This window comes from Streptomyces sp. NPDC002676 (assembly GCF_053592455.1).
In genome coordinates this window covers 1,116,051-1,230,525 of the sequence record NZ_JBSFVT010000001.1, presented here as the reverse complement: position 1 = coordinate 1,230,525, position 114,475 = coordinate 1,116,051, and the positions used below count along the sequence as shown (strand labels likewise).

At 71.4% G+C, this 114,475-nt stretch carries 106 protein-coding genes and 1 riboswitch (2 of these 107 only partly in view); of the genes, 36 read left to right on the top strand and 70 right to left on the bottom strand.

All coding sequences use genetic code 11. The features are described 5' to 3' along the window. On the bottom strand, positions 1–396 hold the start of the coding sequence (locus ACWD3E_RS05830; RefSeq protein ID WP_451386264.1) for a helix-turn-helix domain-containing protein. Its footprint begins 552 nt before the window's first position; 396 of the gene's 948 nt are visible here — the first part of the coding sequence; it begins with the start codon at positions 394–396; its stop codon lies off the left edge, out of view. A 136-nt stretch (positions 397–532) separates the two neighbouring features. Here ACWD3E_RS05830 and ACWD3E_RS05825 point away from each other — a divergent pair, with 136 nt between their 5' ends. After that, positions 533–2,290, top strand: coding sequence for a glycoside hydrolase family 35 protein (locus tag ACWD3E_RS05825; protein ID WP_451386263.1), 1,758 nt, complete (start codon positions 533–535; stop codon positions 2,288–2,290). Positions 2,291–2,349: 59 nt separating this feature from the next. After that, the gene (locus ACWD3E_RS05820; RefSeq protein WP_451386262.1) at positions 2,350–3,231 is read left to right on the top strand and encodes a hypothetical protein; all 882 of its coding nucleotides are present in this window, start codon (positions 2,350–2,352) and stop codon (positions 3,229–3,231) included. A gap of 34 nt (positions 3,232–3,265) precedes the next feature. Here ACWD3E_RS05820 and ACWD3E_RS05815 read toward each other — a convergent pair whose 3' ends face one another. After that, the gene (locus tag ACWD3E_RS05815; RefSeq protein WP_451386261.1) at positions 3,266–4,705 is read right to left on the bottom strand and encodes an MFS transporter; all 1,440 of its coding nucleotides are present in this window, start codon (positions 4,703–4,705) and stop codon (positions 3,266–3,268) included. A gap of 114 nt (positions 4,706–4,819) precedes the next feature. Between ACWD3E_RS05815 and ACWD3E_RS05810 the strand changes: the two genes are divergently transcribed. Beyond that, positions 4,820–5,305 (top strand): MarR family winged helix-turn-helix transcriptional regulator, encoded by a 486-nt coding sequence (locus ACWD3E_RS05810; RefSeq protein ID WP_451351549.1) that lies wholly within the window; start codon positions 4,820–4,822, stop codon positions 5,303–5,305. Positions 5,306–5,331: 26 nt separating this feature from the next. Here the strand turns inward: ACWD3E_RS05810 and ACWD3E_RS05805 are convergent, their stop codons facing one another. The 4 genes from ACWD3E_RS05805 to ACWD3E_RS05790 all read right to left on the bottom strand — a co-directional run bounded on the left by ACWD3E_RS05805 (position 5,332) and on the right by ACWD3E_RS05790 (position 13,427). Next, positions 5,332–6,057 carry a vWA domain-containing protein gene (locus tag ACWD3E_RS05805; protein WP_451386260.1) on the bottom strand — a complete coding sequence of 242 codons (726 nt, stop codon included), beginning with the start codon at positions 6,055–6,057 and terminating at the stop codon, positions 5,332–5,334. 185 nt (positions 6,058–6,242) lie between these two features. Continuing rightward, the gene (locus tag ACWD3E_RS05800) at positions 6,243–7,706 is read right to left on the bottom strand and encodes a glutamate synthase subunit beta (RefSeq protein ID WP_451386259.1); all 1,464 of its coding nucleotides are present in this window, start codon (positions 7,704–7,706) and stop codon (positions 6,243–6,245) included. Further along, the gene (gltB, locus tag ACWD3E_RS05795; RefSeq protein WP_451386502.1) at positions 7,699–12,294 is read right to left on the bottom strand and encodes a glutamate synthase large subunit; all 4,596 of its coding nucleotides are present in this window, start codon (positions 12,292–12,294) and stop codon (positions 7,699–7,701) included. Before gltB ends, ACWD3E_RS05800 begins: the two co-directional genes overlap by 8 nt. A 401-nt stretch (positions 12,295–12,695) precedes the next feature. After that, entirely contained in the window at positions 12,696–13,427 is a 732-nt protein-coding gene (locus ACWD3E_RS05790) for a VIT1/CCC1 transporter family protein (RefSeq protein WP_451386258.1), read from the bottom strand. Positions 13,428–13,720: 293 nt separating this feature from the next. Here ACWD3E_RS05790 and ACWD3E_RS05785 point away from each other — a divergent pair, with 293 nt between their 5' ends. Continuing rightward, complete coding sequence (locus tag ACWD3E_RS05785; RefSeq protein WP_451386257.1) at positions 13,721–15,115, top strand: ADP-ribosylglycohydrolase family protein; 1,395 nt, start codon at positions 13,721–13,723, stop codon at positions 15,113–15,115. Beyond that, the gene (rbsK, locus tag ACWD3E_RS05780) at positions 15,112–16,011 is read left to right on the top strand and encodes a ribokinase (protein WP_451386256.1); all 900 of its coding nucleotides are present in this window, start codon (positions 15,112–15,114) and stop codon (positions 16,009–16,011) included. Before ACWD3E_RS05785 ends, rbsK begins: the two co-directional genes overlap by 4 nt. Positions 16,012–16,089: 78 nt before the next feature. Here the strand turns inward: rbsK and lgt are convergent, their stop codons facing one another. The 9 genes from lgt to ACWD3E_RS05735 all read right to left on the bottom strand — a co-directional run bounded on the left by lgt (position 16,090) and on the right by ACWD3E_RS05735 (position 22,985). Continuing rightward, on the bottom strand, positions 16,090–17,079 hold the full coding sequence (gene lgt, locus ACWD3E_RS05775; RefSeq protein WP_451386255.1) for a prolipoprotein diacylglyceryl transferase: 990 nt from the start codon (positions 17,077–17,079) through the stop codon (positions 16,090–16,092). Between the two features lie 82 nt (positions 17,080–17,161). Next, complete coding sequence (locus ACWD3E_RS05770; RefSeq protein ID WP_451386254.1) at positions 17,162–17,935, bottom strand: DsbA family protein; 774 nt, start codon at positions 17,933–17,935, stop codon at positions 17,162–17,164. 117 nt (positions 17,936–18,052) lie between these two features. Next, the gene (gene trpA / locus ACWD3E_RS05765; protein WP_451351557.1) at positions 18,053–18,871 is read right to left on the bottom strand and encodes a tryptophan synthase subunit alpha; all 819 of its coding nucleotides are present in this window, start codon (positions 18,869–18,871) and stop codon (positions 18,053–18,055) included. Beyond that, positions 18,868–20,151 (bottom strand): tryptophan synthase subunit beta, encoded by a 1,284-nt coding sequence (trpB, locus tag ACWD3E_RS05760; RefSeq protein WP_451386253.1) that lies wholly within the window; start codon positions 20,149–20,151, stop codon positions 18,868–18,870. Before trpB ends, trpA begins: the two co-directional genes overlap by 4 nt. 68 nt (positions 20,152–20,219) lie before the next feature. Beyond that, entirely contained in the window at positions 20,220–20,426 is a 207-nt protein-coding gene (gene trpM / locus ACWD3E_RS05755) for a tryptophan biosynthesis modulator TrpM (protein ID WP_451386252.1), read from the bottom strand. Positions 20,427–20,448: 22 nt separating this feature from the next. Continuing rightward, positions 20,449–21,258 carry an indole-3-glycerol phosphate synthase TrpC gene (gene trpC / locus ACWD3E_RS05750; RefSeq protein WP_451386251.1) on the bottom strand — a complete coding sequence of 270 codons (810 nt, stop codon included), beginning with the start codon at positions 21,256–21,258 and terminating at the stop codon, positions 20,449–20,451. Positions 21,259–21,392: 134 nt separating this feature from the next. Continuing rightward, positions 21,393–21,845 carry a DUF2752 domain-containing protein gene (locus ACWD3E_RS05745; protein ID WP_451386250.1) on the bottom strand — a complete coding sequence of 151 codons (453 nt, stop codon included), beginning with the start codon at positions 21,843–21,845 and terminating at the stop codon, positions 21,393–21,395. 88 nt (positions 21,846–21,933) lie between these two features. Next, the gene (locus tag ACWD3E_RS05740; RefSeq protein ID WP_451386249.1) at positions 21,934–22,191 is read right to left on the bottom strand and encodes an HGxxPAAW family protein; all 258 of its coding nucleotides are present in this window, start codon (positions 22,189–22,191) and stop codon (positions 21,934–21,936) included. A gap of 155 nt (positions 22,192–22,346) precedes the next feature. Beyond that, entirely contained in the window at positions 22,347–22,985 is a 639-nt protein-coding gene (locus ACWD3E_RS05735) for a TIGR02234 family membrane protein (protein WP_451386248.1), read from the bottom strand. Positions 22,986–23,246: 261 nt separating this feature from the next. On the opposite strand from ACWD3E_RS05735, the gene ACWD3E_RS05730 reads away from it, so the two are divergent. Beyond that, positions 23,247–24,461, top strand: coding sequence for a S53 family peptidase (locus tag ACWD3E_RS05730; RefSeq protein ID WP_451386247.1), 1,215 nt, complete (start codon positions 23,247–23,249; stop codon positions 24,459–24,461). A 3-nt stretch (positions 24,462–24,464) separates the two neighbouring features. Here the strand turns inward: ACWD3E_RS05730 and ACWD3E_RS05725 are convergent, their stop codons facing one another. Both ACWD3E_RS05725 and hisI read right to left on the bottom strand, forming a co-directional pair. Next, positions 24,465–25,946: an anthranilate synthase component I gene (locus ACWD3E_RS05725; protein WP_451386246.1), complete on the bottom strand. Its 1,482-nt coding sequence runs from the start codon at positions 25,944–25,946 to the stop codon at positions 24,465–24,467. Between the two features lie 11 nt (positions 25,947–25,957). After that, complete coding sequence (hisI, locus tag ACWD3E_RS05720) at positions 25,958–26,359, bottom strand: phosphoribosyl-AMP cyclohydrolase (RefSeq protein ID WP_451386245.1); 402 nt, start codon at positions 26,357–26,359, stop codon at positions 25,958–25,960. An 83-nt stretch (positions 26,360–26,442) separates the two neighbouring features. Here hisI and ACWD3E_RS05715 point away from each other — a divergent pair, with 83 nt between their 5' ends. Both ACWD3E_RS05715 and ACWD3E_RS05710 read left to right on the top strand, forming a co-directional pair. Continuing rightward, positions 26,443–27,078 (top strand): TIGR03085 family metal-binding protein, encoded by a 636-nt coding sequence (locus ACWD3E_RS05715; RefSeq protein ID WP_451386244.1) that lies wholly within the window; start codon positions 26,443–26,445, stop codon positions 27,076–27,078. Between the two features lie 20 nt (positions 27,079–27,098). Further along, positions 27,099–27,497 (top strand): VOC family protein, encoded by a 399-nt coding sequence (locus ACWD3E_RS05710; protein ID WP_451386243.1) that lies wholly within the window; start codon positions 27,099–27,101, stop codon positions 27,495–27,497. A gap of 3 nt (positions 27,498–27,500) precedes the next feature. Here ACWD3E_RS05710 and ACWD3E_RS05705 read toward each other — a convergent pair whose 3' ends face one another. From ACWD3E_RS05705 to hisD, 10 genes are all read right to left on the bottom strand, one after another. Next, positions 27,501–28,751 (bottom strand): MFS transporter, encoded by a 1,251-nt coding sequence (locus tag ACWD3E_RS05705; RefSeq protein ID WP_451386242.1) that lies wholly within the window; start codon positions 28,749–28,751, stop codon positions 27,501–27,503. Positions 28,752–28,761: 10 nt separating this feature from the next. Then, complete coding sequence (locus ACWD3E_RS05700; protein ID WP_451386241.1) at positions 28,762–29,352, bottom strand: ArsR/SmtB family transcription factor; 591 nt, start codon at positions 29,350–29,352, stop codon at positions 28,762–28,764. Between the two features lie 121 nt (positions 29,353–29,473). Next, positions 29,474–30,244 (bottom strand): imidazole glycerol phosphate synthase subunit HisF, encoded by a 771-nt coding sequence (gene hisF, locus ACWD3E_RS05695; RefSeq protein ID WP_451386240.1) that lies wholly within the window; start codon positions 30,242–30,244, stop codon positions 29,474–29,476. Between the two features lie 11 nt (positions 30,245–30,255). Next, the gene (locus ACWD3E_RS05690; protein ID WP_451386239.1) at positions 30,256–30,651 is read right to left on the bottom strand and encodes a RidA family protein; all 396 of its coding nucleotides are present in this window, start codon (positions 30,649–30,651) and stop codon (positions 30,256–30,258) included. Between the two features lie 16 nt (positions 30,652–30,667). After that, positions 30,668–31,390 carry a bifunctional 1-(5-phosphoribosyl)-5-((5-phosphoribosylamino)methylideneamino)imidazole-4-carboxamide isomerase/phosphoribosylanthranilate isomerase PriA gene (priA, locus tag ACWD3E_RS05685; RefSeq protein WP_451386238.1) on the bottom strand — a complete coding sequence of 241 codons (723 nt, stop codon included), beginning with the start codon at positions 31,388–31,390 and terminating at the stop codon, positions 30,668–30,670. Positions 31,391–31,393: 3 nt separating this feature from the next. Next, positions 31,394–32,044 (bottom strand): imidazole glycerol phosphate synthase subunit HisH, encoded by a 651-nt coding sequence (hisH, locus tag ACWD3E_RS05680; RefSeq protein ID WP_451386237.1) that lies wholly within the window; start codon positions 32,042–32,044, stop codon positions 31,394–31,396. Continuing rightward, positions 32,035–32,199 (bottom strand): hypothetical protein, encoded by a 165-nt coding sequence (locus ACWD3E_RS05675; RefSeq protein ID WP_451351575.1) that lies wholly within the window; start codon positions 32,197–32,199, stop codon positions 32,035–32,037. Before ACWD3E_RS05675 ends, hisH begins: the two co-directional genes overlap by 10 nt. Before the next feature lie 3 nt (positions 32,200–32,202). Next, a complete protein-coding gene (hisB, locus tag ACWD3E_RS05670) occupies positions 32,203–32,796 on the bottom strand; it encodes an imidazoleglycerol-phosphate dehydratase HisB (RefSeq protein WP_451351576.1) in 594 nt (197 codons plus the stop codon). Then, on the bottom strand, positions 32,793–33,902 hold the full coding sequence (locus tag ACWD3E_RS05665) for a histidinol-phosphate transaminase (RefSeq protein WP_451386236.1): 1,110 nt from the start codon (positions 33,900–33,902) through the stop codon (positions 32,793–32,795). Before ACWD3E_RS05665 ends, hisB begins: the two co-directional genes overlap by 4 nt. Next, a complete protein-coding gene (gene hisD / locus ACWD3E_RS05660; protein WP_451386235.1) occupies positions 33,899–35,224 on the bottom strand; it encodes a histidinol dehydrogenase in 1,326 nt (441 codons plus the stop codon). The genes ACWD3E_RS05665 and hisD overlap by 4 nt, the downstream gene beginning before the upstream one ends. A 215-nt stretch (positions 35,225–35,439) precedes the next feature. Here hisD and ACWD3E_RS05655 point away from each other — a divergent pair, with 215 nt between their 5' ends. The 4 genes from ACWD3E_RS05655 to ybaK all read left to right on the top strand — a co-directional run bounded on the left by ACWD3E_RS05655 (position 35,440) and on the right by ybaK (position 39,536). Then, entirely contained in the window at positions 35,440–37,017 is a 1,578-nt protein-coding gene (locus tag ACWD3E_RS05655) for an oxidoreductase (protein WP_451386234.1), read from the top strand. Positions 37,018–37,208: 191 nt separating this feature from the next. Beyond that, on the top strand, positions 37,209–38,264 hold the full coding sequence (locus ACWD3E_RS05650; RefSeq protein WP_451386233.1) for a hypothetical protein: 1,056 nt from the start codon (positions 37,209–37,211) through the stop codon (positions 38,262–38,264). A gap of 11 nt (positions 38,265–38,275) precedes the next feature. Next, positions 38,276–39,016, top strand: coding sequence for an LON peptidase substrate-binding domain-containing protein (locus ACWD3E_RS05645; protein ID WP_451386232.1), 741 nt, complete (start codon positions 38,276–38,278; stop codon positions 39,014–39,016). Positions 39,017–39,038: 22 nt separating this feature from the next. Next, positions 39,039–39,536, top strand: a complete 498-nt coding sequence (gene ybaK / locus ACWD3E_RS05640; protein WP_451386231.1) for a Cys-tRNA(Pro) deacylase — start codon at positions 39,039–39,041, stop codon at positions 39,534–39,536. A gap of 68 nt (positions 39,537–39,604) precedes the next feature. On the opposite strand, the gene ACWD3E_RS05635 is transcribed toward ybaK, so the two are convergent. The 4 genes from ACWD3E_RS05635 to ACWD3E_RS05620 all read right to left on the bottom strand — a co-directional run bounded on the left by ACWD3E_RS05635 (position 39,605) and on the right by ACWD3E_RS05620 (position 43,506). Beyond that, positions 39,605–40,228 (bottom strand): AAA family ATPase, encoded by a 624-nt coding sequence (locus ACWD3E_RS05635; protein ID WP_451386230.1) that lies wholly within the window; start codon positions 40,226–40,228, stop codon positions 39,605–39,607. Between the two features lie 34 nt (positions 40,229–40,262). Next, a complete protein-coding gene (locus ACWD3E_RS05630) occupies positions 40,263–41,084 on the bottom strand; it encodes an ABC transporter permease (RefSeq protein ID WP_451386229.1) in 822 nt (273 codons plus the stop codon). A gap of 100 nt (positions 41,085–41,184) precedes the next feature. Continuing rightward, a complete protein-coding gene (locus ACWD3E_RS05625; RefSeq protein WP_451386228.1) occupies positions 41,185–42,198 on the bottom strand; it encodes an ABC transporter ATP-binding protein in 1,014 nt (337 codons plus the stop codon). An 84-nt stretch (positions 42,199–42,282) separates the two neighbouring features. Beyond that, the gene (locus ACWD3E_RS05620) at positions 42,283–43,506 is read right to left on the bottom strand and encodes an NYN domain-containing protein (protein ID WP_451386227.1); all 1,224 of its coding nucleotides are present in this window, start codon (positions 43,504–43,506) and stop codon (positions 42,283–42,285) included. 224 nt (positions 43,507–43,730) lie between these two features. Between ACWD3E_RS05620 and ACWD3E_RS05615 the strand changes: the two genes are divergently transcribed. Beyond that, positions 43,731–43,910: a hypothetical protein gene (locus ACWD3E_RS05615; protein ID WP_451386226.1), complete on the top strand. Its 180-nt coding sequence runs from the start codon at positions 43,731–43,733 to the stop codon at positions 43,908–43,910. 73 nt (positions 43,911–43,983) lie between these two features. Here the strand turns inward: ACWD3E_RS05615 and dnaE are convergent, their stop codons facing one another. Continuing rightward, positions 43,984–47,523 carry a DNA polymerase III subunit alpha gene (gene dnaE, locus ACWD3E_RS05610; protein ID WP_451386225.1) on the bottom strand — a complete coding sequence of 1,180 codons (3,540 nt, stop codon included), beginning with the start codon at positions 47,521–47,523 and terminating at the stop codon, positions 43,984–43,986. Positions 47,524–47,692: 169 nt separating this feature from the next. On the opposite strand from dnaE, the gene ACWD3E_RS05605 reads away from it, so the two are divergent. From ACWD3E_RS05605 to ACWD3E_RS05590, 4 genes are all read left to right on the top strand, one after another. Further along, positions 47,693–49,018 (top strand): DUF2252 domain-containing protein, encoded by a 1,326-nt coding sequence (locus ACWD3E_RS05605; protein WP_451386224.1) that lies wholly within the window; start codon positions 47,693–47,695, stop codon positions 49,016–49,018. A gap of 85 nt (positions 49,019–49,103) precedes the next feature. Further along, on the top strand, positions 49,104–49,793 hold the full coding sequence (locus ACWD3E_RS05600; protein WP_451386223.1) for a hypothetical protein: 690 nt from the start codon (positions 49,104–49,106) through the stop codon (positions 49,791–49,793). Between the two features lie 93 nt (positions 49,794–49,886). Next, the gene (locus ACWD3E_RS05595; protein WP_451386222.1) at positions 49,887–50,705 is read left to right on the top strand and encodes a thioredoxin domain-containing protein; all 819 of its coding nucleotides are present in this window, start codon (positions 49,887–49,889) and stop codon (positions 50,703–50,705) included. Between the two features lie 105 nt (positions 50,706–50,810). Beyond that, a complete protein-coding gene (locus ACWD3E_RS05590; protein WP_451386221.1) occupies positions 50,811–52,481 on the top strand; it encodes an alkaline phosphatase D family protein in 1,671 nt (556 codons plus the stop codon). A gap of 23 nt (positions 52,482–52,504) precedes the next feature. Here the strand turns inward: ACWD3E_RS05590 and ACWD3E_RS05585 are convergent, their stop codons facing one another. Continuing rightward, a complete protein-coding gene (locus tag ACWD3E_RS05585) occupies positions 52,505–53,077 on the bottom strand; it encodes a dienelactone hydrolase family protein (RefSeq protein ID WP_451386220.1) in 573 nt (190 codons plus the stop codon). Positions 53,078–53,107: 30 nt separating this feature from the next. Between ACWD3E_RS05585 and ACWD3E_RS05580 the strand changes: the two genes are divergently transcribed. Beyond that, positions 53,108–54,154 carry a mechanosensitive ion channel family protein gene (locus ACWD3E_RS05580; protein WP_451386219.1) on the top strand — a complete coding sequence of 349 codons (1,047 nt, stop codon included), beginning with the start codon at positions 53,108–53,110 and terminating at the stop codon, positions 54,152–54,154. Positions 54,155–54,188: 34 nt separating this feature from the next. On the opposite strand, the gene ACWD3E_RS05575 is transcribed toward ACWD3E_RS05580, so the two are convergent. From ACWD3E_RS05575 to ACWD3E_RS05555, 5 genes are all read right to left on the bottom strand, one after another. Then, positions 54,189–55,775, bottom strand: coding sequence for a Na+/H+ antiporter (locus ACWD3E_RS05575; RefSeq protein ID WP_451386218.1), 1,587 nt, complete (start codon positions 55,773–55,775; stop codon positions 54,189–54,191). Positions 55,776–55,823: 48 nt separating this feature from the next. Next, entirely contained in the window at positions 55,824–56,291 is a 468-nt protein-coding gene (locus ACWD3E_RS05570) for a GNAT family N-acetyltransferase (protein WP_451386217.1), read from the bottom strand. Next, the gene (locus tag ACWD3E_RS05565; RefSeq protein WP_451386216.1) at positions 56,288–57,232 is read right to left on the bottom strand and encodes an RluA family pseudouridine synthase; all 945 of its coding nucleotides are present in this window, start codon (positions 57,230–57,232) and stop codon (positions 56,288–56,290) included. The genes ACWD3E_RS05570 and ACWD3E_RS05565 overlap by 4 nt, the downstream gene beginning before the upstream one ends. Before the next feature lie 84 nt (positions 57,233–57,316). Then, on the bottom strand, positions 57,317–57,907 hold the full coding sequence (gene lspA / locus ACWD3E_RS05560) for a signal peptidase II (RefSeq protein WP_451386215.1): 591 nt from the start codon (positions 57,905–57,907) through the stop codon (positions 57,317–57,319). Positions 57,908–57,974: 67 nt separating this feature from the next. Next, on the bottom strand, positions 57,975–59,078 hold the full coding sequence (locus tag ACWD3E_RS05555) for a TraR/DksA family transcriptional regulator (protein WP_451386214.1): 1,104 nt from the start codon (positions 59,076–59,078) through the stop codon (positions 57,975–57,977). 605 nt (positions 59,079–59,683) lie between these two features. Between ACWD3E_RS05555 and ileS the strand changes: the two genes are divergently transcribed. After that, positions 59,684–62,827 (top strand): isoleucine--tRNA ligase, encoded by a 3,144-nt coding sequence (gene ileS / locus ACWD3E_RS05550; protein ID WP_451386213.1) that lies wholly within the window; start codon positions 59,684–59,686, stop codon positions 62,825–62,827. A 193-nt stretch (positions 62,828–63,020) separates the two neighbouring features. On the opposite strand, the gene ACWD3E_RS05545 is transcribed toward ileS, so the two are convergent. The 17 genes from ACWD3E_RS05545 to ACWD3E_RS05465 all read right to left on the bottom strand — a co-directional run bounded on the left by ACWD3E_RS05545 (position 63,021) and on the right by ACWD3E_RS05465 (position 81,068). Beyond that, positions 63,021–64,181 (bottom strand): DivIVA domain-containing protein, encoded by a 1,161-nt coding sequence (locus ACWD3E_RS05545; protein ID WP_451386212.1) that lies wholly within the window; start codon positions 64,179–64,181, stop codon positions 63,021–63,023. Positions 64,182–64,238: 57 nt separating this feature from the next. Beyond that, a complete protein-coding gene (locus tag ACWD3E_RS05540; RefSeq protein WP_451351601.1) occupies positions 64,239–64,532 on the bottom strand; it encodes a YggT family protein in 294 nt (97 codons plus the stop codon). Positions 64,533–64,592: 60 nt separating this feature from the next. Further along, positions 64,593–65,234: a cell division protein SepF gene (locus ACWD3E_RS05535; RefSeq protein WP_451351602.1), complete on the bottom strand. Its 642-nt coding sequence runs from the start codon at positions 65,232–65,234 to the stop codon at positions 64,593–64,595. A gap of 128 nt (positions 65,235–65,362) precedes the next feature. Further along, complete coding sequence (locus ACWD3E_RS05530) at positions 65,363–66,082, bottom strand: YggS family pyridoxal phosphate-dependent enzyme (protein ID WP_451386211.1); 720 nt, start codon at positions 66,080–66,082, stop codon at positions 65,363–65,365. A 6-nt stretch (positions 66,083–66,088) separates the two neighbouring features. After that, a complete protein-coding gene (gene pgeF / locus ACWD3E_RS05525; RefSeq protein WP_451386210.1) occupies positions 66,089–66,817 on the bottom strand; it encodes a peptidoglycan editing factor PgeF in 729 nt (242 codons plus the stop codon). Further along, a complete protein-coding gene (ftsZ, locus tag ACWD3E_RS05520; RefSeq protein WP_451386209.1) occupies positions 66,814–68,028 on the bottom strand; it encodes a cell division protein FtsZ in 1,215 nt (404 codons plus the stop codon). Before ftsZ ends, pgeF begins: the two co-directional genes overlap by 4 nt. A 273-nt stretch (positions 68,029–68,301) precedes the next feature. Further along, a complete protein-coding gene (locus ACWD3E_RS05515) occupies positions 68,302–69,096 on the bottom strand; it encodes a cell division protein FtsQ/DivIB (protein WP_451386208.1) in 795 nt (264 codons plus the stop codon). A gap of 26 nt (positions 69,097–69,122) precedes the next feature. Beyond that, entirely contained in the window at positions 69,123–70,211 is a 1,089-nt protein-coding gene (murG, locus tag ACWD3E_RS05510; RefSeq protein WP_451386207.1) for an undecaprenyldiphospho-muramoylpentapeptide beta-N-acetylglucosaminyltransferase, read from the bottom strand. 6 nt (positions 70,212–70,217) lie between these two features. Beyond that, complete coding sequence (ftsW, locus tag ACWD3E_RS05505; protein ID WP_451386206.1) at positions 70,218–71,582, bottom strand: putative lipid II flippase FtsW; 1,365 nt, start codon at positions 71,580–71,582, stop codon at positions 70,218–70,220. A 68-nt stretch (positions 71,583–71,650) separates the two neighbouring features. Continuing rightward, complete coding sequence (murD, locus tag ACWD3E_RS05500) at positions 71,651–73,102, bottom strand: UDP-N-acetylmuramoyl-L-alanine--D-glutamate ligase (protein ID WP_451386205.1); 1,452 nt, start codon at positions 73,100–73,102, stop codon at positions 71,651–71,653. Further along, positions 73,084–74,154, bottom strand: a complete 1,071-nt coding sequence (mraY, locus tag ACWD3E_RS05495) for a phospho-N-acetylmuramoyl-pentapeptide-transferase (protein WP_451386501.1) — start codon at positions 74,152–74,154, stop codon at positions 73,084–73,086. Before mraY ends, murD begins: the two co-directional genes overlap by 19 nt. Further along, positions 74,154–75,569, bottom strand: a complete 1,416-nt coding sequence (locus ACWD3E_RS05490; RefSeq protein WP_451386204.1) for a UDP-N-acetylmuramoyl-tripeptide--D-alanyl-D-alanine ligase — start codon at positions 75,567–75,569, stop codon at positions 74,154–74,156. Before ACWD3E_RS05490 ends, mraY begins: the two co-directional genes overlap by 1 nt. Positions 75,570–75,573: 4 nt before the next feature. Beyond that, the gene (locus tag ACWD3E_RS05485) at positions 75,574–77,241 is read right to left on the bottom strand and encodes a UDP-N-acetylmuramoyl-L-alanyl-D-glutamate--2,6-diaminopimelate ligase (protein WP_451386203.1); all 1,668 of its coding nucleotides are present in this window, start codon (positions 77,239–77,241) and stop codon (positions 75,574–75,576) included. A gap of 51 nt (positions 77,242–77,292) precedes the next feature. After that, the gene (locus tag ACWD3E_RS05480; RefSeq protein ID WP_451386202.1) at positions 77,293–79,257 is read right to left on the bottom strand and encodes a peptidoglycan D,D-transpeptidase FtsI family protein; all 1,965 of its coding nucleotides are present in this window, start codon (positions 79,255–79,257) and stop codon (positions 77,293–77,295) included. A 5-nt stretch (positions 79,258–79,262) separates the two neighbouring features. After that, complete coding sequence (locus ACWD3E_RS05475; RefSeq protein ID WP_451386201.1) at positions 79,263–79,925, bottom strand: FtsB family cell division protein; 663 nt, start codon at positions 79,923–79,925, stop codon at positions 79,263–79,265. 33 nt (positions 79,926–79,958) lie between these two features. Beyond that, complete coding sequence (gene rsmH / locus ACWD3E_RS05470; RefSeq protein ID WP_451386200.1) at positions 79,959–80,915, bottom strand: 16S rRNA (cytosine(1402)-N(4))-methyltransferase RsmH; 957 nt, start codon at positions 80,913–80,915, stop codon at positions 79,959–79,961. Between the two features lie 9 nt (positions 80,916–80,924). Then, a complete protein-coding gene (locus ACWD3E_RS05465) occupies positions 80,925–81,068 on the bottom strand; it encodes a hypothetical protein (RefSeq protein WP_451351615.1) in 144 nt (47 codons plus the stop codon). A gap of 138 nt (positions 81,069–81,206) precedes the next feature. Here ACWD3E_RS05465 and ACWD3E_RS05460 point away from each other — a divergent pair, with 138 nt between their 5' ends. From ACWD3E_RS05460 to ACWD3E_RS05445, 4 genes are all read left to right on the top strand, one after another. Further along, positions 81,207–81,818 carry a beta-class carbonic anhydrase gene (locus ACWD3E_RS05460; RefSeq protein ID WP_451386199.1) on the top strand — a complete coding sequence of 204 codons (612 nt, stop codon included), beginning with the start codon at positions 81,207–81,209 and terminating at the stop codon, positions 81,816–81,818. A gap of 268 nt (positions 81,819–82,086) precedes the next feature. Then, positions 82,087–83,118, top strand: coding sequence for an AAA family ATPase (locus tag ACWD3E_RS05455; RefSeq protein WP_451386198.1), 1,032 nt, complete (start codon positions 82,087–82,089; stop codon positions 83,116–83,118). Continuing rightward, complete coding sequence (locus tag ACWD3E_RS05450) at positions 83,118–84,494, top strand: DUF58 domain-containing protein (RefSeq protein ID WP_451386197.1); 1,377 nt, start codon at positions 83,118–83,120, stop codon at positions 84,492–84,494. Before ACWD3E_RS05455 ends, ACWD3E_RS05450 begins: the two co-directional genes overlap by 1 nt. After that, positions 84,491–86,875, top strand: coding sequence for a transglutaminase TgpA family protein (locus ACWD3E_RS05445; RefSeq protein WP_451386196.1), 2,385 nt, complete (start codon positions 84,491–84,493; stop codon positions 86,873–86,875). Before ACWD3E_RS05450 ends, ACWD3E_RS05445 begins: the two co-directional genes overlap by 4 nt. A 103-nt stretch (positions 86,876–86,978) precedes the next feature. Here ACWD3E_RS05445 and ACWD3E_RS05440 read toward each other — a convergent pair whose 3' ends face one another. From ACWD3E_RS05440 to ACWD3E_RS05430, 3 genes are all read right to left on the bottom strand, one after another. Next, positions 86,979–87,365, bottom strand: a complete 387-nt coding sequence (locus ACWD3E_RS05440; protein WP_451386195.1) for a DUF3040 domain-containing protein — start codon at positions 87,363–87,365, stop codon at positions 86,979–86,981. A gap of 294 nt (positions 87,366–87,659) precedes the next feature. Continuing rightward, entirely contained in the window at positions 87,660–88,487 is an 828-nt protein-coding gene (locus tag ACWD3E_RS05435; protein WP_451386194.1) for a methyltransferase, read from the bottom strand. 119 nt (positions 88,488–88,606) lie between these two features. Beyond that, entirely contained in the window at positions 88,607–89,179 is a 573-nt protein-coding gene (locus ACWD3E_RS05430) for an SAV_6107 family HEPN domain-containing protein (RefSeq protein WP_451386193.1), read from the bottom strand. Positions 89,180–89,358: 179 nt separating this feature from the next. On the opposite strand from ACWD3E_RS05430, the gene ACWD3E_RS05425 reads away from it, so the two are divergent. From ACWD3E_RS05425 to ACWD3E_RS05410, 4 genes are all read left to right on the top strand, one after another. Beyond that, positions 89,359–90,153: an ATP-binding cassette domain-containing protein gene (locus ACWD3E_RS05425; protein ID WP_451386192.1), complete on the top strand. Its 795-nt coding sequence runs from the start codon at positions 89,359–89,361 to the stop codon at positions 90,151–90,153. Then, complete coding sequence (locus tag ACWD3E_RS05420; protein ID WP_451386191.1) at positions 90,125–92,209, top strand: YhgE/Pip family protein; 2,085 nt, start codon at positions 90,125–90,127, stop codon at positions 92,207–92,209. Before ACWD3E_RS05425 ends, ACWD3E_RS05420 begins: the two co-directional genes overlap by 29 nt. A 47-nt stretch (positions 92,210–92,256) precedes the next feature. Next, complete coding sequence (locus ACWD3E_RS05415) at positions 92,257–92,886, top strand: TetR/AcrR family transcriptional regulator (RefSeq protein ID WP_451351625.1); 630 nt, start codon at positions 92,257–92,259, stop codon at positions 92,884–92,886. A 349-nt stretch (positions 92,887–93,235) separates the two neighbouring features. Beyond that, positions 93,236–94,753 (top strand): phytoene desaturase family protein, encoded by a 1,518-nt coding sequence (locus tag ACWD3E_RS05410; RefSeq protein WP_451386190.1) that lies wholly within the window; start codon positions 93,236–93,238, stop codon positions 94,751–94,753. Between the two features lie 13 nt (positions 94,754–94,766). Here the strand turns inward: ACWD3E_RS05410 and ACWD3E_RS05405 are convergent, their stop codons facing one another. The 5 genes from ACWD3E_RS05405 to ACWD3E_RS05385 form a co-directional block, all read right to left on the bottom strand. Then, positions 94,767–95,705, bottom strand: a complete 939-nt coding sequence (locus ACWD3E_RS05405; protein WP_451386189.1) for an SCO2102 family sporulation regulator — start codon at positions 95,703–95,705, stop codon at positions 94,767–94,769. A 56-nt stretch (positions 95,706–95,761) separates the two neighbouring features. Further along, positions 95,762–96,685 carry a methylenetetrahydrofolate reductase [NAD(P)H] gene (metF, locus tag ACWD3E_RS05400; RefSeq protein WP_451386188.1) on the bottom strand — a complete coding sequence of 308 codons (924 nt, stop codon included), beginning with the start codon at positions 96,683–96,685 and terminating at the stop codon, positions 95,762–95,764. Positions 96,686–96,805: 120 nt separating this feature from the next. Beyond that, positions 96,806–97,453: a thiamine phosphate synthase gene (thiE, locus tag ACWD3E_RS05395; RefSeq protein ID WP_451386187.1), complete on the bottom strand. Its 648-nt coding sequence runs from the start codon at positions 97,451–97,453 to the stop codon at positions 96,806–96,808. A gap of 89 nt (positions 97,454–97,542) precedes the next feature. Continuing rightward, positions 97,543–97,908 carry an Rv2175c family DNA-binding protein gene (locus tag ACWD3E_RS05390; protein ID WP_061919720.1) on the bottom strand — a complete coding sequence of 122 codons (366 nt, stop codon included), beginning with the start codon at positions 97,906–97,908 and terminating at the stop codon, positions 97,543–97,545. A 176-nt stretch (positions 97,909–98,084) separates the two neighbouring features. Next, complete coding sequence (locus ACWD3E_RS05385; RefSeq protein WP_451386500.1) at positions 98,085–99,290, bottom strand: NAD(P)/FAD-dependent oxidoreductase; 1,206 nt, start codon at positions 99,288–99,290, stop codon at positions 98,085–98,087. 175 nt (positions 99,291–99,465) lie between these two features. Further along, positions 99,466–99,576: riboswitch (TPP riboswitch) on the top strand. Here ACWD3E_RS05385 and thiO point away from each other — a divergent pair. From thiO to ACWD3E_RS05355, 6 genes are all read left to right on the top strand, one after another. Further along, on the top strand, positions 99,574–100,734 hold the full coding sequence (thiO, locus tag ACWD3E_RS05380) for a glycine oxidase ThiO (protein ID WP_451386186.1): 1,161 nt from the start codon (positions 99,574–99,576) through the stop codon (positions 100,732–100,734). Its footprint overlaps the riboswitch before it by 3 nt. Continuing rightward, positions 100,731–100,931 carry a sulfur carrier protein ThiS gene (gene thiS, locus ACWD3E_RS05375; RefSeq protein ID WP_451386185.1) on the top strand — a complete coding sequence of 67 codons (201 nt, stop codon included), beginning with the start codon at positions 100,731–100,733 and terminating at the stop codon, positions 100,929–100,931. Before thiO ends, thiS begins: the two co-directional genes overlap by 4 nt. 3 nt (positions 100,932–100,934) lie before the next feature. Further along, on the top strand, positions 100,935–101,729 hold the full coding sequence (locus tag ACWD3E_RS05370; protein ID WP_451386184.1) for a thiazole synthase: 795 nt from the start codon (positions 100,935–100,937) through the stop codon (positions 101,727–101,729). Positions 101,730–101,875: 146 nt separating this feature from the next. Beyond that, entirely contained in the window at positions 101,876–103,804 is a 1,929-nt protein-coding gene (gene pknB / locus ACWD3E_RS05365; protein WP_451386183.1) for a Stk1 family PASTA domain-containing Ser/Thr kinase, read from the top strand. Positions 103,805–103,838: 34 nt separating this feature from the next. Next, entirely contained in the window at positions 103,839–104,750 is a 912-nt protein-coding gene (locus ACWD3E_RS05360) for a deoxyribonuclease IV (RefSeq protein WP_451386182.1), read from the top strand. 74 nt (positions 104,751–104,824) lie between these two features. Continuing rightward, complete coding sequence (locus ACWD3E_RS05355) at positions 104,825–105,364, top strand: DUF4396 domain-containing protein (protein WP_451386181.1); 540 nt, start codon at positions 104,825–104,827, stop codon at positions 105,362–105,364. Positions 105,365–105,382: 18 nt separating this feature from the next. On the opposite strand, the gene ACWD3E_RS05350 is transcribed toward ACWD3E_RS05355, so the two are convergent. After that, entirely contained in the window at positions 105,383–106,015 is a 633-nt protein-coding gene (locus ACWD3E_RS05350; protein WP_451386180.1) for a sulfite oxidase-like oxidoreductase, read from the bottom strand. Between the two features lie 174 nt (positions 106,016–106,189). On the opposite strand from ACWD3E_RS05350, the gene bfr reads away from it, so the two are divergent. Next, a complete protein-coding gene (gene bfr, locus ACWD3E_RS05345) occupies positions 106,190–106,669 on the top strand; it encodes a bacterioferritin (RefSeq protein WP_451386179.1) in 480 nt (159 codons plus the stop codon). Positions 106,670–106,697: 28 nt separating this feature from the next. Here the strand turns inward: bfr and ACWD3E_RS05340 are convergent, their stop codons facing one another. Further along, a complete protein-coding gene (locus tag ACWD3E_RS05340; protein WP_451351639.1) occupies positions 106,698–106,949 on the bottom strand; it encodes a (2Fe-2S)-binding protein in 252 nt (83 codons plus the stop codon). A 146-nt stretch (positions 106,950–107,095) separates the two neighbouring features. Continuing rightward, positions 107,096–108,448: a class II 3-deoxy-7-phosphoheptulonate synthase gene (locus ACWD3E_RS05335; protein WP_451386178.1), complete on the bottom strand. Its 1,353-nt coding sequence runs from the start codon at positions 108,446–108,448 to the stop codon at positions 107,096–107,098. Between the two features lie 104 nt (positions 108,449–108,552). On the opposite strand from ACWD3E_RS05335, the gene ACWD3E_RS05330 reads away from it, so the two are divergent. Beyond that, a complete protein-coding gene (locus ACWD3E_RS05330) occupies positions 108,553–108,609 on the top strand; it encodes a trp operon leader peptide (RefSeq protein ID WP_451351741.1) in 57 nt (18 codons plus the stop codon). Positions 108,610–108,702: 93 nt separating this feature from the next. Then, positions 108,703–110,634 (top strand): anthranilate synthase family protein, encoded by a 1,932-nt coding sequence (locus tag ACWD3E_RS05325; protein ID WP_451386177.1) that lies wholly within the window; start codon positions 108,703–108,705, stop codon positions 110,632–110,634. A 17-nt stretch (positions 110,635–110,651) separates the two neighbouring features. Here the strand turns inward: ACWD3E_RS05325 and ACWD3E_RS05320 are convergent, their stop codons facing one another. The 4 genes from ACWD3E_RS05320 to ACWD3E_RS05305 all read right to left on the bottom strand — a co-directional run. Further along, entirely contained in the window at positions 110,652–111,680 is a 1,029-nt protein-coding gene (locus ACWD3E_RS05320) for a 6-phosphofructokinase (RefSeq protein ID WP_451386176.1), read from the bottom strand. A gap of 128 nt (positions 111,681–111,808) precedes the next feature. Beyond that, the gene (locus ACWD3E_RS05315; RefSeq protein ID WP_451386175.1) at positions 111,809–112,486 is read right to left on the bottom strand and encodes a response regulator; all 678 of its coding nucleotides are present in this window, start codon (positions 112,484–112,486) and stop codon (positions 111,809–111,811) included. Beyond that, complete coding sequence (macS, locus tag ACWD3E_RS05310; RefSeq protein ID WP_451386174.1) at positions 112,483–113,715, bottom strand: MacS family sensor histidine kinase; 1,233 nt, start codon at positions 113,713–113,715, stop codon at positions 112,483–112,485. Before macS ends, ACWD3E_RS05315 begins: the two co-directional genes overlap by 4 nt. Positions 113,716–113,772: 57 nt before the next feature. Further along, on the bottom strand, positions 113,773–114,475 hold the 3' portion of the coding sequence (locus ACWD3E_RS05305) for a lysophospholipid acyltransferase family protein (RefSeq protein WP_451386499.1). 29 nt of this gene lie beyond the right edge of the window; only the last 703 of its 732 coding nucleotides appear in the window; its start codon lies off the right edge, out of view; its stop codon occupies positions 113,773–113,775.

The window sequence follows — 114,475 nt, the reverse complement described above, 5'->3', positions numbered from 1 at the left end:
GATGCGGGCGACGACCGCGCGGGGTCCGGCGGCGTCCGAGAGCGGGACGACGGGCCGCTCGGGCTCGATGTAGCCGAGTTCGGTGTAGGTGGCGGTGGCGGGCCCGGCGAAGTCGACGAAGCCCTCGTCCCAGCCGGTGTCCGGGTCGGGGCCGTAGTGGTGGCGCACGCCGGGGGTGAGCCAGAGCAGCGCGGGCGCCGTGACGGTCGTACGGCGGCCGTCGGCGCCCCGGTACCAGCCGCCGCCCGCACTGATCACGACGGCGACGTGGTGGTCCAGGGTGCGCGGGCCGACCGTGGGCAGCGCGCCGTGCTGGAGGCCGACGCCGAGGCAGACCAGGCCGAGGCGGTGGTGGGCGGGGCCGGGACTGAAGAACCGCATCCAGGTCTGGTACATCGCTGCTCCTCCCGGCGTCGCCGACCGCCCACCCAAGCCCAGACGTCTGCCCAGGTCGTCTGCCCAGGACGTTTGTCCAAGCAGCGCCGATCTTCGTCCATGGCGCCGGTCGCGGCCAGGGGTGAGGCTGGCGGGCATGAGCGAGTTCACGGTCGGGGAGTCCGACTTCCTGCTGGACGGGCGGCCGGTGCGGCTGCTGTCCGGGGCACTGCACCACTTCCGGGTGCACGAGGCGCAGTGGCGGCACCGGCTGGCGATGCTGCGGGCGCTGGGCCTCAACTGCGTGGAGACGTACGTCCCCTGGAACCTGCACCAGCCGCGCCCGGGGACCACGCGGGACGTGCGGCAGGTCGGCCGTTTCCTGGACGCGGTCCGGGAGGCCGGGTTGTGGGCGATCGTGCGGCCGGGGCCGTACATCTGCGCCGAGTGGGAGAACGGCGGGCTGCCGGCCTGGGTGACGGGCGAGGTGGGCAGGCGCGCGCGTACCCGCGACGAGCGGTTCCTGTTCCACGTGCGCAACTGGTTCCGCGAACTGCTGCCCGAGCTCGTGCCCCGGCAGATCGACCACGGCGGCCCGGTGCTCATGGTGCAGGTCGAGAACGAGTACGGCAGCTACGGCTCCGACGCGGGCTATCTGGAGGAGCTGGCCCGGATCCTGCGCGCCGAGGGCGTCACGGTCCCGCTGTTCACCTCGGACGGGCCCGAGGACCACATGCTCACCGGCGGTTCGCTGCCCGGGGTGCTCGCCACGGTGAATTTCGGCTCCCACGCGCGCGTGGCCTTCGAGACGCTGCGCCGCCACCGCGCCGAGGGCCCGCTGATGTGCATGGAGTTCTGGTGCGGCTGGTTCGACCACTGGGGCGGCGAGCACGTCGTACGGGACCCCGCAAGGGCGGCTGAGGCCCTGCGGGAGATCCTGGAGTGCGGGGCGTCGGTGAACCTCTACATGGCGCACGGCGGCACGAGTTTCGCGGGCTGGGCGGGCGCCAACCGGGCCGGCGAACTGCACCAGGGACCGCTGCGGCCGGACGTGACGTCGTACGACTACGACGCCCCCGTAGACGAGTTCGGGCGGCCCACGCAGAAGTTCTGGCGCCTGCGCGAGGTGCTGGCCGCCCACAGCCCCGGCCCGCTGCCCGAACTGCCGCCCCCGCCTGCTCGGTTGGATTCTCCGACGGACGTGAGACTCACCGAGTGGGCCTGCCTGGAGGATGTCCTGGAGGCGCTCGGCGGCGAGGAGAAGGTCACGCCGCTGCCGCCGTCCTTCGAGGAGCTGGGCGTCACCCGGGGCCTGGTGCGCTACGAGGTGCACGTGCCGGGGCCGCGGCGGCCCTGCCCGCTGACGGCGAGCGGGCTGCGGGACCGCGCGGTGGTGTACGTCGACGGCGAGCGGGCCGGGGTGCTGACCGAGGAGGAGCCGCGGCTGAAGGAGCCCGTGGCGGGCCCCGCGCGCGTGGAGCTGTGGGTGGAGTCCCTGGGGAGGGTGAACTACGGGCCGCGGCTCGGCGAGGCGAAGGGGATCACCGGCGGGATCCTGCACGAGCGGCAGTACCTGCACGGGGTACGCGCGCGCGGGCTGGACCTGGACGCCTTCGAGGGCGGTGTGGAGCCGGTGCCCTTCGGGGCGCTTCCCGGAGCCTCTTCCGCGGGCCTGTACCGGGGCACGGTCACGGTGCGCGGGGCCGGGGACGCCCGGCTCGAACTGCCGGGCTGGACGCGCGGGTTCGTCTGGATCAACGGCTTCAACCTCGGCCGCTACTGGTCGGCGGGCCCGCAGCGCTCGCTGTACGTCCCCGGGCCGGTGCTGCGGGAGGGCGGCGGGAACGAGGTGTGGGTGCTGGAGCTGGAGGAGGCCGGGCCGGACCTCCAGGCGCCTCGCCTGCTGCCGGTGTGAGCGACGGCCCGCCGCGCATACTGTGGAGAGGAGTTCCCGGCGTCTTTGGGGGTACGGACGTGGCGAACGGCGGACCGGTCGAGCACGGCTACCCGCATCTGGAAACGGTGCGGGCCGCCGTCACCGCGCTGTACAAGCGCCTGTCGTACGACACCGTGCAGGCCTTCTCGACCAGCGTGGCCCCCGCCGACGTGGCCTTCTGCGACACCGACGACCTGCATCTGGGGGCGCAGCGCGTGGCCCGGGAGATCGTCCGGCACTTCCGGCTGCCGGACGCCCGGCTGATCGTCGGCTTCCGGGAGATGACCCATGCGGCCAATGTCGAACTGGCGGCGGGGCCCGAGTACTTCGTGGAGCTGAACGACCGCTTCCGCACCCACCGCGCGGACATCGGCGCGGCCCTCGCCCACGAGGTGGCGCACGTCTACCTGCACCGCCTGGACCTCGCCTTCCCCACCACGGCGGAGAACGAGATCCTCACGGACACGGCGGCGACCTATCTGGGCGCGGGCTGGCTGCTGCTGGACGCCTACCGCGAGCACGGTGAGGCCTCCCAGAAGCTCGGCTATCTCACGCCGGAGGAGTTCGGGTACGTACTGGCCAAGCGGTCGCTGCTGTTCCACGAGGACCCTTCCGTGTGGTTCACCAGCCCACAGGCCTACACGGCCTACGAGCAGGGGATGGCGCGGGCCCGCCGGGACGAGCAGCAGCCGCCGCTGACCGCGGCCGGCTGGGCGGGCCGCCGCCGCTACGCCCACGACCGCCGCCATGCCTCCGGCGGCCCGCCGACGGCCCCCTACGCCTTCACCCCAGACCCGGCGGGCCACCTCCGCGTCTCCTTTCCCTGCCCCACCTGCCACCAGCGGATCAGGGTCCCGGTACGGGGGCGCGTCCGCGCGCGGTGCGGGTTGTGCAGGACGGTGCTGGAGTGCGACACCTAGGCCCTGTCGTCACATCCCCGCCTGCCCCGCGGTGTCAGCCGAGGTGCTCGGTCACCGCCCGCCGGGGCAGCGCAGCGCACAGCACCCCGCAGGCCACGAACACCCCCACCACCCACGGCATCGCATGGCTCAGCGCCCCCGTGAACCCCGACTGCACCCGCCCGAAGAACACCGTGCCGATCGCCGCCGCCCCCAGCGCTCCCCCGAACTGCTGAGCCGTGGAGAAGATCCCGGACGCCCCGCCGGCCAGCTCCCCCGGCACCGCCGACAGCACCACGTTCACCAGCGGCACCACCAGGAACCCGAGTCCGGCCCCGGCGAGCACCAGCCCCGGCACCAGCGGCCACGCCCCGGTGTGCACGGCCGGTGCGCCGTCGACGGCCGCCCACACCCAGCCGTAGCCGCCCGCCATCAGCAGCGCTCCGGCGCCGAGCACGAGCCGCCCGTACTTCACGGCGAGCCCGTCCGCAGCGGGCGCGGTCAGGAAGCCGCCGGCCGAGAAGGCGACCGTGAGCACCCCGGCCTGCATCGGCGTGTATCCCTCGCCGCCCTGCAGCCAGACCGCGAAGACCAGGAAGAAGCCCTGCATGCCGACGGAGAAAAGGAGCTGGACGAGGACGCCCACGGAGAACGCCGGGAGCCCGAAGGCCCGCGCCGGCAGCAGCGGGACGAGCCCGGGCCGGTCCCGCCGCGCCTCGTACACGCCGAGCCCGACGACCGCCACGACACCCGCGGCCAGGCACACCCAGCCCCACAGCGGCCAGCCGTTCTCGCGTCCCTGCACCAGCGGCAGCACGATCGCGACCAGTCCGCCGGCCAGCACCAGGCTCGCCGGCACGTCCGGCCGGCCCGCCGAGCGCTCACGCGTGGCCGGCACCAGCAGCAGCCCGGCCACGAAGGTCCCCACGGCCACCGGCACGTTCACCAGGAACACCGCCCGCCAGCCCCAGCCGAACAGGTCGGCGTCGGTGAGCACCCCGCCCAGCAGCAGCCCGACCGCCGAGGCGAACCCGGCGACAGCGCCGTACATGCCGAAGGCGGCGCCGCGCTCCTTGCCCTGGAACATCGTGCGGAAGGAGCCGATCACCTGTGGCATCAGCACCGCGGCCAGCACGCCCTGCACCGCCCGCGCGGCGATCAGCTGTCCCGGTGACTGGGCGATCCCGCAGGCCAGGCCGGCCAGTCCGAAGCCTGCCGTACCGGCGAGGAAGAGCGGGCGGCGGCCGAAGCGGTCGCCGAGGTGGCCGGAGACGATCAGCGCGGCGGCGAAGCCGAGCAGGTAGGCGGAGACCAGCCACTGGAGGTCGCCGGTCGAGGCGTGCAGATCGTGGCCGATGGACGGGATCGCCACGTTGACGATCGTGGTGTCCAGCAGGTCCATCAGGGCCGCGATCATCATGACGACGGCGGCGGCCCAGCGCCGCGGGTGCGACTCCGCCGCGGTGGGCGGGGACGTGGTGACAGTCGTGGGCATGGGGTCTCCCCTGCTCGGATTTATTTCGTTCGACCTAACGAAAGACTTGCACCGGCACGGACCCCCGCGCAAGTAGTTAGTTCGACCGAACGAAATTTTTGCTAGCCTGCTCCCATGAGCGAGCAAGAGCGGGACCGGACCGACGAAGCGGCGCGCGCCGAGACGTTGCAGCAGCTCATGGACGTGGGGCGGGCCCACAGCGGGGTGACGGTGATGTTCCATTCGGCCGTCGCCGCCAAGCAGGGGCTGAACGCCACGGAGGAGAAGACCCTCGACTACCTGCAGCGGGAGGGGCCGCTCACGGCGAAGGACCTCGCGGAGCTGACCGGGCTGGCGCCGGCCTCCGTCACGGGTCTGCTCGACCGGCTGGAGGCCAAGGGGTTCGTGCACAGGGTGAAGCACCCGACGGACAAGCGCCGGGTACTGGTCGAGCTGAACGAGGAGAAACTCGGCGAGCTGGCGCCGTTCTTCGAGGACTGGGCACGGGACATCGTCGAGGCCTGCGAGGAGTTCAGCACCGACGAGCTGAGGACGGTGATCCGCTTCCTCTCCGTCATGAGCGACCGGCAGCGCAAGGCCGCCGCCCGTCTGACCCGCTGACCGTCAGAGCATGGCCGGGCGACGGCTCAGGCCGGCCGTACGATGCCCGCGGCCCGTGCCGCCGTCAGCCAGCGGGGGAACTCGCCGACGAGTCGGTCGTACAGCTCGGTGTCGGAGACCCCGCGCGGGTCCTGGCCCGCGTGGAAGAAGCCGGCGTTGTCCACGACCCGCTTGCCCGGCACCGCCAGTTCGTCCAGCTTCCGCAGGAAGTCGAACTGGCGGCTGTCCGGGTCGCCGAAGCCGACGAACTGCCAGAACAGCGGGAGCTTCGCCGCCTTGCAGAGATAGCGTTCCGCGGCGAGCTTGTTGATCGGGCCGCCGTCGGTCTGGAAGACGACCAGGGCCGGTTCGCGGGCGCCGCTGTCCAGGTAGTGGTCGATGACGGCGTCCATCGCCAGGTGGTAGCTGGTCTTGCCCATGTGTCCGAGCCCGGCCGCGATCCGCTCGATACGGCCCGTGTGGCCGGCGAGCGCGATGTCGGTGACGGTGTCGATGTCCGTGGAGAAGAACACCACCGGCACCCGCCCGTCGTCGTCCAGGTGCGCGGACAGCCCGAGCACCCGGTCGGCGAGCGCCTGCACGCTGCCGTCCTTGTAGTACGGCTTCATCGAACCCGAGTAGTCGACCACCAGGTAGACGGCGGCCCGCAGGCCGTCCAGGCCGTGCTTGTGCAGCGAGACCCCCGCGGACCGGTACGCGCCGACGAGCGCGGGCGCGGTCTCCTCCACCTTGCGCAGACTGATCGCGGCCATGCCCCTGCTTCCCCCTCGCCTCGCGTGCCAGGAGCCCACCCTATGCGCCGCGTACACCCGCAAGAGGGTCCGAAAGGATCCCGGGAAAGGCGACGACGCCCGTCCCAGCCGTCCGGTCGGGGACATGGCGGGCAGGCGTCGTCTGTGTTCCGCACGCCGTTGTGCGGGACGTCTTTGAGGGGCCGTCAGACCGCCAGGGAGCGGTCCGTCGGGCGGATCGGGGCCGGCAGGTCGCTGGCTCCGGTCAGGAAGCGGTCGGCGCCGCGGGCGGCCGAGCGGCCCTCCGCGATCGCCCACACGATCAGGGACTGGCCGCGGCCGGCGTCACCGGCGACGAACACTCCCGGCACGTTCGTCTGGAAGTCGGCGTCGCGGGCGATGTTACCGCGCTCGTCGAGGTCCAGCGCGAACTGGTCCACCAGGCCGTTCTCCCGGTCGGTGCCGGTGAAGCCCATGGCCAGCGTCACCAGCTGGGCCGGGATCTTGCGCTCGGTGCCCGGCTTCTGGGTCAGCTTGCCCTCGACGAACTCGACCTCGGCCAGGTGCAGCCACTGCACGTTGCCGTCCTCGTCGCCCTCGAAGTGGGTGGTGGAGGCGGAGTAGATCCGCTCGCCGCCCTCCTCGTGGGCCGAGGTGACCTTGTAGAGGATCGGGAAGGTCGGCCAGGGCTGGTTCGTCGGGTGCCGGTCCTCGTTCGGGCGGGGCATGATCTCCAGCTGGGTGACGGAGGCCGCGCCCTGGCGGTGGGCGGTGCCCACGCAGTCGGCGCCGGTGTCACCGCCGCCGATCACGACGACGTGCTTGCCCTCGGCCGAGATCGGCGCGGTGACGTAGTCGCCCTCCTGGACCTTGTTGGCCAGGGGCAGGTACTCCATCGCCTGGTAGATGCCCTTGAGCTCGCGGCCCGGCACCGGCAGGTCGCGCGCGGTCGTGGCGCCGGCGGCGATCACGATCGCGTCGTACCGCTTCTTCAGGTCGCGGGCGTTGATGTCGCGGCCGACCTCGACACCGGTCCGGAAGCGGGTGCCCTCCGCGCGCATCTGCTCGATACGGCGGTTGATGTGCCGCTTCTCCATCTTGAACTCGGGGATGCCGTAGCGGAGCAGGCCGCCGATGCGGTCCGCGCGCTCGTACACAGCGACCGTGTGGCCCGCCCGCGTGAGCTGCTGGGCGGCGGCCAGGCCGGCCGGGCCCGAGCCGATGACCGCGACCGTCTTGCCGGACAGGCGCTGGGGGATCTGCGGGGCGACGTCCCCGGTCTCCCACGCCTTGTCGATGATCGAGACCTCGACGTTCTTGATGGTGACCGGCTGCTGGTTGATGCCGAGCACGCACGCCGACTCGCAGGGGGCCGGGCAGAGGCGACCGGTGAACTCCGGGAAGTTGTTGGTCGCGTGCAGGCGCTCCTGGGCGGCGGCCCAGTCCTCGCGGTAGGCGTAGTCGTTCCACTCGGGGATCAGGTTCCCCAGCGGACAGCCGTTGTGGCAGAACGGGATGCCGCAGTCCATGCACCGGCTGGCCTGCTTGCTGATGATCGGCAGCAGGGAGCCGGGGACGTAGACCTCGTTCCAGTCCTTGACGCGCTCACCGACGGGACGGGACTCGGCGACCTCGCGGCCGTGGTTCAGGAAGCCCTTCGGGTCAGCCATTGATCGCCGCCTCCATCATCTTCTCGGTGATCTCGGTCTCGGAGAGACCCGCTCGCTCGGCGGCGTCCTTGGCGGCGAGCACTGCCTTGTACGTGCTGGGGATGATCTTGCTGAACCGGGCCGCAGCCGCGTCCCAGTCGGCGAGCAGCTTCTCGGCGACCGTGGAGCCGGTCTCCTCGGCGTGGCGGCGCACCACGTCGTGCAGCCACTGCTTGTCCGCCTCGTCCAGCGCCTCGACCGAACCGGCGTTGCCGGCGTTGACGTTGTCGCGGTCGAGGTCGATGACGTAGGCGATGCCGCCGGACATACCCGCCGCGAAGTTGCGGCCGGTCGGGCCGAGGACGACCGCGTGACCGCCGGTCATGTACTCGCAGCCGTGGTCGCCCACGCCCTCGGAGACCACCAGCGCGCCGGAGTTGCGGACGCAGAACCGTTCACCGGTACGACCACGCAGGAACAGCTCGCCGCCGGTGGCGCCGTAGCCGATGGTGTTGCCCGCGATGGTCGAGTACTCGGCGAGGTGGTCGGCCGCGCGGTCCGGACGGACGATGATCCGGCCGCCGGACAGGCCCTTGCCGACGTAGTCGTTGGCGTCGCCCTCCAGGCGCAGCGTGACGCCGCGCGGCAGGAACGCGCCGAAGGACTGGCCGGCCGAGCCGGTGAAGGTGATGTCGACGGTGTCGGCGGGCAGGCCCGCGCCGCCGAACTTCTTCGTCACCTCGTGGCCGAGCATGGTGCCGACCGTGCGGTTGATGTTGCGGATGGCGACCTGGGCGCGCACCGGCTGTGCGGCGGTGGCGTCCGGGGCGGCCAGCGCGTCGGCGGCCAGCTTGATCAGCTCGTTGTCCAGCGCCTTCTCCAGGCCGTGGTCCTGGGCGACGACCTGGTGGCGGACCGCGCCCTCGGGCAGCGACGGCACGTGGAAGAGCGGCTCCAGGTCCAGGCCCTGCGCCTTCCAGTGGTCGACGGCACGGGTGACGTCGAGCGTCTCGGCGTGGCCGACGGCCTCCTCGATGGAGCGGAAGCCCAGCTCGGCGAGGATCTCGCGGACCTCCTCGGCGATGAACCGGAAGAAGTTCACGACGTACTCGGCCTTGCCGGCGAAGCGGTCGCGCAGGGTCGGGTTCTGGGTGGCGATGCCGACCGGGCAGGTGTCCAGGTGGCAGACGCGCATCATCACGCAGCCGGAGACGACGAGCGGCGCGGTCGCGAAACCGAACTCCTCGGCGCCGAGCAGCGCGGCGATGACCACGTCCCGGCCGGTCTTCAGCTGACCGTCGGTCTGGACGACGATGCGGTCGCGCAGGCCGTTGAGCAGCAGGGTCTGCTGGGTCTCGGCGAGGCCCAGCTCCCAGGGACCGCCGGCGTGCTTGAGCGACGTCAGCGGGGAGGCACCCGTACCGCCGTCGTGACCGGAGATCAGCACGACGTCCGCGTGCGCCTTGGACACACCCGCCGCGACCGTGCCGACGCCGACCTCGGAGACCAGCTTGACGTGAATCCGCGCCTGCGGGTTCGCGTTCTTGAGGTCGTGGATCAGCTGGGCCAGGTCCTCGATGGAGTAGATGTCGTGGTGCGGCGGCGGGGAGATCAGGCCCACGCCCGGCGTCGAGTGACGCGTCTTCGCGACCCACGGGTAGACCTTGTGGCCGGGCAGCTGGCCGCCCTCGCCGGGCTTGGCGCCCTGGGCCATCTTGATCTGGATGTCGTCCGCGTTGACCAGGTACTCGGAGGTGACGCCGAAGCGTCCGGAGGCGACCTGCTTGATGGCGCTGCGCCGCGCCGGGTCGTACAGGCGCTCCGGGTCCTCGCCGCCCTCACCGGTGTTGGACTTGGCGCCCAGCTGGTTCATGGCGATGGCGAGGGTCTCGTGCGCCTCCTTGGAGATGGAGCCGTACGACATGGCGCCGGTGGAGAAGCGCTTGACGATCTCGCTCGCCGGCTCGACCTCGTCGACGGAGATCGAGGGGCGGTCGGACTTGAAGCCGAACAGGCCGCGCAGCGTCATCAGGCGCTCGGACTGCTCGTTCACACGCTCGGTGTACTTCTTGAAGATGTCGTAGCGGCCGGTGCGCGTGGAGTGCTGGAGGCGGAAGACCGTGTCCGGGTCGAACAGGTGCGGCTCGCCCTCGCGGCGCCACTGGTACTCGCCGCCGATCTCCAGCGCGCGGTGCGCGGGAGCGATGCCGGAGGCCGGGTAGGCCTTGGCGTGGCGGGCGGCGACCTCCTTGGCGATGACGTCGATGCCCACGCCGCCGATCTTGCTGGCGGTGCCGTTGAAGTACTTCTCGACGAAGGCGTCCTCCAGGCCGACGGCCTCGAAGACCTGGGCGCCGCGGTAGGAGGCGACCGTCGAGATGCCCATCTTGGACATGACCTTCAGGACGCCCTTGCCGAGGGCGTAGATCAGGTTGCGGATGGCCTTCTCGGGCTCGATGTCCGACAGGAAGGTGCCCGCGCGGACCAGGTCCTCGACGGACTCCATCGCCAGGTACGGGTTCACGGCCGCGGCGCCGAAGCCGATCAGCAGGGCGACGTGGTGGACCTCGCGGACGTCGCCGGCCTCGACCAGCAGGCCCACGTGGGTGCGCTGCTTGGTGCGGATGAGGTGGTGGTGGACGGCCGCGGTGAGCAGCAGCGAGGGGATCGGCGCGTGCTCGGCGTCCGAGTGGCGGTCCGAGAGGACGATCAGGCGGGCGCCGTTCTCGATGGCCGCGTCGGCCTCGGCGCACATCTCCTCGATGCGCGCGGCCAGCGCCTCACCGCCGCCGGAGACCCGGTACAGGCCGGACAGGGTCGCGGCCTTGAAGCCGGGCATGTCGCCGTCGGCATTGATGTGGATGAGCTTGGCCAGCTCGTCGTTGTCGATGACCGGGAACGGCAGCACGACGGACCGGCAGGAGGCGGCGGTCGGGTCGAGCAGGTTGCCCTGCGGGCCCAGCGAGCTGCGCAGGGAGGTGACCAGCTCCTCGCGGATCGCGTCCAGCGGCGGGTTGGTGACCTGCGCGAACAGCTGGGTGAAGTAGTCGAAGAGCAGACGCGGGCGCTCGGACAGGGCCGCGATCGGGGAGTCCGTGCCCATCGAACCGATCGGCTCGGCACCGGCCTTGGCCATCGGCGCGAGGATGACGCGCAGCTCCTCCTCGGTGTAGCCGAAGGTCTGCTGGCGGCGGGTGACCGAGGCGTGGGTGTGGACGATGTGCTCGCGCTCGGGCAGGTCGCCCAGCTCGATCTCGCCGGTCTCCAGCCACTCGGCGTACGGCTGCTCGGCGGCGAGGGCCGCCTTGATCTCGTCGTCCTCGATGATGCGGTGCTCGGCGGTGTCGACGAGGAACATCTTGCCGGGCTGCAGGCGGCCCTTGCGGACGACCTTGGCCGGGTCGATGTCGAGGACGCCGACCTCGGAGCCGAGGACGACGAGGCCCTCGTCGGTGACCCAGTAGCGGCCGGGGCGCAGGCCGTTGCGGTCGAGCACGGCGCCGACCTGGGTGCCGTCGGTGAAGGTGACGCAGGCGGGGCCGTCCCAGGGCTCCATCATCGTGGAGTGGAACTGGTAGAAGGCGCGCCGGGTCGGGTCCATGGAGTCGTGGTTCTCCCACGCCTCCGGGATCATCATCAGCACGGAGTGCGGCAGCGAACGGCCGCCCAGGTGCAGGAGTTCGAGGACCTCGTCGAAGGAGGCGGAGTCGGAGGCGTCCGGCGTGCAGACCGGGAAGATCCGCTCCAGCTTCTCCTGGGGGCCGAACAGGTCCGAGACCAGCTGCGACTCGCGGGCGCGCATCCAGTTGCGGTTGCCCTTGACGGTGTTGATCTCACCGTTGTGCGCGACGAAGCGGTACGGGTGCGCGAGCGGCCACGACGGGAAGGTGTTCGTGGAGAAGCGCGAGTGGACGAGGGCGATCGCCGAGGCGAAGCGGCGGTCGGACAGGTCCGGGAAGAAGGGCTCCAGCTGGCCGGTGGTCAGCATGCCCTTGTAGACGATCGTGCGGGCCGAGAGGGACGGGAAGTAGACACCGGCCTCGCGCTCGGCGCGCTTGCGCAGCACGAACGCCCTGCGGTCCAGCGCGATGCCCTCGCTGGCGCCGTCGGCGACGAAGATCTGCCGGAAGGCCGGCATGGTGGAGCGGGCGGTGGCGCCGAGCAGTTCGGGGGCGACCGGGACCTCGCGCCAGCCGAGGACGGTGAGTCCTTCCTCGGCCGCGATCGTCTCGATCCGCGAGACGGCGTCCTCGGTGCCCTGCTCGGGCAGGAAGGCGATGCCTACCGCGTAGGAGCCCGCCGCGGGAAGGTCGAATCCGGCCACCTCGCGGAAGAAGGTGTCGGGTACCTGGGAGAGGATGCCCGCACCGTCGCCGGAGTCCGGCTCGGAGCCGGTGGCGCCACGGTGCTCCAGGTTGCGCAGAACAGTCAGCGCCTGCTCGACCAGCGCATGGCTCGCCTCGCCGGTGAGGGTGGCCACGAAACCGACGCCACAGGCGTCCTTCTCGTTGCGGGGGTCGTACATACCCTGCGCAGCAGGGCGAGCATCCATGAACGACCAGTTCTGGCCATTCGCGGAATGCTGGGACGGCTGGCGCGGCGTACGCATCGGCTCTCCCGTCGTCGTCATGTGGCAAATGCTGTGCCGAGGGACGACGTTGGCCCTCTGCGTGGAGTGCGAAATTTCGTGCAGGTTACATGATGGAGTCATTCTCGGGAAGTGGATACCCCGTTCCAACATGCGGACACCGCGGGGTCGCGGCAGGGCGCCGCGGGGTCACGGCGGAGTGCCGCGCACAGGCGGCGGAAGTATGTGGAGGCCGTCCAGAACGAGATCGGTCGGATCGGTGTCCGTCGGCCCGAAGGGCCGGGGTGAGCTTCATCGCCCACCCCGAGGGGTGCGGCGGGCGTCATTGCCCACAGCGCTTACGGCTCATGCCCGGTGGCAAAGCAGTCGAAACCAGCGAGTAACGGGTACTTATGCGGCCCATCGCATAAGTACCGGTCGATCTATCCTACGGCCGTTCCGAACAGGCTGCCCAGGAGAAATGTCACACCGGCCGCCGCACCGCCGAGCGCGAGCTGCCGCAGCCCGCTGTACCACCAGCTCCGCGCGGTCACCCTGGCCACGACGGCACCACAGCCGAACAGCCCGGCGAGCGCGAGCAGCACGGCCATCCAGAGTGCGCTCGCCCCGAGCAGATACGGCAGCAGGGGCAGCAGAGCGCCGAGCGCGAAGGAACCGAAGGAGGAGACGGCGGCGACCAGTGGCGAGGGCAGATCGCCGGGGTCGATGCCCAGCTCCTCGCGGGCGTGGATCTCCAGGGCCTGCTCGGGGTCCTTCGACAGCTGGCGCGCGACCTCCCGCGCCAGCTCCGGCTCGACCCCGCGGGCCACGTAGAGCGCCGCCAGCTCCCGCTCCTCGTCCTGCGGGTGCTTGCGCAGCTCGCGCCGTTCGACGTCGAGTTCGGCCTCGACGAGTTCGCGCTGCGAGGCGACGGAGGTGTACTCACCGGCGGCCATCGAGAAGGCGCCCGCGGCGAGCCCCGCGAGACCGGTCAGAATGATCGTCTGCTGACTCACCGAACCGCCGGCCACACCGGTCATCAGGGCGAGGTTGGAGACCAGGCCGTCCATCGCACCGAAGACGGCGGGGCGCAGCCAGCCGCCGTTCACATCGCGGTGCGTGTGGTTGTCACGGTGCGCCACGTGCAGCGCGGCCTCGGTGTCGAGGATGGCCATGAGGGGTCCCCCAGGAAAGCTTAGCCAAAGCTAACTTTGGACGAGTTCTACTTTTCAACAACGCCAAAAGTACGCTCATAATTTCTCCGCCGCCAGCAAGGAAAGGCTGGGCTAACCTGCGGCTTTACCTCTCCATGCCCCTTCGTGCCCCCTCTCGGGGGACACAGCCCCAAAACGTCCCCAACCGGCCCGGCCGGGGGGATGATTCGGTGCATGACGCCCACATGCACGACGCTCGAAGGAGACGACAGCAGCGGGTCCTCGCCCGCGTCCGAGCGGCCGGGGAGCCTGCCATGCTCCGCCTGAGCTGGGTCCAGCCGGAGGACCTGCTGGGCCATGAACTCCGCCAGGCCCGGCTGGACGGCCGCGAACCGTCGGCGATCGAGGCGCGCTGGCGGGCGGCGGGCGGCCCCGACGCCCCGCCGACGGCTGGAGCGTCGGCGCACCGGGCCTCCCGGTACCTTCGCCTGCTGGCGGACGACCTGCTGGACGAGCTGGCCGACCTGCCCAGCAGGCTGGCGGACGACGAGCCGACGGATCTGACGGCCATCAAGGCCGCCTGCCCCGACTGGCCCGCCGCCGGGTCCGCCACGGCCCCCGCCGCCCGGTCCGCCGCGGCCGTCTCCTCCTTCTCCCCCCTCGCCCTGGAGGCAGCGTGGCTCGGCCGGGCCGCCGGCTGCCTCCTCGGCAGACCTGTTCAGGCGCTCCCCCTGGACGGCATCCGCGCCCTCGCCCGGGCGGCCGGAGACCGGCCGCTGAGCACGTGGTTCACCGCGCAGGGCGTCCCCGGGGACCTGCTCGCCCAGTACCCCTGGAACCGCCGCTCGGCCGCCACCTCCCTGGCCGAGAACATCGACGGCATGCCCGAGGACGAGGACCTCGACCACACGCTCCTGGGCCTCCTGCTGCTCCAGCGGCACGGAAGGACCTTCACCACCGCGGACGTCGCCCGCCTCTGGCTCGACGAGCTCCCGCCCGGCCGCACCTCCACCGCCGAGCGCCTCGCCCACCGCAACCTGCTCTGTGGCATCGAGCCCCCGCACACCGCCCGCCACCGCAACCCGTTCCGCGAGTGGACCGGCGCCCTGATCCGCGCCGACGTCCACGGCTGGACCAACCCGGGCGACCCGGCCGCCGCGGCCGAGCAGGCACACCGCGACGCCGTCCTCACCCACACCGCGAACGGGGTCTACGCCGCGATGTTCACGGCCGCCACCCTCGCCGCCGCGGCCACGGGCACCTGCGACGTCCACGCCTGCCTGCGCACCGGCCGCACGGTGGTCCCGCCTCGCTCCCGGCTGGCCCAGGCGATCGACCTCGGCATCCGGCTGGCCGGACAGCACGGGGACTTCGACGAGGCCGTGGACGCACTCCACGACCGCTACGCCGCCACCCACCACTGGCTGCACGCCCTGCCCAACACCGCCCTGATCGCCGCCGCCCTCACCCACGCGGACGGCGACTTCACCGGCTCCGTCTGCCGTGCGGTCTCGGGCGGCTGGAACACCGACTCCAACGGCGCGACCGCCGGGAGCGTCGCCGGCCTGCTCGCGGGCGGACCGGCCGCACTGCCCCACCACTGGCGGGCCCCGCTCAAGAACCGGCTCGCCACCACCGTCGCCGACTTCGACGGCACCGGCTTCGACGCCCTCGCCCACCTCACCCACCTGGAGGCGACCCGCCCATGACCCATATCGCCGTGCTCGGCAGCACCAACATGGACCTCGTCACCTACGTCACCAAGGCGCCGCAGCGCGGCGAGACCGTGACCGGACGGGAGTTCCGCACGATCCCCGGCGGCAAGGGCGCCAACCAGGCGATCGCCGCGGCCCGCGCCGGCGCCACCGTGTCGATGATCGGTGCGGTCGGCAACGACTCCTTCGGCGTGCGGCTGCGCGACACCCTGGAGCACTCCGGTGTGGACACCGACTTCCTGCGTACGGTCGAGGGCCCCTCCGGCACCGCGCACATCGTGGTGGACGACGAGGGCGGAAACTCGATCGTCGTCATCCCCGGCGCGAACGGCACCGTCGACCACCTCTCCCCCGGCGACGAGGGCGTCCTCGCCTCCGCCGACGCCCTGCTGCTGCAACTGGAGATCCCCATGGCCGCGGTCGTCGCGGGCGCGCGGGCGGCGCGCCGGCACGGCGTCCGTACGGTCCTCACCCCGTCCCCCGCCCGGCAGCTGCCGCCCGAGCTGCTCGCCGCGACCGACCTGCTGGTGCCGAACGAGTACGAGGCGATCACCCTCACCGGCCGCACCGATCCGCGCGAGGCCGCTGCCGCCCTGCTGGAACTGGTCCCGGAGGTGGTGATCACTCTCGGGGCGACGGGCAGCCTGTACCTGGCGCGAGGCACCGAACCCCTGGTGGTGCCGGCGCCCCAGGTGAAGGCCGTGGACTCAACGGGCGCGGGCGACACCTTCGTCGGCACCCTCGCCGTGGCCCTCGCCGAGGAGAAGCCGGTACGGGAGGCCCTGTCCTGGGCGGCGGCGGCTGCGTCCCTGTCCGTGCAGCGGGAGGGCGCGTCGGCGTCCATGCCGTACCGGCCGGAGATCGAGGCGCAGTACAGCAGTCACGGGTGACCGCGCCCGCCGATGCCGAGGGCGCCCGTCCGCTTCGATGTGCGGCTCCGGGCGCCCTCAGTGTCGTACCAGGCAGCGTCAGCTCTTCTTGGTCGCCGACTCGGCCTCGTCCTGTGGCTCGGCCACCTCGGGCTCGGCCTCCGCTTCGTCCTTCTCGTCCTTCGCCTCGGCACCGGTCTCCTCGGCACCGGCCTCACCGTCGGAGACGGTCTCCGTCTCACCGCCGGAGGCAGCCCCGGCGGCACCGCCGGCGACGCCCGGCTCGACCACGGTCTCCCGGCCCGGACGCAGCTTCGAGGACACCACGATGTACGTCACCGCCAGCAGGAACACGACCAGCGCGGTCCAGTCGTTGAGGCGCAGGCCCAGGATGTGGTGGGCGTCGTCCACGCGCATGTACTCGATCCAGCCGCGGCCCACGCAGTACGAGGCGACGTACAGCGCGAACGCCCGGCCGTGGCCCAGCTTGAAGCGGCGGTCGGCCCAGATCACGAGGAGGCCGACGCCGACGCACCACAGGGACTCGTAGAGGAACGTCGGGTGGTAGTAGCCGGGCACCCGGCCGCCCTCGGAGGAGGTGATGTGCAGCGCCCAGGGAACATGCGTCTCGCGCCCGTACAGCTCCTGGTTGAACCAGTTGCCCCAGCGGCCGATGGCCTGCGCGAAGGCGATGCCGGGCGCGACGGCGTCGGCGTACGCGGGCATCGGGATGCCGCGGCGCCGCGCGCCGATCCAGGCGCCGAGCGCACCGAGCGCGATGGCGCCCCAGATGCCCAGGCCGCCCTGCCACACCTTGAAGGCGTCCACCCAGTCACGGCCGTCACTGAAGTACAGCTCGTAGTCCGTGATCACGTGGTAGAGCCGGCCGCCGACCAGGCCGAACGGCACGGCCCAGACCGCGATGTCCGCCACTGTGCCGGACTGGCCGCCGCGGGCGATCCAGCGCTTGTTGCCGAGCCAGACGGCGACGAAGACGCCGATGATGATGCAGAACGCATAACCGCGCAGCGGAATGGGACCGAGGTGGATCACCCCGCGCGACGGGCTGGGAATGTAGGCAAGTTCCATGGCAAGGTCGACGCTACCGTGCCGGGCCAGGGGGACGGCAAGCTGCCCGGCTACGGGTCGATAACGGGGACGCGAGAAACGCTTACCCGCGGTTGGCCGCCTCCACCATCTGCTTGAGCTTGGCCGGGGTCATCGTCTGGTCCTGGAAGATGTTCTTGCCGCCCAGCAGAACCGCGGGCGTGCCGGTGAAGCCGCCGGCCCGGAAGGCCGCGTTCGACTTGCTCACCCAGCTGTCGTGGGTGCCGTCCTTGACGCACTTCTGGAAGGCAGGGGTGTCCAGGCCGTCGACCTTGCCCGCAAGCTCGATCAGCTTCGCGTTGTCGGCGAAGGCGTCGTCGGTCTCCTTGGGCTGGTTCTGGTACAGCACGTCGTGGTAGTCGCGGAACTTTCCGGCGTCCTGGGCGCAGGCCGCGGCGTTGGCCGCGCGCAGGGAGCCGCTGCCGCCGAGGTTGCCGTCGATGAGCCGGACCAGGTGGTACTCGACTCTGAGCTTGCCGGCGTCGGCCAGTTCGTGGAGTGTCGGGCGGTACGCCGTCTCGAAGGCCTGGCAGGCCGGGCAGCGGAAGTCCTCCCAGACCGTGAGCGTCGACTTGGCGCCGTCCTTGCCGACCGGGATCGCGAGGCTGTCCTTGCCCTGCGCGCCCGAGGGTGCCACGGTCGGGCCCGCGCTCTTGCTCTTCTCCTTGCCGGCGTTCGCGGCGACCACGCCGATCACCGCCGCGAGGCCCAGGACGCAGACCACGCCGGCACCCACGATCAGTGCACGCCGACGCTTCTCCGCGGCCTTCTGCTTCTCGCGCTCGACCGCCATCCGCTCCCGGGCGGTGCGCTTTCCGTCACGGTTCTTCTCGCTCACACCCCCAGAACGAACCGGGGAGGCGCAGCGCGCCTCCCCAGCCCGAGGTCCACCCGTTCGAGTGACCGAATATTCCGTTGTGAACGACTACAGGCGACTACGGATGGTTGGCGGCGATTACGCCTGTCCGCGCACGCCCTTCGCCAGCTCACCGGCGAGCGTGCGGACGTCCTCCAGGCCGGAGGCGTGGTCCGGGGCGTCCAGCATCCGCTTCACGAACGCCGAGCCGACGATGACGCCGTCCGCGAAGCCGGCGACCTCGGCGGCCTGGGCCGCGTTGGAGACGCCGAGACCGACGCACACCGGCAGCGCGGTGCCGGTGGCCCGGGTGCGCTCCACCAGGTCCTGGGCCTGCGCGCCGACGGATGCGCGGGTGCCGGTGACGCCCATCAGCGAGGCGGCGTAGACGAAGCCGCTGCCCGCCGCGGTGATCTGGGCGAGCCGCTCGTCCTTGCTGCTGGGGGCGACGACGAAGGCGGTCGCGAGGCCGTGCTTCTCGGCATGCTCCCGCCACAGGGCCGACTCCTGCACCGGCAGGTCGGGCAGGATGCAGCCCGCGCCGCCGGCCTCGGCCAGTTCGGCGGTGAAGCGCTCGACGCCGTAGCGGTCGATGGGGTTCCAGTACGTCATGACGAGCACCGGCTTGCCGGTGGCCTGGTGCGCCTCGCGGACCGTACGCATCACATCGGCGATCTTGACGCCGCCGCGGAGGGCGATGTCGTCGGCGGTCTGGATGACCGGGCCGTCCAGGACGGGGTCGCTGTGCGGCAGGCCGACCTCGACGACGTCGGCTCCGCCGTCGAAGACGGCCTTGATCGCCTCGATGCCGCCGTCCACGGTCGGGAAGCCGGCCGGGAGGTAGGCGATGAGCGCGGACCGGCCCTCCGCCTTCGCGGCGGCGAGCGTGTCGGTCAGCAGCTGGATGTTCCCGCTCACTTGGCGTCCCCCTCGATCTCGGCCGTGTCGGCTTCGTTGGCGGCCACCTCGGCGTCGGTGTCGTAGAGGCCGAAGTAGCGGGCGGCGGTGTCCATGTCCTTGTCGCCGCGGCCGGACAGGTTGACCACGATCAGCCCGTCCTTGCCCAGCTCCTTGCCGACCTCCAGGGCGCCGGCCAGGGCGTGGGCGCTCTCGATGGCCGGGATGATGCCCTCGGTGCGGGACAGCAGGCGCAGGGCCTGCATGGCCGCGTCGTCGGTGACGGCGCGGTACTCGGCCCGGCCGCTGTCCTTGAGGTAGGAGTGCTCGGGGCCGATGCCCGGGTAGTCCAGACCGGCCGAGATGGAGTACGGCTCGGTGATCTGGCCCTCCTCGTCCTGGAGGACGTACGAGCGGGAGCCGTGCAGGATGCCGGGCTCGCCGGCGGTGAGGGTGGCCGCGTGCTCGCCGGTCTCCACGCCGTGGCCGGCCGGCTCGCAGCCGATCAGGCGGACGCCCTCGTCGGGGATGAAGGCGTGGAAGAGGCCGATGGCGTTGGATCCGCCGCCGACGCAGGCGACGGCGGCGTCCGGGAGGCGGCCGGCGCGCTCCAGGAGCTGGCGCCGGGCCTCGACGCCGATGACCCGGTGGAAGTCGCGGACCATGGCGGGGAAGGGGTGCGGGCCGGCGACGGTCCCGAACAGGTAGTGGGTGTGGTCGACGTTCGCGACCCAGTCGCGGAACGCCTCGTTGATGGCGTCCTTGAGGGTCCGGCTGCCGGACTTCACGGCGACGACCTCGGCGCCGAGCATGCGCATGCGGGCCACGTTGAGGGCCTGGCGCCGGGTGTCGATCTCGCCCATGTAGATGGTGCAGTCGAGGCCGAAGAGCGCGCAGGCGGTGGCGGTGGCGACGCCGTGCTGACCGGCGCCGGTCTCGGCGATGACCCGGGTCTTGCCCATCCTCTTGGTGAGCAGGGCCTGGCCGAGGACGTTGTTGATCTTGTGGGAGCCGGTGTGGTTGAGGTCCTCGCGCTTGAGGAACACCCGGGCGCCGCCCGCTTCCGCGGCGAAACGGGGGACCTCGGTGAGCGCCGACGGGCGGCCGGTGTAGTTGACGAGCAGGTCGTCCAGCTCCCGGGCGAACTCGGGGTCGTGCTTGGCCTTGTCGTACTCGACGGCCACCTCGTCCACGGCGGCTACGAGGGCCTCCGGGATGAACTTGCCGCCGAACGCGCCGAAGTAGCCCTCGGCAGTGGGGACTTGACCCTGTGGATCAGGGAAGAAGAAGTTGCTGGGCATGCGGATACCTCACGGTCGGTGCCGAAGAAAACACGAATCGCCGTGGGGGCGGAGCTTGTCGAGCGACCTCAGGCCGTCTGTGGCTGGTCGCGCAGTTTCCCGCGCCCCTTCAGGGGGCGCTGCCATCGACGTCCGTTGACCTGCCCAGGTTCGTCACCGATGACGTAACGAACGCGACGACCGTGGACGCGCCTCGCCGGGGCGCGGCAGCCTCTCGGGCGGCAGCCGCGCGCCAGGCCGGCGTAGCGGTCCAGGGTCGTCACGGTGAGAGTCATCGGGGCACAGCCTAGCGGGAGTTCAGCTCCGGCCGTGCCGCAGTGCGGGGTGCTCCCCCGCGGCGACCAGGTCGGCGACCGCGGCCTTCGGGTCGCGTCCGGTGACGAGGGACTCGCCGACCAGGACCGCGTCGGCGCCCGCGTTGGCGTACGCGATCAGGTCGTGCGGACCCCGGACGCCGGACTCGGCGACCTTGACGATGCCCTCGGGGATCTCGGGGGCGACGCGCTCGAACGTCCCGCGGTCGACCTCCAGTGTCTTCAGGTTGCGCGCGTTGATGCCGATGACCTTGGCGCCCGCGGCCACGGCCCGCTCGACCTCCTCCTCGTCGTGCACCTCGACGAGGGGGGTGAGGCCGATGGACACGGCACGCTCGATCAGCGACTCCAGGGCCGGCTGGTCCAGCGCGGCCACGATCAGCAGCGCGAGGTCGGCGCCGTACGCCCGGGCCTCCCACAGCTGGTACGACGTGACGATGAAGTCCTTGCGCAGGACGGGGATGTCCACGCGGGCGCGGACCGCCTCCAGGTCGGCCAGCGAGCCGCCGAAGCGGCGCTGTTCGGTGAGGACGGAGATGACGGCCGCGCCGCCCGCCTCGTAGTCCGCGGCGAGCCCGGCCGGGTCGGCGATCGCGGCCAGCGCGCCCTTGGAGGGGCTGGAGCGCTTGACCTCGCAGATCACCTTGACGCCGTCGCCCTTGAGCGCGGCCACGCCGTCCTTGGCGGCGGGCGCCTTCGCCGCGCGCTCCTTGAGCTCGTCGAGGCTGACACGCGCCTGCCGCTCGGCAAGGTCGGCACGGACTCCGTCGATGATCTCGTCGAGCACACTCACGCGAGCGGCCCCCTTCCAGACGGTGGTTCCTTCAGGTTTTGAAAACCCGTGGTCACTGCGATGGTATCCGCAGGACGGCGATGGCCTCTCATCCGGCCGACGGCGGTCCCACTACCTGGACGTTCGCCGGTTGATCAAGGATGCAGCCAGCCACCGAACGGCAGGTTCCGGACAGCGGTGAAGGCCAGGAACAAGGCCCCGGCGGCCCACAGCTGCACCGGCCCGAGTTCCCACCGCGACGGCCGGCCACGCACCGCACGGACCACCCAGACGGTCCACAGCACGGCGAAGAGCGGATAGCCGGCCACGGCCAGCGCGTTGTCGTGCAGCGCGGTGAGGAAGTCGCCGTGGACGAAGGCGTGCGCGCTGCGCAGTCCGCCGCAGCCGGGGCAGTACAGGCCGGTGAGCCGGTAGAGGGGGCACACCGGGTAGTGGCCGGGCTCGTTGGGGTCGACGGTGCCGACGTACGCGAAGGCCCCGGCGACGGCCGCGAGCAGCCCGGCCGGGACGGCGAGCCGCGCCCACACGGGGGCCGGCGGAGGGGGGCTGAGCGCGGTGGTGCGACTCTCGGCGTTCACGCCTCGCATTCTGCCCGTCACAGGCCCCGCACGCGCGCGAGGGGCGGCCCCGCACCCGGAAAGGTGTGGGGCCGCCCCTCGCGGGAAGCTCTGTCGCTCAGCTCTCGGCGGCAACCGGCTCGGGGGTCGCGACGGGGGTGCGCACGACGGCGTGCGTCTCCTCCTTCGGCATACCCATGCCCATGGCGCTCATGGCGGCGCCCACGACGCCGCCGATGGCCACGATCGCCAGCCCGGCCCAGAAGCCCAGCGGCTGGGCCATCACCGTGAAGGCGCCCGAGACGCAGAAACCGATGAAGACGATGGTGACACCGGTCCAGGCGGCCGGGGTGTGACCGTGGTTGCTGCCCGCCATGACTTGCTCCTCGTTGCTTGTGTGAGTCGTAGCGCGTTTCCGAGCCCGTCCGCCTGTCCGAAGCCGGACGCTCATCACTCATTGTCCCGTACGCGTGAGCGCCCCGGACGCGGGGGTGGCGTCTGATTCGCCACACCCGCGGCACGGGCCTGCGCTCAGGCCCCGGTCGGGTCCTCCCCGCGGTCCAGGGCCTTCCACATCTCCTCCGGCCGCTCGGGGTCGGCCGGGCGGGCCGTGCGGCGCGGGCGGTCGCCGCCGCGCTCGTAGCGGCCGGACATGGCGGGCCACAGGCTGCCGTAGCGCAGGGCGAGCAGGCCGGCGAGGAGGATCAGGGCGCCGCCGACGGCCGCGACGTACGGCCAGCCGGTGTGGCTGAGGGCGTGGACCGCGGCGGAGCTGTCGCCGGTCGTCCGGGCGGCCTTGTCGTCCAGCGCGGAGCTGTCGGAGGCGCCGACGAGGGCGGCGGCGACGGTGCCGGCGCCGGAGAGCGCGAGCAGCAGGGCGACGGCGAGGCGGCCGGCCTTGCGGACGGCGAAGACGGCGACGAGCGCGGCGAGGCCCACTATGGCGAGGGCCGCGGGGACGCCTGTGACGTCGCTGCCCTTGGCGGTCAGCGGGAACGCGCCCCCGGCCACCGTCGCGCTGCCCGCCGACCAGCGCTGCCGGGTCGCGAGCAGCGTCACGGCCGCGCCGAGCGCACCGCACAGGAGGGCGAGGGCGAGGCTCCGGCGGCCGGACCGGGCGGGTGCGGCGGCTTCGGAACGGGAGTGAGGTACGGCAGTCACGTACCCCACTATCGCTTGAACCCCGGGCGAACCGTCACCCGGGTTCCGGTCAAGCCATGGTCGCACCACGTTTGACTCATGGCGTCCTCCGGTCGGGCTCATGGATTCCTCAGGAAAGGCAAAGGAAGGTTTCCACTTCAAGGACCTTCTTGTTGACGTGCCCCCGACATCCGTAGGTTCTGCGCGGCCCCGGCGCGCACCCCGCACCGGCGGTCGCACCGCGCACCCCCCACATCTCTCCCGGTACACCCCATACGTGGAGGACGTACGTTGCGCAGAACCGCATCCCTCACCACCGTGGCCACCCTCGCCACAGCCGCCCTCGCGCTCGCCGCGCCGGTCGGCCAGGCGGCTCAGGCCACCTCCCCACACAAGGTCACCGTCGCCCGCTCCTGCGTCGCCCCTACGGCCAAGGGCGAGATGGCGTGCAACGCCCTCAAGGTCACCGCGGGCACCCCGATGTCGGCACACGCCGAGAGCGACCTGACAGCCGCCGCCGCGCCCGCCGGCTACGGCCCCGCCTCACTCCAGGCCGCGTACAACCTGCCCTCAGCGACCGGCGGTTCGGGCCAGACCGTGGCGATCGTCGATGCCTACGACGACCCGAGCGCCGAGGCCGACCTCGCCGTCTACCGCTCCCAGTACGGCCTGCCGGCCTGCACCAGCGCGGGCGGCTGCTTCCAGAAGGTCGACCAGAACGGCGGTACCAAGTACCCGCGCGGCAACTCCGGCTGGGCGGAGGAGATCTCCCTCGACCTCGACATGGTCAGCGCGGCCTGCCCGAACTGCAAGATCCTGCTGGTGGAGGCCAGTTCGGCCACCATGACCAACCTCGGTACGGCCGTGAACACCGCGGTCCGGCTGGGCGCCAAGTTCGTCTCCAACAGCTACGGCGGCGGGGAGTCCACCAGCGACCCGACGTACGACTCCTCGTACTTCAACCACCCGGGCGTCGCCATCACCGTCTCCTCCGGCGACGGCGGCTACGGCGTCGAGTACCCGGCCGCGTCCAAGTACGTGACGGCCGTGGGCGGTACGTCCCTGAGCACCGCGTCCAACGCGCGCGGCTGGACCGACACGGTGTGGAGCGGGGCCGGCTCCGGCTGCTCCAAGTACGACGCCAAGCCGACCTGGCAGAAGGACACCGGCTGCGCCAACCGCACCGTCGCGGACGTCTCGGCGGTCGCCGACCCGAACACCGGCGTCGCGGTGTACGACACCTACGGTCAGGGCAGCGGCTGGATGGTCTTCGGCGGCACCAGCGCCTCGTCCCCGCTGATCGCGGCGGTCTACGCGCTGGCCGGCAGCCCGTCCGCCGGTTCCTCCCCGGCGTCCTTCCCGTACGCCCACACCTCGGCGCTGTACGACGTGACCAGCGGCGCCAACGGCAGCTGCGGCGGGTCCTACCTGTGCACCGGCACCGCCGGGTACGACGGCCCGACCGGCCTCGGCGTCCCGAACGGCACCGCCGCGTTCACCGGCTGAACGTCAGCCTGACGTAAGCCTGTTGGCCGTGTGCACCGCGCGGAGGACCGCCGCCGCCTTGTTGCGGCACTCCTGGTCCTCCGCGACCGGGTCGGAGTCGGCGACGATGCCGGCTCCGGCCTGGACGTACGCCGTGCCGTCGCGCAGCAGGGCCGTACGGATGGCGATGGCCGTGTCGGAGTCGCCCGCGAAGTCCAGATAGCCGACGCAGCCGCCGTACAGGCCGCGCCGGGACGGCTCGAGCTCGTCGATGATCTGCATCGCGCGCGGCTTGGGGGCGCCGGAGAGGGTGCCCGCCGGGAAGCACGCGGTGAGCACGTCGAAGGCCGTGCGGCCCTCGGCCACCTTGCCGGTGACCGTGGAGACGATGTGCATCACGTGCGAGTAGCGCTCGATGGACATGAAGTCCACGACCTCCACCGAGCCGGGCTCGCAGACCCGCCCGAGGTCGTTGCGGCCGAGGTCGACCAGCATGAGGTGCTCGGCGCGCTCCTTGGGGTCGGCGAGCAGCTCCTCGGCGAGCGCCTGGTCCTCCTGCGGGGTGGCGCCGCGGTGCCGGGTGCCGGCGATGGGGTGGACCATCGCCCGCCCGTCCTCGACCTTCACCAGGGCTTCCGGGGAGGAGCCGACGACGTCGAACCCGTCGAAGCGGAACAGGTACATGTACGGGGACGGGTTCGTCGCCCGCAGCACCCGGTAGACGTCGAGCGCGCTCGCAGTGCACGGGGTCTCGAAGCGCTGGGAGGGCACGACCTGGAAGGCCTCGCCCGCGCGGATGCGCTCCTTGACGTCCTCGACGGCCGCCTGGAAGTCGGGGCCGCCCCACCGCGCGGTGTACTCGGGCAGCTCGGAGGGCGGCAGGACGGCCGGGGGCTGGGCGACCGGGCGGGTGAGGTCGGCCTCCATGGCGTCGAGCCGGGCCACGGCGTCGGCGTAGGCCTCGTCCACGCCGGTGTCGAGGTCGTTGCGGTTGATCGCGTTGGCGATCAGCAGGACCGAGCCCTCCCAGTGGTCCATGACGGCGAGGTCGCTGGTGAGGAGCATGGTCAGCTCGGGGAGCTTCAGGTCGTCGCGCTCGCCGGGACCGATCTTCTCCAGGCGGCGGACGATGTCGTAGCCGAGGTAGCCCACCATGCCGCCGGTGAAGGGCGGCATGCCCTCCTGGTGGGGGGTGTGCAGGGCCTGGATCGTCGCGCGGAGGGCGGCGAGCGGGTCGCCGCCCTCCGGGACGCCGACCGGCGGGGCGCCGAGCCAGTGGGCCTGGCCGTCCCGCGTGGTCAGCGTGGCGGCCGAGCGCACGCCCACGAACGAGTACCGGGACCAGGAGCGGCCGTTCTCCGCGGACTCCAGCAGGAAGGTGCCGGGGCGTTCGGCGGCGAGCTTGCGGTACAGCGCCACCGGGGTGTCGCCGTCGGCGAGGAGCTTGCGCGTGACCGGGATGACGCGCCGGTCGGTGGCGAGCTTGCGGAAGGTCTCGAGGTCCATGGCGGCTGACCTTACTGATGTGAGCCGGTCGCGCCGGAATCGGCGTCCTTGAGGAGCACGTCCTCGTCGAAGCAGGTGCGCGCGCCGGTGTGGCAGGCGGCGCCCACCTGGTCGACCTTGACCAGCAGGGTGTCGGCGTCGCAGTCGAGCGCGACCGACTTCACCCACTGGAAGTGACCCGAGGTGTCGCCCTTGACCCAGTACTCCTGGCGGCTGCGGGACCAGTAGGTGCAGCGTCCGGTGGTCAGGGTGCGGTGCAGCGCCTCGTCGTCCATCCAGCCGAGCATGAGCACCTCGTTGGTGTCGTACTGCTGGGCGATGGCGGGCAGGAGCCCGTCCTCGCTGCGCTTGAGGCGCACGGCGATCTCGGGGTCGAGGCTGCTGGGCCGGGGCTTACCGGTCTTACTGGTCATGGGAGCCATTGTGCCGCGCGGCACCGACAGCGGCGGGACGGCGTCCGCTGGGCGGACCGTATGCATGGTCGTAGGCTGGCCCCATGTCGACCTTCGCCAAGCGTGAACGGCTCCTGCTCGCCGACCTCTTGGAAACCGCCGGACCCGACGCGCCGACCCTGTGCGAGGGCTGGCGGGCCCGGGACCTGGCCGCTCACGTGGTGGTGCGCGAGCGGCGCCCGGACGCGGCCGGGGGCACGCTGATCAAGCCCCTCGCGCCACGCCTGGAGAAGGTGATGGACGAGTACACCGCGAAGCCGTACGAGGAGCTGATCCAGCTGATCCGTACGGGTCCGCCGCGGTTCTCGCCGTTCGCGCTCAAGCAGATCGACGAGGCGGCCAACATCGTCGAGTTCTACGTCCACACGGAGGACGTGCGCCGGGCGCAGCCGGACTGGGCAACGCGCGAGCTGGACACCGTCTTCCAGGAGGCGCTGTGGTCGCGCCTGGAGCGCACCGCCCGCCTGCTGGGCCGGGGTGTGCCGACGGGCCTGGTCCTGCGCCGCCCGGACGGCCAGACGGCCGTCGCCCACCGGGGCACGCCCGTGGTGACGGCGACGGGCGAGCCGTCGGAGCTGCTCCTGTTCGCCTTCGGCCGGCAGAACGCGGCCAAGGTGGACCTGGAGGGCGACACGGACGCGATCACCCAGCTGCACGAGTCCAGACAACTGGGCTTCTGAGGACCGAGAGGGGCCGAGCCGTGATCAAGGTCGCGATGACCAGCGTGTTCGTGAACGACGTGGCCAAGGCGCACGCCTTCTACACGGAAGTACTCGGCTTCGAGACCCGCACCCACATGGACCTGGGCGACGGCACGCTGTTCATCACGGTCGGGGCGCCCGAGGGGGCCCAGCCGGACCTCCAGCTGCTGCTGGAGCCCAGCCAGGGCCCCATCGCGGAGCCGTACCGCACGGCCCTCTACGAGGCGGGCATCCCCTGCATCGTCTTCTCCGTGGACGATCTCCAGGCGGAGTACGACCGCCTGCGCGGCCTCGGCGTCCGCTTCACGCATCCGCCACAGGAGCAGGGGCCGGTGCTCGCGGCGGTCTTCGACGACACGGTCGGCAACCTGGTGCAGCTGACCCAGCCGAGGGCGTGAAGGTCAGCGGGGCAGCTCGGCGCGGCGCAGGGGCCCGGAGCAGAGGCCGTACGCACCGGCCAGGCCGCACAGCGCCGCGCTGACGGCGAACACCGGGCCGGTGCCCCACAGGCCGATCGCGGCGCCGGTCAGCGGGAAGGTCAGCGGCGCGACCCCCAGGCTGAAGAAGCTGGACACGGAGGTGACGCGGCCGACGTAGGCCCGGTCGGCGCGGGCCTGGAGGAGCGCACCGCACAGCACGCCGCTGAGCCCGGAGACCAGGCCGATGCAGAGGGCGACGGCTACGGCCCCCACGACGTTCGGCACGTAGGCCAGCGCACCGATCGCGACGGCACTGGCGACGCCGCACACGGACAGGACGAGCCCCGCGCGCGGGACGCGGCCCCGGGCGGTGAGCAGCAGCGAGGCGGCCCCGGCGCCCGTACCGAACCCCGCGAGCACCCAGCCGACGCCCCCGGCTCCCCAGCCGCGTTCGTCGGCGAGGAGGGTCAGGCCGACGTTGAGCGGGCCCACGAAACCGAGGTCGCTGAGCGCGATGACGACGATCAGCGTGCGCAGGACGCGGTCGCCGCGCAGGTAGCGCAGTCCGTCGGTGAGTTCGCTCCACGCGGTGCCCCGCGCGGCGACCGCGTCCGCGGGCGCGTCCGCCACGCGTACGGCGACCAGGAGCGGCAGGGAGGCCGCGAACAGCAGCCCGGCCAGGCCGAACGCCGCCGCCGAGCCCCCGAGTGCCACGCCGAGTCCGCCGAGCGGGGCCCCGACGACGTTGGCCAGCCGGACCACGAGTCCCCGCATGCCGTGCACCCGGGCGAGCTCTCCGCGCCCCGCGATCCGGGACGGCAGCGCCCCCAGCGCGGGCATGAGGACGGCGTCGACCGCCCCGAAGACCAGGGCCAGCGCGGCCAGCGGCCACAGGCCCGGGTGCCCCACGAGCAGCAGCCCGGCGACCGCGAGGACCGCCGCACAGCGCGCGGCGTCGCTGCTGATCAGCACCCTGCGCGGGCCGAAGCGGTCGGCGATCACTCCCCCGCCCAGCATGAGCAGGGCCCGCGGCACGGCGCTCAGCGCGGTGACGACACCGGCCTGTGCGGGCGTCCCGGCCTGGACGGCGGCCCAGGACAGGGCGAGGTAGTAGACGTTGTCGCCGACGGCCGACGAGGCGTACGCGCCGAGCCAGCGCAGGACGTTGGGGTCGCGGTGGGCGACGCGCTCCGGGGTGGCGGTGGGCGCGGAGCCGGTCGTGCTCGTGGCCACGGTGGTCCTCTCAGATCCGGAACGGGAACGCGTACGTGTGCACCGCGACGTTCTCGCGGCCCTCGGTGTCACCGGCGGTCTCGGCGGCCCGGCCCTGCTCGTCGTACTTGCGGACGACGGCGAGCAACTCCTTGTTCAGCTCGGCCAGTTCGGCCGACGTCAGCCGCAGCACCGCCTCGGAGGACTCGGCGGCGGCGTTCCACTCCTCGCCCCAGTGGGCGCGCTCGTCGAGGAAGCGCCGGTACATGTCGGCCCGCTGCTCGAAGAACAGCCGGCTGGCGGCGGTGTGCGCGGCGGCCTTCTCGGGAGCGTCCCGGAAGTCCTGGTCGCGGATGCTCACGCCGTCGGAGGCCGGCTGCCACCAGCGCTCCCGGCCGTCCTCGCTCTGCGGCTCGGCCTCCTCGATCAGTCCGTGCTCGGCGAGCTTGCGCAGGTGGTAGCTGACCAGCGACACGGCCTCGTCGACCTGGTCGGCGAGCTGTGAGGCGGTCGCGACCCGGGCGATGGTCAGGCCCCGGTACAGCCTCATCCGCAGCGGATGAGCGAGCGCCTTGAGCGTGCCCAGGTCGGTGATCCGGCGGTCTCTCTCCTTGCCTGTCATGCATCCACCGTAGATACGAAAGAAAAATTGCACAACAGATTTTGCGCAACTTATGTTTCGCATCGGGGCGAGCAAAAGCCCCGGCCGCCCGAAGGCGCCGGGGCCAGAGCTCAGCGCGGCGTCAGCGCACGGGGTGTCCCGCCTCGCGCAGCACCTGCTTCACCTCGCCGATCCGCAGGTCGCCGAAGTGGAAGACCGACGCCGCCAGCACCGCGTCCGCGCCCGCGTCGATCGCCGGCGGGAAGTGCGCCAGCTTGCCGGCGCCGCCCGAGGCGATCACGGGGATCGTCACGTGCTTGCGGACGGCCGCGATCATCTCCAGGTCGTAGCCGTCCTTCGTGCCGTCCGCGTCCATGGAGTTGAGCAGGATCTCACCGGCGCCCAGCTCCGCCGCCCGGTGCGCCCACTCCACCGCGTCGATGCCGGTGCCGCGACGGCCGCCGTGCGTGGTGACCTCGAAGGACCCGGACGAGCTGTTGCGGGAAGGGGTACGGCGGGCGTCCACCGACAGGACCAGCACCTGCCGGCCGAAACGCTCCGCGATCTCGCGGATCAGGTCGGGGCGGGCGATCGCGGCGGTGTTCACGCCCACCTTGTCGGCGCCCGCCCGCAGCAGCTTGTTCACGTCCTCGGCCGTGCGGACGCCGCCGCCGACCGTGAGCGGGATGAACACCTGCTCGGCGGTGCGGCGCACCACGTCGTACGTCGTCTCCCGGTCGCCCGAGGACGCGGTGATGTCCAGGAACGTCAGCTCGTCGGCGCCCTCGGCGTCGTACACCTTGGCCATCTCGACGGGGTCGCCCGCGTCGCGCAGGTTCTGGAAGTTGACGCCCTTGACCACCCGGCCGTTGTCCACGTCCAGGCAGGGGATGACTCGAACCGCCAGGGTCATGAAGCCGGCTCCTAATGTCCTCTGAATGCTTCTAGTTCTACTTCCACCAGGATGCGCGGGTCGACGAAGCCCTCCACGACCAGCAGGGTCGTGACCGGGCGCACGGAGTCGAAGATCTCCTTGTGGGCCCGGCCGACGGCGTCCACGTCCCGCACATGGGACAGGTACATCCTGGTGCGGAGCACCGACTCGGGACCGAGCCCGAACTCGGCGATCGCCTCCAGCGCGCTGGTGAAGGCCACCCTGGCCTGCTCGTACGGATCGCCCTCCCCGTACAGCACGCGGCCCCTGAAGGACGTCGTACCGCCCACCAGCACGCGGTCGCCCGCCGCCACGGCGCGCGCGAAACCGAAGGACTCTTCCCAGGGACTCCCGCTCTGCACGCGCCGCACGGCATCGGACGTCATGACACTGTGTCCAATTTCAAGACGTAGCCTCCAGGGCCTCTTCCAGGGTGAACGCCTTCGCGTACAGGGCCTTGCCGACAATGGAGCCCTCGACACCGAGGGGTACCAGCTCCGCGATGGCGCGGAGGTCGTCCAGGGACGACACGCCGCCGGAGGCCACGACCGGGCGGTCCGTCGCGGCGCAGACGTTCTTCAGCAGCTCCAGGTTCGGGCCCTGGAGGGTGCCGTCCTTGGCAATGTCGGTGACGACGTAGCGGGCGCAGCCCTCCTTGTTGAGGCGCTCCAGCGTCTCGTAGAGGTCGCCGCCGTCGCGGGTCCAGCCGCGCCCGCGCAGGGTCGTGCCGCGCACGTCCAGGCCGACGGCGATCTTGTCGCCGTGCTCGGCGATGACCTTGGCGACCCACTCGGGGGTCTCCAGGGCGGCGGTGCCGAGGTTGACCCGGGTGCAGCCGGTGGCGAGGGCGGCGGCGAGCGTGTCGTCGTCGCGGATGCCGCCGGACAGCTCCACCTTGATGTCCATCGCGCTGGTGACCTCGGCGATCAGGGCGCGGTTGTCACCGGTGCCGAACGCGGCGTCCAGGTCGACCAGGTGCAGCCACTCGGCGCCGGACCGCTGCCAGGCGAGGGCGGCCTCCAGCGGGGAGCCGTAGGAGGTCTCGGTCCCGGACTCGCCGTGCACGAGGCGGACGGCCTGGCCGTCGCGGACGTCGACGGCGGGGAGGAGTTCGAGCTTGGCCATGGTCTACAGGGTTCCGATCCAGTTGGTGAGGAGCTGGGCGCCGGCGTCGCCGGACTTCTCGGGGTGGAACTGGGTGGCCCACAGGGCGCCGTTCTCCACGGCGGCCACGAAGGGCTTGCCGTGCGTCGACCAGGTGACCTTGGGGGCCTCGATCACCGGGTTGTTCGTCTCCAGGGTCCAGTCGTGGACGGCGTAGGAGTGCACGAAGTAGAACCGGGCGTCCCGGTCCAGGCCGGCGAACAGCTGCGAGTCGAGCGGGGCGTCGACGGTGTTCCAGCCCATGTGGGGGACGACGTCCGCCTGGAGCGGCGCGACCGTGCCGGGCCACTCGTCCAGGCCTTCGGCCTCCACGCCGTGCTCGATGCCGCGCGCGAACAGGATCTGCATGCCGACGCAGATGCCCATCACGGGGCGCCCGCCGGACAGCCGGCGGTCCACGACCCAGTCGCCGCGGGCCGCGCGCAGGCCCTGCATGCAGGCGGCGAACGCGCCGACGCCCGGCACCAGCAGGCCGTCGGCGTTCATGGCCTTGTCGAAGTCGCGCGTGATCTCGACATCGGCTCCCACGCGCGCGAGGGCACGCTCGGCGGAGCGGACGTTGCCGAAGCCGTAGTCGAAGACGACGACCTTCTTGCTACCGGTGCTCAATTCCACACCTCCAGCCGCATGACGCCCGCGACCAGGCACATCGCCGCGCCGAAGGACAGCAGCACGATGAGGCTGCGGGGCATCTTCTGCTTGACGAAGGAGATGATTCCGCCGACGAGGACGAGCCCGACGAAGATCAGGACGGTGGACAGACCGTTCATGGCTTACAGGGCGCCCTTCGTCGACGGGAGGATGCCGGCGGCGCGCGGGTCGCGCTCGCTGGCGTAACGCAGCGCTCGCGCGAGCGCCTTGAACTGGCATTCCACGATGTGGTGGGCGTTGCGCCCGTACGGTACGTGCACGTGCAGCGCGATCTGGGCCTGGGCCACGAAGGACTCCAGGATGTGCCGGGTCATCGTGGTGTCGTACTCGCCGATCATCGGCGCCATGTTCTCGGGCTCGGTGTGCACGAGGTAGGGGCGGCCGGACAGGTCGACGGTGACCTGGGCGAGGGACTCGTCCAGCGGGACCGTGCAGTTGCCGAATCGATAAATCCCCACCTTGTCGCCGAGCGCCTGCTTGAAGGCGGCACCGAGCGCGAGGGCGGTGTCCTCGATGGTGTGGTGGGAGTCGATGTGCAGGTCGCCGTCGGTCTTCACGGTCAGGTCGAACAGGCCGTGCCGGCCGAGCTGGTCGAGCATGTGGTCGTAGAAACCGACGCCCGTCGCGATGTCGGTCTGCCCGGTGCCGTCGAGATCGATCTCGACCAGGACCGAGGTCTCCTTGGTCGTCCGCTCCACGCGTCCTACGCGGTTCATGCCTCGAGCTCCTTCTTGACTTCACGTACCGCGTCGAGGAACGCGTCGTTCTCTTCAGGTGTTCCGGCGGACACCCGCAGCCAGCCCGGCACGCCGTTGTCCCGGACCAGGACGCCCCGGTCGAGGATCTTCTGCCAGACCTCGTGGGCGTCGGCGAACCGGCCGAACTGCACGAAGTTCGCGTCGGACTCCGTGACGTCGTAGCCGATGGCGCGCAGCGAGTCGACCAGCCGGTCGCGCTCCGACTTCAGCTGCTCGACGTACCCCAGCAGCGTGTCGGTGTGTTCCAGGGCGGCCAGGGCGGTCGCCTGGGTGATCGCCGACAGGTGGTACGGCAGCCGTACGAGCTGGACGGCGTCCACGACCGCGGGGTGCGCGGCGAGGTAGCCGAGGCGCAGGCCGGCCGCGCCGAAGGCCTTCGACATCGTCCGGGAGACGACGAGGTGCGGGCGGCCCTCCAGCAGCGGCAGCAGCGAGGCGCCGTGGCTGAACTCGATGTAGGCCTCGTCCACGATCACCATGGACGGCTTGGCCGCCTGCGCCGCGTCGTACAGCGCGAGGACCGTCTCCGGCGGGACCGCGTTGCCGGTGGGGTTGTTGGGGGTGGTGATGAAGACGACGTCCGGCTTGTGCTCGGCGATGGCCTGCTCGGCCGCGGCGAGGTCGATCGTGAAGTCCTCGCCCCGCGGACCCGAGATCCAGCCCGTGCCCGTGCCGCGCGCGATGAGCGCGTGCATCGAGTACGACGGCTCGAAGCCGATGGCGCTGCGGCCCGGTCCGCCGAAGGTCTGCAGCAGCTGCTGGATGACCTCGTTGGAGCCGTTGGCGGCCCACACGTTCTCGATGCCGAGGGGGTACTTGCCGGTCTTCGTCAGGTACTTGGCCAGCTCGGTGCGCAGCTGGACCGCGTCCCGGTCGGGGTAGCGGTTCAGGTCGCGGGCGGCCTCCCGCACCCGCTCCGCGATCCGCTCGACCAGCGGCTCGGGCAGCGGGTAGGGGTTCTCGTTGGTGTTCAGCCGTACGGGGACGTCCAGCTGCGGCGCGCCGTAGGGGGACTTGCCGCGCAGCTCGTCCCGTACGGGAAGATCGTCGATTCCGAAGCTCACTTGCTCTCAGGCACCTTCCAGCCGAACCTCGCCTTGATCGCCGCGCCGTGCGCGGGCAGGTCCTCCGCCTCCGCCAGCGTCACCACGTGGTGCGCGACCTCGGCCAGCGCGTCCTTCGTGTAGTCGACGATGTGGATGCCGCGCAGGAAGGACTGGACGGACAGGCCCGAGGAGTGGCAGGCACAGCCGCCGGTGGGCAGGACGTGGTTGGACCCGGCCGCGTAGTCGCCGAGCGAGACGGGGGCCCAGGGGCCGATGAAGATCGCGCCCGCGTTGCGGACCCGGTCGGCCACCGCGGCGGCGTCGGCGGTCTGGATCTCCAGGTGCTCGGCGCCGTACGCGTCGACGACCCTGAGGCCCTCCTCGATGCCGTCCACGAGGACGATCGCGGACTGCTTGCCGGCCAGGGCCGGGCGGACCCGGTCCTCGATGTGCTTGGTGGCCGCGACCTGCGGCTCCAGCTCCTTCGCCACCGCTTCCGCCAGCTCGGCCGAGTCGGTGACCAGCACGGCCGCCGCCAGCGGGTCGTGCTCGGCCTGGCTGATCAGGTCCGCGGCGATGTGCACCGGGTCGGCGGTGTCGTCCGCGAGGACCGCGATCTCGGTCGGGCCGGCCTCGGTGTCGATGCCGATCTTGCCGGTGAAGTAGCGCTTGGCGGCGGCGACCCAGATGTTGCCGGGGCCGGTGACCATGTTGGCCGGGGCACAGGACTCGGTGCCATACGCGAACATCGCGACGGCGGTGGCGCCGCCCACGGCGTAGACCTCGTCCACGCCGAGCAGGGCGCAGGCGGCGAGGATCGTCGGGTGCGGCAGCCCGTCGAACTCGGCCTGCGGCGGGGAGGCGAGCGCGATGGACTCGACGCCGGCCTCCTGGGCCGGGACCGCGTTCATGATCACGGAGGAGGGGTAGACCGAGCGACCGCCGGGCGCGTACAGACCGACGCGCTCGACCGGCACCCACTTCTCGGTCACCGAGCCGCCGGGCACGACCTGGGTGGTGTGCGTGGTCCGGCGCTGCGCGCGGTGGACCAGGCGGGCGCGGCGGATGGACTCCTCCAGGGCGGCGCGCACCTCCGGGTCGAGGCCGGCCAGCGCGTCGGCGAGCGCCTGGGCCGGGACACGGACGGATTCCAGCCGTACTCCGTCGAATTTCTCCGCAAAGTCGATCAGTGCCGCGTCGCCACGATGATGCACGGCCTCGCAGATCGGACGCACCTTCTCCAGGGCGGCCTGAACGTCGAAGTCGGCTCGGGGCAGCAGGTCGCGCAGGGCGGGGCCCTCGGGAAGGGCGTCGCCGCGCAGATCGATTCGGGAGATCACAGGCTCAATTCTCTCAGACCGGCGTCACGGGCCGTCCGCGCGTATCAATGGCTGATACAGAACGTGGACCGTCTGCCGGTGCATAGCCTGGCCGGAACCCGCAGGTCCGCCCTCACATCCAGTGTTCCGGGCGTCACCCAGCGGGCATGAACGGCTTTACCAAAAACACGAGAGACACGAAAGACACGGGAAGCAGGAAGGGAGAAGAAACAGCGGTGACCGAGGGGGCCGGCATCCTCACCGGGGACCTGCCGGACGACCTGACCGCGGCCGAGGCGGGCATGTGGCAGGCGTTCCGCAACGGCAGCGTGTACGACCTGAGCAGCGGCGACGCCGTCGTGGACGACCCGCACGGCGGGCATCCCTGGGGACCCGAGCGCAGCGTACGGGCGCGCATCATCTGCTGGCTGCTGCTGGACGGACCGCCCGCGCTGGCCGGCCGGGTGTCCTCGCTGAAGCTGGTCGGCATACGGATCACGGGCACGCTGAACCTGGCGGGCGGCACCGTCGCGCCGTACGTGGAGCTGCGCGGCTGCCGCTTCGACCACGAGATCCTGATACCGGAGGCCCGCTTCTCGACGGTGCGCCTGGTGGACTGCGCGGTACCGCGCCTGGAGGCCGCCCGGGTGCACACGGAGGGTGATCTGCACCTGCCGCGCTGCCGCTTCCAGAACGGACTCCGGCTGACCGACGCGCACATCGGCACCGATCTGCTGCTCAACCAGGCGGTGGTGTACCGGGACCGCAGCGGCCGGTCCATCGCGGCGGACGGCATGAGCGTCGGCCAGGACCTCCAGGCGGAGATGCTGGAGTCGCACGGCGAGCTGAGCCTGCGCGGCGCCAAGGTCGGCGTGTCGCTGAGCCTGCGCGGCGCGCAGCTCGCCAACCCGTACGCCCGCCTCGCGCTCAACGCTCCCCAGCTCACGGTGGAGCGCACCCTGTACCTGACCCCGGCCGGCGTGGGCAGCCCGCTGCTGAGCGGCACGACGCCCGCGCGCGGGACGCGCATCCAGCGCTTCGAGTGCCGGGGCGGGATGCGGCTGGACGACGGGCGGTTCGGGGACGCGGTCGACCTGGAGCGGGCCCGGTTCGACCTCACCGACGACCAGGAGGTGTCCCTGCGCCGACTGCAGACTCCGGAGCTGCGCTTCCTCGGCGACGAGCCGGCGCGCGGCAGGGTGGTGCTCTCCGGTGCGCGGATCGTCAACCTGGTGGACAGCGCGGGCAGCTGGCCGGGCCCCGGGCACCTGCAGATGCGCGGTTTCACGTACGAGAACCTGGTCCCGCAGGGCCCGTTCCCGCTGGCCCGGCGGCTGGAGTGGGTGGCGGCGGCCACCCCCGAGTACAACCCGGAGCCGTACGAGCGGCTGGCCGCGGTGCTGCGCGCCGCCGGGGAGGACGAGGACGCACGCGAGGTGCTGCTCGCCAAGCAGCGGCGGCGCCGCGAGACCCTGCCGGTGGCCGCCAAGCTCTGGGGCTACATCCAGGACTGGGCAGTGGCCTACGGCTACCGGCCGGGCCGGGCCGCGGTGTGGATGGCGGTCCTGTGGGCGGCGGGCACGCTCGCCTTCGCGCACGCCGGCCATCCGCCGATGAACCCCGGCGGACATCCGGTCTGGAGCCCGGCCCTGTTCGCGCTGGACCTGCTGCTGCCGGTGATCGACCTGGGCCAGGCCGGCCAGTGGCAGCTGCACGGCGCCTGGCAGTGGCTGGCCACGATGATGATCCTGCTGGGCTGGATCCTGGCGACGACGGTGGCGACGGGGGCGACGCGGCTGCTGCGGCGTAACTGACGCGGCGGTCGGCGCGGAGCTGACGCGGCGGACAGCAGGGACTGCTGAGCAGCAGGTCGTGCAGGCAGACGCAGCACAAGAACGGAAGAGTCACCTTTTACCTGGCTTTGACCGCCTGCCGTACAACCTTCCATGACTTGCCCGGACCCTCTGGCGCGCCCCGGACCTGCGGTCTTTCAATGGTGTGCACCATGGCTTCGCTGCCCTCGTTCATCCGCTCCGCGTGGATGGCAAAACGCTCCTCTCCTCTCGCCGCCCGACCACCGGCCGAGGACGAGGTGGTGCTCGACGCGCCCGACGACCGGCTCTCGCCCGCGCTGGTGGCGGCCGGCCGGCGCGAGTACGGCACCGCCGCCGCGCTGCTGGCCGCCACGCGCACGGCGGCCGAGTGGGAGCACCGCGACCGGTACACCCGGCGCCTCGCCGCCTTCGCCCGCTCCCGCCCCGAGTGGTACGAGGAGTGGCGAGCGGCGGCCGAGCCGGACGACCCCGACGCCCTGCTGGTCGCGGCCCAGCTGGCGGTGGAACGCGCCTGGCCCTCGCCCGCCCGGGCCGAACTGCTGCGCGAGGTGAGCCCGCTCATCACGGCCGCCGCCCGCGCCCTCGACCGCGACCCGGTGCCCTGGCGGATCGCCCTGGACCACGCGCGCGGCTCCCGGGCCGGGCACCGGTACTTCGAGGAGCTGTGGGAGGCGGCGGTCCGGCGCGCCCCGCACCACTACGGCTGCCATGTGGCCGCCCTGCGCTACCTGGCCGCCTCCTGGCACGGCTCGCACCGCGAGTGCTTCGACTTCGCCGACCGGGCCGCGCAGGACGCCCCGGCCGACTCGCTCGTACAGGCGCTGCCCGCGCGTGCGGCCTTCGGCTATCTGACGGACGACTGCGGTCCCAAGGTGCCCCGCGCCCGGCTGGACGCGGCGGCCGACCGGGGGATAGCGCTGTCCGCCCGGCTCCCGGCGGGCGACCCCTGGCCCGCCGAGGTCCGCAACAAGCTGCTGTACGTCCTCGTCCGGCTGGAGCGCTGGGCGGAGGCCCGCGCCCAGCTGCGCCTGATCGGCCCGTACGCGACCTCCTTCCCCTGGGACCGGGTCTGCGACGACCCGCTCGGCCTCTTCCTGCGGCTGCGCGAGAACCTGCTGACGACGGCTGCGCTCACCGCCCCGGCAGGGCTGCTTCCGGCGTCCCCGTGGCCCGGGATCCGGCCGGGGATCGAGCGCGGCGACCGCGCGCGTGCCGGTGACCATTAGGCTGGGGCGCCGTGACCACCGTCCGTCTCCCCCTCTTCCCGCTGAACTCGGTGCTGTTCCCGGGGCTCGTGCTGCCGCTGAACGTGTTCGAGGAGCGATATCGCGCCATGATGCGCGACCTGCTCAAGACGCCCGAGGACGAGCCGCGCCGGTTCGCCGTCGTGGCGATCCGCGACGGCCACGAAGTGGCACCGAGCGCCCCCGGCATGCCCGACCCGACCGCACAGCTTGAGCGGGGCCCGGCCGCGGGCTTCGGCCCCGATCCGCACAGGTCCTTCCACGCGGTGGGCTGCGTGGCGGACGCGGCGACGATCCGGGAGCAGGAAAGCGGCACCTTCGAGGTGCTGGCGACGGGCACGACCCGCGTCCGCCTGCTGTCCGTGGACACGTCGGGCCCCTACCTCACCGCCGAGCTGGAGGAGCTTGCGGAGGAGCCCGGCGACGAGGCGGGCGCGCTGGCCGAGGGGGTGCTGCGCTCCTTCCGCCAGTACCAGAAGCGCCTGGCAGGCGCCCGGGAGCGGTCGCTGTCGTCGGGTGCGGAGCTGCCGGACGAGCCTAGCGTGGTGTCGTACCTGGTGGCCGCGGCGATGGTGCACGACACCCCGACCAAGCAACGCCTTCTCCAGGCGCCGGACACCTCGTCCCGCCTCCGGGACGAGCTGGAGCTCCTGCGCGCCGAGACGGCCATCATCCGCAACCTGCCGTCGCTGCCCGCGTTCGAGCTGACGCGCACGCCGACGAGTCTGAACTGAGGGAACCGAGGCCCGCACCGCCATGGCGAAGAAGTCGAAGAAGCAGTCCGGCAGCACGCCGGCCACTATGGCCCTGACGACGGCGGGGGTGGACTTCACGGTTCATGCCTACGACCACGATCCCGCCCACCCCTCCTACGGCGACGAGGCAGCCGAGGCGATGGGCGTCTCCCCCGACCGCGTCTTCAAGACCCTGGTGGCCGATGTGGACGGCGCCCTGGTGGTCGGCGTGGTCCCGGTCGCCGGCACTCTGGACCTGAAGGCCCTCGCGGCAGCCGTGGGCGGCAAGCGCGCCACCATGGCCGACCCGACCCTCGCGGAACGGACGACCGGCTACGTCCGGGGCGGCATCTCCCCTCTGGGCCAGCGCAAGAAGCTCCGCACGGTGCTGGACGACTCGGCGGAGACGCACGCGACGATCTGCGTGTCGGCGGGGCGCAGGGGGCTGGAGGTCGAACTGGCCCCGACCGACCTGGCGAAGCTGACGGAGGCGGTACTGGCCCCGATCGGCCGCGGCTGAGAGAAGGCGCCTCTCAGCCGCGAGCAAGCCCACCCGGCCGGCGGTTACTGCACTTCAGGAGCCGGCGGTTACTGCACTTCAGGATCCCGAGGCCCGAACAACGCGGTCAGCCCCAGGTGCACCAGCAGTGCGGCAAACGGCCAGGCCAGCAGCGCGCCCTTCGCGTTCAGCTTCAGCGGCGCCGAGAACGTAACCCCCTTGCCCACAGCCTTCGCATGCGCGAGCACGTCGGACTCGGGCCCGAGCCACACTCCCAGCCGCCAGGCCAGCACCGACGCGAGCAGCCCGCCCACGCCCAGCGCCACGGTCAGAGGCACACCCCCGCGCCGCCGCAGCAGGAACACGACGACCGCGCTGACCACACCGAAGGCCAGCCCGAGCAGCGTGAACGTGCCGTCGACGCCGATGGCCTGTTCCCCCTCGGTGTCCTTGAGGTAGACGACCCAGCTCTTGTCGACCTCGTCCCCGACCAGCGGTATGTGCGGCGCGAGCCACCACCACAGCAGTCCGAGCAGCACCCCGCCCAGCGCCACCGCGATCGTGATCACGGCGGCCTCACGCACTTCTGTCTTCATCCCGGGGCCGTCCTGTCCGTACAGGCCCACGCCCGGCCCGGCGGGCGGCGGCGCCTGCCAGAGCTGGTGCGGGGAGTGGTCATGCGGCGGCGGTGGCGGAGTCAGCGGTGCGGTCACCCTGACATCGTGCCAGGTCGCGCTGTGGGCCGCGTCACCGGACGGCTGCCCTGCGGTACGCCCACGCCGCCACGGCCAGCGAGACCACCCCGACACCCGCGCACACTCCCAGGTCAACGAGGACGACGGCCCAGTCGGGGTGGGCGCCGAACGTACGGGCGTAGGCCTCCACGCCGTAGGTGGACGGCAGCAGATCCCGCGCCAGCCGCACGAGCTCCGGCATCCGGTCGGAGGGCAGCACGCCGAGCAGCAGCGCGGCGGACATGCCGAGCTGCCCGAGCAGCGTGGCCAGCTCCGCCCGGGGCGCGAGCAGCCCGCAGGCCGCGCCGAGCCCGGAGAGCGCGGCTCCGGCGAGCGGGATCACCGCCAGCAGGATCCACAGGTTGGTCAGCGGCAGCCCGAACAGCAGGCACCCGAAGACGGCCGTCACCAGGGTCCCTGGGACCGTGAAGGAGGCGTACGCGGCCGCGGCTCCCAGCACCACCGCGGCGGGCGGCACCGGCAGCGTGGCGTAGTGGTCGAGTCCGCCGCTGGCCCGCAGCTGCCCGAAGTACTGGGCGAGCAGGTTCAGCGCGACGTAGGCCACGACCAGCACGGACGAGCCCGCCACCACGGACTGGGCCTCGCTGCCGGTGTCGACGACGCCGCGCATCATCACGGTGATGCCGATGGACTGGAAGGTCGCCACGAACAGCAGCGGGATCCGCGCCACCCGGGCACGGGAGAGCTGTGCGCGGTAGACGGCCGCCAGTGACGGCCACAGCCGCGCGGGCGGCCCGAGTTCGGCCGCGCCAGGTGCCTGCTTCGGCACGGTCCGGGAACCCCCCGGCAGAACCTCCGCGGGTACGACACTCACGACGAGCTGCTCCTCTTCCCGACGGCGGCCCACCCGCCGTTTTCCGAGGCCCCCCACAGGAACCCCCTCTGGGACCATACGCGTCCGGCGCGTCCGGCGCTCATGCCTTCACCAGCCCCTGCCGGGCCGCGCCGCCGAGCGCCAGGTAGACGTCCTCCAGGCTGGGCGTGGCGAGCGTGAAGTCGTCCAGGGCGGCGAAGGCGGCACCGCCGGTCACCGTGGCGACGGCGGCGCGGGCCTCCTCGGGCGCGAGCCGCAGGGTCCAGCGCCGGCCGGACTCCACCGCACGCTCGCGCAGCACGGCGACCTCGGGCACCTCCAGCGGCGCCCGCTCCCGCCACACCAGCTCGACCCGTACCTCGCCGGAGACCTGTTCCTTCAGCCCGGACGGGGTGTCGCAGGCGATGACCCTGCCCTCGTCGATCACGGCGACCCGGTCCAGGACCGTCTCGGCCTCGATGACGTTGTGGGTGACGAGCAGCACGGTCGTACCGCGCTCGGCCCGGCGCCGGTCCACGGCCGCCCAGACCGCGCGCCGGGCCACCGGGTCCATGCCGGTGGTCGGCTCGTCCAGTACGAGCAGGGGCCGCTCCCCGACGAGGGCCGTGGCGAAGCAGGCGAGCCGCCGCTGTCCCCCGGAGAGCTTCTTCAGCGCCCGCCCGGCGATGGGGGTGAGCCCGAGTTCGTCCAGTACGGCGTCCCGCTCGGCGCGCGCCTGTCGTACGTCCAGCCCGCGCAGGCGGCCGGTGGTCTCGACGGCGAGCGCGACGGTCAGCTCGTCCAGCGCGGAGGACTCCTGTCCGAGGTAGGCGAGGATCCGCGCGGCCCGCTCCGGGTGCCGGACGATGTCGTGCCCGAGGATCTCGACGCTTCCGGCGTCCGGCCTGAGCAGCCCGGTGAGCTGCCGTACGAGGGTGGACTTGCCGGCGCCGTTGGGCCCGAGGAGTCCGAAGATCTCCCCGCGCCGGACGTCCAGCTCCACGCCGTCGGTGGCCCGCACCTCGGGCGTGCCCGGCGCCCCGCGCCGCCCCTTCACGGCCGGGTAGGTCTTCCTGAGCCCGCGCACACGGACGACCTCGTCCTGCCGAAATGCCTGTCCCGCGCGCGTACTCACAAGGCACGAGACTACGGGGTCGCCCCCCTTCACTCGCTTTTGGGGCCGCTTCTCACGGGCGTCCCGGCGCACCGCGGACCGGGCTCACTCCCCGGCGGGCGCGTGCTCCGCTGCCGCCGGTACGTCGATCTCCCGCCAGAAGCCCGCCCGGATGGCGTAGCGGTCGTGCTCGTCGATCTGGTCGTCCTTGTGGGCGAGCAGCCCGAAGCGGGCGGCGTAGCGCAGCAGCTCGCCGTCGATGCGGTGCGGGATGCGCGGGTAGAGCGTGGACAGCCGCTGGAGATGGCTCTGGTCGCCGAGCCGGGACATCCACCGGCGGGCGAAGACCTGCCCCACCTCGTACGGGTCGCCGCCGACCGTGGTGATGTCCTCCTCCCGGTCGGCCCAGCGCTGCTCGGCGGTGGTCAGCTGGGCCAGCGTCGGCATGCCCGCGACCTCGGGCGGTTCGGCGGCCACGCCCGGCCGGTCCACCCAGCCCTTGTCGGAGGACCAGCGCAGGGTCGCGGAGGCCGGGTGCTGCACGGCCTGCGCGCCGGGCGCGCGCAGCGCGGCGAGGTCCTTGGGGGTGGGGACGCCCTTGACGCTCGGCACCCGCTCCTGCGCGCCGTTCTGCGCCGCGGGGGCCGCCGACGGGTGGTGGTGGGCGGTGTCCTCGGCGGGCCGCTCGGCCGTCGCGAGCGAGGACTCGGGCAGCGGCGCGGAGAGGATCGCGGCGATCTCGGGGCGGGGCGCGGGAGGTGGTGCGCAGACCCCTGTCAGCTCCTTGGCGCGGACGGCCTGGGTGATCCAGGCCCGGTCCAGCACCCGCCGCTCGTCCGCCTCGGCGACCAGGTCCTCGGACTGGTTGTAGTCGCCGTCGGCGGCCTGTACGGCCCACAGGTGGACGGCGACGCCGTGCTCCTTGGCGGCCATCATGCCGGGCAGCAGGTCACCGTCGCCGGTGACGAGGACGACGTCGGAGCAGGCGCGGTTGCGGGCCAGCTCGGTCAGCTCGGCGTGCATGGCCGCGTCCACGCCCTTCTGCGCCCAGCGTCCGTCGCTGCGGGTCAGGGCGCCGAGCCGGACGGTGACCCGGGGCATCACGCGCAGCCGCCGGTGCTCCGGCTGGGGGACGCGGTCGGGGGCGCCGTCGAACCAGTAGATGCGCAGCAGGGGGCGCTCGGTGTCCGACTCGGCGCGGACGCGCAGCGCCTGGATGAGCGCGGAGTGGTCGACGGTGATGCGGGACCTCGAGGGCTCACCGGCGAGGAGGCTGGCGGCTGCGCCGAGCAGATATCCGGCGTCCACCAGGACGATGCAGCGGTCCACGCGACTCACCCTCTTCCCGGGAGGCTTTGCTTCGGACTTCCTTCGAGTCTGCCCGACCACGCGGGGGTTAACGGCCCGAACTCGATCTTCGGCGTGGCGTTTGCGGGTTTTCGCCGCCACGCACCTTGTCACGTACGGTAATTATCCGACATGCGGTTGATATCAGCGTATGTGAATCTGGTCGTGGCCCTGGCCCCTAGATCCCCCACAGGAGGCAGATCACCATGGCCAAGAACAAGAACCGCAAGCAGGGCAGCCAGCAGCAGCGCGCTTCGCAGGCCGAGCAGGCCCAGGAGCACGCGCAGCGTTCGTCGGCGGAGGCGCACGACTCGCCTGTGTCGCACATCCAGGGCAGCCCCGCGGATGTTGCTCGTAAGCAGCAGAAGCGCTTCGGCCACAACTAAAGGGCAGTTGAAGCCCAGGCACACAGATGGGGCGCACCCGCTGCGGGTGCGCCCCATCTGACGTGGTCCCGGCTCAGCCCGCCAGGCAGGACGGGCCGAGCAGCACCTTCAGGTCGCCGAACAGGGCCGGGTCGGGCTTGACCCGGTGCCGGTCGAGGCGTAGCACGGTGGTCTTGCGCGGGCCCTGGAGCTTGATGCGGACCTCGCTGTCGCCCTTGTGGTGGCTGAGGATCTCGCCGAGGCGGCTGACCATCGGCGGGGTGACCTTGACGGCCGGGATGGTGAGGATCACCGGCGCGTTGGTGCCCGCGTTGGACAGGTCCGGGACCATCAGCTCCATGGCGACGAGCCGCGGCACGTCCTCGCGCTTGTCGAGGCGGCCCTTGACGAACACCACGGCGTCCTCGACCAGTTGGGTCGAGATCAGCTGGTAGGTCGCCGGGAAGAACATGCACTCGATGGAGCCCGCGAGGTCCTCCACGGTGGCGATCGCCCAGGCGTTGCCCTGCTTGGTCATCTTGCGCTGCAGGCCGGAGATGATGCCGCCGATGGTGACGACCGCGCCGTCCGCGTGCTCACCTCCGGTGAGCTGGGCGATGCCCGCGTCGGCCTTGTCGGACAGCACGTGCTCCAGACCGAAGAGCGGGTGGTCGGAGACGTACAGACCGAGCATCTCCCGCTCCTGGGCGAGCAGGTAGGTCTTGTCCCACTCGTCGTCGGTGAACTGCACGTCGAGTCCGAAGCCGGGCTCGCTGCTGGTCTCCTCGCCCATGCCGCCGAAGAGGTCGAACTGGCCCTCGGCCTCCTTGCGCTTGACCGCGACCACGTTGTCGATCATCGGCTCGTACTGCGCCATGAGCCCCTTGCGGGTGTGCCCCATGGTGTCGAAGGCACCGGCCTTGATCAGCGATTCCGTGGTGCGCTTGTTGCAGACCACCGCCTCGACCTTGTCGAGGTAGTCGGGGAAGGAGGCGTACTTCCCCTTGGCCTTGCGGCACTTGATGATCGACTCGACGACGTTGGTGCCGACGTTGCGGACGGCGGAGAGGCCGAAGAGGATCACGTCGTCGCCCTGGGCGGCGAAGTTCGCCTCGGACTCGTTGACGTTCGGCGGGAGCACCCTGATGCCCATGCGGCGGCACTCGTTGAGGTAGACCGCCGACTTGTCCTTGTCGTCCTTGACGGAGGTCAGCAGGGCGGCCATGTACTCGGCGGGGTGGTTCGCCTTGAGGTACGCGGTCCAGTACGACACCAGGCCGTACGCGGCCGAGTGGGCCTTGTTGAAGGCGTAGCCGGCGAAGGGGACCAGCACGTCCCACAGGGCCTGGATGGCCTCGTCGCTGTAGCCGTTCTTCTGGGCGCCGGCTTGGAAGATCGTGAAGTTCTTGGCCAGCTCGTCGGGCTTCTTCTTGCCCATCACGCGGCGGAGGATGTCGGCCTCGCCGAGCGAGTAGCCCGCGATGATCTGCGCGGCCTTCTGCACCTGCTCCTGGTAGACGATCAGGCCGTAGGTGACGTCCAGGACCTCCCTGAGGGGCTCCTCCAGCTCCTTGTGGATCGGCGTGATCTCCTGCTGCTTGTTCTTGCGCAGCGCGTAGTTCGTGTGGGAGTTCATGCCCATCGGGCCCGGGCGGTACAGGGCCGACACGGCGGAGATGTCTTCGAAGTTGTCCGGCTTCATCAGGCGCAGCAGCGAGCGCATGGGTCCGCCGTCGAACTGGAAGACGCCGAGGGTGTCGCCGCGCTGGAGCAGCTCGAAGGTCGTGGGGTCGTCGAGCGGGAGGCCCAGGAGGTCGATGTCGATCCCCTTGTTGGCCTTCACCATCTTGACGGCGTCGTCCATGATCGTGAGGTTGCGCAGGCCCAGGAAGTCCATCTTCAGCAGGCCGAGCGACTCACAGCTCGGGTAGTCCCACTGGGTGATGGTCACGCCGTCGGTGTGCCTGACCCACACGGGGACGTGCTCGGTGATGGTCTCGCTGGACATGATCACGCCGGCGGCGTGCACACCCATCTGCCGGACCAGGCCCTCCACACCGCGCGCGGTGTCGATGACCTTCTTCACGTCCGGCTCGTTCTCGTACATCCCGCGGACCTCGCCGGCCTCGCTGTAGCGCGGGTGCTGCGGGTCGGTGATGCCGGAGAGCGGGATGCCCTTGCCGAGGACGTCGGCGGGCATGGCCTTGGTGATGCGGTCGCCCATCGCGTACGGGTAGCCCAGCACGCGCGCGGAGTCCTTGATCGCGTTCTTGGCCTTGATGGTGCCGTAGGTGCCGATCATGGCGACCTTGTCGGCGCCGTACTTCTCCGTCACGTACCGGATCACCTCGACGCGCCGGCGCTCGTCGAAGTCGATGTCGACATCGGGCATCGAGATGCGCTCGGGGTTGAGGAACCGCTCGAAGATCAGGCCGTGCGGGATCGGGTCCAGGTCGGTGATGCCCATGGCGTAGGCGACGATCGAGCCGGCCGCGGAGCCTCGGCCGGGGCCGACCGCGATGCCGTTGTTCTTGGCCCACATGATGAAGTCGGCGACCACGAGGAAGTAGCCGGGGAAGCCCATCGAGATGATGACGTCCATCTCGTACTCGGCCTGCTTCTGGCGGTCCTCGGGGATGCCGCCGGGGAAGCGGCGCTCCATGCCGCGGCGGACCTCCTCCTTGAACCAGGTGACCTCTGTGTAGCCCTCGGGGATGTCGAACTTGGGCATGAGGTCGCGCTTCTCGAACATGCCGGTGGTGTCCACCATCTCGGCGACGAGGAGCGTGTTGGCGCAGCCCTCCTGCCAGGCGTCCGAGGAGTCGATGGCGTACATCTCGTCCGTGGACTTCAGGTAGTAGCCGGTGCCGTCGAACTTGAAGCGGTCCGGGTCGGAGAGGTTCTTGCCGGTCTGGATGCACAGCAGCGCGTCGTGGGCGCCCGCCTCGTGCGCGTACGTGTAGTGCGAGTCGTTGGTGACCAGCGGGGGGATGCCGAGCTTCTTGCCGATCTCCAGCAGGCCGTCACGGACCCGGCGCTCGATCTCGATGCCGTGGTCCATCAGCTCCAGGAAGTACCGGTCCTTGCCGAAGATGTCCTGGTAGTCGGCGGCGGCCTTCAGGGCCTCGTCGAAGTGGCCGAGGCGCAGCCGAGTCTGGACCTCGCCCGAGGGGCAGCCGGTGGAGGCGACGATCCCCTCGGACCACTGGGAGATCGTCTCCTTGTCCATCCGGGGCCACTTCTGCAGCCAGCCCTCGGCGTACGCGTCCGAGGAGAGCCGGAAGATGTTGTGCAGGCCGGTCTTGTTCACGGCCCACATCGTCTTGTGGGTGTAACCGCCGGAGCCGGAGACGTCGTCGCGCTTCTGGTGCGGCTGGCCCCACTGGATCTTGCGCTTGTTGCGCCGGGACTCGGGGGCGACATACGCCTCGATCCCGATGATCGGGGTGATTCCGGCCTTCTGCGCGGTGTGGAAGAAGTCGTACGCGCCATGGAGGTTGCCGTGGTCGGACATGGCGATGTGCGTCATGCCCATCTCATTGCAGGCGTTGAACATGTCCTTGAGCCGCGCGGCACCGTCCAGCAGCGAGTACTGGGTGTGAACGTGCAGGTGCGTGAACGGCGGCTTTGACACGGTATGGCCTCCACTGGAAACACTGGGCGACGGGCTGCGGACAGTTTGGGGGACAGCGTCGAAGTCTATGCCCCGGCACTGACACTCGCGGGGCACTCGCACGTACCTTCGTGCGTTGGAGACGGCAGAAACGCTGTCGTTCACGTCTTGCACCAGGAGGCACCCCGCGATGTCGGTATCCCAGCTCAGCGACGAGCAGCGCGGCAAGGAGATCCTCGCCGTCTTCGACACCGCCTTCGGCCGGCTCCTGGCCGCCGATCCGGCCGCGTTCCGCGTGAAGTTCCGGAAGATGGCGGCCTCGGCCTTCGCGTTCTACCGGGGCACGGCGAGCCTCTTCTACCACGACCTCGACGCCGAGAAGCGCGGTGGTCCCTTCCTGGACGACCGCACCTCGCGCGTGTGGATCCACGGCGACCTGCACGCGGAGAACTTCGGCACGTACATGGACTCCAACGGCCGCCTGGTCTTCAACGTCAACGACTTCGACGAGGCCTACATCGGCCCCTTCACCTGGGACGTCAAGCGGTTCTCGGCCTCCATCGCGCTCATCGGCTACGCGAAGGCGCTCAGCGACGAGCAGATCACCGAGCTGGTGACCGTCTACGCCGCGGCCTACCGCGAGCGCATCCACGCCCTGGCCACGGGCGCCAAGCGCGACGAGGTGCCGCCGTTCACCCTGGACACCGCCGAGGGGCCGCTGCTGGGCGCCCTGCGCGCCGCCCGTTCGCTGACCCGCTTCGAACTGCTCGACTCGATGACCGAGATCCGCGACTTCGAGCGCCGCTTCGCGCCGGACGGCGGCTCCATCGAGCTGGACGCGGCCACCCGGTACAAGGTCCTGGCCGCCTTCGACGGCTACCTGGAGACGCTGCCGGACTCCTCCCTGGCCCGCCCGGACTCCTACCGCGTGAAGGACGTCGTGGGCCGCCGGGGCATCGGCATCGGCTCGGCGGGCCTGCCGTCGTACAACATCCTCCTGGAGGGCCACAGCGACGCCCTGGAGAACGACGTCGTGATCTACATGAAGCAGGCCCAGACCCCGGCCGTCTCCCGGCACATCACGGACCCGGCGATCGCGGAGTACTTCCGGCACGAGGGCCACCGCACGGTGATCTCGCAGCGCGCCCTCCAGGCGCACGCCGACCCGTGGCTGGGCTGGACCGAGCTGGACGGCACCGGCCAGCTGGTCGCGGAGGTCTCGCCGTACGCCGTCGACCTGGACTGGGGCGACATCGACGACCCGGAGGAGATCGCGGCCGTCGTCGCCGACCTGGGCCGGGCCACCGCCACCATGCACGCGGCGGCGGACGACACCTCCGGCGAGTCGCTGGTGCCGTTCTCCACCGAGCGGGCCATCGACGCGGCGCTCGCGGCCGACGAGGAGGGCTTCGCGCCCCTCCTGGTGGACTTCGCGCACAGCTACGGCGCACGCGCGCGTGCCGACCACCAGATCTTCGTCGACCTGTTCCGCAACGGCCGGATCCCGGGGCTGTAGGCCCTTCCGGGGCCGTGGTCCCGCGGACTCACAGGCACTCTTTAAGGGTCCCTTACCTGCCTGCGTGACAGACTCTTGTCTCGCTATGGACATCTCCGGGACCCACCTCAGAGCCGTGCGCGCGGCGCTGTTCACGGCTTTCGTCGTGACACTCAGCACCGCGTCGCACGTGCTGCTGTCCCGGGCCCCGCTGCCGGCGGCGACGGTGGCCGCCGTCGCCGCCGGGGTGTTCGCCACGGCGTACGCGCTGGCGGGCCGCGAGCGCGGCTTCGGCCGGATCGCGGCCCTGCTGATCCCGCTGGAACTGGCCGCGGACACGGTGTTCACCACCGGCCAGCAGTCCTGTTACGGCCGCGCGGGCGGCCCCATAGCGGGCCCGCTGCACGCGTTCGGCCTCGACGTGCTGTGCGGCGGCGGCCCCGTGGGCAGCCCGCTGTACCAGGTGACCGGCGGCTCCGAGCGCGCGCAGGTGCTGCTGGCGCACGCGAGCCCGGCCGTCGCCTGGCTGCTGCTCGCGGCGCACATCGCCGTGGGGCTGGTGGCCGCCGCCTGGCTGCGCCGCGGCGAGCGGGCCGTGCTCCAGCTGCTCCGCGCGGTGGCCGCGACCACCTTCCGGCCGCTGCTGCTGGCCGTGGCCGCCGTCGCCGTACGGCTCTCTCCGGTCCTCCGGCTGCCGCGTCCGGCCCCCCGGCCGCCCGTCGCCCGCGACCGGCTCCTCGTGCACTCCCTGGGACGGCGTGGACCGCCGTGCTCGCCCGCCCTCGCTCTCGTCTGAGCGACGGCCGCTGAGCACGACCAGTCCCCCACACGTATCCCGCACGCGTATCCCGAGTACGACGTGTGCGCGTCCCACATGGAGATCACCCATATGAGCAAGCGGAACAGCCAGGCGGCGAAGACGGCGGCACGGGAGCGGCTGCGCGAGGAGCGCGAGCGGCAGGCAAGGCGCGACAAGGTGCGGCGCCAGGTCGTCGTGGCCGCCTCCGTCGTCGGCGTGCTGGCCGCGGCCGGCGGCGTCGGCTACGCGGTCGTCCAGGCCAACAAGCCCAGCTACTGGGCGGGCCTCAAGGACGCCAGGGTCGTCGCGCCCGCTCACACGACGGGCACCGACGGCACCACCGTCGTCCTCGGCAAGGACACCGCCAAGAAGACCCTGAAGGTCTACGAGGACCCGCGCTGCCCGGTCTGCGCCACGTTCGAGCAGACGGTCGGCTCGACGGTGAAGAAGGACCTGGACGACGGCAAGTTCAGGATCGAGTACATCGGCGGCACGTTCATCGACGACAAGGACAACGGCCAGGGCTCCAAGAACGCGATGAGCGCCATGGGCGCCGCGCTGAACGTGAGCCCGGAGGCGTTCCTGGAGTACAAGTCCGCGCTGTACTCCGCGAAGTGGCACCCCGTGGAGACGGACGACAAGTTCAAGAACGACGACTACCTCATCGAGGTCGCGGACACCGTCCCGGCACTGAAGAACAACACCGCATTCCAGAACGCCGTGAAGAAGGGCACCTACGACGCCTGGGCGATGGCCATGACGAAGACGTTCGACACCAACAAGGACAACGTCACGGCCACCCCGAGCTTCGTCATGGACGGCAAGCTGCTGACCACCGACAGCCAGGACCACCCGCCCCTGACGGTGGCCGACTTCGACCGTCTGGTGGACGCGGCGCTCAAGGGCTGACGCCCCGTCGGAAACCGATCGCGGGATGAAGAGCGGGCGAACTTTCGGAGTTCGCCCGCTCCTGTGTATACCAATCAGTAAAACTGCTCAGTAACCTGATCGGCCGTGACCAGTCGATACAGATCATTTTCGGCCTCCGAGGGCACCAAGTCCCTCTCTCCCCGCCGCCGTACGGTCGTCAAGGCCGCGGCGGCGACCGCTGTCCTGGCCGGCCCGCTCGCCGCCGCCTTCCCTGCGCGCGCCGCCACGGACGCCCCCGCCTTCCTGCACGGCGTCGCCTCCGGCGACCCGCTGCCCGACGGCATCCTGCTGTGGACCCGGGTGACCCCCGCCACCGAGGCGACACCCGGCTCCGGGCTCGGCCCGGACACCGAGGTGAGCTGGGTCGTCGCCAGGGACAAGGCGCTGACGAACATCGTCGCCAAGGGCTCCACCACCGCGACCGCCGCCTCCGACCACACCGTCAAGGCCGACATCCGCGGCCTGGAACCGGCCACCGACTACTGGTTCCGCTTCTCGGCCGGCGGCACCGACTCCCCGGTGGCGCGCACCCGCACCGCGCCGGCGGCGGACGCGGCCGTGTCCGGCCTGCGCTTCGGCGTGGTCTCCTGCGCCAACTGGGAGGCCGGCTACTTCTCCAGCTACCGCCACCTCGCGGCCCGGAGCGACCTGGACGCCTGGCTGCACCTCGGCGACTACATCTACGAGTACAAGTCCGGCGAGTACGCGGCCCGGGGCACGGTCGTCCGCCCGCACGAGCCCGCGCACGAGATCCTCACCCTCGCCGACTACCGCACCCGGCACGGGGAGTACAAGACCGACCCGGACCTCCAGGCCCTGCACCTGAAGGCGCCGGTCATCGCGATCTGGGACGACCACGAGTTCGCCGACAACGCCTGGTCCGGCGGCGCGGTCAACCACACCGAGGGCGCCGAGGGCACCTGGACGTCCCGTCAGGCCGCCGCCAAGCAGGCCTACTTCGAGTGGATGCCGGTCCGCCCCGCGATCACCGGCACCACCTACCGGCGGCTGCGCTTCGGCAAGCTCGCCGACCTGTCCCTGCTGGACCTGCGCTCCTTCCGCTCCCAGCAGGCCTCCACGGCCAGCGGCTCGGTGGACGACCCGAACCGTACGATCACCGGGCGCGCCCAGCTCGACTGGCTGAAGGCCGGGCTGAAGGCCTCCGACACCAAGTGGCGGCTGGTCGGCAACTCGGTGATGATCTCGCCGTTCTCCTTCGGGTCCCTCTCCGCCGACCTCTTCAAGCCGCTCGCCAAGCTGCTCGGGCTGCCGCAGGAGGGCATCGCCGCCAACACCGACCAGTGGGACGGCTACACCGACGACCGCCGCGAGCTGCTGGACCACCTGCACTCCAACGCCATCGGCAACACCGTCTTCCTGACCGGTGACATCCACATGGCGTGGGCCAACGACGTGCCGATGGACGCGGGCACGTACCCGCTGTCGGCCTCGGCCGCCACGGAGTTCGTGGTGACCTCGGTGACCTCGGACAACCTGGACGACATCGTGAAGGTCCCCGAGGGCACGGTCTCGGCGATCGCCTCGCCGGTCATCAAGGCCGCCAACTGGCACGTCCACTGGGTCGACACGGACCGGCACGGCTACGGCGTCCTGGACATCACCGCCGACCGCGCGCAGATGGACTACTACGTCCTGTCCGACCGCACGGACCCCCACGCGACGTCGTCCTGGGTCCGTTCGTACCGCACCCGCAGCGGCACGCAGAAGGTCGAGCGGACGTACGACCCCGTGTAACCCGTACGACCCCGCAGAGCCGGTCAGCCGAGGGTTTCGAGGAAGCCGAGCGCCACCCGCCAGGTGGCCTCGGCGGCCTCGGCGTCGTAGTCCGGCAGTTCGGGGTCGGTGTAGAGGTGGCCTGCCCCGGCGTACCGGAACACCTCCACGTCCGCGCCCGCCCTGCCCATCTGCAGGTACCAGGCGTTCAGCCAGTCGTCCGTCTCGAACGGGTCCGGCTCGGCCACGTGCAGCTGCACCGGCAGCTCGTCCACGTGCACGCCCGGCGCGAGGTCCGACGTGCCGTGCAGGAGCAGCAGCCCGCGCGCCTTCTCGTCGCCGAGGGCCAGGGTCTGCGCGATGGACGCACCGAGCGAGAAGCCGGCGTACACGAGCCCGCGCTCCGAGTAGGGCGCGGCGGCCAGCACGGCCCGCTTCAGCAGCTCTTCCTTGCCGACCCGCTCCTTGAACTCCATGCCCTTCTCAACGGTGTCGAACGTGTGTCCGTCGAAGAGGTCGGGCGTCCACACCTCGTGGCCCGCCGCGCGCAGCCGGTCCGCTGCCTCGCGCACCGCCGGCCGGAGCCCGTAGGTGGAGTGAAAGAGCATGATGTTCATGAGGCCATGGTGCCAGCTACCTTCTCAGGCATGGAGACCGTACTCCGTCCCGTGATCGTGGTCGGCGGGGCCGTCGTCCTGACCGTGCTCATCGGCTGGGCCACGGACCTGCTGCTGCGCAAGGCCGACGCACGCCACAGCGAGACGCCCCTGTGGGGCCTGCTGCGCCGTACCCGCGTCCCCTACCAACTGGTGCTCTGCGCGGCCCTGCTCAGAGGCTCCTACGACCAGGCGAAGCTGCTCCAGGAGCACCGCGTGGGCGTCGGCCGGACGCTCACCCTGGTGCTGATCGGGGCGGCGGCCTGGCTGGTGATCCGGATCGCCGCGGCGATCGTCGAGACCTCGTACAGCCGTTACGCCCGCGCCCACCGCGATCCGGCCCGCGTGCGCCGGGTGCGCACCCAGGTGTCGCTGATCATGCGCGTGGTGTCGGCGGTCGTGGGCGTGGTGGCGGTGGCCGCGATGCTGCTGACGTTCCCGGCGATGCGCGCGGCCGGTGCCTCGCTGCTGGCCTCGGCCGGCATCCTCGGCATCGTCGCCGGTGTCGCTGCCCAGTCGACCCTCGCCAACCTGTTCGCGGGGCTCCAGATCGCCTTCGGCGACATGGTGCGGCTCGGCGACACGGTCGTGGTGGACGGCGAATGGGGCACGGTCGAGGAGATCACGCTGACCTTTCTGACGGTGCGGACCTGGGACGAGCGCCGGATCACCATGCCGGTGTCGTACTTCACCTCGAAGCCCTTCGAGAACTGGTCACGGGGTACCCCGCAGATGACCGGCATCGTCTACTGGCACCTCGACCACACGGCACCGGTCGAGGCGATGCGCGAGCGGCTGCGGGACATCCTGCGCGAGTGCTCCGCCTGGGACGGCCGCGACTACGGCCTCGCCGTGACCGACTCCACGCCCAACACCATCCAGATACGGGCCCTGGTCACCGCCAAGGACTCGGACGACCTCTGGAAGGTCCGCGTCGCGGTCCGCGAACAGATGATCACCTGGCTCTGCGCGGAACACCCGTACGCCCTGCCCAAGGTCATCACGGGCGAGGCGATACCGCCACCGCGCCACGCATGAGATCCAGACGACCGCGCGGGTGGGAGAACACCCTTCAACGCAGGCTGCGCACGTCCAGATGCCGGAGCACCCGGTCCACGATCTCCGGGTCGGCCCCCGGTTCGCTCCGCGCCGCCAGCACCTCGTGCCGCGCCGCGCTCATCATCTCCCCCTCGATACGCCGGATCCGCTTCAGCCGCCGCGCCCGCTGCCGATGGGCCTCCCGCCGCTCCTCCTCCCCCAGGTCCGGGCTGATCCGGATCCCGATGTCGAAGGCCCGCCGCAGCATCTGCTCGGACAGCTCCTCCGGCAACTCCTCGACCTGCTCGATCTCCCGCAGCCTGTGCTTCGCGGCCGTCGCCGCCCGCACCGCCAGCTCCTTCTCGAACTCCTTCTCCCGCTCCGTGTCGGCCCGCACCCCGAGCCACTTCACCAGCCACGGCAGTGTGAGCCCCTGGAGCACCAGCGTCGCGGTGATCACCGCGAAGGCGATGAAGACGAGGACGTCCCGCTGCGGAAACGGGGACCCGTTGTCGGTCCTGAACGGGATCGCGAGGGCCAGCGCCACGGACGCCACCCCGCGCATCCCGGACCACCACATCACGACGGTCTCCCGGAGGCTCATCGGGATGTCCTCGTCGTAGTCCCGCAGGGCGTGCAGCCGCTTGGTCAGCCAGGACGCCGGCAGCAGCCACAGCAGCCGTACGACGACCACCACGCCCACGACCGCAGCCGACCAGCCCAGCAGCTCGCCCCACCGCCCGCCGGCCGTGCGGATGGCGTGGTGCAGCTCCAGGCCGATCAGCCCGAAGGCGACCCCGGTGACGAGGGTGTCGACGATGTCCCAGAAGGTGTGCCCGGCCAGCCGGGTCATGACGTCGTCGGCGTCGGTGGCGTACTCCGCGAGGAAGAGGGCCGTGGTGAGCACGGCGAGCACCCCGGAGCCGTGCAGGTCCTCCGCGAGCACGTAGGAGGCGTAGGGCACGAGCAGGGTCAGGCCGATCTGCAGGGTCGCGTCGCCGAGCAGGTCCATCAGCCGGTTCGCGCCCCAGCCCAGCACCAGCCCCACGACGACCGCGACCACGGCCGACAGCACGAGGTCGGTCCCGGCCCGCCAGGCCGAGAACGTGCCGCTGAGGGTGGCGGCGATCGCCACGTGGTAGAGCACGATGGCCGTGACGTCGTTGAAGAGGCCCTCGCCCTCCAGGATCGACACGAGCCGGCGCGGCAGCCCGAGCTGACCGGCGACCGCCGTCGCGGCGACCGGGTCCGGCGGCGCGATCAGCGCGCCCAGCACCACGGCGGCGGCGATCGGCAGCCCCGGCACGATCGTGTGGGCGACGAACGCCACGCACACCGTCGTCACGAAGACCAGGGCGACGGCCAGCAGGAAGATCGGGCGTTTGTTCGCCGTGAACTGCCGCCAGGAGGTGCGCCGTACGGCCGCGTAGAGCAGGGGCGGCAGCAGTGCGGGCAGGATCAGCTCGGGCGGGAAGCGCACGTTCGGCACGAAGTCGGCCACCGCGAGCAGCCCGCCGAACAGGGTCATCAGCACCGGCGCCGGAAGCCCGAGCCATTCCCCCACCGGAACGCTCACCAGGGCCCCGAGCAGCAGGACGAACAGCAGGGCCGGCTGGTCCACGGTGAACGCTCCGGGAGGTCGACGATCACATGGCAGACCTCAAGACTGCTACAGAGCGCGCCGCATCGCCCGGTGCGGGATGCCGGCGTCCGGGAACTCCGGGCCGTACGCCTCGTAGCCGAGGCGCTCGTAGAAGCCCATGGCGTGCGTCTGCGCGTGCAGGTCCACCGCCGTGAGGCCACGCGCGCGTGCCGCCTCCTCGATGGCCCGCACCAGGGCCACGCCGACCCCGAGCCCGCGCGCCGCGCGGGTGACGGCGAGCCGCCCCAGGGAGCCCACCGACGCGTCCCCGCCGGTCTTGCCGGCCGCCGCCTCCCCGTACAGCAGGCGCCCGGCGCCGAGCGGCACGCCGTCCTCACGGACGGCCACGACATGCACGGCGACGGCGTCGTACGCGTCGTACTCGAGGTCCTCCGGGACACCCTGCTCCACGACGAAGACGTCCTTGCGGACCCCGAAGCAGGCCTCGCGGTCGGCGGGGTCCTCGGCGACCCGGACGGTGTAGGGCGCGCTCACGCCCACGTCTCCTCGCGGACCTGGTCGAGGGCGTGCTGCAGGTCCTCCGGGTAGTCGCACTCGAACTCCACCCAGCGCCCGTCCCCGGGGTGCTCGAAGCCGAGGCGTACGGCGTGCAGCCACTGGCGGGTCAGGCGCAGCCGCTTGGCGAGGGTCGGGTCGGCGCCGTAGGTCAGGTCGCCGACGCAGGGGTGGCGGTGGGCGGCCATGTGGACGCGGATCTGGTGGGTGCGGCCGGTCTCCAGCTTCACGTCGAGCAGGGAGGCGGCACGGAAGGCCTCGATGAGGTCGTAGTGGGTCACGGAGGCCTTGCCGTCGGCCGTGACCGCCCACTTGTAGTCGTGGTTCGGGTGGCGGCCGATGGGCGCGTCGATGGTGCCGCTCGTCGGGTCCGGGTGGCCCTGGACCAGCGTGTGGTAGCGCTTGTCGACCGTGCGCTCCTTGAACTGGCGCTTGAGCGACGTGTACGCGTACTCGGACTTGGCGACGACCATCAGGCCGGACGTACCGACGTCCAGGCGGTGCACGATGCCCTGGCGCTCGGCGGCGCCGGAGGTGGAGATCCGGTAGCCGGCCGCGGCGAGACCGCCGATCACGGTCGGGCCGGTCCAGCCGGGGCTCGGGTGGGCGGCCACGCCGACCGGCTTGACGATCACGACCACGTCATCGTCGTCGTGCACGATCTCCATGCCCTCGACGGGCTCGGCGACGACCTGCACCGGGGCGGGCGCCTGCGGCATCTCGACCTCGAGCCAGGCGCCGCCGCGCACCCGCTCGGACTTGCCGACCACGGCGCCGTCGACCTGGACCTTGCCCGCGGCGGCCAGCTCCGCCGCCTTCGTCCGGGAGAAGCCGAACATGCGGGAGATGGCGGCGTCCACACGCTCGCCCTCCAGGCCGTCGGGCACGGGCAGGGTTCGGATCTCGGGAATCGTGCTCACCCGTCGAGTATGCCGGACGGGTGAGTGGGCTCCGACCGAGCCTGTGGAAAACCCCGCGGGGCCTCGGTCCTCGTGGACCGTGTTTCAGTCCTTGTGGACGGTGCCGTCCGGGTCCAGGCCCCGGAAGGACAGCAGCACGATCAGGATGCCGCCGCAGACGATCGCCGAGTCGGCCAGGTTGAAGACGGCGAACCCCTTCGGCGCGATGAAATCCACGACCTCGCCCTCGAAGACGCCGGGAGCCCGGAAGATCCGGTCGGTGAGGTTGCCGAGCGCGCCGCCGAGCAGCAGGCCCAGCGCGATCGCCCAGGGGAAGCTGTAGAGCTTGCGGGCCAGGCGGATGATCACCACGATCACGGCCGCCGCGATCAGGGTGAAGATGATCGTGAAGGCCGCGCCGAAGCCGAAAGCGGCACCCGGGTTGCGGATGGCATGCAGTTCCAGCCAGTCCCCGAGCACCTTGATGGGCGCGTGCCGCTCCAGTTTCGCGACCACGAGCATCTTGCTGACCAGGTCGAGGACGTACGCGAACGCGGCCACGGCGAACAGCACGGCGATCCGGCGGCCCCGCCCGGCCCGCTGCCCTTCCAGGGTCCGCTCGCCGGCCGCCGCCGTCGGTTCGTCGCTGCCGTCCGGGGTGTCCGGCGTACCGATGATGCGCTCCGCCTCTGCCACGTGAGTCCCTCAACCTAGGTGCCTGACTGTGGACGAGACTACGGCACGCCCCGGCAGCCCCCCACGCTCAGGAGCGGCGTTCCTGCTTCTGCTTGCACTCCACGCACAGCGTGGCCCGCGGGAAGGCCTGCATGCGTGCCTTGCCGATGGGGTTGCCGCAGTTCTCGCACAGGCCGTAGGTACCGGCGTCCAACCGCTCCAGGGCGCGCTCGGTCTGCGTCAGCATCTCGCGCGCGTTGGCAGCCAGTGCCAGCTCGTGCTCGCGCGTGATGTTCTTGGCGCCGGTGTCGGCCTGGTCGTCGCCGGCGCCGTCGCCGGACTCCCGCATCAGGCCGACGAGGGACTGCTCGGAGGAACTGATCTCGTTCCGCAGCCGCTCCTCCTCGGAGAGCAGCCCGGCACGGGCCTCCTCGACCTCTTCCGGGGTCCAGGGGTCCTCGCCCGGGCGCACCGCCAGCTCGCCGGGCTCCACGGCGCCGACCCGTGCCTTGGGGACGCCGCTCTGCGCTGCCGTGGCCGTGCCAGGAGTCTTCTTCGCAACCACTGTCGTGGCTCCCGTCTGCTTCGCGGCCCGCGCCGCGCCCGCTTTCTTGGCCGTGCTGTGCTCAGCCGCCCCCGTGGAGACGCCCTTCTTGGAGGCAGTCCTTTCGGCGGCCGTCTTCTCGGCGGCCGGCTTCTTCGCAGCCGCCTTCTTGGCGGCGGTTCCCTTCTCGGCTTCCTTCTCCGTGGTCGCCTTCTCCCTGGTCGCCTTCTTCGGGGCAGCCTCCTTCAGGGCCGCCTTCACGGCAGCCTTCTCGGCAGCCGTGGCCTTGGCGGCGGCCTTCTTCGGAGCCGCCTTCGTCCTGCCGGCCGCCCTCTCAGGGGCCTTCGCCCCAGCAGCCTCCTCCTTGGCGACCGCGCTCTTGGCGGCGGCCTTCTTCGGGGCCGGCTTCTTCGCCGGAGGCTTGGCGGCGGTCTCCTTGGCCGCCGGCTTAGCCGACTTCGCGGCCTTCACCGTCTTCACAGGCTTGGCCGGGGCCGCCGCCGACGCCGCGTGCGTGCTCTTCTTCCCCCCTGCTCTCTCCGCCGTCCCCTTGGCCCCGCCACCGGCCGCAGCGGTACCTCCGGAGGCCGCCGCGCCCCTGGTCCGGCCGGTCGCCGAGTGCTGTTCGGCGGACTTCTTCGCCACCATGGCCGCGGCCCCTTCACATATTGTGATCTCGCTCGCGAATCGTGCTGGGACGATAAATCGACTTGAGTCCCGCGGCAACGGGGCACACCGCCCGATTCGCCCGCCCGCACCCCCCGCGCGGACGGCCTGCAACGGTTGTGCCCAGCTCCCCGGCGGGTAATCCGCCGCCCCCGCCCTCCCCGGACACGCACGCCGACACGCCTCGCCATCCGGGTCATGCCGCCCCTTCTGCGACGGTCCGCCCCCGCCCACCGAAAAGCGGTCGGCTGCTGTCCGCGCGGCGCCGTACACTGGGCGCAGCGAAAAGCATGGATGGGGACGAGTAGCGGCGTACGCAGCCGAGAGCGACCCGGGGACGGTGTGAGCCCGGGGGTGAGCGCGACGTGAAGATCACCCCGGAGCCGCCGGAAGAAAGCCGCAGCCGCGAGGCCAGGGCGAGTAGAACCGGTTTCGCGACCCCAATGAGGGGGCTCTGCGGCGCGTACGGCGCGACGGGGAGCCAAGGAGGGTGGTACCGCGGGAGCGCGCCGCACACGGCGTGAGCAGGATTGCAGACTCTCGTCCCTCCGACGGAAGGCAGCAAGTCCGTTGGAGGATGCTCGCAGATGACAGCGCCGACGTACCGCCAGGTGCCCGCCCAGGTCGACCTGCCCGCTCTTGAGCACGCCGTGCTCGACTTCTGGCGGGACCAGAAGATCTTCAGCAAGAGCCTGGAGCAGTCCGAGGGCCGCCCCGAGTGGGTGTTCTACGAGGGCCCGCCCACCGCCAACGGCATGCCCGGCGCCCACCACATCGAGGCCCGCGTCTTCAAGGACGTCTTCCCCCGCTTCCGCACCATGCGCGGCTACCACGTGGCCCGCAAGGCCGGCTGGGACTGCCACGGCCTGCCGGTCGAGCTGGCCGTCGAGAAGGAGCTGGGCTTCTCCGGCAAGCAGGACATCGAGGCGTACGGCATCGCCGAGTTCAACGCCAAGTGCCGTGAGTCCGTGACCCGGCACACCGACGCCTTCACCGCGCTGACGACCCGCATGGGCTACTGGGTCGACCTGGACGATGCCTACCGGACCATGGACCCCGAGTACGTGGAGTCGGTCTGGTGGTCGCTGAAGGAGATCTTCAACAAGGGCCTGCTGGTCCAGGACCACCGCGTCGCCCCCTGGTGCCCGCGCTGCGGCACCGGCCTGTCCGACCACGAGCTGGCCCAGGGCTACGAGACGGTCGTCGACCCGTCCGTGTACGTCCGCTTCCCGCTCACCTCCGGTCCGCTCGCCGGCCAGGCCTCGCTCCTGGTGTGGACGACGACCCCCTGGACCCTGGTGTCCAACACGGCGGTCGCCGCGCACCCGGAGGTCACCTACGTCGTCGCGACCAACGGCGAGGAGAAGCTCGTCGTCGCCGAGCCGCTCGTCGCCAAGGCGCTCGGCGAGGGCTGGGAGACCACCGGCCAGACCTTCACCGGCGCCGAGATGGAGCGCTGGAACTACCAGCGTCCCTTCGAGCTCGTGGAGTTCGCCGAGCCGGCCCACTACGTGGTGAACGCCGAGTACGTCACCACCGAGGACGGTACGGGTCTGGTCCACCAGTCCCCCGCCTTCGGTGAGGACGACCTCAAGGTCTGCCGCGCCTACGGCCTGCCCGTGGTCAATCCGGTCCGCCCGGACGGCACCTTCGAGGAGGACGTGCAGCTTGTCGGCGGCGTCTTCTTCAAGAAGGCCGACGAAAAGCTCACCGAGGACCTCAAGGACCGCGGTCTGCTCTTCAAGCACCTGCCGTACGAGCACAGCTACCCGCACTGCTGGCGCTGCCACACCGCGCTGCTCTACTACGCGCAGCCCTCCTGGTACATCCGCACCACGGCGATCAAGGACCGCCTGATCCAGGAGAACGAGCAGACCAACTGGTTCCCGGAGACGGTCAAGCACGGCCGGTTCGGCGACTGGCTGAACAACAACATCGACTGGGCGCTGTCCCGCAACCGCTACTGGGGCACCCCGCTGCCGATCTGGCGCTGTGAGGACGGCCATCTCACCTGCGTCGGCTCCCGCGCGGAGCTGACCGAGCTGACCGGCACCGACCAGGCCGGCCTGGACCCGCACCGCCCGTACATCGACGACGTCACCTTCGCCTGCCGTCACGACGGCTGCGGCAAGACCGCCACGCGCGTGCCCGAGGTGATCGACGCCTGGTACGACTCGGGTTCGATGCCCTTCGCGCAGTGGGGCTACCCGCACAAGAACAAGGAGCTGTTCGAGAGCCGCTACCCGGCGCAGTTCATCTCCGAGGCGATCGACCAGACGCGCGGGTGGTTCTACACCCTCATGGCCGTCGGCACCCTCGTCTTCGACAAGTCGTCGTACGAGAACGTCGTGTGCCTCGGCCACATCCTCGCCGAGGACGGCCGCAAGATGTCCAAGCACCTGGGCAACACCCTGGACCCGATCCCGCTCATGGACCGGCACGGCGCGGACGCGGTGCGCTGGTTCATGGCGGCCGGCGGTTCCCCGTGGGCGGCCCGCCGGGTCGGCCACGGCACCATCCAGGAGGTCGTCCGCAAGACCCTGCTGACGTACTGGAACACGGTCGCCTTCCAGGCGCTGTACGCCCGTACGTCGAACTGGGCGCCGTCGGCGGCGGACCCGGCCCCGGCCGAGCGCCCGGTGCTGGACCGCTGGCTGCTGTCCGAACTCCACGCGCTCACCGACCAGGTGACGCAGGCGCTGGAGGCTTACGACACCCAGCGGGCCGGCAAGGTGCTGTCCGCGTTCGTGGACGACCTGTCGAACTGGTACGTCCGTCGCTCGCGCCGCCGCTTCTGGCAGGGCGACAAGGCCGCGCTGCGCACCCTGCACGAGGTCGTCGAGACGGTCACCAAGCTGATGGCCCCGCTGACCCCGTTCATCACCGAGCGGGTCTGGCAGGACCTGGTCGTGCCGGTGACCCCGGGCGCCCCGGAGTCGGTGCACCTGGCCCCCTGGCCGGAGGCGGACCTGTCCGCGATCGACCCGGAGCTGTCGAACGAGATGGTCCTGGTCCGCCGGCTGGTGGAGCTCGGCCGTGCCACGCGCGCGGAGTCGGGCGTCAAGACGCGTCAGCCGCTCGCCCGCGCACTGATCGCGGCGACCGGTTTCGACTCCCTCGACACCGAGCTGCACGCCCAGATCACCGAGGAGTTGAACGTCAGCGCCCTGGCGTCGCTCTCCGAGGTCGGCGGCTCCCTGGTGGACACCACCGCCAAGGCCAACTTCCGCGCCCTGGGCAAGCGGTTCGGCAAGCGGGTGCAGGAGGTGGCGAAGGCCATCGCGAACGCGGACGCGGCGGCGCTGTCCCTGGCCCTGCGCGAGGGCACGGCCTCCGTGGAGGTCGACGGTGAGACGGTCGCCCTCGCCCCCGACGAGGTGATCATCACCGAGACCCCGCGCGAGGGCTGGTCGGTGGCCTCCGACTCCGGTGCCACGGTCGCCCTGGACCTGGAGATCACGGAGGAGCTGCGGCAGGCGGGCCTGGCCCGTGACGCGATCCGGCTGATCCAGGAGGCCCGCAAGAACAGCGGCCTGGACGTCGCCGACCGGATCGCCCTGCGCTGGACCTCCACGGACACCGCGGTCATCGCCGCGCTGACCGAGCACAGCGAGCTGATCGCCGAGGAGGTCCTGTCGACCGACTTCAGCCAGGGCGAGGCGGACGACAGCTACGGCGATGCCTTCACCGACGAAGGTCTGTCGCTGACGTTCCGGCTGCGCAAGGCGTAAGCGCCGGCGGTCTGAGAAGGGCCCGGTCTCCCCTCGCGGAGGCCGGGCCCCTTTCATGAGTGCGGGTACGTTCCCGCGGCACGCATCCACGCGTTCCCGCAACGCGCGTAAAAAGGGCGGGACCCCGGACCGAAGTCCGGGGTCCCGCCCTGAACGCTGCCGACGCCGTTGTCGTACTAGTGTCCGTGGCCCGTCAGTTGTCGTCCTCGTCGATCAGGAACCCGCGCATCGGCGAGGGTGCCTGACCCATCGGGCCGGGGCCCTGCGGACGGACCGGGGCCATCGGCTGGGTCATGGCCGGGGTCATCTGCTGCTGGCCACCGTAGGACGGAGCGGACGGAGCCGGGGCGCCGCCCATCGTCTGGTTGCCGCCGTAGGACGGGGCGCTCGCGCCGGCCGGGGCCATGGAGGGCGCCGGGGACGGCGGGAGGGAAGCCGCCGCCGGGGTGCGCGGCGGGGCCAGGGAGTCGTCGGCCTGCGTCTCCAGCTGGCGCAGCTGGGACTCCAGGTACGACTTCAGGCGCGTGCGGTACTCGCGCTCGAAGCCGCGCAGGTCCTCGACCTTGCGCTCCAGCGTGGCGCGGGCGGACTCCAGGGAGCCCATCGCGACGCGGTGCTTCTCCTGCGCGTCCCGCTCCAGCGCGTCGGCCTTGGCGCGGGCGTCACGCTCCAGACCCTCGGCGCGGCTGCGGGCCTCGCCGACGATCTTGTTGGCCTCGGAGCGGGCCTCGGCGATCGCCTGGTCGGCGGTCTGCTGGGCCAGCGAGAGGACACGGGCGGCGCTGTCGCCACCGGGGCCCTGACCGGGGCCGCCCATCGGACCGCCCATGGGGCCGCCCATCGGACCGCCCATCTGCTGCGGCATGGGCGGCTGACCGCCCATGGGGCCCTGGCCCATCGGACCCTGACCCATCGGGCCCTGCCCCATCGGGCCGGGACCCTGACCCATCGGGCCGGGGCCCTGAGGGCCGCCCTGACCGCCGGGGCCGGCGGGCAGCTGCGGGGCACCGCTGGGCAGCTGGGGCGGGCCACCCATGGGGCCACCCATCTGCTGCTGCGGCGGGCCCGATATGCCGGCGGGCACCGGAGCGCCGGGTCCTCGCATCCCCTGCTGAGGCATGCCCTGCTGCTGATCCTGCGGCTCGGGGCCCTTGCGCATGTTCTGCTGGTTCTGGGCAGCAGCGCGCGTGGCCGCGGCCAGCTTGGCGCGCAGGTCCTCGTTCTCGCGGAGCAGACGGGTCAGTTCGGCTTCGACCTCGTCGAGGAAGGCATCGACCTCGTCCTCGTCATAGCCTTCTCGGAGGCGGACGGTCGTGAACTGCTTGTTCCGCACGTCCTCGGGGGTCAACGGCATCTCTTCACCTCAACGTAGTCATCGGCAGTCGGCAAGACCGGATCGTCCATACTCAACTCATCTCACCGCGAAGGCATGTGCGATGGTGCTGAGAATCCAGACGATGATCATCAGTACGAAGAAGGACAGGTCGAGCGCCACGCCCCCGAGACGCAGCGGCGGGATGAACCGCCGCAGAAGCTTCAGCGGTGGATCGGTGACAGTGTAGGTGGCCTCCAGTACGACCACCATCGCCTTGCCGGGTTGCCACGAGCGGGCGAACTGGAAGACGTAGTCCATGACGAGCCGAAAAATCAGCACGACAAGGAACACCATCAGCGCGATGTAGATCACCTGCGCGAACACGCTCATGGCCTGGACTTCCCTCTCCCCGTTTCGTGCTGTTTCCGTACTTCGGTCAGGTCGTGCGTCTCAGCTCTGGTTGAAGAACCCGCCCTCTGCGATGCGGGCCTTGTCCTCCGCCGTGACATCGACGTTAGCAGGAGACAACAGGAACACCTTCTGCGTCACCCGCTCGATGCTGCCGTGAAGACCAAACACCAAACCAGCCGCAAAGTCGACAAGTCGCTTCGCATCTGTGTCGTCCATCTCAGTCAGATTCATGATCACCGGGGTGCCCTCACGGAAGTGTTCCCCGATGGTACGGGCCTCGTTGTAGGTCCGCGGGTGAAGCGTGGTGATCCGGTAAGGCTCTCGTTCCGACACGACCTTGGGCATGATCACCGGTGCGTTCTTCTCCAGGGACTGACGTTCTTGTGTGATGGACGCCACGGGTGCGATTCGCGCCGGACGCCCGGATTCCGCGGCGAGCGAAGTCGAACGGGCCACCGGCTCGCGCTGCGCGGGGGGTTGCACGATACGCACCTCTTCGTCCCTTTGGGACTGATGTGCGCTGTGCGACTGGTGTGACGGTTCGTGCCGTCGGTGGTCCCGCTCGGGCTCCGGGTCCAGCTCGGGCTCGAAGTCGTCGTCAGGGTCGAATCCGCGGCCGTCGTACCCATCGTCCTCCACGAGGCCGAGGTAGACCGCCATCTTGCGCATCGCGCCGGCCATGCTCTGAGTCCTCCGCTCTGTGGTGGATCGACTGACGACTGCCAAGTGCCCGCGATCCACGCGGTCGTTGTGCCCGCCTTCGGCGGCATTGACCATATTTTCTGCTGTGGTCCGACTTCCTGGCGACGTTACCCGAGCCTGGGGCGGACTCCGAGTACCGCGGTACCGACGCGCACATGTGTCGCCCCGGCGGCCACGGCCTGTTCGAGGTCCGCACTCATCCCTGCCGACACCATGGTTGCAGCCGGATGGGCTCGGCGCAGGTCAGTCGACAAATCCATGAGCCGCTCGAACGCCGCCTGTTCGCGTCCCGCGTACTCCCCGGTGAGCGGAGCGACGGTCATCAGTCCGTCGAGCCGCAGCCCCGGAGATCGGGCGACGAGGTCGGCCAACTCTTCGATTCCACGGGGCGCGACGCCTCCGCGCTCCCCGCGCCCGCTCGCGCCCGCGTCCAGCGCGACCTGGACGAGACAGCCCACCTCGCGCTCCGCGCGCACCGCTTCCTTCGACAGAGCGGTGACAAGCCGGGCACGGTCGACAGACTGCACAAAATTCGCGTAACCGACCACGGATCGCACCTTGTTGGTCTGCAACTGACCGACAAAATGCCAATTAAGGGGCAGATCCGCGCAGTCGGCGGCCTTGGGAGCAGCGTCCTGGTCGCGGTTCTCGGCGACATGACGCACACCGAGCTCCGACAGAATCCGCACATCGCTCGCCGGGTAGGTCTTGGTGACCACGATCAGGGTCACCTCCTCCCGCTTGCGCCCCGCCGCGACGCACGCGGCGGTGATGCGCTCCTCCACCTTCGCCAGATTTGCGGCGAGTTCGGTCTTACGGTCCGTCATGTCCCATCAGTCCAGCCAGACATAGCCCGCGAGGCGCCCGGTGGCGCGGTCGCGGCGGTAAGAGAAGTGGTCGCCCGACTCCAGCGTGCACACCGGCGACTGCGCCAGGTCGCACACCCCGAGCCGGTCGAGCTGCGCGTGCACTCCGGCGCTCACGTCGACCGCCGGGGTGCCCCAGCTGGTGGCGGAGTGCGCCGCCGGTTCCACGGCGGCCACCTCGGCGCGCATCGCCTCCGGCACCTCGTAGCACCGGCCGCACACGGCCGGTCCGGTGCGGGCGACGATCCGCTCGGGCCGGGCGCCGAGTTCGGCCATGGCCCGTACGGCGGCGGGGACGACGCCCTTGACCATGCCGGGCCGGCCCGCGTGGGCCGCGGCGACGACCCCGGCTACGGGGTCGGCCAGCAGGACCGGCACGCAGTCGGCGGTCAGGACGGCGAGGGCGAGCCCGCGGCGGGCGGTGACGATCGCGTCGACCTCCGCCACCGGCCGGTCTCCCCACGGCTCCTCGACCACGGCCGCGTCGGCGCCGTGCACCTGGTTCATCCAGACGACCCGGCCGGCGTCCAGCCCGAGGGACTTCGCCGCCAGCTCACGGTTCGCGCGTACGGCCTCGGGGGCGTCGCCGACGGCTCCGCCGAGGTTCAGCTCCTCATACGGAGCGGCGCTCACCCCGCCCCACCGGTCGGTGAAGGCGAAGTGCGCGCCGCTCACGCTCTCGCGCTGTCCTATCACTTGAGGAAGTCCGGCACGTCCAGCTCCTCGGCGGAGCTGTCCGAGTAGGTCCGCGACGGCGGGACCGGCGGGGCGACCGGGATGTCGGCCACCGGCTCGGGCGCGGGCTCCGGCTCCTCCTTGGGGGTCACGCTGCCGAGCGAGCCGAAGGTCGGGCGGCTGGGCTCCGACTGCCGCACCGGGGCGGGCTCCTCGCGGCGGGAGGAGGCCAGCGAAGAAGAAGACGACGTCGAGCCGAGGACGTTGTCCCGGCGGGCCGGCGGCTGACCGCCGTCGAAGCCGGCCGCGATCACGGTGACCCGGACCTCGTCGCCGAGGGCGTCGTCGATGACCGCACCGAAGATGATGTTGGCCTCGGGGTGGGCGGCCTCGCTGACCAGCTGGGCGGCCTCGTTGATCTCGAACAGGCCGAGGTCGGAGCCACCGGAGATGGAGAGCAGCACGCCCCGGGCGCCGTCGATGGACGCCTCCAGCAGCGGCGAGGAGATCGCCATCTCGGCGGCGGCCACCGCGCGGTCGTCGCCGCGGGCCGAGCCGATGCCCATGAGGGCCGAACCCGCCTCGGACATGACCGACTTCACGTCGGCGAAGTCGAGGTTGATCAGACCGGGGGTGGTGATGAGGTCGGTGATGCCCTGGACGCCGGAGAGCAGCACCTGGTCGGCGGACTTGAACGCGTCGAGCACGCTGACCTGGCGGTCCGAGATGGACAGCAGCCGGTCGTTGGGGATGACGATGAGGGTGTCGACCTCTTCGCGCAGCTCGGCGATGCCGTCCTCGGCCTGGTTCGCGCGGCGCCGTCCCTCGAAGGTGAACGGGCGCGTGACCACGCCGATGGTGAGGGCGCCCAGCGAGCGCGCGATGTTGGCCACGACGGGGGCGCCGCCGGTGCCGGTGCCGCCGCCTTCGCCGGCCGTCACGAAGACCATGTCGGCCCCCTTGAGGACCTCCTCGATCTCCTCGCGGTGGTCCTCGGCGGCCTTGCGGCCGACGGCCGGGTTGGCTCCGGCGCCGAGTCCGCGGGTGAGTTCGCGGCCGACGTCGAGCTTCACGTCGGCGTCGCTCATCAACAGCGCCTGCGCGTCGGTGTTGATGGCGATGAACTCGACGCCCTTGAGACCGACCTCGATCATCCGGTTGATGGCATTGACACCACCGCCGCCGACACCGATGACCTTGATGACTGCGAGGTAGTTCTGCGGTGCTGCCACGTCGAAGGCCTCTCGCCTCGAATTACGTTGTCGCCGCCGGGCGGTGCCCCGCGACGACAGATGCCGAATGGGACGGTCCGAACGCCGACCCGAACCCTAACCCTGAAGTTTAGGGTTACCAGTGTGTCTGTTCCCTGGAGTCTTCTGAACCTGACACTAAGTCGACAAGTGGCGCCCGTTCAACGAACACGCCGAACCTCCCGTTTTTCTTTTCACCCTATGTGATCAGCCATAGCCATGCCCAACCAGGGTGCTGGCCTGCGCTGATGTGCGTCAACTTCCTGATGACGCAGGGGCGGTGGGAACGCTGACGTCGAAGTGCCGCGCGCGGGGAGCTGCTTTCATGAGTGCCGTGAGGGTCCGCGCCTTGACACGGCCGTCCTCGCCGCTGCCCCATGCGACCGTGCGGTTGCCGCTCAACTCCAGCGAGATGTCGTCGTATGAGCGGACTTGGACGCTCAGGGTGTCCCGCGCGACGGCAGCCGGCAGGTCGCCCGCGACCCGGACCGCCTCGCGCACCAGCCGGTCGATGCCGAAGCGCCGGAAGCTCGCCGCACCCGGGCCCGACCTGGAGGCGGTCAACCTCAGCACCGGAACGCCTTTCGGAGCCCGAGAAACCGTGGCGAAACGGACACCCTCCTTGTCCACTTCGACGAAGTTCCCGCCTTTTCGGACCAGAAGAACCGGAGTGCGCTCGATCACCTTCAGGCCGATTCCATGGGGCCAGGAGCGGACCACGTCAACGGTGTCAATTCGGGGCAATTTTCTGCGAAGTCGGGCCCCGATGGCATCCGTGTCGACGGAGATCAGCGGCGCCCCGACCGGCACGGCGGCGGCCTCGCGCACCTCGGCGGGGCTCAGCACGCGCGTGCCCGACACCGAGACGTGCCGCACGCGCAGCCAACCGGAGCCGTACAACACCCAGGTGGAACCGGCTCCGAGGAGCACGAGAGCGACAGCCAGGATGACCATCCTACGAAGGCGCGGGGTGGCCAACCCCCGCTCGGGCGGCGGGCCGGACGACTCCTGCTGGCGTTCCCCGCGCTCGGCGGTGGTCGGTCCGGCCACGCTCACTGCCCTTTCGTCATACGGTCCTAACGGTGCGAGGCGATCGCCTCGTACACCATGCCGACGAGCAGGTCGTCGGCGTCCCGGCGGCCGAACTCGCTTGCCGCGCGGGACATCTCGTACAGCCGGTGCGGGTCGGCGAGCACCGGCAGGACGTTCTGCTGCACCCACTCGGGCGTGAGTTCCGCGTCGTCGACGAGGAGTCCGCCGCCCGCCTTGACCACCGGCTGGGCGTTGAGCCGCTGTTCGCCGTTGCCGATGGGCAGCGGGACGTACGCGGCCGGGAGCCCGACGGCGGAGAGTTCGGCGACGGTCATCGCACCCGCGCGGCAGAGCATCAGGTCGGCCGCGGCGTAGGCGAGGTCCATCCGGTCCAGGTAACTTACCGGGATGTACGGGGGCATTCCCGGCATCTGATGCACCTGCGGCAGTTCGTTCTTCGGGCCGACCGCATGCAGGATCTGGACGCCGGCCTGCTGGAGCCATGGCGCGACCTGCTGGACGACCTCGTTGAGGCGGCGGGCGCCCTGGGAACCGCCGGAGACGAGCAGCGTGGGCAGGTTGGGGTCGAGCCCGAAGCGGGCGCGGGCCTCGGGGCGGGCGGCGGCGCGGTCCAGGGTGGCGATGGAGCGCCGCAGCGGGATGCCGATGTAGCGGGCGCCTCGCAGCTTGCTGTCCGGAGTGGAGACGGCGACCTGGGCGGCGTACCGGGAGCCGATCTTGTTGGCCAGGCCGGGCCGGGCGTTGGCCTCGTGGATCACGATGGGCACGCCGAGCCGCTTGGCGGCCAGGTAGGCGGGCAGGGCGACATAACCGCCGAAGCCGACCACGCAGTCCGCCTTGGTGCGCTCCAGGATCTGCTCGGCGGCCTTGATCGTGCCGCGCAGCCGGCCCGGGACGGTGATCAGCTCGGGCGTGGGCTTGCGGGGCAGCGGCACCGCCGGGATCAGCGCCAGCTCGTAGCCGCGCTCCGGAACGAGCCGGGTCTCAAGTCCCCGTTCCGTGCCCAGGGCCGTGATCCCCACGGTCGGGTCCTGCCTGCGCAGGGCGTCCGCGAGGGCGAGCGCGGGCTCGATGTGGCCCGCGGTTCCTCCGCCGGCAAGTACGACATGCACCGAAATTCACCGCTCTCCGGACGTACGCGCCGCCGAGGCACGCCGTCGCATCGTGTTCCATCTCCGAGGCCCCCGCTCAGCACCGGAGCCTCCCGCCCGCTTTCTACCAAAGCGAGGTTGCCGCATCGCAAGCGCTGCCCGCGCAGCGGGCTCGTCGCGCGCGAAGGCGATCAGCAGCCCGATGGCGAACATGGTCGGCAGCAGGGCGGATCCTCCGTAGGAGAACAGCGGGAGGGGGACGCCGGCGATCGGCAGCAGGCCGAGCACCGCACCGATGTTGATCACCGCCTGGGCGGTGATCCAGGTGGTCACGCCTCCCGCGGCGTACCTCACGAAGGGGTCCTCCGTGCGTCCGGCCACGCGGATACCCGCATAGCCTAGAGCCGCGAACAGGGCGAGCACCGACAGCGTCCCGGCAAGGCCCAGTTCCTCACCGGTGACGGCGAAGATGAAGTCGGTGTGGGCTTCTGGGAGTTGGCCCCATTTTTCCACACTCGCCCCGAGGCCGGAACCGAAGAGTCCGCCGCTCGCGAGGGCATAGATGCCGTGCACGGCCTGCCAGCAGTCGGCCACGCCGGACTTCGGCTCTGTGGCGCCGATGCAGGCGAGCCGGGCCATCCGGTTGGGGCTGGTCTTGATCAGGATCACACCGATCAGCCCGGCGACCGACAGCACACCGGCGAACAGCCGGGTCGGGGCGCCGGCCAGCCACAGCAGGCCGAAGAGGATCGCTGTGAGAATGATCGCGGTGCCCATGTCCCCGCCGAGCATGATCAGCCCGAGCAGCAGGAAGGCGACCGGCACCAGCGGCACGAGCATGTGCTTCCACTGGGTCAGCAGCTTCTTGTCCTGCTTGCGGGCGATCAGGTCCGCGCCCCACAGCACCAGGGCGAGCTTGCCGAACTCGCTGGGCTGGACCTGGAAGGAGCCGCCGAGGGAGATCCAGTTCTGGTTGCCGTTGATCGTCATCCCTATCCCGGGCACCTGCACCAGGGCCATCAGGAAGACGGCACCGGCGAGGATCGGGTAGGCCAGCGCCCGGTGCAGTTTCACCGGCATGCGGGAGGCGACGAACAGCAGTACGCCGCCGATCAGCGCGGCGAGCGCCTGCTTGCGGAAGAAGAACGACCCGGGCAGCGACAGTTGGAGCGCGGTGATCTGGGAGGCCGAGTAGACCATCACCAGACCGAGCACGATGATCAGCACGCTGCCGCCGAGGATCAGGTAGTAGGCGGTCAGCGGGCGGTCCCAGGCCTTCCGCGCGCGCGTGTACAGCCGTCGTACGGGATTGTCGCCCGGAGGACGGGATACGGCGGGCCGCCGGACGGCCCGCTGGACCGGAGGACGGCCGCCCGTACGGCTACCCGACATCCACGCCTCCCCTGAACGCCGACCGTCCCACGCGTCCCTCCCAAGATCCGCCCGGCAGGCGGCCGGGGTCAGGCTTCGAGTTCGCGGACCGCCGCCGCGAACGCGTCACCGCGCTGGTTGTAGTTGGTGAACATGTCCATGGAGGCGCAGGCCGGGGCCAGCAGCACCGTGTCGCCGGGCTGTGCCAGTCGCTGTGCCTCCGTCACCGCCTGGAGCATCGCCCCAGTGTCGGCCCGGTCGAGGTCGACCACGGGTACTTCCGGTGCGTGTCGCGCGAGGGCGTCGCGGATCAGCGCGCGGTCGGCGCCGATCAGGACCACACCGCGAAGTCGCTTTGCCGACTTGGCGACCAGCTCGTCGAAGACGGCACCCTTCGCGAGGCCGCCCGCAATCCATACGATCGACTCATATGCCGCCAAAGAGGCTTCCGCGGCATGGGTATTGGTCGCCTTGGAGTCGTCCACGTAGGCGACGCCGTCGAGGTCGGCCACGTGCGCGATGCGGTGGGCGTCGGGGCGGAAGGCCCGCAGGCCGTCGCGTACGGCCTTGGCGGGCACCCCGAAGGCGCGCGCGAGGGCCGCGGCGGCAAGGGCGTTGGCGATGTTGTGCGGGGCCGGCGGGTTGACGTCGGCGACCTCGGCCAGCTCCTGCGCGTTCTTGTGCCGCTGCTCGACGAAGGCGCGGTCGACCAGGATGCCGTCCACGACGCCGAGTTGGGAGGGCGCGGGGGCGCCGAGGGTGAACCCGATCGCCCGGCAGCCCTTTTCGACGTCCGCCTCGACCACCAGGTCCTCGGTGGCCCTGTCCGCCACGTTGTAGACGCAGGCGACCCGATTGCCTTCGTAGATACGGCCCTTGTCGGCGGCGTACGCCTCCATCGAGCCGTGCCAGTCGAGGTGGTCTGGGGCGAGGTTGAGGACGGCGGCCGAGTGGGCGCGCAGGGAGGGCGCCCAGTGGAGCTGGTAGCTGGACAGCTCCACTGCGAGGACGTCGTACTCCTCGTCGCCGAGGACGGCGTCCAGCAGGGAGACGCCGATGTTGCCGACGGCCGCCGTGCGCAGGCCCGCGGCAGCGAGGATCGACGCGAGCATCTGCACGGTCGTCGTCTTGCCGTTGGTGCCGGTCACGGCGAGCCAGGGGGCTGCTTTTCTGCCGTCCCGGCCGCGCAGGCGCCAGGCCAGTTCGACGTCGCCCCAGACGGGCACGCCCGCCTTCTGGGCCGCGAGGAACAGCGGCTTGTCCGGCTTCCAGCCGGGCGCGGTGACGATCAGCTCGGTGCCTTCCGGCAGCGTCGCCCCGTCGCCGAGGCGCACGGTGATGCCGAGCGCCTCCAGCTCCGCGGCCTGCTCGCGCGCGCGGGCGTCGTCGCCGTCGTTGACGACCGTGACGATCGCCCCGCGCGCGTGCAGCACCTTGGCCGCCGGGACGCCGGAGACGCCGAGCCCGGCGACGGTCACGTGCTTGCCCTGGAACTCAGAAGGCCCAGAAGACACCGAGGAGGTCACTTGTCCGCTGCCCATCCTGCATAGAAGAGGCCCAGTCCGACGATTACACAAATGCCCTGAATGATCCAGAAGCGGACCACCACGAGCACTTCGGACCAGCCCTTGAGTTCGAAGTGGTGCTGGAGTGGCGCCATCCGGAAGACGCGCTTCCCGGTGAGCCGGAAGGAGCCGACCTGGATGACGACCGACATGGTGATGAGGACGAACAGGCCGCCCATGATGGCCACCAGCAGCTCCGTGCGGGAGAGGATGGCCAGGCCCGTGAGGACGCCGCCGAGGGCGAGCGAACCGGTGTCACCCATGAAGATCTTGGCGGGCGAGGTGTTCCACCACAGGAAGCCGAGGCAGGCGCCCATCAGCGCGGAGGCGATCACCGCGAGGTCGAGGGGGTCGCGCACCTCGTAGCAGGCGCCCGGGTTGGTGAGGGTCTGCGCGTTGGCGCAGGACTCCTGGAACTGCCAGACGCCGATGAACGTGTAGGCGCCGAAGACGAGGACGGAGGCACCGGTGGCGAGACCGTCCAGACCGTCGGTCAGGTTCACGCCGTTCGACATCGCGAGGATCATGAACAGCGCCCAGATGACGAACAGCACCGGGCCGATCGACCAGCCGAAGTCCGTGATGAACGACAGTTTGGTGGAGGCAGGGGTGTTGCCGCGCGCGTCGGAGAACATCAGCGACAGCACCGCGAAGCTGATACCGACGATCAGCTGGCCGGCCATCTTCGCCTTGGCCCGCAGACCCAGCGAACGCCGCTTGACGATCTTGATGTAGTCGTCGAGGAAGCCGACCAGGCCCATGCCGAACATAAGGCCGAGGACCAGGAGCCCGGAGTAGGTGGGCGGGTAACCGGTGATGAGCTTGCTCAGGAAGTACCCGGCGATCGTCGCCAGGATGAAGGCGATGCCGCCCATGGTCGGCGTACCGCGCTTGCTGGCGTGCTCGCGCGGGCCGTCGTCACGGATGTACTGGCCGTAGCCCTTGCGGGCGAGGAGCTTGATCAGCAGCGGGGTGCCGATCAGCGTCAGGAAGAGGCCAATGACTCCTGAGAACAGGATCTGCTTCATCATCGGGCGGCAACCTCACCCTCGGCACCGCTCTCGATCAGAGCCTGGGCGACGCTTTCGAGACCCACCGAACGGGACGCCTTCACGAGTACGACGTCTCCCGGGCGCATTTCTCTGCGCAACAGGTCGATCGCCGCCTGTGCGTCGGACACGTGCACCGACTCCTCACCCCACGAACCCTCGTTATATGCGCCCAGTTGCAGCCAGGAGGCCTCGATCCCCCCGACCGCGACGAGCTTGCTGACGTTGAGCCGGACGGCGAGCCGTCCGACGGCGTCGTGCTCGGCGAGCGCCTCGTCCCCCAGCTCGGCCATCTTGCCGAGCACCGCCCACGTGCGGCGCCCCTTGCCCATGGCCGCGAGCGCCTTGAGGGCGGCCCGCATGGACTCGGGGTTGGCGTTGTAGGCGTCGTTGACGATGGTCACGCCGTCCGGGCGCTCGGTGACCTCCATGCGCCAGCGGGAGAGGGAGCCCGCCTCGGAGAGCGCGGTGGCGATCTCGCTTACGGACATACCCAGCTCATGGGCGACGGCGGCTGCGGCGAGCGCGTTCGACACGTGATGCTCACCGTACAGGCGCATGGTCACATCGCTTGCACCGGAGGGTGTGTGAAGCCTGAATGCGGGCTGTCCGCTGTCCGTGAGTCGCACGTTCTCGGCGCGTACGTCCGCTTCGGCCGACTCTCCGAAAAGGACCACCTTCGCCTTGGTACGGGAGGCCATCGCGCGCACCAGCGGGTCGTCGGCGTTGAGGATCGCCGCCCCGCCCTCCTCCTCGGAGGGCAGGGCCTCGACCAGCTCGCCCTTCGCCTCGGCGATCTGCTCCCGGCCGCCGAACTCGCCGATGTGGGCGGTGCCGACGTTGAGCACGAGGCCGAGCTTCGGCGGGGTGAGGCCGGTGAGGTAGCGGATGTGGCCGAGGCCGCGGGCGCCCATCTCCAGCACGAGGAATCTCGTCTCCTCGGTGGCGGACAGGGCGGTCAGCGGCAGCCCGATCTCGTTGTTGAGCGAGCCGGGCGTGAAGACGGTGGGCGCCTTGCGCCGGAGCACCTGGGCGATCAGGTCCTTGGTGCTGGTCTTGCCCGCGGAACCGGTCAGGGCGACGAGGGTCGTGCCGAGCCGGCGTACGACGTCCCGGGCGAGGGCGCCGAGGGCGCTCTGGACGTCGTCCACGACGATCGCGGGCACGCCGACGGGCCGGGACGCCAGGACGGCGACCGCGCCCGCCTCGACGACCGCGGCGGCGTAGTCGTGGCCGTCCACGCGCTCGCCGACGAAGGCGGCGAAGAGGCTGCCGGGCACCACTTCACGGGAGTCCCGGACGACCGGTCCGGTGACCTGGACGGACGGATCCGGTATGTCGTGCGTCTGCCCGCCGACGACTGCTGCGATCTCGGCGAGGGAGAGGGCGATCACAAGTTCATCCCTGGGTCTTCTGGATAGCTTCGCGAAGCACCTGGCGGTCGTCGAAGGGACGGACCACGCCGGCGATGTCCTGGCCCTGCTCGTGGCCCTTGCCCGCGACCAGCACGGTGTCGCCGGCCTGGGCGCGGCCCACGGCGGCGGCGATGGCGGCGGCCCGGTCCTCGAAGAGGAGCACCTCGCCGCGCTCGTGCGCGGGCACGGAGGCCGCGCCCTGGAGCATGGTCGCGAGGATCGCGAGGGGGTCCTCGGAGCGGGGGTTGTCGGAGGTCAGTACGGCCGTGTCGGCGAGCCGGGCCGCGGCGGCGCCCATCGGTGCGCGCTTGGTCCGGTCACGGTCGCCGCCGCAGCCGAGGACGACGTGCAGCCGTCCCTTGGTGACCTTGCGCAGCGCCTTGAGCACCGACTCGACGGCGTCGGTCTTGTGGGCGTAGTCGACCACCGCGAGGTACGGCTGGCCTGCGTCGACGCGCTCCAGCCGGCCGGGCACGCCCGGTACGGCGGCGATGCCGTCGGCGGCGGCCTGCGGGTCGAGGCCGGCCGCGGCCAGGGCCACGATCGCGGCGAGGGTGTTCGCCACGTTGAACGGGCCGGGCAGCGGCGACCTGGCGTGGACGCGCTCGCCCTGGGGGCCGAGGACGGTGAACACCGAGTCCATGGGGCCGACCTGGACGTCGTCGGCGCGCCAGTCGGCGTCGGGGTGGCCCTCGGCGGAGAAGGTGACGACCGGGACGCTCGCCTCCCCGGCGAGCCTGCGGCCGTACTCGTCGTCGAGGTTGATCACCCCGAGTCTGCTGCGCCCCGGCGTGAACAGCTCCGCCTTGGCCGCGTAGTAGTCCTCCATGCCGGAGTGGAACTCCATGTGCTCCGGGCTCAGGTTGGAGAAGACGGCGATGTCGAAGACGCAGCCGTCGACCCGGCCGAGGACCAGGGCGTGGCTGGAGACCTCCATGGCGACCGCCTCGACGCCGCGTTCGCGCATGACGGCGAACAGGGCCTGGAGGTCGGTGGCTTCGGGGGTGGTGCGCTCGGACTTGATGCGCTCGTCGCCGATGCGCATCTCGACCGTGCCGATGAGTCCGGTGGCGCGGGTGGCCTTCAGCCCGCCCTCGACCAGGTAGGCGGTGGTGGTCTTGCCCGAGGTGCCGGTGATGCCGATCTGGAGCAGGTCGCGGCCCGGGTGGCCGTAGATCGTCGCCGCCAGCTCGCCCATCCGCGCGCGCGGGTCGTCCACCACCAGGACCGGCAGTCCGGTCACGGCGGCGCGCTCGGCGCCCGTCGGGTCGGTCAGCACGGCCACGGCGCCGAGGCCGGCGGCCTGGGTGACGAAGTCGGCGCCGTGCAGGCGGGCGCCCGGGAGGGCGGCGTACAGGTCGCCGGGGCGCACGGCACGCGAGTCATGGGTGATCCCCATGACCTCGGTGGCGGTGTCCGGAGCGGCGACACTCAGCTGATCGGCCAGTTCCGCGAGGGGTGTGGCGGAGGCCTGAACCGGTCGCGGCGGTCCCGGATATGTCACGGAAGCGCCCTTCTGGGTGGTTTGGTACTGATCAGCGTGTGGCACGGCGGTGAGCGTACCGGGCGCACCCGCTCCGGAGCGAAGTGAGGCCCCTGGAGTGCTGTGGTTCCCGGACTGGTTCCCGGAATCGGGGGTGATCGTTGTCACGACTTGCTTCCTGGTGGTCTTCCGTGGTGCTGGGCCTGGATCCGGGGCTGGTCAGGGCTTGTAGTCGACGGGCAGGTTCGCCGCCTTCGCGCCGGTCGGCGGGACCTGGAGGGTCTTCAGGGCGAACTCCATCACCTGCTTGTAGATGGGACCGCAGATCTGGCCGCCGAAGTAGTTGCCGGAGGTCGCGTTCTGGATGGCGCAGTAGACGGTGATACGGGGATTGTCCGCGGGGGCGAACCCGGCGAACGACGAGGTGTAGCCGCGGTACCTGCCGGTGGCCGGATCCACACGGTTGGCCGTGCCGGTCTTGCCCGCGACCCGGTAGCCGGGGATCCGGGCCTTGATGCCGGTGCCCTGCTCGTCGTCCACGACGGACTCCAGCATCTGGGCGAGGGCCTTCGCGGTCTTCTCGCTGACGACCCGCGTCTCCTCGGGCTTCGGCACGGGGACGAAGCGCCCGTCGGCGCCCCTGGTGCCGCGCACCAGCGTCGGCTCGACGCGCACGCCGCCGTTGGCGATGGTCGAGTACACGGAGGCGGCCTGCATGGCGTTGATGGAGAAGCCCTGGCCGAAAGGGATCGTGTACTGCTGCGAGGTCGACCACTTCCCTGCGGGGGCGAGGATGCCCGGGGTCTCGCCGGGGAAGCCGAGCCCGGTGTAACGGCCGATGCCGAACTTGCGCAGGTACGAGTAGAGGACCTGGTTCGCCTCGGGCTGGGTCTTGCCGAGCTGGCCGGCGGCGAGGATGGTGCCGATGTTGCTGGACCTGGCGAGCACGCCGTTGAGGGTGAGGTACCAGGTGCCGTGGTCGACGTCGTCCTGGAAGAGCCGGTCGCCGCGGTGCAGCCGGTTGGGTACGACGACGTGGGTGAGCGGGGTGGCCGCGTTCTGCTCCAGGACGGCCGCCATGGACATCACCTTGGCGGTGGAACCGGGCTCGTAGGCGTCCTGGAGGGCCGCGTTGCCCATGGCCGCGGAGTCCGCCTTCGACAGGTCGTTCGGGTCGAAGCCGGGTGAGTCGGCCATGGCCAGGATCTGTCCGCTGCGGGCGTCCTGGACGATGACGTAGCCGCGGTCCGCCTTGGACTTCTTCACCTGCTCGCTGATGGCGTTCTGCGCGGCCCACTGGATGTCGCGGTCGATGGTGAGCTCGACGTCGGAGCCGGGCACGGCGGGCGTCTCGGTCGAGCCCACGGTGGGCACCTCACGGCCGCCGGACTGGGCGTAGCGGACCTTGCCGTCCTTGCCGGACAGCTGCTTGTTCAGCTCCTGCTCGATGCCGCCGCCGCCCCGGCCCTCGGCGTTGACCCAGCCCAGTATCCCGGCGGCGAGGTCGCCGTTGGGGTACACGCGCTGGCTGCTGGGGTCGGCGAAGACGCCGGCCAGCACGTTGACGGTGTTGTGGTCGGTCGCGGCCTTCTTGTTGAGCGCGGACTTCAGGTCCTTGATCTGCTTCCAGACCTGCGGGGTCTGCCGGGTGGCGAGCCGGGCGTACCGGGAGTTCCTGTTCCTGGGCCGCAGCTTCTTGACGATCGTGGCCTGGTCCTGGCCGAGGATCGGCGCGAGCAGGGCGGCGGCCCGTTCGGGCCCGTCGCCGACCTTCAGCTGCTTGGCCGAGAACATCGTCGGGTCGGCCGTGATGTCGTAGGCGTCCTCGCTGACGGCGAGGGCGACCCCGTTGCGGTCGGTGATGCCGCCGCGCGCGGCGGCCAGGGTGTGCACGACAAAGCGGTCCTGCGCGGCCCGCGCGGCGTACGCGCCGGCGTCGACGGCCTGGACCTGGAGCAGCCGTACGACGAAGGCGAGCATCACCAGGGTCAGGGCGAGCCCGACCATACGCAGCCGGGGCCGCGGGCTGCCGAGCCGGAGCGGACCCCGGACCGGGGGCCGGCCCCCGGTCGGCCGACGAGCGGGACGGGCCCCGGGCCCGGGCTGCCGCCGCACGGCACCCTGCGGCCGGGAAGGCCTTGCCGGTCCGGGCACACGGCGCCGCGGCGGTTGCCTGTCGGACACTTGCGTCACCTGCCGGGGGTCGGAGGGGAGGCTGGCTGGGGTCTGGCCGCCCGGGCCGGCGGGGCGGGGGCGCCGTGCGGCTGGGCCGGTGGGGCGGGGGTGCCGTGCGGCTGGGCCGGGGAGGAAGCCGAGGTGGGCGCCGCGGGGGCCGCCGTGGAGGGGGCTGTCGCGGGGGTCCCGGAGGTAGCTGCCGGGCGAGCCGTGGCGGGGGCCCCGGAGGGCACGGCGAGTGGCGGTGCGGGGAGGCCGGTGGCCGTGGTCATGGCCTCGGGGGCGACCGGGTTGGTGAAGGCGGCGGACTCGGGGGCGGCGGCGCCGGGGACGCCCTTTACGGTGCCGTCCGGGCCGAGGAAGGCCGGGTCGCCGCCCGGGACCATGCCGAGTTCACGGGCGCGGCGCTGGAGGGCGTCGGGGGACGAGTAGGCGTCGATGTCCCGCTGGAGCGCCTGCTCTTCGTCCGTGAGGTTCTTCGTCTGCTTCTGGAGGTCGGCGAGTTTGAACGAGCCTTCGCTGAGCGCGGAGTTCAGCACCAGCAGCCCGATGAGGCCGCCGCCGAGGAGCAGCACGACGAGGAGGACGAACGGGGTACGGGCCGCCCGCGCGCGTCCGGCCGGAAACAGCCGGGCGAGCCGGGCGGCCCTCCCCTTCAGTTCGGGTTTCCTACTCACTTGACCTCCGGTGAGCCCGGAGACCCGACTCGCTCACTCGGCGTCCTCCCTGATGCGCTCGGCACCGCGCAGTCGGGCCGGAGCTGCCCGGCGGTTCTCCGCGATCTCCTCCTCGGTGGGAAGTTCGGCACCGCGGGTGAGCAGCTTGAGCCGGGGCTGGTAGCGCTCGGGCACGACCGGCAGTCCGGGCGGGGCGGTGGACGCGGCTCCGGCCGCGAACACCTGCTTCACCAGGCGGTCTTCGAGCGAGTGGTACGACAGCACGGCGATGCGTCCGCCCACGGCGAGGGCCTTCACAGCCGCCGGGACGGCCCGCTCCAGCACGGACAGCTCGCCGTTGACCTCGATGCGCAGCGCCTGGAAGGTGCGCTTGGCCGGGTTGCCGCCGGTGCGCTTGGCGGCCTGCGGCAGCGCGTCCCGGATCAGCTCCACGAGCCGGGCGCTGTTGCTGAACGGCTCCTTCTCGCGCTCGCGGACGATCGCGGAGACGATCCGCTTGGCCTGCTTCTCCTCGCCGTAGGCGCGCAGGATCCGCACCAGCTCGCCCGCCGGATAGGTGTTGAGGACCTCTGCGGCGCTGATCCCGGTCGTCTGGTCCATGCGCATGTCCAGGGGCGCGTCCTGGGCGTAGGCGAAGCCGCGGTCGGCCTCGTCCAGCTGCATGGAGGAGACCCCGAGGTCGAAGAGGACGCCCTGCACGCGCGGGATGCCGAGCCGGTCGAGGACGTCGGGCAGCTCGTCGTAGACGGCGTGCACGAGGGTGGCGCGCTCGCCGTAGGGAGCCAGCCGCTCGCCGGACAGGCGCAGCGCCTCCTTGTCCCGGTCCAGGCCGATCAGCCGCGCCTCGGGGAACCGGGCCAGCAGCGCCTCGCTGTGCCCGCCGAGGCCGAGGGTGCAGTCGACGACCACCGCTCCCGGCTGCTCCAGGGCAGGCGCCAGCAGATCCAGGCACCGCTGGAGCATCACCGGGACGTGTCGACTCTGGCTCAAGGGGGCCTCTCAGTTCCGGCGGGCCGTACGCACCGTCGGGTCCCCCGAGCCGTACGTACGCGCCGCGCGCGCGAGGAGACGGGTCCGGGTGTGCGCCGGGGTCTCCGGGGGTTTCAGCAGCGAGGAGAGACTCGTCTCCCGCTTTCGCGTCACTTTAGTCCACCCCGTCCCGCGGTCAATCAACCGGCCTGCGCGTCGCGTACCGCATCACGGCCGGGGCCACACTTCGAACAGATTCACCCATCCGGCCCACGTTTGCCCTCCGTGTGGGTTAGCTCACAACAAGCCACGATGACGTTCTTTGTCCGCTCTCACAGCAGGCCTCGGCCATGTGTGACCAGTACCGTCGTGAGTATGACGACTTCAGCAGCAGTGCCCACTGGACCCGAAGGCGCCATAACCAAGGGCGACACGGTGACGGACCGTCTCGTTGAGGCCAACGAGACCTACGCCCAGGACTTCACCGATCCTGGTATGGACGCACGGCCCGTGCTGCACGTGGCCGTGGTGGCCTGTATGGACGCCCGGCTCGACCTGCACGCCGCGCTCGGCCTGGAGCTGGGCGACTGTCACACCATCCGCAACGCCGGCGGCGTCGTCACCGACGACGTGATCCGCTCCCTCACCATCAGCCAGCGCGCGCTGGGCACCCGCAGCGTCGTCCTGATCCACCACACCAACTGTGGTCTGGAGTCGCTCACCGAGGACTTCCGGCACGAGCTGGAGATGGAGGTCGGCCAGCGCCCGGCGTGGGCGGTGGAGTCCTTCCGCGACGTCGACCAGGACGTCCGCCAGTCCATGCAGCGGGTGCGCACCTCTCCGTTCCTGCCGCACACCGACGACGTGCGCGGATTCGTCTTCGACGTGCACACGGGTCTGCTGCGCGAGGTCGACCCGGCCTGACGCCCGGCCCGCCCCGACACCCCGCCCGAACACCCCCGGCCGCGGAGGTACTCCGCGGCCGGCACCAGAACGACGGTTCGAAAAACGCCACGGAACCGGCATCCTGCGGGCAGTTGTCCACAGGCGAGTGACACGAATCCGTAACGGCAGCAAGAATGCGGGGTGTGGCAGCACGCGGAACTGTTTCCGCGTGGTGTCCGTGTTTCGGGGTGGGCCGGTTTCGCACACAGAGCGTCGGCCCGTGAAAGAACGGGCCGAGGAGGGCCGGGTGACGACCTATGACGATCGAGCGAGCCTCACTGATCTGACCGCGACGGTGGAACGGGTACGCGGTTCGGTGGAGGGCGTGATCGAGGGCAAGCCCGAGGTCGTACGGCTCGCGCTGACCGTGCTGCTCGCCGAGGGCCACCTGCTGATCGAGGACGTTCCCGGCGTCGGCAAGACGATGCTGGCCAAGGCGCTGGCGCGGTCCATCGACTGCTCCGTGCGGCGCATCCAGTTCACGCCCGACCTGCTGCCCTCGGACATCACCGGCGTGTCCATCTGGGACCAGCAGCGCCGGGACTTCGAGTTCAAGCCGGGCGCCATCTTCGCGCAGATCGTGATCGGCGACGAGATCAACCGCGCCTCCCCCAAGACCCAGTCCGCGCTGCTGGAGTCCATGGAGGAGCGACAGGTCACCATCGACGGGCAGACCTATGAACTGCCCAGCCCGTTCATGGTGGTGGCCACGCAGAACCCGGTCGAGATGGAGGGCACCTACCCGCTGCCCGAGGCCCAGCGCGACCGCTTCATGGCCCGCGTCTCCGTCGGCTACCCGAGCGTCGAGGCCGAGCTGCAGATGCTGGACGTGCACGGCGGCGTCTCCCCGCTGGAGGACCTCCAGCCGGTGGCGCACGCGCACGAGATCGTGAAGCTGGTCGAGGCGGTGCGCGCGGTCCACGTCGCCGAGCCGGTGCGGCGGTACGCGGTGGAACTGGTCGCCGCCACGCGCGCGCACCCCGACCTCAGACTCGGCGCCTCCCCGCGCGCGACGCTGCACCTGCTGCGCGCGGCCAAGGCGTCCGCCGCCCTCAGCGGCCGGGAGTACGCGCTGCCGGACGACATCCAGGCACTCGCCGTCGCCGTCCTCGCCCACCGGCTGCTGCCCACCGCCCAGGCCCAGCTGAACCGCCGTACGGCCGAGCAGGTCGTGCTGGAGATCCTGCAGCGCACCCCGGTGCCCTCGGCGTCCCAGCCGCAGATCGGCCTCGGCCGGGGCGTGCCGGCGTATCCGCAGCAGCCGCCGCGGAGCCTGTGATGAGCGCCGGGGGGGCGAGCGCCGGGAGCCCGGAGCATCCGGAGGCCGACCGGGGCCGGCCGGGCGCCGTCCGTACGGCTTTGACGGGGCTGACCACCCGCGGGCGGTCCTTCCTGGCCGCGGGGATCGCGGCGGCGATCTGCGCGTACGTGCTCGGGCAGAGCGATCTGCTGCGGGTCGGCCTGCTGCTGGCCGCGCTGCCCCTCATCTGCGCGACGGTGCTGTACCGCACGCGCTACCGGGTGGCCGGCAGCCGCCGGCTCTCCCCCGCACGCGTGCCTGCCGGCAGCGAGGCCCGGGTGCACCTGGCCATCGAGAACGTCTCCCGGGTGCCCAGCGGTCTGCTGATGCTCCAGGACCAGGTGCCCTATGTCCTCGGGCCACGGCCGCGCTTCGTGCTGGACCGGGTGGAGCCGCGCGGGCGCCGCGAGGTGTCCTACCGGGTCCGCTCCGACCTGCGGGGCCGCTATCCGCTGGGCCCGCTTCAGCTGCGGCTGACCGACCCGTTCGGCATGTGCGAACTGACCCGCTCCTTCTCGGACTTCGACACCCTGACCGTCATCCCGCGCGTGGAGCCGCTGACCCCGGTCCGGTTCAGCGGCGAGGCCAAGGGGTACGGCGACGGGCGGCAGCGCTCGCTGGCCCTGGCGGGCGAGGACGACGTGATCCCGCGCGGGTACCGCTACGGCGACGACCTGCGCCGGGTGCACTGGCGCTCCACCGCACGCTACGGCGAGCTGATGGTGCGCCGGGAGGAGCAGCCGCGGCGCTCGCACTGCACGGTGCTGCTCGACACCCGGGGCGTCGCCTACGCGGGCGCGGGGCCCGACTCGGCCTTCGAGTGGGCCGTCTCCGGCACCGCCTCGGTCCTGGTGCACATGCTCGAACGCGGCTTCTCGGTACGGCTGCTGACGGACAGTGGCAGCTCGCTGCCGGGCGAGGGCACCGACGGGTTCGCGGGCGGCGGCCAGGAGGGCGCGGACGCGGCCGGGCTGATGATGGACACCCTCGCCGTGATCGACCACTCCGACGGCACGGGCCTGTCCCGGGCGTACGACGTGCTGCGCGGCGGCAACGAGGGGCTGCTGGTCGCCTTCCTGGGCGACCTGGACGAGGAGCAGGCCACGACGGTCGCCACGATGCGGCGGCGCAGCGGGGGTGCTGTCGCCTTCGTACTGGACCCCGACGTCTGGGTCCGGGAGGCCACCGACGTGCCGGGTCCGGACAACCGGCACGAGGAGCGGCTGCGCATGCTGCGCGAGGCCGGCTGGACGGCGCTGAGCGTGTCGCGCGGCGCCTCGCTGAACGACCTGTGGCGACAGGCGGACCGGGAACGGTCGGGCCTGGCCGCCCTGAGCGGGGAGGCACTGGGATGAGCGGGCGGGCACGACTGACGCTGTGCGCCGCCGCGGCCACGCTGATGGCCTCGTGCGCGATGCTGCCCCTGGTCGACCGGCCCACCTGGCTGCTCCAGGCGATCCTGCTGGTCGCCGTGCAGACCGGGGTCGGCGCGGCGGCCCGCAGGGTGCCGCTGGCCAGGCCGCTGACGGTGGCCGCACAAGCGCTGTCCGGTCTTGTGCTGCTCACCCTGGCCTTCGCCCGGGAGCACGCGATCATCGGGCTGATCCCCGGCCCGGACGCCATCCGGTACCTGTCCGACCTGCTCTCGCAGGGCTCGCACGACGTCGGCACGTACGCGATACCGGCCCCGCTGTCCGACGGCATCAGGCTGATGCTGATCGGCGGGGTCCTGGTCATCCATCTGCTGGTGGACACCCTCGCGGTCACCTACCGCGGCGCGGCCCCCGCCGGGCTGCCGCTGCTCGCGCTGTACTCGGTGGCCGCCGGGCTGTCCCACGGCGCCGCCGACTGGCTGTGGTTCCTGGTCGCGGCGGCCGGCTATCTGATGCTGCTGCTCGCCGAGGGCCGGGACCGGCTCGCGCAGTGGGGCCGGGTCTTCGGGGGCGCGCCCCGCGCCCCGGGCGCTGCGGAGGGCGGCGCGGTGGCCCCGGTGCGCACCGGACGCCGCATCGGCGCGGTCGCCCTCGGCGTCGCCCTGGTGGTGCCGCTCGCCCTGCCCGCCATGCAGGGCGGCCTGCTGGACGACGCCGGCACCGGCGTGGGGGCGGGCAACGGCCACGGCGGCACGATCTCCGCGGTCAACCCGCTGGTGTCGCTGCGCGACAGCCTGAACTCGGACGACGACCGCCAGGTGCTGTCCCTGAGGTCCAGCTCGAACGACACCTCCGACATGTATCTGCGGATCGTGTCCCTGGACTCCTTCGACGGCACCACCTGGAAGCCGTCCCAGCGGCACATCATCGCTCTGCCGAACGTCCTGCCCACGCCCGTCGGCCTGGGCCCGGACATCAAGCGCACCACGGTGATCTCGACGATCTCGGCGGCCTACTGGTACGCGCAGGACTGGCTGCCGATGCCGTACCCGCCGAGACACGTGCGGATCGACGGCGACTGGCGCTACGAGCCGGTCGGCATGACGCTCGTCGGCGACCACGGCCAGAACACACGCGGCGTGAACTACCAGGTGACCAGCCTGGACGTGCAGCCGACCGCCCAGCAGCTGGCCGCCGCGCCGGAGCCGCCCGAGGCCCTGAAGCGCGAGTACACCAAGGTGCCGTCCGCGCTGCCGCAGGTGGTGGCCCGCACCGCCAGGGAGGTCACCGCGGGCGCCACGAGCCACTACGACGAAGCGGTCAAGCTCCAGGACTACTTCGCGGTCAACGGCGGCTTCCAGTACGACACCCGGGTCGAGGTGGGCCAGGGCTCGAACGCCATCGCGAACTTCCTGAAGAAGAAGGAGGGCTTCTGCGTCCACTTCTCCTTCGCCATGGCGGCGATGGCCCGCACGCTCGGCATCCCGGCCCGCGTGGCCGTGGGCTTCGCGCCCGGCACCCCTCAGGCGGACGGCTCGATCGCGGTGAGCCTGAAGGACGCACACGCCTGGCCCGAGCTGTACTTCGCGGGTGTGGGCTGGACCCGCTTCGAGCCGACCCCGACCCGGGGCACCGTGCCGTCGTACACGCAGTCGGTGACGCCCGGCACCTCCGTGCCGGACCCTGCGCTGCCGTCCCACGGGTCGGCCACGACGCCCTCGGCCGAGGCCTCGCCGGGCGACGGCTGCACGGCGCAGCTGCGCAAGCTCCAGGGCTGTGACACCCCGACCGCGGCGGCGGCCCCGCACCACGGGGGCGGCGGCTCGGGCCCGTGGTGGTACGTGCTGGGCGCGCTGGCCGTGCTGGCGCTGCTGGTGGTCCCGCTGTCGCCGATGCTGTGGCGGGCCCGGGTGCGGTCGCGGCGGCTGGGCGCGCACGCCCGGACCGAGGAGGGCGCGGCGGCCCACGCCCTGGCCGCCTGGCAGGAACTGACGGACAGCGCCTGGGACCACGGCATCCGGCCGGACGAGTCGCAGACACCGCGCGGAGCCGCCGCCCGCATCGTCCGGCTCGGGCACCTCGACCCGGCGGCCGGGGCCGCGGTGCACCGGGTGGCGGACGCGGTCGAGCAGGTGCTGTACGCGCCTCGGCCGCGCCCGTCGGCGGGCCTGGCGGAGGACGTGCGCCGGGCGGTCGCCGGGCTGCGCGGCACGGTGAGCACCGGTACGCGGCTGCGGGCGCGGTTCGCGCCGCGCTCGGCGGTACGGGTCCTGTGGGCGGTGTCGGCCCGCTGGTCGGCGTTCCGGGCCCGCGCGCGGTCGGCCCGGCCAGCTCTGCGCAGGCCGTCGAGGCAGCAGGGCTGAGGCCGGGGCCAGGGCCGGGACGAGACATGCGTGAGGGGTGACCACCTGGCGGTGGTCACCCCTCACGCATGTCTGCTGTGGTTCGCGGAACCAGGGAGTTTGTCTAGTGGCCCTGCTCGTCCCGGCGGCGCTGCCAGCGCTGCTCGATCCGGTCCATCATGGAGCGCTTGGGCCTGGCTCCGCGGCGAGCGGCGCCTGCAGGCTGCTGCTCGCCCGGCTTCGGTGCTTTGCGCCAGCCGGTGACCGCCAGTACGGCGCAGCCCAGCATGACGAGGAAGCCCACCACGCTGACCCAGATCTGCTGTGCGACCATTCCGGCCATGAGGAGCGCGATACCCACGAGGAAGCCTGCGACCGCCTGGTAGACCCGCCGCCGGGTGTACGTACGCAGCCCGCTTCCCTCAAGCGCCGACGCGAACTTGGGGTCTTCGGCGTACAGCGCTCGCTCCATCTGCTCAAGCATTCGCTGCTCGTGCTCGGAGAGCGGCACGGAGTCCTCCTCATCGTGCAGTCGCCGGGGCGACCCGGGGGGTCCCTTCAGGATAGGCAGGGAATCGCCCCCGTGAAACCCGCCCCTCTACGCCAATTGGCAAACCGGGATCCGCCATGGCCGACCCGGTCGCTGAGGCTTCCATTCCCCGGCGGCCGACCCGTCATGCCGGGCGGTGTACCTCGATCATACGGCGCAAACCCCTCGTTCGGGGGTCTTGTGGCGTACTCCATCCGCCGCCAAGGCCCTGATCAGCGGCTCGCCCCGGCAGTGCGCAGGGACCGCTCGGGTTGCTCAGGACCCGGCCGGCCCCGCTGTCTCACCGAGCACATGGAGCTGGGTGGCCACGGAGTGGAACGCGGGCAGTTCGGCCGCAGCGGCCTCCAGCTTCAGCAGGGCGTCGAGGGCGCCGGTTTCGGTGTCCACCAGGACTCCGGGCACGAGGTCGGCGAAGACGCGCACGCCGTGCACGGCGCCGACCGCCAGGCCCGCGCCCTCGACCAGCGCGGTGAGCTGCTCGGCGGTGAAGCGGCGCGGCATCGGGTCGCCGGTGCCCCAGCGCCCGTCGGGGTCCTCCAGAGCCTGCTTGGCCTCCGTGAAGTGGCCCGCGAGGGCGCGGGCGAGCACGGCGCCGCCGAGACCGGTGGCGAGCAGGCTGAGGACACCCTCCGAGCGCAGGGCGGCCACGGCGTTGCGGACGCTCTCGGCCGGGTCGTCCACGTACTCCAGGACGCCGTGGCACAGCACGGCGTCGTAGCCGCCGCGCTCGACCACGTCGAACAGGCCGTGGGCGTCGCCCTGGACGCCCTTGACCCGGTCGGCGACGCCGGCCTCGGCGGCGCGGCGCTCCAGCGCGAACAGGGCGTTCGGGCTGGGGTCGACCACGGTGACGCGGTGGCCGAGGCCGGCGAGCGGCACGGCGAAGTTGCCGCTGCCGCCTCCGGTGTCGAGCACGTCCAGCGACTCCCGTCCCGTGGCCTTGACCCGACGGTCGAGGGCGTCCTGGAGGACCTCCCAGACCACGGCGGTACGGAGAGAGGCGCGCGAAAGAGAGGAGTCGGAGCGCAGCGACGCCGTTTGAGGGCGGTGGTGGGAGACGGGCGGGCGCATCGGGTCCGACACGGCAGTTGACTCCTCGGCAGGACGGAAGCTCTTCAGGCGACCTCCACCCTATTGCTCCGATACCTGCCTGGTCACCTCGGCATCACCTCGCTCTCACCTCGGCTCCGGGCTCTGCTCGGTCAGCCCGCGTCCGGCAGGTCTCCTCGGGCTCTCGAGCCGGGCGGCGCGCCGGTCTCGCCGGTGTCCTGGCGGGGCTGGGGCAGGACCGGCTGGAGGACCAGCATCCGCTCGACGATGCGGAGGAACATCGCCGCGTCCCGTATCAGGTCGTCGGCGTCCCGCTGCCGGGCGGCACCCTGGATGCCCGCCTCGGCGCGGGCGCGGCGGGCGGCGCCGGAGGCGAACAGCGCGCTCCACTCGGTCAGCTCGGGGGCGATCTCGGGGAGCAGTTCCCAGGCGCTGCGGATGCGGGCCCGGCGGCGCGGTGAGGTCTCGGGGCGGGCACGGGCGGCGAGTACGGCGGCGGCGGTGCGCAGGGCGGCGAGGTGGGCCGTCGCGTAGCGCTCGTTCGGAGTTTCCAGGGTGGCGGCCTCGTCCAGTGCGGCCCGGGCCTGGGCGAGCAGGTCGAGGGCGGCCGGCGGGGCCGTGGTCCGGCGCAGCACGGGGTGCACATCGCTCGCCGGGCCGGTCAGTGAGGGGGCAGGGCCGGTGGCGCGGCGCCGCTGGGGAGCGGCTGCGGACGAGCTGGCCATGACGAACCTCCTGTCGTCTGGGTGACGGCACAGGTGCCGTATGTGCTCATCGTGCGGTATGCCACTGACAATCCGTTCTGACCTGCGGTTTTGCCTCGATCGTAGGTTCGGGCGTATTTTTGCACTGACCAGTCAGTTCAAATGTTCAGTTCGCATACTGCTCAACCACAGGGGGGGTTGTGGACGGCGTGCACGTCACGGCCGAGGGTCTGGGGCTCAAGGGGCCCCGGGGGTGGGCCTTCCGGGGCATCACCTTCGACGCGGAGCCCGGCTCGCTGATCGCGATCGAGGGACCGTCCGGGTCGGGCCGCACCTGCCTGCTGCTGGCCCTGACCGGGCGGATGAAGGCCACCGAGGGAACGGCGGCCGTCGGCGAGGCCCGGCTGCCGAAGCGGTTGGCGGCGGTGCGGCGCGTGGCCGCCGTGGCCAACGTGACCGGTCTCACCGATCTGGAGCCGGCCCTGACCGTCGGCGAGCACCTGCGCGAACGAGCTCTGCTCCAGCGCCGGTTCGGCGACTCCCTGCGCGAACTGCTGCGGCCCCGCCCGGAGCGCGCGCACGAGGCGCGGCTGCGGGCGGATGCCGCGCTGGCCGCCGCCGGACTCGACCTGGAGACGCTCCCCAAGGGCTCCCGGACCGCCGTACGGGACCTGGAGCGGCTGGAGGCGCTGCGGCTGTCCGTCGCCCTGGCCCTCATCGGCCGGCCCCAGGTGCTCGGTGTGGACGACACCGACCTGAAGCTCTCGGCGGCCGAACAGGCGGAGGCCTGGGCCCTGTTGCGCTCCCTCACGCGCGCGGGCACGACGGTGCTGGCCGTGTGCCGCACCGCCCCCGAGGACTGCCTCACCGTGTCCACGGCACCCGAGGCCGAGCCGGCGAACGAGCCGGACGAGAAGCAGACCGAACAGCAGACAGAACAGCAGACCGAGGGGGAGGAGAAGACCGATGCGCTCGCCGAGGCTGGCCGCGCTTGAGTTGAGGCGGTTCGGGCGGGGGAAGCTGCCGCGCGCCGCCCTGGTCGCGCTGCTCGTGCTGCCCCTGCTCTACGGCGCCCTGTACCTGTGGTCGTTCTGGGACCCGTACGGCCGTCTGGACCGCATCCCGGTGGCCCTGGTGAACGACGACAAGGGCGCGACCGCGGGCGGGAAGAAGGTCACGGCGGGCGACGACATCGTCAAGGGGCTGCTCGACAGCCGCACTTTCGAGTGGCACGAGGTGAGCGACGCCGAGGCCCGCCGGGGCGTCGAGGACGGCACGTACTACCTGTCGCTGACCATGCCCACCGACTTCAGCGAGCGCATCGCCTCCAGTTCCGGCGACTCCCCGGAGACCGGCGCGCTCCAGGTGCGCACGAACGACGCGAACAACTACATCGTCGGCCAGATCTCCCGGACGGTCTTCAAGGAGGTCCGCTCGGCCGCGTCCACCAAGGCGTCCCGGACCTTCCTGGACCGGATCTTCGTCTCCTTCTCCAGCATCCACGACAAGACCGTGACGGCGGCCGAGGGCGCCGACACGCTCACGGGCGGCCTCGGGAAGGCGGAGAAGGGCTCCAAGGACCTCGCCGACGGCCTGAAGGACGCCAAGAGCGGCAGCGGCAGGCTGGCCAAGGGGCTGAAGAAGCTCAACAAGGGCGCGAACAGCCTGGAGGACGGCTCGCGGCGCGTCGCGGACGGCACGCAGACCCTGGCCGACAACGTCAACGGCGTCTACGAGAAGGCCGGTCCGTACCTGAAGGACAACGAGAAGACCATCGGGGACACGACCCAGCTGGTCGCCGACTCGGCCAAGACCGTCAAGGACAACCTCGACACACTGGTGAAGCTCGCGCCGGGCGCGGCCAAGACCGCCCACGCCTCCTCCGCCGTCCTGGACGACGTCTACCGGGCGCGCTGCGAGAAGGCCGTGATCCCCGACCCCGTCTGCCCCGACCTCAAGCGCGCCAGGACTGCCGCCGACGAGGTGGCCACCGTCGCCGACGACCTCAACACCCTGATCGCCGACCAGGACGGCGACCTGAAGACGATGCGGGACAACCTCGGCACACTCCAGAAGCAGGCCCAGGCCCTCGCCGACCAGGCACCGCACCTCCACGAGGACGTGGCCGACGCGGTCAAGCGGATCAACACCCTCAACAGCGGTGCGCACAAGGTCGCCGCGGGCGCGAAGAAGCTGCACTCCGGGCTCGGCACGGCCAAGACCGGCGCGAGCGCGCTGGACAAGGGCGTCGGTACGGCCGCGTCGGGCGCCGAGACCCTGAACGGCGGGATGTACAAGCTGGTCGACGGCTCCGGGAAGCTCGCCGGCGGACTGCACGCCGGTGCGAAGAAGATCCCCGACTACGACCGGCAGGACCGCGACCGGCACACCGGCGTGATGGCGGACCCGGTCCAACTGGCCGCCCACGACCTGCACAAGGCGCCGAACTACGGCACCGGGTTCGCCCCGTACTTCATCCCGCTGTCCCTGTGGGTCGGCGCGATGGTGGCCTACATGCTGATCGCGCCGCTCAACCGGCGGGCCCTGGCGGCCGGTTCGCCGGCCTGGCGGATCGCGCTGGCGGGCTGGCTGCCGGTGGTCGCGGTGGGCGTGCTGCAGACGGTCGCGCTGATGTCCGTGCTGCACTGGGCGATCGGCCTGGAGATGGCGCGGGCGGCCGGCACGGTCGGCTTCCTGTTCCTCGTCACCGCCTGCTTCGCGGCGCTCGTGCAGTGGCTGAACGCCCGCTTCGGCGCGGCGGGGCGGATCCTCGTCCTGGCCTTGCTGATGCTCCAGCTGACCTCGGCGGGCGGCACGTACCCCGTGCAGACCAGCCCGGGCTTCTTCAACGCCATCCACCCGTACCTGCCGATGAGCTACATCGTGGCCGCGCTGCGCCGGCTGATCACGGGTGGCGGGCTCGGCCCCGTGTGGCAGGCGTGCGCCGTGCTGGCCGCGTTCACGGCGGGAGCCCTCGCGCTGACCGCGCTGGCGGCCCGGCGCCGCCAGGTGTGGACCCTGGACCGTCTGCACCCGGAGCTGAGCCTGTGATCCCCCAAAAGCCCCCGCACGCGCTCGTACCTGTGACAATCGGGGCCATGGAAAGCAGCAGCGCCACGTCCGGCGTCAGCACGCGCCGCGAGGCCACCCGGCAGAAGCTCTACGAGGCGGCCGTCACGCTCATCGCGGAACAGGGATTCTCCGCCACCACGGTGGACGAGATCGCCGAGCGGGCCGGGGTCGCGAAGGGCACGGTCTACTACAACTTCGCGAGCAAGTCGGTCCTCTTCGAGGAGCTGCTACGGCACGGCGTGGGCCTGCTCACCGCCTCCCTGCGGGAGGCGGCGGAGGGGACGGCACGCGCGGGCGGCAGCAAGGTCGACGCCCTGGACGCGATGGTCCGCGCGGGCCTGGTCTTCATCGACCGCTACCCGGCCTTCACGCAGCTGTACGTGGCCGAGCTGTGGCGCACCAACCGCGCCTGGCAGTCCACGCTGATGGTGGTGCGGCAGGAGGCCGTCGCCGTGGTCGAGGGCGTGCTGCGCGAGGGCGTGGCGGCGGGCGAGTTCAGCGACGAGATCGACATCCAGCTGACGGCGGCGGCGCTGGTCGGCATGGTCCTGGTGGCGGCCCTGGACTGGAAGTCCTTCCAGCCGGAGCGCTCCCTGGACGACGTGCACGCGGCCCTGTCCCGGCTGCTCCAGGGCCGGGTCAGCGGAAAGGGCTGAGCAAGGCCCGCAGACAGACGGAAGAGGCGCCGGTCCCCGCTCGGACCGGCGCCTCCCCGCATGGACCCCCGTGGCGGTCGTCCCCCGGGTCCCCCGTGTCTCGCTTCCGCCGGCGGACCGGCGGAAGGAGCGGCGAGGAGGCGGGCGCCGTTCCGCCGCCCCGTGCCGGCGGTGCCGGGCCGCGCCCTTGCCGTGTCCCTACTCTCCCGTTCGCGCGGGCGGCGTCCCATCCGCGCGCGTACTCATCTCGGTGCCTGAGTACGCGTACTCAGGCATACGCGCGCGGTGTCACGGGCGCCCTGACGGGGCGCGTGCCGGATTGTCAGTGGCGGTCGATAAAGTCGCAGGCATGGCACGGATTGCGGTGATCGGCGCCGGGATGGGCGCGATGGCGGCGGCTGCCCGGCTGGCCGTCGCGGGCCACCGGGTGACGGTGTACGAGCGTACGGAGACGTACGGCGGTGCGGTACGCCGTTTCGAGCGGGACGGCTTCGCCTTCGACACCGGCCCGGGGCTGCTGTCGCTGCCCGCGGTCTACCGCGATCTGTTCCTCAAGACCGGCAAGGAGCCGCTGGAGGACTGCGTCGAGCTGGTCCAGGTCGACCCGTCCTCGCGGCACGTCTTCGCGGACGGCACCCAGGTGTCGCTGCCGAACGCCTCGCGCGCGGGTGTCGTCGCGGCGCTGGACGAGGCGCTGGGTGCGGGGGCCGGGCAGCGCTGGGGCGACTTCCTGGTGCGCGCCCGCGAGGCCTGGGACCGCACGCGCCGACCGCTGCTGGAGGAGCCCCTGTGGCCGAACTGGCAGGTGCTGGCGGAGCAGGAGCCGTATCCGGCCGTCCCGCACAAGCGTCTGCTGCGCACCCGGCGGGCGAGCACGGCGGCCGAGATCGGCGCGTGGGAGCTGCGCGACGAGCGGCTGGCGGCCCTCCTGGAGAGCCAGGTGCTCGCGTACGGCCTCGATCCGCGGACCGCGCCCGCGAGCGCGGCCGTGCTGCCGTACATGGAGCACGCCTTCGGCACCTGGTACGTCCGCGGCGGCATCCGGGAGCTGGCCCGCGCGGTGTACGAGCGGTGCCTGAAGCGGAAGGTCGAGTTCGTCTTCGGCGCCGAGGTCACGGCGATCGTGGAGAAGGACGGCCGGGCCGCGGGGGTGGAGCTGGCCGACCGGGCGGTGCGGGAGGCGGACTTCGTAGTCGCCGGTGTCACCCCGGACGCCTTGGGCCGCTTCATCACGGGCACAGCGGTACGGGGCGCCGACGAGGTCGCACCGCAGCGCGGAGGGCCGAGCCGACTGTCGGTGCTGCTGGCGCTACGCGGGGAGCGGCCGGACGGCGTGACGCACCGGACAGTGGTACACGCGGAAGACCGCGCGAGCGAGCTGGACCTGCTGTTCGGCAGCCCCGACGGGATGGTGGCACGCCCCACCGTCACGGTGCTTCGGCCCGGCGACCCGGCACTGGTCCCGGACGCCAACCACGAGTCGGTCGTCCTGGTCTCGACGGTCCCCTCGCAGCTCCAGGAGGAGGGCTGGGTCGAACGGGAGGTCTTCGACCGGCACGCCGAGGACATGATCACGGTCGCCGAGCGGGCCATACCCGGCCTGCGGGACCGCCTCCTATGGAAGGAGCTGCGCACCCCTGCCGCCGTTGCGGCGGCTACAGGAGCGGTGGGCGGCGCAATCCCAGCCCCCGCGCTGGCGGCCGGCGAGGGACGCCTGTTGCATCCCGGCAGCACCACAGCACTGCCCGGTCTGTTCACGGTCGGCGGCTGGTCCCACCCCGGCGGTGGTCTCCCCCACGCCGGTATGTCGGGGGCGCTGGTGGCCGGGCTGATCGTGGAGGGGCCGGAGTTCCGCGGCTCCCAGTGAGCGCGGCCGGGCCTCAGTAGCGGTACTGCTCGTCGTACCCGGTGCCGGGCTGCTGCGGCTGCTGCCCGTGGCCCTGGTACGGGTACGGCTGCTCCTGCGGGAGCGCTCCGCCGTAGGCCTCGTCGTTGCGCTGCTGCGGGACCCAGACCCCGCCTGCCGGGGTCTCGCCGTAGCCGCCGGTGGCGTACGGGTCCTGGGTGTAGCCCTGCTGGCCGTACTGCTGCTGGCCGTAGCCCGCCTGGTCGTACGAGGTGCCGCCGTAGGACTGGGTGCCGATGTACGGATCGGAGTAGTTCGCGTAGCTCTGCTGGCCGCCGCCGGTGTCGTAGCCGTAGCCCTGCTGGGCGTAGCCCGAGTAGTCGTAGGCGTAGTTCTGGTCGGCGGCCTGGGGCTGGGGCTGCTGCTGGGCGGCGCCCGCGTACGTGTCGCCGTAGACGCCGTAGGAGCCGGTGTCCTCGGGGAGGGGCTGGGGCGCGTAGACGGAGGTGGTCTCGGCGGCGGCCTCCGGGGGCCGGGCCGGGGTGAAGACGTCGTCGCGGTCGTAGTCGTCTTCGTAGTCGCCGGGGCCGTGGACGCGGTCGTCGCGCTCCGCCTCGGGGCCGTAGTCGTCCTCGGCGCCCTCGTCGGAGACGTCGAAGTCCGGGTCGCGGCGGTCCGCCTTGCCGCGGCGGCGCTTGCTGCCGCGGCCCTCGGCCTCGGGCCGCTTGACCGCCCAGCCGTCGGCGAAGCCGCGGCGGAAGGACAGCGTGACGTAGGTCTGGCCGATTGCGAACGCGATCGCGCCCACGCCGATGACGACGACGGACGGCATCAGCACGCCGAGCACGACGCCGAGGAAGCCGACGAAGGCCAGCAGCCGCCAGCGCAGCCGCGCCTTGTACTGCAGCAGGACCTCGCCGAGCAACCACAGTGCGACGACGCCGAACGCGATGTAGAGGACCGTCCAGCCCATGTACGCCCCTCTCCCAGTGGCCGCTACGAAGTGTGTCGTATCGCGGTGCGGCCGGTCTAGGCCTGCGGGAGGTGGTGCAGGCCCAGGTTCTCGTAGATTTCCAGCGGTGCCGTGGAGTTGTTGAGCGTGATGAAGTGCAGACCGGGCACTCCCTCGGCCAGCAGCCGTGCACAGAACTCCGTGGCGAACTCGATACCGATGGAGCGTACCGCCGCCGGATCGTCCTTCGCTGTGAGGATCCGCTCTTTCAGGACGTCAGGGAAATATGCATTGCTGAGTTTGGGCAAACGTTCCAACATCTTCACGCTGGTGACAGGCAGGACCTCCGGAATGACCGGGGTGTCGCAGCCCGCGGCCACGACGCGGTCACGCAGACGCAGATACGACTCCGGCTGGAAGAACATCTGCGTGATCGCGTAGTCGGCGCCCGCGCGGCACTTGTCCACGAAGTGGGCGACGTCGGTGTCCCAGTCGTCGGAGCGCGGGTGCATCTCCGGGAACGCGGCGACACCGACGCAGAAGTCGCCCGACTCCTTGATCAGGCGGACGAGTTCGGCCGCGTACGTCAGACCCCTGGGATGCGGGACCCACTCGCCCATCGGGTCGCCGGGCGGGTCGCCGCGCACGGCGAGCATGTTGCGGATACCGGCGTCGGCGTACTGGCCGATGATGTTGCGCAGCTCGGCGATGGAGTGGTCGACGGCGGTGAGGTGGGCGACCGGGGTGAGCGTGGTGTCGGCGACGATCTGCTGGGTCTCCTTGACCGTGCCCGCGCGGGTGGAGCCGCCGGCGCCGTAGGTCACGGAGACGAAGTCGGGAGCGACCGCCTCGACCCGCCGGAGGGCGCTCCACAGGTTCCGCTCGCCCTTGGGGGTCTTCGGTGCCGAGAACTCGAACGAGTACGTCGTTTTGCCGCTGGCGAGTATCTCACGCACGGTGCGTGCGCGATCAGTCCTGGTGGAGGAGGTTCCGAGGGCCATACCCGCAGGTTAGCCAGGGGTGGGCGGTCCCCCAACCAGACACCGGAGATTTGCCCGAATTGCCGCTTTATCGTCCACCCCTTGGACAAAAACCCGGACAGCGGCCCCTGCGGGCGGGCGCTACGCCTCCCGCAGCCGCTTGGCGAACTCCGCCGCGGCGGCGCCCGGGTCGTCCGCCTCGGTGAGCGCGCGGACCACGACCACCCGGCGGGCACCGGCGTCCAGCACCTCGTCCAGGTTGCCGAGGTCGATGCCGCCGATGGCGAACCAGGGGCGGTCGGTGCCCAGGGACGCCGTGTACCGGACCAGGTCGAGGCCGGGGGCGTGGCGGCCGGGCTTGGTCGGGGTGGGCCAGCACGGGCCGGTGCAGAAGTAGTCCACGCCCTCCTGGACGGCAGCCGCCGCGGCCTCGGACTCGGCGTGCGTGGAGCGGCCGATCAGGACCTCGTCGCCGAGGATCGCGCGGGCCGCGGGGACCGGCAGGTCGCCCTGGCCGAGATGGAGCACGCCGGCGCCGGCCGCGTGGGCGACGTCGGCCCGATCGTTGACCGCGAGCAGCTTGCCGTGCCGGGCACAGGCGTCCGCGAACACCTTGAGGTGCTCCAGCTCCTCGCCGGCCTCCATGCCCTTGTCGCGCAGCTGCACGATGTCGACACCGCCGGCCAGGACCGCGTCCAGGAACTCGGCGAGGTCGCCCTGGCGCCTGCGGGCGTCCGTGCAGAGGTAGAGGCGGGCGTCGGCGAGCCTGCCGCGGGCGGTGTCGGACATGCGTGGGTCCCCCCGTCGTCGGTGTCATCGGTGGGCGAGCGGGTGGCGTACCGGCCAGAGCCCGTACGCCACCCCTGGTGCGGGTCGGTTCAGACGGCGAGCGCCTGGGCGCGGCGCTTCACCTCCGTGCCGCGATTCTCGCTCAAGGCCTGCGCGGGCGTGCCGGGCAGGGTCGGGTCGGGGGTGAAGAGCCACTCGATCATCTCTTCGACCGTGAAGCCGTCGTCCCTCAGGAGCGTCAGGGTCCCGGACAGGCCCTTGACGACCTTGTCCCCGTCGATGAAGGCGGCGGGGACGTGCAGCGCCCGGTTCTCGCCACGGCGTACGGCGATGAGCTGGCCCTCCTTGACCAGCTGCCGCACACGTGTCACCTCGACGCCGAACTGTTCGGCGATGTCGGGGAGGGTGAGCCAGGCGGGGACGAGAGCATCAATCTTTGCGTCAATCTCGGTCACGGGGATAAGCCTGCCATCCCCCACTGACACTCGGAAGCGGAGGCGCTCCGCTCGGGGGTGCCGTTATGGGCCGTTTGTCGTCTACGGCGCCGTTGCGGCCCGGCGCGCCCACGCGGCGGAGCCGCATATCGACACAGCCCCACGCCCCTTGGGTCGGCTGTCCCCCCGGGCTCCGATCAGTCAACCGTGGAGTCCTTCAGGGGCCGAGTCGGGTCGGCCAATGCCTCCGGGTCCATGCGCCTGCCTGCATCGATCAAGCGGCGGCCCTGGGCCAGGTCGCGGGGGCGGCCGACTGCGAGCAGGGCGATCAGGCGGTTCTCCCGGAGCCAGCAGACCGTCCAGGCCGGGCCCGTCGGGTCGCCGCGCCAGACCATGCGGTCGGCACCGGCGTAGTGGCCGGCGTACTGGACGAAGCGGCCGAACTGCTCGGACCAGAAGTACGGCACCGGGTCGTAGACCGAGGTCGTCTCGCCGAGGATGTTCGCGGCGACCGTGCGCGGGCCCTGGAGGGCGTTGTCCCAGTGGTGGACGAGGAGCCGCTCGCCGTAGCGGGCCGACGGGAAGGAGGCGCAGTCGCCGACGGCGTACACGTCCGCCGCGGAGGTGTGCAGGTGGTCGTCGGCCACGACCTCGCCGTGGGCGCCCAGCTCGATCCCGGAACCGGCCAGCCAGCCGGTGGCGGGGCGGGCGCCGATACCGACCACGACGGCGTCCGCGGGCAGCCGGGTGCCGTCGGCGAGCACGACCGCACCGGGCTCGATGCGGTCCACGCGCGCGTGGGTGCGCAGTTCCGCGCCCGCGTCGGCGTACCAGGCGGCCATCGGCGCCGCGACCTCGGCGGGCAGGGCGCCCGCGAGCGGCCGGTCGGCGGCCTCCACGACGGTCACCGCGCAGCCGGCCTCGCGGGCGGCGGTGGCGAACTCGGCGCCGATCCAGCCGGCGCCGACGACCACGATGTCGTGCTGCCGGGCCAGCACCGGCCGCAGCCGCTCCGCGTCGTCCAGAGTGCGCAGCAGGTGTACGCCGGGGACGCCCTCGGTGCCGGGCAGGGTGATCGGTTCGGCGCCGGTGGCCAGGACCAGGACGTCGTACGGGACGGGTCCGGCCTCGGTGTCCAGTTCGTGCTCGGCGGGGCGCACGCCCAGCACCTCGCAGCCCAGCCGCAGTTCGACGCCGAGCGAGTCGAAGTCGACCTCGAAGGCGGAGCCCTCGGCCTTGCCGAGCAGCACGGCCTTGGACAACGGCGGCCGGTCGTACGGCTGGTGGGGTTCGGCGCCGAGCACGGTCACGGCGCCCTTGAAGCCCTGTTCCCGCAGCGCGACCGCGGTCTGCACCCCGGCCATGCCCGCGCCGACGACGACCACGCGCCGCCCCTGCGACATGCCCTTCGGCGTGCCCTGTGACGTGCCCTCTTGCGGTGTCTCCTCGCTCACCAGATCACCATAGACAACTGACGGAACGTCGGTCAGCGGGTGCGGCCGGTGAACTGCTCCACACGCGGGCCGCGCGGAGGCTCCCTTACAAGGGCGCAGCCCCGCGGGCTAGGGTGGCCCCCGTACAAGCACTCGCGGGAGCCCGGCGCACCGGGCTGAGAGGGAGGCTGGCGGCCTCCGACCGTACGAACCTGATCCGGGTCATGCCGGCGAAGGGAGGGGCTGGACGCCCATGTCGTCACGTACGTCCGACGTCCTCGTCATCGGGGGCGGAATCATCGGCCTGGTCACGGCCTGGCGCGCCGCGCAACGCGGGCTCGCCACGGCCGTGCTGGACCCCGAGCCCGGTGGCGGGGCCGCGCGGGTCGCGGCCGGAATGCTGGCCGCGGTCACCGAACTGCACTACGGCGAGGAGACCCTGCTCGCCCTGAACCTGGAGTCCGCCCGCCGCTATCCGGACTTCGCGGCCGAGCTGACCGAGCTGACCGGCCACGACCTCGGCTATCGCCGCTGCGGCACCCTCGCGGTCGCGCTCGACGCCGACGACCGCGCCCACCTGCGCGAACTGCACGCCCTCCAGCAGCGCTGCGGCCTGGAGTCGGAGTGGCTGTCCGGGCGGGACTGCCGGCGCCTGGAGCCCATGCTCGCGCCCGGGGTGCGCGGCGGGCTGCGGGTCGACGGCGACCACCAGATCGACCCGCGCCGGCTGGCGGCGGCCCTGGTGGCCGCGTGCGAGCGCACCGGGGTGGTGTTCCACCGCGCGTGGGCCGAGCGGCTGGACGTCGCCGGGGGCCGGGCCGTCGGCGTCACCACCGCGGACGGCACCGAGCTGCGCGCGGACCAGGTGGTGCTCGCGGCCGGAAGCCTGAGCGGAAGGCTCCGGGGCGTGCCGCAGGAGCTGCTGCCGCCGGTGCGGCCGGTGAAGGGGCAGGTGCTGCGGCTGACCGTCCCCCGCCACTGCGCGCCGTTCCTGAGCCGCACCGTGCGGGCCGTGGTGCGCGGCAGCCATGTCTACCTGGTGCCCCGGGAGAACGGCGAGCTGGTCGTCGGCGCCACCAGCGAGGAGCTGGGCTGGGACACGACGGTCACCGCGGGGGGCGTGTACGAGCTGCTGCGCGACGCGCACGAGCTGGTCCCCGGGATCACCGAGCTCCCGCTCACCGAGACCCGGGCCGGGCTGCGCCCCGGCTCCCCCGACAACGCACCGCTGCTGGGCCCGTCCGGTCTGCCGGGCCTGCTGCTGGCCACCGGGCACTACCGCAACGGCGTGCTGCTCACGCCGGTCACCGGGGACGTGATGGCCCAGGTGCTGGCCGGCGGCGAGCTGCCCGAGGAGGCCCGCCCGTTCACGCCGAGGCGCTTCGGCGCCGTACTCATGGAGCAGCCCGCATGAACATCTCCGTCAACGGGGAGCGCCGGGAGATCACCCCGGGCACCGCTCTCGACACCCTCGTACGGTCCCTCACGCCCGCGCCCTCCGGCGTGGCCGCCGCCCTCAACGAAACCGTCGTCCCGCGCGCGCAGTGGTCCGCCACGGCCCTCTCCGAGGGTGACCGCGTGGAAGTCCTCACCGCCGTACAAGGAGGCTGACCCATGGCCGACGATGTCCTCGTCCTCGGCGGTACGAGCTACTCGTCCCGGCTGATCATGGGCACCGGCGGAGCGCCGAGCCTCGACGTGCTGGAGCGGGCGCTGATCGCCTCCGGCACGGAGCTGACCACGGTGGCGATGCGGCGGGTCAATCCCGAGGTGCACGGCTCGGTGCTGTCGGTGCTGGAGAAGCTGGGCATCCGGGTGCTGCCGAACACGGCGGGCTGTTTCACCGCCGGGGAGGCGGTGCTGACCGCCCGGCTGGCCCGGGAGGCGCTGGGCACGGACCTGATCAAGCTGGAGGTCATCGCCGACGAGCGGACGCTGCTGCCGGATCCGGTGGAGCTGCTGGAGGCGGCGGAGACGTTGGTCGACGACGGGTTCACGGTGCTGCCGTACACGAACGACGACCCGGTGCTCGCGCGGAAGCTGGAGGACGTGGGCTGCGCGGCGGTCATGCCGCTGGGCTCGCCGATCGGATCCGGGCTCGGCATCCGCAACCCGCACAACTTCCAGCTGATCGTGGAGCGGGCGGGGGTGCCGGTGATTCTGGACGCGGGGGCCGGTACGGCGTCCGACGTGGCGCTGGCGATGGAGCTGGGGTGTGCGGGGGTGATGCTCGCGTCGGCGGTGACGCGGGCTCAGGAGCCGGAGCTGATGGCTGCCGCCATGAAGCACGGGGTGCAGGCGGGGCGGATGGCTCGGCTGGCCGGGCGGATTCCCCGTCGGCACTTCGCGGAGGCGTCGTCTCCGGCGGAGGGCCTGGCCGTACTTGATCCCGAGCGACCTGCGTTCTGACCCGGCGCTGCCGTTCTGTGTTCATCTCCCACCCGCGCACCACCCGTTGGCGAGTCGTGGGGGAAGCGTCACAGGTCGGCTTCAGTACTGGGCCTGGAGGGCATGGACCCGCGGCGGTGTCGGTGTGTCCTCGTAGACTCGCCTGCGTGGATACGACCCTTCAGGACCCCCTCGTCGGGCAGGTGCTCGACGGCCGTTATCGCGTCGACGCGCGGATCGCGGTCGGCGGGATGGCCACGGTCTACCAGGCCCTGGACACCCGCCTCGACCGCGTCCTCGCGCTGAAGGTGATGCACCCGACACTCGCGGCCGACGCGGGCTTCGTCGAGCGGTTCATACGGGAGGCGAAGTCGGTCGCACGGCTCGCCCACCCCAACGTGGTGCAGGTCTTCGACCAGGGCACCGACGGGTCGTACGTCTACCTGGCGATGGAGTACGTCGCCGGGTGCACCCTGCGGGACGTGCTGCGCGAGCGCGGGGCGCTCCAGCCCCGGGCCGCGCTGGACATCCTCGAACCGGTGCTCGCCGCGCTCGGTGGCGCGCACCGGGCCGGGTTCGTGCACCGGGACATGAAGCCCGAGAACGTGCTGATAGGGGACGACGGTCGGGTCAAGGTCGCCGACTTCGGGCTGGTGCGGTCCGTGGACACCGTGACCAGCACGACCGGCACCGTCCTGGGCACCGTCGCCTACCTCGCGCCCGAGCAGATCGAGCAGGGCACCGCCGACCCCCGCGTCGACGTGTACGCGTGCGGTGTCGTCCTCTACGAGATGCTGACCGGTGAGAAGCCGCACCCCGGCGACTCCCCCGCACAGGTGCTCTACCGGCACATCAACGAGGACGTGCCCCCGCCCTCGGCGCTCGTGCCGGGGCTGCCGTACGAGCTGGACGAGCTGGTCGCCACGGCGACCGCGCGCACCCCGGACGTCCGGCCGGCCGATGCGGTGGCGCTGCTCGCGCAGGCCCGCGAGGCCCGTGCGGGGCTCACCGACGAGCAGTTGGACGCCCTGCCGCCGCAGGCGCTGTCCGCCGAGCGCGGCATAGCCGAGGACCGTACGAGCGTGATCCCTCGTTCGCTGACCGTGCCCCGCCCGCTGCCCGTCAACGAGGACGAGGACGAGAACCCCGCCCAGGCGGTCGTGCACCACACCAGCCGGCTCCAGTCCCCGCCCGTGCCGCCCCGGCGCATGCCCCAGCGGCTGCTGGTGACGGTGATCGCCGCCGTACTGTTGGTGTTCGGCGTCGGCGCCGGGGTCTGGTACATCAACTCCGGCCAGTTCACGAAGGTGCCGCCGCTGCTGTCGAAGACCGAGGCGCAGGCCAGGGACCGGCTGAAGCAGGCCGGGCTCGACGTCGGGAAGGTCGAGAAGAAGTACGACGACACGGTCCCGCGCGGCCAGGTGATCAGCACCGACCCCGCGCCCAGCACCCGGATCCGGGACAACGACTCGGTGACGCTGGTCGTCTCGCTCGGCCCGGAGACGGTGAACGTGCCCAACCTCGCGGGGCAGCCGCTGGACAAGGCGCGCGCCCGGCTGAAGGCGGACGGGCTGGAGCCGGGCATGGTCACCCAGGAGTTCAGCGACGACGTCGACCGGGGTTCCGTGATCGGTACGACCCCGCAGGCCGGCACCAAGCGGCACGCGGGCTCGGCGATCGCGCTCGTGGTCAGCAAGGGCAGCCCGATCGACGTGCCGGACGTCACCGGCAACGACCTGGACAGCGCCCGGCAGACGCTGACCGATGCGGGGCTGAAGGTGAAGATCGCCGTCGAGCAGGTCAACTCCGAGTACGACAAGGGCAAGGTGGCCCGGCAGTCCCCGGGCGACGGCAGCCAGGCCGCCGAGGGCGACACGGTGACGCTGACGATCTCCAAGGGCCCCGAGATGGTCGAGGTGCCGGACGTGGTCGGGTCGAGTGTCGACGACGCGCACAAGACGCTGGAGGCCGCGGGCTTCAAGGTCGACGAGGACCGCGGGATTCTCGGGCTGTTCGGCGACACCGTGAAGAAGCAGTCGGTGGACGGCGGCGAGCAGGCGCCCAAGGGGTCGACCATCACGATCACCATCCGCTGACCTGGCGACTTCCCCGGCGTGACACCCTGAACGGGTGAGTCAGAAGCAGTCGTCCCTGCCCCAGTGCGTCCAGTCCGCCTCCCCCTCCCTCCTTCGCAATCCCGTCGGCGGGCACGTCCCGGTGGCCGGCGGCCTGCACTCCGTGGGGATGTCGTACGCCCGTGATCTGAAGGCCGAGACCGTGCAGGTCTTCGTCGCCAACCCGCGCGGCTGGGCGACCCCGGCCGGGAATCCGCGGCAGGACGAGGCGTTCCGGGCGGCGTGCGCCGAGGAGTCGATCCCGGCGTATGTGCACGCGCCCTACCTGATCAACTTCGGCTCGCACACCGAGGCGACGGTGGAGCGGTCCGTGGAGTCGCTCCGGCACTCGCTGCGGCGCGGGCGGGAGATCGGCGCGCTCGGCGTGGTCGTGCACACGGGCAGCGCGACCGGCGGGCGGACGCGGGAGGTGGCGCTGCGGCAGGTGCGCGAGCGGCTCCTTCCGCTGCTGGACGAACTGACCCACGACGACGACCCGTTCCTGCTGCTGGAGTCGACCGCCGGCCAGGGCTTCTCCCTCTGCTCGCGCACCTGGGACTTCGGGCCGTACTTCGAGGCGCTGGACGCCCACCCGAAGCTGGGCGTGTGCCTGGACACCTGCCACATCTTCGCCGCCGGGCACGACCTGACCGGGCCGAGCGGTATGCACCAGACCCTGGATCTGCTGGTGGACACGGTCGGCGAGGGACGGCTGAAGCTGATCCACGCCAACGACTCCAAGGACGTGGTGGGCGCGCACAAGGACCGGCACGAGAACATCGGCGCCGGTCACATCGGCGAGGACCCTTTCCGCATGCTCATGAGCCATCCGGCGACCGCGGGCGTGCCGTTGATCATCGAGACGCCCGGCGGCAAGGAGGGGCATGCGGCGGACGTGGAGCGGCTGAAGAAACTGCGTGATCTTTAACCCTGGCGGAATACCCCTGGGGGGTATACGGTTCCGGTGAGTCGAAGGAACCGTCACTCGCCGCAGGGGATTCCATGGAGCACACCGGCCACAGCCACCAGGAGCACGCGGGCCACCACGGTCACGCAGAGCACCACGCGCACCACGGCCACGCCGGCCACGCCGGACACACCGGCTCGGTCAGCTGGTCGATGGCCGCGCAGGCCACCCTGCACTGCCTCACCGGCTGCGCCATCGGCGAGGTGCTCGGCATGGTCATCGCCACGGCACTCGGCTGGGGCAACCTGGCGTCGACCGTGCTGGCGATCGTCCTGGCCTTCTTCTTCGGCTACTCGCTCACCCTGCGCGGTGTACTGAAGGCCGGCGTCGACTTCCGTACGGCGTTCCGGGTGGCGCTGGCCGCGGACACCCTCTCCATCGCCGTGATGGAGCTGATCGACAACGGCGTGATCATGGTCTGGCCGTCCGCGATGGACGCGATGCTGAGCGACGCGCTGTTCTGGATCTCGATGGCGGTCTCGCTCGTGCTCGCCTTCACAGTGACCACCCCGGTCAACAAGTGGACGATCGCGCGCGGCAAGGGCCACGCGGTGGTGCACCAGTACCACCACTGACCGCCACGCCAGGAGAAGTCAGAGCTCGGGGCCTTCCCCGGGCTCTTCCTGGTAGGAGTAGCGCTGCTCCTTCCAGGGGTCGCCGATGTTGTGGTAGCCGCGCTCCTCCCAGAAGCCGCGGCGGTCGGTGCTCATGTACTCGACGCCCCGCACCCACTTGGGGCCCTTCCAGGCGTACAGGTGGGGCACGATCAGGCGCACCGGGAAGCCGTGCTCGGCGGTGAGGAGTTCGCCGTCCTTGTGGGTGGCGAAGATCGTGCGCTCGGAGGAGAAGTCCGACAGGCGCAGATTCGAGCTGAATCCGTACTCGGCCCACACCATCACATGGGTGACTTCGGGCGCCGGCGGCGCCAGCTCCAGGATCGTCCGGGCCGGGATGCCGCCCCACTCCGCGCCGACCATGCTGAACTTCGTCACGCAGTGCAGATCGGCGACGACGGTGGTGTACGGCAGGGCGGTGAACTCCTCGTGGTTCCACGTGTGCTTGTCACCGTCGGCGGTGGCACCGAAGACCCGGAACTCCCAGCGCTCGGGCCGGAACTTCGGCACGGGCCCGTAGTGCGTGACCGGCCAGCCGCGCTGGTACCGCTGCCCCGGCGGAAGCTCGGGCCCTGCCGTTGCTCCAGACTCGCGCTCCACCGGATGACCCATGTCTCCATCCTGACAGACCTCGGGCAGTGCCCTTGACCACCCGTTCACCAATCGGACAATGCAGACAAGTCAGCATGTACTTACTAAGTGCACACTTACTGGACGATCTTGACCTCCGGTGCAATCATGCCGCCGCATACTCCCCCATCCCCACGTGTGGAAGGAGCCGCTGCGATGCAGGGCGACCCTGAGGTCATCGAGTTCCTCAACGAGCAGCTCACCGGCGAGCTGACCGCGATCAACCAGTACTTCCTGCACTCGAAGATGCAGGAGAACTTCGGCTGGCCCAAGCTCGCGAAGTACACGCGGCACGAGTCCTTCGACGAGATGAAGCACGCGGAGGTGCTCACCGACCGGATCCTGTTCCTCGATGGGCTGCCCAACTACCAGCGGCTGTTCCATGTGCGGGTCGGGCAGACCGTGAAGGAGATGTTCGAGGCCGACCGGCAGATCGAGGTGGAGGCGATCGACCGGCTCAAGCGGGGCATCAAGGTGATGCGCGAGAAGGGCGACATCACGTCCGCGAACATCTTCGAGGACATCCTCGCCGACGAGGAGCACCACATCGACTACCTCGACACCCAGCTGGACCTGGTGGAGAAGCTCGGCGAGGCGCTCTACATCGCGCAGCTGGTCGAACAGCCGGAGAGCTAGGGAGCGGCAGAGCCGGGGAGCGGCAGAGCTAGGCGGCCTCGTCCAGAGCGGCGGGGGCGGACAGCTCCGCCAGCACCGGCTTGCCCTGGTCGGCCAGCTCACGGCGCGGGCACGCGCCACGGCCCAGGAGGGCCTGGATCCGGCGTACGCACGAACCGCAGTCCGTGCCCGCCTTGCAGGCGGACGCTATCTGGCGGGGGGTGCAGGCACCGTCCTCCGCGTGCTGCTTGACCTGCGCCTCGGTGATGCCGAAGCAGCTGCAGACGTACACGCGGTTCACCTCCCGACGGGATCGCTCTATGTGGTGCCGTCCCCTTGATCGGTGAGGCTAACCTAACCTTACCCGCCGAGCAGAAGCCGCAAAAGAGCAGAGGGGCGCGGATCGGATGTGATCCGCGCCCCAACCGCCGATGCGACCAGCTGCGACTACTGGTCCCGGTACATCTCCGCGACCAGGAAGGCCAGGTCCAGCGACTGGCTGCGGTTCAGGCGGGGGTCGCAGGCCGTCTCGTAGCGCTGGTGCAGGTCGTCGACGAAGATCTCGTCGCCGCCGCCCACGCACTCGGTGACGTCGTCGCCGGTCAGCTCCACGTGGATGCCGCCCGGGTGGGTGCCGAGACCCTTGTGGACCTCGAAGAAGCCCTTGACCTCGTCCAGCACGTCGTCGAAGCGGCGCGTCTTGTGGCCGGAGGCCGCCTCGAAGGTGTTGCCGTGCATCGGGTCGGTCACCCAGGCCACCGTCGCGCCGGACGCCGTGACCTTCTCCACCAGCTCGGGGAGCTTGTCGCGGATCTTGTCGGCGCCCATACGGACGATGAAGGTCAGCCGGCCCGGCTCCCGCTCGGGGTCGAGGCGGTCGATGTACTGCAGCGCCTCCTCGGCCGTCGTGGTCGGGCCGAGCTTGATGCCGATCGGGTTGCTGATCTTCGAGGCGAACTCGATGTGCGCGCCGTCCATCTGCCGGGTGCGCTCACCGATCCACACCATGTGCCCGGAGACGTCGTACAGCTTGCCGGTACGCGAGTCGACCCTGGTCAGGGCGGACTCGTAGGCCAGCAGCAGCGCCTCGTGCGAGGAGAAGAACTCGACGGTCTTGAACTCCTCCGGGTCGGTGCCGCAGGCTCGCATGAAGTTCAGTGCGTTGTCGATCTCGCGGGCGAGCTGCTCGTAGCGCTGGCCCGACGGGGACGACTTCACGAAGTCCTGGTTCCAGGCGTGCACCTGGCGCAGGTCGGCGTAGCCACCGGTGGTGAAGGCACGCACCAGGTTCAGCGTGGACGCCGAGGCGTGGTACATGCGCTTGAGCCGCTCCGGGTCCGGGATGCGGCTGGCCTCGGTGAAGTCGAAGCCGTTGACGGAGTCGCCCCGGTACACCGGGAGGGTGACGCCGTCACGGGTCTCGGTCGGCTTGGAGCGCGGCTTGGAGTACTGGCCGGCGATCCGGCCCACCTTCACGACGGGCACGGAGGCCGCGTAGGTCAGGACGGCGCCCATCTGGAGCAGCGTCTTGAGCTTGTTGCGGATGTGGTCGGCGGACACCGCGTCGAAGGCCTCGGCGCAGTCGCCGCCCTGGAGAAGGAACGCCTCTCCCTTGGCGACGGCCGCCATCCGGGCGCGCAGCTGGTCACACTCGCCCGCGAAGACGAGCGGCGGATACGACTCGAGGTCCGCGATCACTGCGCGCAGAGCCTCGGGGTCGGGGTACTCGGGCTGCTGCGCCGCGGGCAGGTCTCGCCAGGTGTTGCCAGCGCTGAGGCTGGTCTTAGCGTTCACGGTCACGTCCTAAACACTACGGGGTCGGGCCGCATGAGTTTTGTGTGGCTCGATGGGTGAGACGAGATGGTCGTTCTCCGGACGTCCTGGGGTGCGGTAGGGTGCGTGGCATGTTCGCGCTTACTGTCCAGAACTGGTGGTGGACCGCTACTCCGGCGGCCCACTGATTCGCGCGCACACAGACTTCGCGAAGGCCGCCCGAGGGGCGGCCTTCGGCGTTTTTGGGGTCGTTCCTCACCGACATCGACGGAAGAGGAACCATGGACCTGTCCCAGCTCGTGCACGACGACCGCCCCTTCGCCCTGCTCCGCCGCCGCACGCCCGGCCGGGACGAGGACGTGGTGGAGCTGCTGCTCGGCCCGGTGAGCAGCCGCGATCTGCTGGCCGACCTGCCCGATGAATGCCTCGCCCTCGTCCCCTTCCGGCAGATCCGCGAGCGCGGCTTCGACGTCCGCGACGACGGCACCCCGCTGCTGGTGCTGACGCCCGAGGAGTCGTACGAGTTCCCGCTCGCCGAAGCCGTCGAGGCGCTTCCCGGGCACGCGGTGCGGGTCGAGGGCGGCGGCTTCGACGTCGGCGACGAGGAGTACGGCGAGATCGTCGGCCGGGTGCTCGACGAGGAGATCGGCCGGGGCGAGGGCGCGAACTTCGTGATCCGGCGGACGTATGAAGGGAAGATCGAGGGATTCTCGAGGGCCGACGCCCTCGCGCTGTTCCGGCGGCTGCTGGAGGGCGAGCGAGGGGCGTACTGGACGTTCGTCGTCCACACAGGAGAACAAAAGGGGCCCGAAGGGCCTTCCTCGGAAGGGCGGGGGTGGGAGACGGGTGGGCAAACGCTGGTCGGCGCCAGCCCCGAGGTGCACGTCCGCATGTCCGGCGGGACCGTCGTCATGAACCCGATCAGCGGGACCTACCGGTATCCCGCCGAAGGGCCGACGCCGGAGCATCTGCTCGGCTTCCTCGCCGACGGCAAGGAGATCGAGGAGCTGTCGATGGTCGTCGACGAGGAGCTCAAGATGATGTGCACCGTCGGCGACCTGGGCGGGGTCGTCGTCGGGCCCCGGCTGAAGGAGATGGCGCACCTCGCGCACACCGAGTACGAGCTGCGCGGCAAGTCCTCCCTGGATGTGAGGGAGGTGCTGAAGGAGACCATGTTCGCGGCCACGGTCACCGGGTCGCCGGTGCAGAACGCGTGCCGGGTGATCGAGCGGCACGAGGTCGGTGGACGCGGGTACTACGCGGGCGCGCTGGCGCTGCTCGGCCGGGACGCGGGTGGCGGGCGGGAAGGATCCGCGGGCGCCCAGACCCTCGACTCCCCCATCCTGATCCGCACCGCCGACATCTCGGCCGACGGCCGGCTGCGGGTCCCGGTCGGCGCGACGCTGGTGCGCGGCTCGGACCCGGCGGGCGAGGTCGCGGAGACCCACGCGAAGGCGGCGGGCGTGCTGGCGGCTCTCGGGGTACGGCCGTCCCGGCCGCGTGGGGAGCGCCGGCGGCCCCGCCTCGCCGACGACCCGCGGGTGCGGGCCGCCCTGGACGGGCGCCGCTCTGCGCTGGCGCCGTTCTGGCTGCGGATGCAGGAGCGGTCCGAGTCCCTCCAGGGGCACGCCCTGGTGGTCGACGCGGAGGACACCTTCACGGCGATGCTGGCGCACATGCTGCGCTCGGCCGGGCTGGAGGTGACCGTGCGCCGGTACGACGAGCCGGAGCTGCGGGAGAGCGTGCTCGCGCACGAGGGCCCGGTGGTCCTGGGTCCCGGCCCGGGTGACCCCTCGGACCTCGCCGACCCGAAGATGCGGTTCCTGCGGGAGCTGGCCGCCCAGGTGATCCGGGAACACCGGCACGGCGTGCTCGGGGTGTGCCTCGGGCACGAGCTGATCGCGGCGGAGCTGGGTCTCGAGATCGTCCGCAAGCAGGTGCCGTACCAGGGGGCGCAGACGGAGATCGACCTGTTCGGGCGGGCGGAGACCGTCGGCTTCTACAACAGCTTCGTGGCCCGCTGCGACGAGGAGGCGGCACGGGAGCTGGCCGCGCACGGGGTGGAGGTGAGCCGGGCGGAGAACGGGGAGGTGCATGCCGTACGTGGCCCGGGCTTCGCCGGGGTGCAGTTCCACCCGGAGTCGGTGCTGAGCCTGAACGGGGCCGCGGTCGTACGGGAGCTGATCGGCCGGCTGCGCCGCACGACCGTGTAACCGTCCAGGGGCTGCCGTCAGCCGAAGAAGACCCCGACCTCCTCGTACAGCTTCGGGTCCACCGTCTTGAGCTTGGCGGTGGCCTCGGCGAGGGGGACGCGGACGATGTCGGTGCCGCGCAGGGCGACCATCTTCCCGAAGTCGCCCTCGCGGACGCAGTCGATGGCGTGCAGGCCGAAGCGGGTGGCGAGCCAGCGGTCGAAGGCGCTGGGGGTGCCTCCGCGCTGGACATGGCCGAGGACCGTCGTCCGGGCCTCCTTGCCGGTGCGCTTCTCGATCTCCTTGGCCAGCCACTCGCCGACCCCGGACAGCCGGACGTGCCCGAAGGAGTCCAGCGACCCGTCCTTGAGGACCACGTCGCCGTCCTTCGGCATGGCGCCCTCGGCGATGACCACGATCGGCGCGTACGACGCCTTGAAGCGGGAGGTCACCCAGGCGCACACCTGGCCGACGTCGAAGCGGTGCTCGGGGATGAGGATCACGTTGGCGCCGCCGGCCAGGCCCGAGTGGATGGCGATCCAGCCGGCGTGCCGGCCCATCACCTCCACGACCAGGACCCGCATATGGGACTCGGCGGTGGTGTGCAGGCGGTCGATGGCCTCGGTGGCGATGTTGACGGCGGTGTCGAAGCCGAAGGTGTAGTCGGTGGCGGACAGGTCGTTGTCGATGGTCTTCGGCACGCCGACGCAGGGCACGCCGTACTCGCCGGACAGCCGCGCGGCCACCCCGAGGGTGTCCTCGCCGCCGATCGCGATGAGGGCCTCGATCTCCAGCTTGGCCAGGTTCTCCTTGATACGGCGGATGCCGTTCTCCTGCTTGAGGGGGTTGGTCCGCGAGGAGCCGAGGATGGTGCCACCGCGGGGCAGGATGCCGCGCACCGCGGGGATGTCGAGGCGCATGGTGTCGCCTTCGAGGGGGCCGCGCCAGCCGTCCCGGAAGCCGACGAATTCGTATCCGTACTCCTGCACGCCCTTGCGGACGACGCCCCGGATGACGGCGTTGAGCCCGGGGCAGTCGCCGCCTCCGGTCAGTACTCCGACCCGCATGGAAAAGTCCCTTCGCCGCGCTTGCCTGACGGAGGGTCACGGTAATGGTGATCCGCGTCACATGGTGAGAGGCGGGCAGGGCAATTCCGGTGAATTGCGAGGTGGTTGGTTTACTCGTCCTACTCGTCCTACTCGTCGTCGAGCCCGCGCTCGATCGCGTAGCGCACCAGCTCCACCCTGTTGTGCAACTGGAGCTTGCCGAGGGTGTTCTGGACGTGGTTCTGCACCGTGCGGTGGGAGATGACGAGGCGTTCGGCGATCTGCTTGTAACTCAGGCCCTTGGCGACGAGGCGCAGTACCTCCGTCTCCCGGTCGGTCAGCCGGGGTGCGCCGGGCTCGTCGGTGTCCGGGGCGGGCGCGGGTTCGGAGGCCAGGCGCCGGTACTCGCCGAGGACCAGACCGGCCAGGCCCGGGGTGAACACCGGGTCGCCGACGGCGGTACGGCGCACCGCGTCCAGCAGTTCCTCCGTCGAGGCCGACTTCAGCAGGTAGCCGGTCGCGCCGGACTTCACCGCCTCCAGGACGTCGGCGTGCTCGCCGCTCGCGGACAGCACGAGGACGCGCAGCGCGGGATTGTGGCCGACCAGTTCCTTGCACACCTGCACGCCGGGCTTGGCGGGCAGGTTGAGGTCCAGTACGAGGACGTCGGGCCCGGCGGCCTTGGCCCGGCGCACCGCCTGTTCGCCGTCGCCGGCGGTGGCGACCACCTCGAAGCCGGACTCGCTCAGGTCCCGCGCGACCGCGTCGCGCCACATGGGGTGGTCGTCCACCACCATGACCTTGATCGGGCCCTGTTGCTCGCTCATCGCTTCTCCGCCTTCCCCCGCGCCCGTACGGCGCCCTTCGGTACCTTCAACTCGACTTCCGTGCCCTGCCCGGGGACCGAGATCAGCTCGGCGCTGCCGCCCAGGTCGCGCAGCCGCCCCCGGATCGACTGGGCCACGCCGAGCCGGCCCTCGCCCTCGGCCTGGGCGAGCCGGCCCTCGGGGATGCCGGGGCCGTCGTCCCGGACGGTCACGATGACGTCGTCGGGCTCGTCCTCCAGCAGGATCCAGGCCTGGGCGTCCTCCCCGGCGTGCCTGCGCACGTTGTCCAGGGCGGCACCGACCGCCGCGGCCAGCTCCCGGGCCGCGGGGCGCGGCAGCGGCACCGGCGCGCCGGGCTCGGCCAGGCTCACCCGGGCGCCCGCGTAGGGGGCGAGCAGGGAGCGCAGGTCGAGCGGGCCGTCGTCCGGATCGTCGTCGGGCTCCTCGACCGCGCGGACGAGCGCTCCGGCGGAGGCGTCCTCCGACACCCGGGAGACCGGCAGCAGACCGCCGGTGACCAGCGTGCGCAGCGCCACCTCCTGCTCCCCGGCCAGCCGCCCCAGCTCGGCCGCCTCCCCGCCGAGGGCCGTGCCGCGCCGTTTCACCATGGCCAGCACCTGGAGCACGCTGTCGTGGATGTCCCGGGCCAGTCGCTCCCGCTCCCGGGTCGCGGCCTCGATCTCCAGGGCGCGGGCGAGGGTGCGCTCGGAGGCGCGGGCGACCTCCACGACGTAGCCGATGGCGATGGAGGCGATCCAGACCAGCAGGACGGCGTGTATCGTCGCCCGGCTCGGGGTGCCCCGCTGGACGATGTTGGCGACGGCGACCGGTGCCGAGGCCAGCGCCGCCCAGCGCCAGCCGCCCTTGAGGGCGAAGGCGAGGACCACGCCGGCCGTCCATATCGACGGCAGCGTCGGAGTGCCCGCCACAATGCGCGCGTGGGAGGCGGCGACCGGCGTGAGAAGGACGCCGGTGAGCGCGATGGCCAGGTCGGCGGCGAGGAAACGCCGGGTGCAGTGCGCGGCACTCGCGACCTTGGGCAGCGTGGCCAGGGTCCACACGAAGAGGACCGCGTAGTAGCCGACGGCGACCCAGGGGTGCACGAACTTGCCGTACCGGTAGGCGAACAACGCGATCGCGTACAGCATCGTCAGGACTCGGTATCCGGCGAGCGCACGCCACATCGGCTGCTCGACGGACATCCTCATGACGCGCTCGCGCTTGGCCACCGCAACCCCCCGATCCCCCGGACTCCCCCGACGCCTCAGCCTCCCGGGCTCCCCCGGCTAGGCCTCGGCCTTCTTCTCCGCCTCCTTGGCGGCCTTCTCCGCTTCCTTGGCCGCCTTCGCCTCATCGGCCATCTGCCGCTTGGCGGCGGTCGCGTAGATGTCGACGTACTCCTGGCCGGAAAGCTTCATGATCTCGTACATGACCTCGTCGGTCACCGCGCGCAGCACGAACCGGTCGTGCTCCATGCCCTGGTACCGGCTGAAGTCCAGCGGCTTGCCGATCCGGATGCCCGGCCGCATCAGCTTCGGCACGACCTTGCCGGGCGGCTGGATCTTCTCGGTGTCGATCATCGCCACGGGGATGACCGGAGCGCCGGTGGCGAGCGCCACGCGCGCGAGGCCGCCGGGCTTGCCCCGGTACAGGCGGCCGTCGGGCGAGCGGGTGCCCTCGGGGTAGATCCCGAACAGCTCACCGCGTTCCAGCACCTCTATGCCGCTCTTGATCGCCGCCTCGCCGGCGCCGCGCGCCCCGGAGCGGTCCACCGGGAGCTGTCCGACGCCCTTGAAGAAGGCGGCGGTCAGCCGGCCCTTGACGCCGGGGGTGGTGAAGTACTCGGCCTTCGCGATGAAGGTGACCTTGCGGTCGAGGACCGCGGGCAGGAAGAAGGAGTCCGAGAAGGACAGGTGATTGCTCGCCAGAATGGCGGGACCCTCGGCCGGAATGTTCTCCAGTCCCTCCACCCAGGGCCTGAAGGCGACC

Coding starts and splice junctions, on each gene's coding strand:
- ACWD3E_RS05350 (WP_451386180.1), bottom strand. CDS start 106,015: ATGGGTCATCCGGTGGAGCGCGAGTCTGGAGCAACGGCAGGGCCCGAG.
- priA (WP_451386238.1), bottom strand. CDS start 31,390: ATGGCCAAGCTCGAACTCCTCCCCGCCGTCGACGTCCGCGACGGCCAG.
- thiO (WP_451386186.1), top strand. CDS start 99,574: ATGTCGTCACGTACGTCCGACGTCCTCGTCATCGGGGGCGGAATCATC.
- hisB (WP_451351576.1), bottom strand. CDS start 32,796: ATGAACCGCGTAGGACGCGTGGAGCGGACGACCAAGGAGACCTCGGTC.
- ACWD3E_RS05530 (WP_451386211.1), bottom strand. CDS start 66,082: ATGACGGACCGTAAGACCGAACTCGCCGCAAATCTGGCGAAGGTGGAG.
- ACWD3E_RS05450 (WP_451386197.1), top strand. CDS start 83,118: ATGAGCGCCGGGGGGGCGAGCGCCGGGAGCCCGGAGCATCCGGAGGCC.
- ACWD3E_RS05585 (WP_451386220.1), bottom strand. CDS start 53,077: ATGAACATCATGCTCTTTCACTCCACCTACGGGCTCCGGCCGGCGGTG.
- ACWD3E_RS05545 (WP_451386212.1), bottom strand. CDS start 64,181: ATGCCGTTGACCCCCGAGGACGTGCGGAACAAGCAGTTCACGACCGTC.
- ACWD3E_RS05700 (WP_451386241.1), bottom strand. CDS start 29,352: ATGACAGGCAAGGAGAGAGACCGCCGGATCACCGACCTGGGCACGCTC.
- ACWD3E_RS05420 (WP_451386191.1), top strand. CDS start 90,125: ATGCGCTCGCCGAGGCTGGCCGCGCTTGAGTTGAGGCGGTTCGGGCGG.
- ACWD3E_RS05790 (WP_451386258.1), bottom strand. CDS start 13,427: ATGGCCATCCTCGACACCGAGGCCGCGCTGCACGTGGCGCACCGTGAC.
- metF (WP_451386188.1), bottom strand. CDS start 96,685: ATGGCCCTCGGAACCTCCTCCACCAGGACTGATCGCGCACGCACCGTG.
- gltB (WP_451386502.1), bottom strand. CDS start 12,294: ATGCGTACGCCGCGCCAGCCGTCCCAGCATTCCGCGAATGGCCAGAAC.
- ACWD3E_RS05715 (WP_451386244.1), top strand. CDS start 26,443: ATGTCGACCTTCGCCAAGCGTGAACGGCTCCTGCTCGCCGACCTCTTG.
- ACWD3E_RS05415 (WP_451351625.1), top strand. CDS start 92,257: ATGGAAAGCAGCAGCGCCACGTCCGGCGTCAGCACGCGCCGCGAGGCC.
- murD (WP_451386205.1), bottom strand. CDS start 73,102: ATGGGCAGCGGACAAGTGACCTCCTCGGTGTCTTCTGGGCCTTCTGAG.
- ACWD3E_RS05540 (WP_451351601.1), bottom strand. CDS start 64,532: ATGAGCGTGTTCGCGCAGGTGATCTACATCGCGCTGATGGTGTTCCTT.
- thiE (WP_451386187.1), bottom strand. CDS start 97,453: ATGTCCGACACCGCCCGCGGCAGGCTCGCCGACGCCCGCCTCTACCTC.
- ACWD3E_RS05385 (WP_451386500.1), bottom strand. CDS start 99,290: ATGTCGCAGGGGCGGCGCGTGGTCGTCGTCGGCGCGGGCATGGCCGGG.
- ACWD3E_RS05355 (WP_451386181.1), top strand. CDS start 104,825: ATGGAGCACACCGGCCACAGCCACCAGGAGCACGCGGGCCACCACGGT.
- lgt (WP_451386255.1), bottom strand. CDS start 17,079: ATGGAACTTGCCTACATTCCCAGCCCGTCGCGCGGGGTGATCCACCTC.
- ACWD3E_RS05675 (WP_451351575.1), bottom strand. CDS start 32,199: ATGAACGGTCTGTCCACCGTCCTGATCTTCGTCGGGCTCGTCCTCGTC.
- ileS (WP_451386213.1), top strand. CDS start 59,684: ATGACAGCGCCGACGTACCGCCAGGTGCCCGCCCAGGTCGACCTGCCC.
- mraY (WP_451386501.1), bottom strand. CDS start 74,154: ATGAAGCAGATCCTGTTCTCAGGAGTCATTGGCCTCTTCCTGACGCTG.
- ACWD3E_RS05315 (WP_451386175.1), bottom strand. CDS start 112,486: ATGAGCGAGCAACAGGGCCCGATCAAGGTCATGGTGGTGGACGACCAC.
- hisF (WP_451386240.1), bottom strand. CDS start 30,244: ATGACCCTGGCGGTTCGAGTCATCCCCTGCCTGGACGTGGACAACGGC.
- rbsK (WP_451386256.1), top strand. CDS start 15,112: ATGACCCATATCGCCGTGCTCGGCAGCACCAACATGGACCTCGTCACC.
- ACWD3E_RS05430 (WP_451386193.1), bottom strand. CDS start 89,179: ATGGCCAGCTCGTCCGCAGCCGCTCCCCAGCGGCGCCGCGCCACCGGC.
- ACWD3E_RS05725 (WP_451386246.1), bottom strand. CDS start 25,946: ATGGACCTCGAGACCTTCCGCAAGCTCGCCACCGACCGGCGCGTCATC.
- bfr (WP_451386179.1), top strand. CDS start 106,190: ATGCAGGGCGACCCTGAGGTCATCGAGTTCCTCAACGAGCAGCTCACC.
- thiS (WP_451386185.1), top strand. CDS start 100,731: ATGAACATCTCCGTCAACGGGGAGCGCCGGGAGATCACCCCGGGCACC.
- ACWD3E_RS05535 (WP_451351602.1), bottom strand. CDS start 65,234: ATGGCCGGCGCGATGCGCAAGATGGCGGTCTACCTCGGCCTCGTGGAG.
- ACWD3E_RS05370 (WP_451386184.1), top strand. CDS start 100,935: ATGGCCGACGATGTCCTCGTCCTCGGCGGTACGAGCTACTCGTCCCGG.
- ACWD3E_RS05785 (WP_451386257.1), top strand. CDS start 13,721: ATGCTCCGCCTGAGCTGGGTCCAGCCGGAGGACCTGCTGGGCCATGAA.
- ACWD3E_RS05580 (WP_451386219.1), top strand. CDS start 53,108: ATGGAGACCGTACTCCGTCCCGTGATCGTGGTCGGCGGGGCCGTCGTC.
- trpM (WP_451386252.1), bottom strand. CDS start 20,426: ATGACTCTCACCGTGACGACCCTGGACCGCTACGCCGGCCTGGCGCGC.
- ACWD3E_RS05815 (WP_451386261.1), bottom strand. CDS start 4,705: ATGCCCACGACTGTCACCACGTCCCCGCCCACCGCGGCGGAGTCGCAC.
- ACWD3E_RS05405 (WP_451386189.1), bottom strand. CDS start 95,705: ATGGGCTGGACGGTCCTCTACATCGCGTTCGGCGTCGTCGCACTGTGG.
- ACWD3E_RS05805 (WP_451386260.1), bottom strand. CDS start 6,057: ATGGCCGCGATCAGTCTGCGCAAGGTGGAGGAGACCGCGCCCGCGCTC.
- hisI (WP_451386245.1), bottom strand. CDS start 26,359: ATGACCAGTAAGACCGGTAAGCCCCGGCCCAGCAGCCTCGACCCCGAG.
- ftsW (WP_451386206.1), bottom strand. CDS start 71,582: ATGTCGGGTAGCCGTACGGGCGGCCGTCCTCCGGTCCAGCGGGCCGTC.
- ybaK (WP_451386231.1), top strand. CDS start 39,039: ATGGCGAAGAAGTCGAAGAAGCAGTCCGGCAGCACGCCGGCCACTATG.
- ACWD3E_RS05740 (WP_451386249.1), bottom strand. CDS start 22,191: ATGGCGGGCAGCAACCACGGTCACACCCCGGCCGCCTGGACCGGTGTC.
- ACWD3E_RS05605 (WP_451386224.1), top strand. CDS start 47,693: ATGTCGGTATCCCAGCTCAGCGACGAGCAGCGCGGCAAGGAGATCCTC.
- ACWD3E_RS05650 (WP_451386233.1), top strand. CDS start 37,209: ATGGCTTCGCTGCCCTCGTTCATCCGCTCCGCGTGGATGGCAAAACGC.
- ACWD3E_RS05460 (WP_451386199.1), top strand. CDS start 81,207: ATGACGTTCTTTGTCCGCTCTCACAGCAGGCCTCGGCCATGTGTGACC.
- ACWD3E_RS05825 (WP_451386263.1), top strand. CDS start 533: ATGAGCGAGTTCACGGTCGGGGAGTCCGACTTCCTGCTGGACGGGCGG.
- ACWD3E_RS05445 (WP_451386196.1), top strand. CDS start 84,491: ATGAGCGGGCGGGCACGACTGACGCTGTGCGCCGCCGCGGCCACGCTG.
- ACWD3E_RS05810 (WP_451351549.1), top strand. CDS start 4,820: ATGAGCGAGCAAGAGCGGGACCGGACCGACGAAGCGGCGCGCGCCGAG.
- ACWD3E_RS05600 (WP_451386223.1), top strand. CDS start 49,104: ATGGACATCTCCGGGACCCACCTCAGAGCCGTGCGCGCGGCGCTGTTC.
- ACWD3E_RS05800 (WP_451386259.1), bottom strand. CDS start 7,706: ATGGCTGACCCGAAGGGCTTCCTGAACCACGGCCGCGAGGTCGCCGAG.
- ACWD3E_RS05410 (WP_451386190.1), top strand. CDS start 93,236: ATGGCACGGATTGCGGTGATCGGCGCCGGGATGGGCGCGATGGCGGCG.
- ACWD3E_RS05690 (WP_451386239.1), bottom strand. CDS start 30,651: ATGACGTCCGATGCCGTGCGGCGCGTGCAGAGCGGGAGTCCCTGGGAA.
- ACWD3E_RS05320 (WP_451386176.1), bottom strand. CDS start 111,680: ATGCGGGTCGGAGTACTGACCGGAGGCGGCGACTGCCCCGGGCTCAAC.
- ACWD3E_RS05555 (WP_451386214.1), bottom strand. CDS start 59,078: ATGGTGGCGAAGAAGTCCGCCGAACAGCACTCGGCGACCGGCCGGACC.
- ACWD3E_RS05325 (WP_451386177.1), top strand. CDS start 108,703: ATGGACCTGTCCCAGCTCGTGCACGACGACCGCCCCTTCGCCCTGCTC.
- ACWD3E_RS05595 (WP_451386222.1), top strand. CDS start 49,887: ATGAGCAAGCGGAACAGCCAGGCGGCGAAGACGGCGGCACGGGAGCGG.
- ACWD3E_RS05615 (WP_451386226.1), top strand. CDS start 43,731: ATGGCCAAGAACAAGAACCGCAAGCAGGGCAGCCAGCAGCAGCGCGCT.
- ACWD3E_RS05745 (WP_451386250.1), bottom strand. CDS start 21,845: ATGCGAGGCGTGAACGCCGAGAGTCGCACCACCGCGCTCAGCCCCCCT.
- trpB (WP_451386253.1), bottom strand. CDS start 20,151: ATGCCCAGCAACTTCTTCTTCCCTGATCCACAGGGTCAAGTCCCCACT.